Genomic DNA, 115343 nt, shown 5'->3' with positions numbered 1-115343 from the left:
CCTGCTGCCTCGGCCCCCTCGTGTTGGTCGCGCTCGGCTTTTCCGGCGCCTGGATCGGCAACCTGACTGTGCTGGAGCCATACCGCCCGATCTTCATCGGCGCGGCGCTGGTGGCGCTGTTCTTTGCTTACCGGCGCATCTTCCGCCCGGTGCAAGCCTGCAAGCCGGGGGAGGTGTGCGCGATTCCACAGGTGCGGGGCAGCTACAAGCTCATGTTCTGGATCGTGGTCGCGCTGGTTCTGGTCGCGCTCGCCTTTCCCTTCGTCGTGCCATTTTTCTACTGATCAGGAGTTCGCCATGAAAAAGCTGTTTGCCTCCCTCGTCCTCGTCGCCGTTGCTGCCCCGGTGTGGGCCGCCACGCAGACTGTCACGCTGTCGGTGCCCGGCATGACTTGCGCCGCCTGCCCGATCACGGTCAAGAAAGCGCTCTCCAAGGTCGAAGGCGTGAGCAAGACCGCGGTGAGCTTCGAGAAGCTCGAGGCCGTCGTCACCTTCGACGATACGAAGACCAACGTCCAAGCTCTCACCAAGGCCACCGCCGACGCCGGCTATCCCTCCGGCCTCAAGAAGTAAGCCATGGATAACCGGACCTTGCTCAAGACCGGCATCGCCGGTTCGGTGATCGCCGCCATATGCTGCGCGACCCCCGTGCTCGTGATTGCGCTCGGCGTCGTGGGTCTGTCCGCTTGGACCGGGTGGCTCGATTACGTGCTGATCCCGGCCCTCGTCGTTTTTGTTGGTATCACGATCTACGCCTGGCGTCGCCGGCGGGCGGAAGCGGCCTGCTGCGAAGTTGAAATCGGACTGAACCAGAAGAAGGGGGTATGAAATGAATGGCCGTGTTCTGCACGTCACCGGGATGACTTGCGATTCCTGCGCAAACCACGTCGAGAAGGTGCTTCTCACCGTGCCCGGTGTTCATAAGGCGGAGGTGTCGTACCCTGACGCCTTGGCCCGTGTGAGCGGGGAGCCGGCGCTTGATCCGACGATGCTCGTCTCGGCAGTCGCAGCAGCTGGCTACCGGGCCGCGCTCGCCGATGCGCCGCCCGCCGCGATGGGAAGCGGGTTGCTCGGCAAGATGCGCGAGTGGCTGGGCAGTGGCGACAAGGCGGGCGGCGATGGGGGTGGTTTACATATCGCTGTCATCGGCAGCGGCGGTGCCGCGATGGCGGCGGCGCTGAAGGCCGTCGAGCAAGGCGCGCGGGTCACGTTGATCGAGCGCGGCACCATCGGCGGCACCTGCGTCAATGTCGGCTGCGTGCCGTCCAAGATCATGATCCGCGCCGCCCACATCGCCCATTTGCGCCGGGAAAGCCCGTTCGATGGCGGCATCAAAGCCGCCCCGCCGGCGATCCTGCGCGGGCGATTGTTGGCCCAGCAGCAGGCGCGCGTCGATGAACTGCGCCACGCCAAATACGAGAGCATCCTGGACGGCAATCCTTCCATCACCGTGCTGCGCGGAGAGGCCAGTTTCAAGAACGAACACACCCTGACCGTGCGCCTGGTCGAAGGTGGCGAGCGCGTGGTGGCGTTCGACCGCTGCCTGGTCGCCACCGGCGCCAGTGCGGCCGTGCCGCCGATCCCCGGGCTGAAGGACACGCCGTACTGGACATCAACGGAGGCACTGGTGAGCGACAGCATCCCCGAGCGGCTCGCCGTGATCGGCTCGTCGGTGGTGGCCGTCGAACTGGCACAAGCCTTCGCCCGGCTGGGCAGCCAGGTCACGATCCTGGCGCGCAACACGTTGTTCTTCCGCGAAGACCCGGCCATCGGCGAGGCCGTCACCGCCGCCTTCCGTGCCGAGGGCATCGAGGTGCTGGAGCATACCCAGGCGAGCCACGTCGCTTATGCGGACAGGGAATTCGTACTGACCACCGGGCACGGCATCGTTGCCGCCGACAAGCTGCTGGTCGCCACCGGCCGCGCACCGAACACACGCGGCCTGAACCTCGAAGCGGCGGGCGTCACCTTCAACGCGCAGGGCGCCATCGTCATCGACCAGGGCATGCGCACGAGTAACCCGCACATTTACGCCGCCGGCGACTGCACCGACCAGCCGCAGTTCGTCTATGTGGCGGCCGCGGCGGGCACCCGTGCCGCGATCAACATGACTGGCGGTGACGCGGCCCTAGACCTGACCGCGATGCCAGCCGTGGTGTTCACCGACCCGCAGGTCGCCACCGTGGGCTACAGCGAGGCGGAGGCGCACCACGACGGCATCGAGACCGACAGCCGTACGCTCACGCTCGACAACGTGCCGCGCGCGCTCGCCAACTTCGACACGCGCGGCTTCATCAAGCTGGTCATCGAGGAAGGTAGCGGACGGCTCATCGGTGTACAGGCGGTGGCGCCGGAAGCGGGCGAACTGATCCAGACCGCCGTGCTCGCCATCCGCAATCGCATGACGGTGCAGGAACTGGCCGAGCAGTTGTTCCCGTACCTGACGATGGTTGAAGGGTTGAAGCTCGCGGCGCAGACGTTCAACAAGGACGTGAAGCAGCTGTCCTGCTGCGCCGGGTGAGGAACAGGAGGTGTTCGATGAACGCCTACACGGTGTCCCGACTGGCTGATGACGCAGGCGTGAGCGTGCATGTCGTGCGGGATTACATGGTGCGTGGATTGTTGCGGCCGGTGGCGCGCACCGCCGGCGGCTACGGGGTGTTCGACGCGGCCGCCTTGCAGCGGCTGTGTTTCGTGCGAGCCGCCCTGGAGGCCGGCATCGGCCTCGACCTGCTGACGCGGTTGTGCCGGGCACTGGACGCCGCTGACGGCGATGAGGCGTCGGCGCGTCTGGCCGACCTGTGCCAGCAGGTCGAGCGCCGACGCCAGGCGCTGGCGAAGCTCGACGCGCAGTTGACCGAACTGGCGCACAGCACGTCGGAGATTTCGGCATGAACAGTTCGGAGCGAGTTTCCCTCGAGACACGCAAGCCGCTTACCGGCTACCTGTGGGGTGCGCTTGCCGTGCTCACCTGTCCCTGCCATTTGCCTATTCTCGCCGTTGTGCTCGCCGGCACCACCGCCGGGGCGTTCCTCGGCGAGCATTGGGGCATTGCGGCGCTCGGCTTGACCGGCTTGTTTGTCCTGTCCCTGGCGCGGGCGATGCGGGCGTTCAAGGGAAGATCATGAGCGCTTACGAGCCGGATGGCTGGACGGCGGCGCAACTGGCCCAGGCGGCCGAGCACCGGCAACTTGAGCTGCACTACCAGCCCATCGTCGAACTGCGCCGCGGCCGAATTGCCGGCGCGGAAGCGCTGTTGCGCTGGCGGCACCCGAGCCTTGGCCTGCTGCCGCCGGGCGCGTTCCTGCCACTGGCCGAATCGTCCGGGCTGATGTCCGAAATCGGCGCGTGGGTGCTGGGTGAAGCCTGCCGTCAGATGCAGCGCTGGCTGGCGTTGAATTGGCGGCCGTTCCGATTGGCCGTCAATGTATCCGCAAGCCAGGTCGGGCCGGCATTCGGCGAGCAGGTGAGACAAGCACTGACCGATGCCGGTCTGCCCGCCGAGTACCTGGAAATCGAGTTGACCGAATCGGTCGCGTTCGGCGATCCGGCCACCTTTCCGGTCTTCGACTCGCTGCGCGCCATCGGCGTGCGCTTTGCCGCCGACGATTTCGGCACGGGCTATTCCTGCCTGCGCCACCTGAAATGCTGCCCGATCACCACGCTCAAGATCGACCAATCGTTCGTTGCGGGCCTCGCGGATGACACCCGCGACCGGACCATCGTCGGCAGCGTGATCCAACTCGCGCACGGTCTCGGCATGGACGTCGTGGCCGAGGGCGTCGAGACCCCGGCGAGCCTCGCGCAGTTGCGCAACGCCGGTTGCGACGCGGGGCAGGGGTTTCTGTTCGCCAAGCCGATGCCGGCGGATGAGTTCACCTGCTTCGTCAGCCAAAGGAGCAGCGCCATCATGAACGCCAACCAACCGTCCACCGCTACCTGCTGCGTGTGCTGCAAGGAGATTCCGCTCGATGCCGCCTTCACCCCGGAAGGCGCGGAATACGTCGAGCACTTCTGCGGGCTGGATTGCTATGAACGCTTCCGGGCACGCGCCAAGGCCGAGACCGAACCCGACGCTGCTCACGTCGCCGGCGGTCCGCATTTGTCAGATTGAGGCATACCCTAACCTAGCGTCAGACCATCCCGCGCGAAAGCGTCAGAATAGAGTCACATTCAGAATTGATTGACACGCCCCGTCAAGGGTTATAGATTTCTTCCTGACACTTTCCATTCAGGAGGTCACCTTGCACGGTCAGCGCATCGGCTACGTCCGCGTCAGCAGTTTCGATCAGAACCCGGAACGCCAGCTTGAGCATGTGCCGGTGGACAGGCTGTTCACCGACAAGGCGTCGGGCAAGGACACCCAGCGCCCTGAGCTGGAACGGCTGCTCGCCTTCGTGCGCGAGGGTGACACCGTGGTGGTGCACAGCATGGACCGCCTGGCGCGCAACCTCGACGACCTGCGCCGCCTGGTGCAGAAGCTCACCCGGCGCAGCGTGCGCATCGAGTTCGTCAAGGAGAGCCTGACCTTCACCGGCGAGGACTCGCCGATGGCGAACCTGATGCTGTCGGTGATGGGCGCGTTCGCCGAGTTCGAGCGCGCCCTGATCCGCGAGCGGCAGCGCGAGGGGATCGCGCTCGCCAAGCAGCGCGGGGCCTACCGGGGCCGCAAGAAGGCGCTGTCGCCGGAACGGGGGGCCGAGCTGCGCCGGCGGGCTGCCGCCGGCGAGCAGAAAGCCAAGCTCGCCCGCGAGTTCGGCATCAGCCGCGAAACCCTGTACCAATACCTGAGAACGGATGACTGACCATGCCCCGTCGCAGTTTGCTGACGCCCGCCGAGCGCACCGGCCTGCTCGCCTTCCCGGCCACTGACGACGAACTCATCCAGCATTACACCTTCTCCGAACCCGACCTATCGGTGATCCGACAGCGGCGCGGCAATCACAACCGGCTCGGCTTCGCGGTGCAGTTGTGCTACCTGCGCTATCCCGGCTTCGCTCTGCCGCCGGACGCGGAGCCTCCCGCATCCTTGCTGAACATCGTCGGCCGGCAATTGCGCATCGCGCCGGACATCTGGCCGCAGTACGCACAGCGGCCAGAAACCCGGCGCGAGCACCTGCTGGAGTTACAGGCGTGGCTGAAGCTGACGCCGTTCGCGGCCGCCGACTACCGGCGCTTCGTCCACCAGCTCGCCGAGCTGGCCCAGCAGACCGACCGGGGTATCGTGCTGGCCGAAGCGCTGGTCGAGCTGCTGCGGCAGCAACGTATCATCCTGCCGGCCATCGATGTCATCGAGCGTGTATGTAGCGAGGCGCTCACGCGCGGCACGCGCCAGGTGTACGCGGCGCTGACCGCGCCGCTGGCCGATCACCATCGCCGTGCGCTCGACGGTCTGCTGGCGATCCGCGAGGGCACCAAGGGCAGCGGGCTAATCTGGCTGCGCCAGCCGCCCGGCCCGCCCAAGCCCAAGCATGTGCTGGCCCACCTGGAGCGGCTGAAGACCCTCCGTGACCTGGCGTTGCCGGATGGGCTGGAGCACACCGTCCACCAAAACCGCCTGCTGAAGCTCGCCCGCGAAGGAGGACAGATGACGGCCCAGCACCTGCGCGACCTGGAGCCGAGCCGCCGCTATGCGACACTGTCCGCGGTGATTCTCGATACCCGCGCCACCCTGATCGACGAGATCATCGACCTGCACGACCGTTTTATGGGCGCGCTGTTCAGCAAGGCCAAGCGCAACCACGCCGACCGCTTCCAGCAGTCCGGCAAGGCGATCAACGACAAGGTGCGGCTCTACTCGCGCATCGGCCGCGCCCTGCTGGAAGCCAAGCAGTCGGGCGGCGATCCGTTCGCCGCCATCGAGGCCATCATCCCGTGGGGGGTGTTCACCGAGAGCATCACCGAGGCCGAGCTGCTGGCCCAGCCGGAAGGCTTCGACTTCCTCGCGCTGGTCGGCGACGGCTTCAACCAGCTCCGGCGCTACACGCCGGCCCTGCTGGAAGCGCTGACCATGAAGGCCGCGCCGGCGGCACGCGAGCTGCTCGCGGCCGTAGATGTGCTCAAAGGGATGAACGAGCGCCAGGCGCGCAAGGTGCCGGACGATGCGCCCACGTCGTTCGTGCGCAAGCGCTGGGAAAGCCTGGTGCGCAACGAAGACGGGTTGGATCGGCGCTTCTACGAGCTGTGCGTGCTGTCCGAGCTGAAAAACTCGCTGCGCTCCGGCGACATCTGGGTGCAGGGCTCGCGCCAGTTCAAGGACTTCGAGGACTACCTGCTGCCGCCGCCGCGTTTCGCGGCGCAGCGCGACCAACGGGAATTGGGCCTGGCCGTCGCAACCGACTGCGAGCGCTTCCTGGAGGCGCGGCTCGCGGTGCTGCAAGAGCAACTAGCAACCGTCGAGCGGCTAGCCGCCGCCAACGAGCTGCCCGACGCCGCCATCACCAGCACCGGCCGGCTCAAGATTTCGCCGCTGGACAACGGCGTGCCCGACGAGGCCGAAGCGCTGATGCAGCAGGCGTACAGCCTGCTGCCGCACCTGAAGATCACCGAGCTGCTGCTGGAAGTCAATGGCTGGACGGGGTTCAGCCGCCACTTCAAGCACCTCAAGAGCGACGCGGCGGCCGACGATCAACACCTGCTGCTGACGACCATCCTGGCCGACGCCATCAACCTGGGGCTCTCCAAGATGGCCGAATCCTGCCCGGGCGTGACCTATGCCAAGCTGACCTGGTTGCAGGCGTGGCACATCCGCGACGAGACCTATTCGGCGGGGCTGGCCGAGCTGGTCAACGCGCAGTTCCGTCAGCCGTTCGCCGCCTATTGGGGCGACGGCACCACGTCGTCGTCGGACGGCCAGAACTTCAAGGCCGGTGGCCGGGGGCACGCCGCCGGCCAAGTGAATCTGAAGTACGGCCAGGAACCGGGCGTGCAGTTCTACACCCATATCTCCGACCAGTACGCGCCGTTCCACACCAAGGTCATCAACGCCACGGTGCGCGACGCCACCCACGTCCTGGACGGGCTGCTGTACCACGAATCCGACCTGCGCATCGAAGAACACTACACTGACACGGCCGGCTTCACCGATCACCTGTTCGCGCTGATGCACCTGCTGGGTTTCCGCTTTGCCCCGCGCATCCGCGATCTGACCGACAAGCGTCTGTATATCCACGGCGACGCCAAGCAGTACCCGACGCTCGCCGGCCTGATCGGCGGCAGCGTCAACGTGAAGCACATCCGCGCCCATTGGGACGAAATCCTGCGCCTTGCGGCGTCGATCAAGCAGGGCACGGTGACGGCCTCGCTGATGCTCAGGAAGCTCGGTAGCTACCCGCGCCAGAACGGCCTCGCCGTGGCCTTGCGCGAGCTGGGGCGCATCGAGCGAACCTTGTTCGCGCTCGATTGGATGCAGAACGTCGAGCTGCGCCGCCGCGTGCAGATCGGCTTGAACAAGGGCGAGGCCAAGAACGCGCTGGCCCGCGCCGTGTTCCTGAACCGCCTCGGCGAAATCCGCGACCGCAGTTTCGAGAACCAGCGCTACCGCGCCAGCGGCCTCAACCTGGTGGTGGCCGCCATCGTACTGTGGAACACGGTCTATCTGGAGCGGGCGGTCCAGGCGCTGCGGGACCCGGGCAAGGACATCGACGAAAAGCTGTTACCGCACCTCTCGCCGCTCGGTTGGGAGCACATCAACCTGACCGGCGACTACATCTGGCGGCAGAACAAACACGTCGAGCAGGGCAAGTTCCGGCCGCTGCGTTTGCTTGAAGGGGCACCACTGGCAATGTCTTCGTAAGGTCTATCAACTGTGGAGCTGCTGATCTTGATTCTGAAAACGACCGGACTGTTCATCGCAACAGCGCTTGCGGAGATCGTCGGCTGCTTTCTGCCTTACCTGTGGCTGCGCAAAGGCGGGCCAATGTGGCTGCTGATTCCGGCAGCGATGAGCTTGGCGCTGTTCGTTTGGCTGCTCACGTTACACCCAGCCGCCAGTGGCCGCGTCTACGCCGCCTATGGCGGCGTTTATGTGGCTACCGCGCTGGTTTGGCTTCGGGTCGTCGATGGCGTGAAGCTGTCCACGCTGGATTGGGCTGGGGCTGGAGTCGCGCTACTTGGCATGTCAATCATTGTGCTGGGCTGGCACGACAAGGCTTAGCGTACGATTTTTTCCGTTTCGTGAGCTGACCCCTGGAAGGTCTCGTCGCGCAGGAAGGCCTTCTGCGTGCGGGTGAGTCGCTGCGCCTCGTGGCCGAGCCAGTCGCTGTGGCGGTGGATCCATTCGCCGGTTCCGGTCAGCCATTCGTTGGCGGCGAGGAAGAAGCCGCCGGTGCCGCAAGCCGGGTCGGCGATGGTCTTCATCGGCGCGGGGCGCATGCAGGCCACCATGGCCTGGATCAGCGCGCGCGGGGTGAAGTACTGCCCTGCCCCGCTCTTGGTGTCCTCGGCGTTCTTCTGCAGCAGGCCTTCGTAGAGGTCGCCCTTGGCGTCGGTGTCCATGCCGACCCAGTTCTCGGCGTCGATCATCTGCACCAGGCGCGCGAGCTTGGCTGGGTCCTGGATCTTGTTCTGCGCCTTGAAGAAGATCGCGCCGAGCATGCCGGGCTGCTCGCCAAGCCTGTGCAGCGTGGCGAGGTAGTGCGCCTCCAGCGGCTCGCCGGTGCGGCCGCGCAGGCTGGCCCAGTCGTAGCCGTGGGGGATGCGGCTTTCGCGCACATAGGGCTCCTGGGCGAACTCGTGCGCCATCTTCAGGAACAGCAGGTAGGTGAGCTGCTCCAGGTAGTCGCCGTAGCCCACCCCGTCGTCCTTGAGGGTGTGGCAGAAGTTCCAGACTTTCTGGATGAGGGAGGCGGTGTTCAACTGTCGAGTCTTGTCGTGTCCGTCACCGCGGCGGTGTATGCCTGACGCGGATCGCGCGTCGAGGCGAAGGCGGGAAGCAGCGCGCCTTCCTGGACCATGGGGGTCAGCGTGCGCTTGCGCAGGTCGTCGGCGTCGCGCTGCAGGGCGTGCGCCAGAACCCGTAGTCCGAGGAAACGCCCGGTGCACAGCGTCCTGATGGTGGTGCGCAGGATCTCCGCACTCGTCCGCCGCCGCCGCGCAACCGGCGCGGCCAATTTCAGCAACGCTTCCTGCAGATCGGCCGGAATGGCGTTCCAGTCGTGATAGGTTGCGAGCTCCGGTGGTTTGGTATCGGACTCCGGTGGTTTGGCGCCGAGCTCCGGTGGTTCGATACCGAGCTCCGGTGGTTCGATACCGAGCTCCGGTGGTTCGATACCGAGCTCCGGTGGTTCGATACCGAGCTCCGGTGGTTCGGCTCCAGGCATTCGGCTCCCGAAATCCGTCGCATCGAAGGCCGCCGCCATCGTCTGGCGGTGCCAGGGGAGGAAGTAGACCATGCCTCGCCCCGTGCCGTCCGGGATCAGCAGGCCGTCGCGCACCAATTGCCCAAGCAGTTTCGTGAGATCTGCCGGGTGATCGGTCGTGATCTGCTTGAGCCGGTCGTGACTGACCAGTCCTTCCACCTGAGCCGTGATCAGCGCGAGACGTCCGGTCTCCGCCTGTGCGGCAAACTGATTGCCCAGTCGTGTGGTCAATTCGGCGACTGCCCGCTCCGGCACGAGACTGCTCATGCGCAATTCCATCAGCGTCTGTTCTGGCTCGGCCAGTTCGTAGAGCACCGGCCGGCGCCAATGCTGGCCTGCCCAGTTGCGGTAGATTTTCGGCAACCCGGACCCGGCGTGGTCGCCATATCCCACCAACTGGAACATGGTCTGCAGCCGCCGGTTGCGGCAGTCGCTGTTGCCGCCATGGATCGCGAGCTCGGGCGGAATGCGCATGCGCCCCGGATTGCGGAAGCCGAACATGTCCGGGCGCTTGACGACCAGCACCGAAACCCGGCCCGAAAAATCGGCGTGGATGAGCGTATTGACCAAGGCCTCGCGCAAGGCCTCGTGTACAGGCGTGTCTTCGATGCGTTGCCCCGACTGCAACTGGAAAGGCACCTTCAGGTCGGCGGTCAGCTTCTGGTAGACCTTGCGGAAGAAGTCATACACGTTGCCCGACCAGCTTCCGTCCGGCACCAGCCGATCGATCCAGCGTCGTTCGGTGCGGGCCTCCGGCCGCTCCTGATAGTCGACCATGTAATGCGGCAGGGCATCGCGGATCACTTCGGCCCGCCCGAACATCAGCAGACCGGCCAGACGCAGCCCGCTGATGCCTTCCTCGCGGTTCCGGCCCCAGGCGCCGATGCGTTCGAGAAAATCGGGCAGCGGAAGATCGGTCCAGACGTGGCCCGGCTTGACCGCGGCGAAGCGGTTGCGGTAAGCCGCGATCGAGTCCGGGTCGAGGTCGCCGAAGTCGAAGCCCTTGAGAACCCGCTCGTCGCGCGAGTCTTCGATCCGCTCCGCAAGCAAGCGGCGCACCGCTTCATCGTCTGCGGCGTAGTCACCTTCGTGACGGCGCAGGTAGGTGCCGCCGAAAGGGTTGTTGCCGAGGTGAACCGGCCGCGACTGACGAGGCGCGCGCGGCACCCGGATGCGCAGCACGGTCTTGTCGTCGACGGTGATGGGGTCGATGTCCTGCTCGCCGAGCAGGTTGATGCTGATCTGCTTGCGGTTATGCAGGTTGTCCCACAGCGCCTTGCGTACGCGCTCGAGCTCGGCGAGGCCGAGCGCGTGAAAGCTGCCGGGCGGTTTCTCCCGCACACCCAGCAAGATCACACCGCCATCGGTGTTGGCCATGGCGCTGTAGCTCTTCCAGAAATCGTCCGGCAACTCGCCGCGCCCATCGCGTCCCTGGGCGGCCTTGCACTCGAGGTCGACCGACTCGGACAGGCCCGCCAGATCGAGGCTGTTCAATGTGTCGTTCATGCCATCTCCGTGATGCGCCGGCCTCGCAGTCTCTTCCCCGCCGTGCCCGCGGCCCGCTCGCCGCGGATCCGTTCGAGCAGCACGCTGGCCGATTCGTCCGGGTCCTGCGGGACGAGCTGGCCGGAGAAGGCGATCTCGCGCAGGTAGGGTTCGCGGTGGATGCGCGTGCTACTCGATCCGCTTCGCACAGTCGGATTCAGACTGCTTCCCGCAGGAGTTCGTCTTCGCAACGCCGGATGGCTGCGATGAGGTTGCGAAAGCTCGCGGAGCGGGCATTGTCGATTTGCAGGTGTTTGCCGATTGCCCGAGAGCCCGCGACCTTTTCATAGCGATTGCCCGTCAACGTCTTCAACTCTCGGCTGGGGCTGCCGAGTCCGTCCGGGGATCGAAACTTCCTGCTGTTCTGATGCCGCGTCAATCCGTCGATCTCAAGTGCTTGTTCGACGGCCTGCAGATCGGCCAGGTAGAAAGTCTCGAGCTCCCTGCACGCAATGCGAACGAAGCAGCGCGCAAATTTGCCGGACTTCTCGCATAGATCGAGCAAACCTTGCTTTACCGCGGTGCAGTCGGGGTGGCTGTCCTGATCGCGCAGTACGATGAAGCGTGCGCGTTCGTTCTGGTACGCACGAATCCGGCGAGTCAGTTGTTTCTCCAGATCCTGCTTGCCTTCGAAGGGGATGCAGCGGAAACGGATGTCCTCCTGCAGCATCCGGGGGAGCAGGGATTCCAGCATGGCTTTGGCCGACGGCTCTTCCAGCAGAAACACGAGTTCCCTCATCGCGGATCGACCCCGTCGAAGAAGCCCTGCTTCCACAGATAGCCGAGTTGATCACCTTCAGCGACGTAGGCGGCAATTTGTGGATTGTCGCGCGCGCGGTAAATCTCGGAATAGCCCTGTTGCTTGACCAGCCAATACACCTCGTCGAGTTCGATGGCATTCAGAAAATCCGGCGAATGAGTGGATACGAACACCTGTCCCCCACGATTGGCGTAGCTACGGAATTCCTCCGCGAGTTCAGGCATCAACTGCGGATAAAGTTGGTTCTCCGGTTCTTCCACACACAACAGGGGGTGCGGCTTCGGATCGTGCAGCAGGACCAGATAAGCGAACATCTTGATGGTGCCGTCGGACACATAGCGGTCGAGGAAAGGCGTCTTGAAGGAGCCATCCTGGAAACGCAGCGTGAGGTAGCCATCATCCATCAGCTTGGGTTCGACCGAAGTCACGCCGGGTACCCGTTTGGTCATCGTCGCCAGGATTCTGCTGAAGATCTCGGCATGCTGTTCATGCAGGTAACGAGCGACCAAGGGCAGATTTTCGCCGGTTTCCGACAGGTGCTCCATCGCCCCTGAGGCGTCCTTGCGCCCTCGTGCGGCGCTGATGTGGAAATCGGAAACGTGCCAGTTCTCGATCAGGCTGCGGAAGGCATTGGCGGCTTTGAAACGCTCGAATTGTCCGAGGCCTTTGATTGCAAGGGTGTCCGGTGCGACCCGCTGAGTTTCGCGGTCGAGTTCCTCGTCGGTCTTGTTGAAGTCTTCCTCGTTGGTGATCGCGTAGCCTTCGCCCTCGGCAAAGCTGAGGAAGTGGTAGGGACTTCCGTAGCGGCCGCGCTTGTAACGCAGCAGCTCCTTGCAGACCACTGGCAATCCTTTCCGCTCGCCGATTTCCAACGAGTACGTCACCAGCCGCTCGACGCCAGTGATCTCCATGCGGTACTGCAACTCGATGAGGATCGTGTCCTTCTTCGGGTCGCAGCCCCGGCTCAGCACTTCGCCGAAGCGGCCGCGCTTGTCGAGCGCTTGTCGGACATTGCCTTTCAGGCAGTCGTGCAGGAAGCCGAACACATCGAACAAAGTCGATTTCCCGGACCCATTTGCACCGACCACCACCAGAAAGGCTGGAATGTCCTTCAGGTGCACGTCGCGGAAGGCCTTGAAGTTCTTGAGACGGATGGATTCGATTTTCATGAACGGACCTTGCATGGACTGCGGCGGTTGGCGACAGCGTAGCGCGCGGTCTGGGATTCGACGGCGGGTATGTTCTCGTCCGCCTCGTCGCGCTTGGCCTCGATGACGCCGACCGGCTGGCGGTCGACGAACAGCATGTAATCTGCCGGGCCGCTGTCGGTGGGGTATTCGCGCACCGCCACGCCCTGGGCTGCACCGAGGTTGAGCCGCTGCATGCCCTGCACGGACCAGCCGGCCCGTTCAAGGCGGGCATCGATGCGGCTACGGGCTTTGGCTTCGGGGGTCATGGGAAGTGGCGTGGCACGACAAACAGATGGGACTTTAGCGCGAACGCCTGCCATTTCCCCACGCTTGATGCAAACGCGCCCCGTGCAACTCGGAACCACCTGCCCGTGCCGCTCACCTCCAGTCGCCGTGCAGGGCGAGTTGGCTGCCCTGTATGAGCGCCACGGTTTGGAGCAAAGGCGGATGAAAATCAACCATCATGTGGCTGAAAATCATCCATCGCATGGACGATTTTCAGCCATTTTTCCAGCCAGCCGAAGCCGATGTGCTCCTGTTCCAGACGCAGGGATGGGCGGATGCGGTGGTCGCGCACGTTGGGGGTGACGAAGACGCGGTGCAGGAAGCTGGCCACCAGCGGCGCGTGGTCGGAGCGCAGCAGGCGCCACGCGGGATGGTGGCTGCGCAGGGCGTCGAGGGTGGCGAAGTCGAGGGGCATCGGTCAGGCGCGGTCCTCTCGGGTATGCCACAGCCGCAGGATGTAGATGATCGAATCCTGAATCTCGTAGCGAACCTCGTACTGAAAGACCAGAATCCGCCGCACCTCGCGCGGCTCGAACTGAAACAGTTGTTCGCCAATGCGCGGGTTGGTCAGCAGGATGGTCGGGGCCTTGGTCAGTGCCTGCACCGCCTTTGCGGCGGCTGGTTTGTTCGTCGGCGCCAGGAACTCATACAGGCGTGCCAGATCGGCAAGCGCCTTGCTGGTCCACTTCAGCTCCATCAGCGCGGCAGCGGCAGCGGCTGGTCGGTGCCCAGGCTGTCGGCCCAGGCCTGCACCGAGAGATGGTCGACGACGATACCGGCGTCCACGTCGGCGAGCGCCTCCTGGGTCAGGCGATCGCGCTCTTCCTCCTGGGCGATCCAGGCGGAAAGCGCTTGCTTCATGATCCAGCCGCGCGAGCGTTCCAGCCTCGCGGCCATCTGATCGACCTTGTCGGCCAACGGAAGCGGGATGTGAGCGGTGAGCACTTTGGTTGCGGCTTGCGTCATCTGGAGGTTTGGCGGTCGGGAGCGGGTGTCGGGAAGTGACCCCTACGGAGCCGCTTCGTGTATTCACTGTGATGCTGAAAAAATCATAGTGATTGAAAATGAATCAATCAAGGGCGCGGCGTCGTAGCCCGGACGAGAGCTCGAGCGCCTACTCGTAATGCGACCACATCCTCAGCACGCGAACCACGCGCTCTTCGGCGAAGACCTCATAGACCAGGCGGTGCTGGATGTTGATCCGGCGCGAGTATGTCCCCGCGAGATCACCCACGAGCTTCTCGTAGGGCGGGGGCTTCTGGAAGGGATCATTCGCGAGGATCGCCAGCAAGGCCTGGGCCTTAGACTTCAGGCCGGCTGCCGCCAGCTTCTTCGCGTCCTTCTGGGCGTGCTTCGAGAACGCGAGCTGCCAGCTCACCAGTCGAGCTCCCGGGCACTCTCGTCAAGTGGCTCGGCCATGCCCTCCTTGATGGACTCGCGCATCCCCGGGATGGAAAGCAGGTGAAGTGTTTCCTGGATGGACTGCCAATCTTCCGCGGAGAGCAAGACGGCGCTCGCGCGCTTGCCCGCGATGTGGATGGGCTGATGGGACTCTGCGGCCTGATCGATGAGGCGGTAGAGGTTGGCTCGTGCTTCGGAAGCGGTGAGCGTGGTCATTGCGGGTCTCCGTCGATGCGGATAACGTACGCGTTAACGTACGTTTTGTCAATCCTGGCGTTCGTTTTGCATGAGCCGAGATCCACCGTGACAACGTGGCAAGGACCATCGCTCACTGACTTGAGCACGCGCTGCCAGCTCACCGGTCACACCTTCTCGAAATGAGCGGTCGCGATGGGTCGGAGTACGCACTAGATTGCACCGATGAATGCGGACAGCGTTCTCTCGATCGGTGCGATGTCATTGCGGTCCATCAGCGCTGCGTAGATGTCGCCACCGAGGTCGGCCGGCATCTTGGAGCCGGCCTCGCGAACGATGAGCACGTTGCGCTTGCCCTTGAGGCCGCTGAAGTAGCCCGCTTCGAACACGACGTTGTCGCGCGGCACCGACTGATGGGCGTCGCTCGGGTTGGCCAGATCGTCATCCCTGGTGAATAGGAAGATGCCGGCAATCGACCGCGCTGCCGCCTCCTCGATCTGGTCGATGATCGTGCGGCCCGGGATGAAGTCGCTCTGCCAGTCCAGCACGCTTGCGTTCTGGCTGGCCAGGTAGCGTTTGATCTGCGCCGCCGTCGACGCCGAGCTGCTGCAGTAGCCCAGGAAGACGTCGCGCCGGTCACGCAACTGGTCGGTCCAGTATTTGAAGGGGACCAGGAATTCGTCGGTGTGCAGCCAACCGACTTCGGCGTCGGCTGGAAACTGGCCGACGTAGCCGCCGAAGCTGCTATCGAACACGACCCGCCGCAACATGTCCCGTTGCACCAGCACCAGGGTGGGCAGGCCCAGCGTTCGGGCGAGCGCACCCTCGTAATGATTGAACTCGGTGGGTAGCAGCACGCCCTGGCCGTCGCTGTCCCGAAAACGCCAGCGCGGCATCCCGAGCACGGCTGCGCCCACGCAGCGGCGGGCGATCTCGTCGGCGTCGCGCGGATTCCAGGCCTTCGCCGACGCGAGCCCGGGCTGCCCCCTCGGGTTCGTGAAGATCTCGGGCGTGAAGCCGAGCTTCGCGATCTCGTCGACGATGCCCCACTTGAGCGAGTTGAGATTCGGCGGCAACCAGGGGTCGGCGGGAAGACTGACGTAGATGCGGCGCGTGACACTCATGACATCGGGCCTCCCTGCCCACTTGGTCTGGTTGCCGGCGATGACCGGGGCGCGCCGAGGACGCAGGTCGCTTGAACTCGGAACTATCCTCGTCTACTTATAGTTCAGCACCGACGCAAGCTGAAAGGCGAAGCACGATCAGGGGGACGCGTGGCCAAGAACTACTACGGATGCATCCCGGTCCTGGCATGGATGCTTTGCCACTATTTCTACAACCGCGAGCACTACGTCTGGGTTGCAGAGAGGTTTTACCCCTACCGCCTGCCCAATCCGCGTTCATCCAATCCCCATCGAATCTACGAGGACCTGTATGAACCCTGGATGGACGCCGACAACTTCGACAAGTACATCTCACAGACCAGGCTGAGCTTGCGCAACGGCGTTGAAGCCAAGGAAAAGGCGGGTGTGATCATGCCCGCCGTCGCCACAAGGCTCAAGAAGATTTGCGACAAGGTCGAGGTGACTTTCTTCTGCCCGATCGTCCTGCGCCTGGACATCGACCAGATTGACGGGGCAAGGCGCAAGACGGCGGGGTCCGGTGCGAGCGTGGGCTCGCATGAGTACCTCATCACCGATCTGCGCGAGAACGAATTCGACATCCTCTTTCTCGATGTCATCCAGGACCCAGCCGTTCAGCAACTCGTCGTGGATGAGATTGCCGGGACATCCGGAGGCACCGCGCCTGCGGACGCGATGGATCTGCTCGAAACGAGGCTGCTGCCGTGACGAGGGCCTGACGATGCAACAGTACGACACACCGTTTCGGTCATTGGACGACCGGCAACTGGCTGCGCTTCGCTACGATCCGGGTGGCGAAGCCCGCAGTGCGTACATCGACGGGCTTGGAACGCTTTACGACATTCTTTGTGAGGACAGTGATCAGCCAGTCAAGCCGGTGATCCGCTATCTTCACCCCGGCGGATTCGCGTACCAGCAGCAGATTCGCTCGTTCGCCGCCAGCGTGCGGTCGGTCGATCCGGGCATTGCCAAGGTCCTGAACGAGAACCTGAACGTTGCGCTCGACCTTTACGAGGAATGCCGAAGCCCGCGACGAACTTCCCCTGCTCATGCGTCTCAATTGGCCACCTGCTTCGTGGACGCGTTATTGGCCGAGTATCGGATGCTGCGGTAGTTCGGGCAAAAGGCCCCATTCGACAATCTCGCCAAGCAGCTTACCTAACGCCTGGGGCCGGGATTCTCCAAACGCAACCTCGAGCAATGCCGCCGCTTCTACCGTGTCTACCGCGAGATTGCGCAGACAGCGTCTGCGCAATCTGTCGTGCTGGTACAAACTGGCGACGCTACCGGCTGGCTCGCGCCCTTGCTCGGACATTTCCGGCTGGGTTGGTCGCATTACGTGACCCTGCTGGCGCTCAGGAGCGAAGACGACCTAGTTCTCCTCGGACCGGGGCTTCTGCAGCTCTTTAGTGAGCTGGGCACGCGCGCCGGGATCACGCGGTACCAGCCCATACCACGGATCGAACACGAGCAAAGTGCCGTCGAAGGGCGCATAGATGCGGGAAGTCGAAGCCCGGCCGGTAGGCGCAGGAGTCTTGGTCGGGGTTTGCGGCTCAGGGAAGCCCGCCGGCTGTGCTGGTACCGTTGCTCGCTCCGGCAGATGGAGCCAGCGCCGAATGCCGGGATCGTGGACGAGACGATCGGTAAGCTGCTCGATCGTCCAACCTAGGCGCTTGGGCCGATAGGCCGTCGAGAGGTCAAGCTCGATGGTCGGGATCCCTTTGCGAACGATCTCGTCGAGCTTTTCGGGGCCGCATCGATGCGTGACGGTCACCTCGACATGCACGGTCATCGACTCGGACCAGAGCACCACGTCGGGGCGCCAGCCGGGCCAGTACATTTCATCCGGTAGCGCGGCGTCGCGGAAGACTGTCGGTGTGTCCTCTCCGGGCTGAACGAGACGACGCTCGTCCGCCACGATCTGTTTGGCCATCCGATGGAGCGCGGTTTCGGCGCCGGTGGTGCAGGTCGCTCCCCGGTGCGCAAAGTGATGAACGCGCACAGCGCCCTTTCTGGCGACAAGCGGACTTCCGCACTCCGGGCACTCGCAGTTGCAGGCGAGTCCCTGCTCCACCTCATTGATCCCGCGCATCCGCCCGTTTCGATCAAGCCCGAAGTCCAAACCGTGAAGCATCCGGTCAGACATGGTCTGCCTCCGCTTCGAGCTCGCTCACGACGGCTGCGCGGAACTGCCGGAACACGATCCAGTTGTTGTACTCGCTGTTCCAGTGGCCACGATTGCGGCAGACAGGTTCGACAAGCGCACGCACGTGCTCGGCGGGCCGGTGGTAAACAGCGAGATCGCCAAAGGGGAGCGAGCGGAGTTCGACGCGCTCGCCGGCGATGTGTAGAACGAGGGTTTCCAGCATGACCTTCTCCTGGGTTGAACGGAGAGGTCAGGTTAGGTACGCAAACCCGCGTGGTTGCTGGATCCGGACGGTCTGAAACCGGTCGGCGGACGGTTCGCTGCTAGAATCCCGTCATGTCTGCCGGGAGCCCGATGAGCGATTTTTCCGATACCCCTCAGAGCGAAGGCGAGTGCCTATTGCCAGAGCGCGTCCGGTTCGCGCAGTGGTTTCAAGCGTTCCTGGATCGTGATCGCAGCGCTTACTATCAGGGCGTGCTGTGGGACCTCCTACGCGCGCTCCTGACGCAATACCAGGGTGATGGCAAGGATGACATCGAGCCAAAGTCCCATAGCACTCAGGATCTGTGGCGCTACACGCTTGAGGAGCGAGGTGAGCCAGTCGATGGCCTGACCAGCGACAAGGCACGCAAGCGGATGAACGAGCACTGGCCCGGGTTGGAGGAGGCGTTCGCCGAACTGCAGGGCCGTTTCACCGACGCAGCGCGGAAGGCAGGTTTTGCGGGGCTCTTGTGGCCGGCCAAGGACAAGTCGGACGGCGGGCGGTCGTCGACCTATCGTCTCGAATGGCGCCCTTTCGGTGTGAGCACCGCGCTCCCCACCCTGCCAGCGGGCTACGACAAGCTGCCCTTTGTGCTTCGGTACCGTGAGGACCGGTCGAGTCTGCGGTTCTCGCTCCTCGGGCGGCTGTTTCTATGGCCGCTGCTGTTTCGCCGGCAGGGCGAAGCGAGTATGCGCATCGATGGCCTTCGTCGTTATGTCCCGGCGATCGGCTTCGGTCTGATGTTGCTGCTGACAGGGCTGCCGGTGTTGATTGCGCTGATGCGCGTGGCTGACGGTGTGCTCGAGTGGAGGCTGATGATCGTTGCGGCAATCTTCGGGTTTCTGCTGTGGCCTCTGATTCGACTCTACGATCGATTCATCATCATGGCCTCGCCGCTCTTCTATCCGTTCTCGGAGAAGGAATGTCAGGTCGAACTGGTCTGGGATCCTGAAGCCGCTGTGCTTCCAGGGCGGTCGCGTGGCTACAACCTGCGCCTGGTGCGGTATGTGGCGGATTGCCCGCTTTGCGGCGGTAACGTGTCGCTACGGGATGGCGGGCTCATTCAGTTCAACCGGCTGGTTGGGTACTGCGACGAGGAGCCTGGGGAGCACGTTTTCAGTTTTGATCGGAAGCTGCGGGCGGGGTACTGGCGGCGCAATCGCGGTCTCTTAGATCGTTGATCGGTCTCGCAACAGCTGCCGTCGAGCGGACTCGACAGCTACTCGCAAAGACAGCACGCCAATGCGTAAAGCACGGGACCCGAGCACGGATCGAGGACATCTTGTGGTTGAAGCGCTTGTTCGCCTCGGTCAGCGGGTGCTGCTTGCTGGCCTTGAGCGAGACGCCCCAGAACAGGCCCGCCTTGCGGACCAGACGCTTGAGCTTGTTGTTCACGTAGCCCTTGTCGCCGAACACCGCCCGGTCATCTTCACGCACCAAGTGCGGCAACTGGTTGATGTCCGAGACGTTGGCAGGCGTCACGGATACGGTATGCACGAGCCCGGAATTGACGTCGGCACCCACGTGGACCTTCATGCCGAAGTACCACTGGTTGCCCTTCTTGGTCTGATGCATCTCGGGGTCGCGCTGCTTGTCCCGGTTCTTCGTCGAGGGCGGCGCATGGATGATCGTGGCGTCGACCATCGTGCCGCCCTTGAGCAGCAGTCCGCGCTGCTCGAGCGTGTCGTTGATGATGTTCATCATCTGCGAGGTCAGTGCGTGCTTCTCGAGCAGGTGGCGGAACTTGGGGATCGTCGTCTCGTCGGGCATCGCGTCGTCGGTCAGGTCCAGCCCCGCAAAGCGGCGCATCGACTCGACCTCGTAGAGCGCATCCTCCATCGCCGGATCCGACAGCGCGTAACCCGACGGTCCCGTTCACGCGTCAGACTCGCGAGCACTACGCTTTTTACGACCCGTCCCATTCGGCTTCGGTGCGGTTCATCGATAGCGGGACTCCGCAGGCAATCGAGGCGGTATCGAGCTGGATGCGCAGGGCGTATCCCAAGGCGATCAGCGGAAACTTTCAGGGACCACTCGGGCAGCAGCCGCTCCGTGGCGATGTCTTGACCGAGTTGCGACGCATCGCAGCGCGATTCGGCATCGAACCGTTTCTGGCCTCCAATCCACTCTGATACCGAGTTACCCAAAGAAGAAGGCGCGATCGAGCGCCAGAACAAGGTTTTGCCATGCAGCCATCGAAGACCTTCGCAGCTCAGATGTTTTCCCAACCCGTCCAGTATGTGATTCCCGTCTTCCAGCGCGGATACGTTTGGACACTCGAGAAGCAGGTTGCTCCCCTGTGGGCGGATGTGGAGGATCGTGCGGAGTGCCTGCTCGGCCGCAGAGAACTCGAGCAGCAAGCCGGGAGTCACCAGCTTGCGCCATTGCAGAAGCACTTTCTGGGTTCGGTGGTGTTGACCCCGGTGGTCAATGCCTTTGGACGTGTGAAGGCCTATGAGGTGATCGATGGTCAGCAGCGTACGACGACGCTGCATCTGTTGATGCTCGCTTTTCGGCATGTTTCGGGCGCACATCCCGAGTTGGAGGGCGTCGCCCGGATGTTGGACGGCATGATCCGCAACCCCGGTCCGTACAACGTTGAGAGTGACTACCACAAGGTCTGGCCAACGAAGGCCGGACGCGAGGAGATCGCCTTTCTGGATGCGGTGCCGAGCATTGAAGCCGTATGTTCGGAGTTTCCGGTGCAGTCTGGACGTCGCCGTCTCGAGCGTCCGTTGATGGTGTTGGCGTATCTCTATCTGCACCGCGCCATCGAAGGATTTCTCCGTGGTGTATACAGCGGGGACCCTGAGTACGCGGAAATCGATCGCAGCGTGTCTGACGCGCTGATTCACAGCGTAAGGCGCGAAAGCCTGCCTTGTCGGCCAGGGGAAGGAGATCCGGTGAGGTCGGAGCGAGCCGAATGCCTGTTCATGGCTTTGCAGGATGCTGTGCAGGTTATGACTCTGACGCTGGAGGGCGACGATGATCCCCAGGTGATTTTCGAAACGCTCAATGCTCGTGGCGAACCGTTGCTTGCTTCGGATCTGATACGCAACTTCATCTTTCTGGATGCGGCGCGCAGACAACTGCCAGTCGACAAGCTTTATTCGCAACACTGGCAGGATTTCGATGAGCAGGTAGATAGCCGCAACAAGGTGACGGCCAACCGCTACTGGCGCGAGAAGGAGCGCCAAGGACGCATTACCTATCCCAGGATCGACTTGTTCTTCTACCACCTGACTGTGCTGCGGCGCCGTGAGGAGACCAAGGTCAGCCACGTATTCCAGGGGTTCAAGGAGTGGTGGCAGCGCGAGATGCGCGACCTTGATGGTGAACTGGCGCGAATCGTCCGTGCTGCGGAATATTTCAGGCAGCTCTTGTCGCCGGATGGCAGTGGCGCAATCGCTGAGTTTGGTCGGCTCATCAAGGTGCTGGATGTCAGTACGTTGACGCCTGTTTACCTCTTCCTGCGTGAGCGCTACTCGGACGACGATCCTGACCTTGAGGCTGCTTTGGGTGCTCTGGCCAGCTACGTCGTCCGCCGTGCGGTGTGCGGCTTTACGACAAAGAACTACAACCGAATCTTCCTCCGGTTGCTGGAGCTTATGCAGGCAGGAGAGGAACCGGCCAAGGTCCTCAGTGGTTACCTGAAGGGGCTAGGCGGGCACAGCCAGGTGTGGCCAACGGACGCGGAGTTTCGTGAAGCGTGGATGCATCGCCCGGTTTACCTTGAGCTTCGGCCGGCAAGGACTGCTGCGATCCTGAGGGCGCTGGAAGTCGCGAGTCGCGGCGCAAAGCATGAGCCGCAACCGGTGCCGAGTATCGAGCAACTTTCCGTAGAGCATGTTCTTCCACAAGGCTGGGCATGGTCTGGCCACTACCCGTTGCCGGAGGAGAGCGAGGCGACGGCTACGCGCAACAGGCTCTTGCACACCTTCGGCAACCTTACTTTGCTGACGAAGTCGTTGAACAGCGCGGTGAGCAACGGCCCGTTCGCCGACGTCGAAGGTGACGATGGCATGCGAAAAGACGGGAAGCGTACGATGATCTGTCGCTACAGCTTGCTGTCGATGAACAGCTATTTTCAGGCGCTAAAGAGTGACGTCTGGGGGGAGATGCAGATCGTAGAGCGCTCGGAGACCTTACTCGCCCAGGCCTTGGAGGTCTGGTCTCGGGATTGACCCTGCTTACTCGCAAAGGTGGCTCCGCAGTTCTCAAACCTCTATTCCGCCAAGCGTTCGCGGTCTGATGCGACGGTTGTTTCCTGCCGCGTCCCCTCACGCAAGATGCGGGGATTTATGGAAGAAAATTTCTTCTAGGCACTAAGATTTATATTCAAGTTCGACCGTTTCGGCTGCCAAGACTCGTAAGCTATTGTATAGATTAGGGATTCGCTCGAAGAGCAACTGGCACGCCTTTCGCTGAGTATGGGTTGTAAGCGACAAGGAGATGAGGCCATGCAGAGCCCAGCGGATTTCAGTCAGTCTTCGAGCGATCTTCCTCTCACTGACCATGCACAGATGCGCATGGGGCAGCGCGGAATCTCCGAAAGGTGTGTGGCCATGGTGCTGCGCTACGGCCGCACCGTGCATGCGCGTGGGGCGGCCTACCGCGTGATCGGGCACAAGGAGGTCGCCCGTTGTGCCGAACTCGGCATTGACGTCTCCGAGGCCGATGGCGTGCATGTACTGGTCGCCCCCGGTGGCTCGGTCGTGACTGCCTATCGCAACCACGAGCTGCGCAAGATTCGCCCGAGCAAACGTCGCCATCGCGTTTATCACTGAAGGCAGGATCTGGCGAACTCGGCATGCATATGACGTTGGTCACATCATCCACTTCAGCAGATGTGATAGCGTGGCTCGGCAGGCCGGGACCAGAGCCAATCAAATCAATGTGAGAGCCAGCGGGACCAGGCTGGACTCCGTCGAATGACCCCGCTGAGGGGGCCGATCTAGTGGGGGTGCGAGATGGGTTTCGCGAAGTACCAAGAAGACAATTTCAGTCGCTACTACGCTGCCAGCATTGTTCGCGGTCGCGAGCACGATCCTTTCGTGGCAAAGGGTGGCGGCGCTGAAGAGACGAAGGATACGAAGAAGATGGAAGACAAAGCGAGCAAGCTCAAGGACTTCACTGTTGCTGAGGCACGGCCGTTACCCGTCATCGTGATGGCCGACGTCAGTGGAAGCATGACGGTCGATGGAAAGATCGAGGCGCTCAATCTGGCACTGAAGGACATGGTGGCGGGGTTTGCAGCCGAGTCCCGGCTGAGAGCCGAGATTCAGGTGGGCTTGATTACGTTCGGGGGAGAGCGGGCTCGCGTCCACCTGCCTCTGGCCCCTGCGCACAAGATCTCCGAGGTCAGCCCGCTGCGAGCGGATGGCAGGACGCCGATGGGGGCGGCCTTCGAAGAGGCGCGAAAGTTGATCGAGGACAAGGACATGATTCCGTCCCGAGCCTATCGGCCGGTTCTGGTCCTGGTGTCGGATGGTTTGCCGACCGACGACTGGGAACAGCCGCTCGATGGTTTGTGCAAATCGGAGCGAGGGCAGAAAGCGACGCGTTTCGCCATGGCGATCGGTGCTGATGCCGACGTCGAAATGCTCCGCCGCTTCACCAATGATCCCGAATCGCCTGTCTTCAAAGCACATGAGGCGCGTGACATTCATCGTTTCTTCCGTGCGGTGACCATGTCGGTTACCTCGCGTTCGCGCAGCACGGCGCCGAACAGCAGTGCTCCGCTCGTGCTGGCAGACATCCCCGAAGACGACGATCTCGACCTGGATTTTTGAGTGATCCGCGCAACGGCTGCCACCGTATCCGCTCTCAGGTGGCCGCTTGGAGCTGGAAGAAATCAGAATCTCGTTAGACTTCCGATGAGGAAAGTCCGGACGCCCCCTAAAACGCCGGGAAGCGGACATAGCACTCACCTCGTCCTGGATCTGCCGCCACTCAGGGTGTTCTTCGGTCGCTTCGAGCTCCAGCCCAGTGTCCGACTCGATGGAGCTCCAGACCTTCTTGAAGATCTCTCTGTCAGCAGGCGAAACGTAGAACCGCCAGACACCGCCCTCGTCGCTGGCCTCCTCCGCACGTGAGTAGGCCAACACGTTCAGCTGAGCTGCCTGCTGCAGGCTCCTCTGCCATTCCTCCTCGCTGTACTTCTTCCACAGATCGATGTAACTGCCGTAGCTCTGTACCGATTGTTGAAGCTGGTTTTGGGCTGTCGGGGAAGCCGTTTCTACTTCAGGCCAAAGCGCCCGCGAAAGCCGACGTTGCGGGTTTGATGGCGGCTTACAGGAAATATCGGCACGAGCTTGCACACGCTCGACGTAGCGGCGAGGCGGCCGGATTTGATGTGGCTAAGGTGGTCGGGCGGTACGACATCTCGACAGAGCAGCTCAAGAACGTAGAGGACGCGCTGCTCCAAGTGTTTCAGGAAATTGACAAGAGTAGCTTTGGGTGCCATTCCCGGCGAGTGGCGGACGGGCGTTTGATGTCGAGGGGGCGCCCGTCGTTAGTGGGAGTGTCATGTCCCTGCGGCATGCCGCAGGCGTGCGCATCCTCGTATTCGATCAGAACCCCAACCAGCCGAAAAAGTATGAGGTCGAACTCGAGCTGAGGGGCGACCCTGTGTTGGGACGTTCGGATTCGTCGCTCTCGCGCCGGATGGTTCCTATCGTCAAAGGCTTTGCAGAAGTGCGCCTGCTTGATCTTTATGGCGAGATCGAAGCGCTACTGAGCCTGTCCAGCGAGCTCGATGCGCGGGTTGAACTGCGTCTGATGGTCGGCGGCAAGCGGAACTTCAGCATGAGCGTGTCGCGCTACGACGTGGCACTGCGGCCGAAGGTGATGGCTGTCGCGCTGGAAGATGAAGACTTGAGGCGGGTTCAGCTGGAACAGGTGCAAGGCTGCGAGGTTTTGGCCTCGCCCATACTGCGCCCGGCCGAAGCGCCGCGAGTACTGTCCCAATCGATGTCCGAAGGAGCGCCATCCGGCGTGTGGAGTATCGAGGGGCTGAGGCCGGAGTTTGCGCCGTGGCTTGTCTATCCTGCGCCAGGCTCTGCGCTGGAGTTCAGGCCTTTGTGTATCGGTGGTGGTTTTGCCAGTGAAGACGACGCAGCTACCGCCGACCCGCTGCCCGCTTGTGCGTTGGCTATGGCCATTCGGTTGCCAGACGCTGCAGCGCGTCTCGCCGCAATTGATGCCGTGCTGGTGGCCATGGGCGACGATTTTGACCATGACTCCTGGTCGATGCTCGACGGGCTGTGGTCCGCATTCGGTCGATTACCCCTGTGCAGCATTGATACGTTTAAGGTCCTGGCGACGAGGCCCGAGGTCGTTGTTGCGATGCTGTTTCGAAGCGAGCTCCCGGCTGCGCAACTGGGCGGCCATGTCAGGGAGTTGAAGCGGCAGCTTGGCATGACGCTTGAACTCGTTGGGATCACAGTCTCCTACGGCGCAAAAGGTTGCTTTGTCGGCGACCCGGTGTTCGAAGCCACTTTTGGCTGGGAGGAGGCGGAACATAGCCTGGCCGAACTCAGCCCCGAGCTGCTGACGCCAGCCCTAGTGTCAGCCCTCGATCGGCCAGGCGGGGATGCAAAAAGCAGTTACCGTTTCCCTCGCGAGGCTCGCCCTTACCGCCACCAGCTCGAGGCGTGGCGGATTCTGGGGCAAGATAAGCCCCAGTCAGTGGTCGTGACCAGCGGCACGGGATCGGGCAAGACCGAATGTTTCATGGTGCCGATTCTGGATCAGCTTGCGCGTGCGCATGCTCAGCGCGGGTCGAAGCTGATTGGGGTTCAGGCGTTGTTCCTCTACCCGTTGAACGCCCTAATCCAGAGTCAGCGAGAGCGCCTGAACGCCTGGACGTCATCCTTCGGCGACGGGCTACGGTTCTGCCTCTACAACGGACTGACCCCACAGAAGCAGCCGCAAGGCTTGCGCGATCAGCTGCGAAATGAGGTGCTCGATCGTGAGTCCCTTCGCGCTGCACCTCCGCCGCTTTTGGTGACTAACGCGACCATGCTCGAGTACATGCTCGTGCGCGCGCAGGACGCCCCCATCCTCGAACAGTCGCAAGGCGCGCTCAAGTGGATCGTGCTCGATGAGGCTCATACCTACATCGGCTCCCAGGCTGCGGAACTTGCGCTGCTGCTGCGTCGCGTGCTTCACGCCTTTGGTGTCACACCCGAACAGGTTCGCTTTGTCGCAACCTCCGCGACGATCGGGGGCGGCGAGGCCGAGGCGCAATTGCGGGAGTTCCTTGCGCGCGTATGGTCGACGATCTCAACTTGCTCGGCTGATGGCGGAAAAGGTGCCAGCTCGTTCAAATACCAGAATGCGTCGAGATTCTGAATTCCCGTCGTTTGCTTTACTGACAACATCGTGATGCCTAAGTCGTACAGCGCTTGGTGCAGATAGCAAAGAAATCTGGAGTCGTAATTGGTAAGCGGACTTAGTTTGGCTATGAAGTTCGAGGTAATCGCAATCCCGTCCTCGTCGTAAAGCACAACACAGCCGACGGGCGTCTGCTCACCGCCGCCAGATTTCTCAAGAAGAAGGTCACCTCGGCGAAGCAGGCGTGCGCCGCGTTTGCTCGTGGGAACACTTCGCTGAGTTTTATCCACATCCTTTACTCGGCGCCGCAGCCTGTCGAAGTCTGCGACGCGTATGCAGCTGATGTCGTTCTCATCGCCGATTGGCTCATCACCCCAGAAGCCGTTGGTTTCTTTTGAGGTAGTCCGGCGGAGTCGGTGCGTTTGCCAACCCGAAGGAATCATCGGAAGCCAATTGATCCCCGACGACTTCATCTTCGCCTGCGTATCAAGTCCCTTGGTGACGGCATGGTGGATGACAGCGGTACGCTGTTCCTGCAAGCACTCCACCTGCTTCTGCCGCACCGCCATCAAGCGGTCGATCTTCGCCGTCTCGCGGTCGAGGAAGGCGAGGATGGCGCATTGGTCAGGCAGCGGCGGGATCGGCAGAAAGATGTCGCGGATGTTGGTGCAGTTCAGATGCGGGTGCAGCGCCCCGGTCTGCACACTCTTGAGCGAATGGAAACCGTAATGCGACCGCAGGACGGCCGACAGGAAAAAGCCGTCGATCATCTGCCGCTTGGCACGGACGATGATGAGCGCGTGGCAACTACAGCCGGCAAATTCGCCGGTGACAGCGGCGACCTGGCCAATATCCCCCGTTTGCACAATCAGCACGTCGCCGGTTTTCAGAATGGCTTTCTTGTGTGCCGCGCTCCATTCCGGCGACACGAAATACGGTGTATCAAAGATGATCTGACCGCCCTTGATGTGGAGCGACTGAAGGTAACGAACCCCTTCATCGCGCAGGATGTCGCGCGTCGGGCCAACGAAGCCGTTGGTGAGCTTCGTGTTGATGCGGGCAAGCTGAATGGCCTGCCAACCTTCCGGCAGTTCCCCCAACCATTCCGCCTCGGAGGGCCGGTAGACCGGATACCGTGGCAACTCAACTCGCATCAGGCCCGCAGCTCCGCTTGCAGTTTTTCGGCCTCGGCATCAAGTGCTTCGAGGTCGGCGAGGATGTCCTTGAGTTCACGCGGCGGCTGGTATTCGTAGAAATACTTGGTGAAGCTGATCTCGTAGCCCACCTTGTCCTTGCTGCGATCCATCCAAGCATCCAGCGCGTAGGGCAGCACTTCCTTGGCGAAATAGGCGTCGATGTCGGTCTTGAGCGGGATGCGCTCTTCGTCGCGCAGGTTGCTATCGGTGACATACCAGTTGCCGGGATCGGCCTCGGCGATTTCCGGATCGAAGTCCGGCTCCAGGGGCTTGAGCAGGACTTTTTCGGCCTTCTCGTCAACGGTGCCGAAGGCCGCCCGCAAGGCGGCGATGGCCTGGCCCGTGGCCTTGAACGGCAAGGCGTCGTTGATTGCGTTGAGGAAGACGCGATCATCGAGGCACGGGCACAGCCTTCTAGCCTGCTCTAGCGCCGCCAGCAGGGCGCGCTGCTTTTCCTCGCCCTTGGCAATGTCGGCCTTGGCCTTCTCGCCCACCTTCTTGGTCGCCACCAGTCCGACGAAGTAGCCCGATTGCTGAAACGCGGCCAGCGTGGTGTCGGTGATCTCGAAGCGCAGACGCAACGGGCGCTCGACGGTGACGCGGGTATAGCCGAAATCCTCCAGGTCGAACACCTGCGCCAGCTTGGGCACCGGCTTGCCCTCGCGATAGACGCCGACCAGTTCGGAAATGGTGGCCGGCGTCAGCTCGACGCGCTTCTTGCCAAGGTTGCGCCGCATCAGGGTGCGGAAACGCTCCTGGTTGCCATTCACCAAGGTGATCGTGCCGCGCCGGTCAGCCGGCTTGTTGTTGCGGACGATCCACAGGTAGGTGGCGATGTTGGTGTTGTAGAACATGTCTTCCGGCAGGGCGATGATGGCGTCGAGCCAGTCGTTGGTAACGATCCACTTGCGGATGTCGGACCAGCCGGAGCCGGCGTCGCCGTTGAATAGGGGCGAGCCGTTGAAGACGATGCCGATAACGCTGCCACCTTTGTCGACCGGCGTCATCTTGCTGATCATGTGCTGGAGGAAAAGTAGCGAGGCATCGCCCACGTCCGGCAGGCCGGCGCCGAAGCGGCCATCTGTGCCGCGCTCGGCTTCGTTTCGGATGAAGCTTTCGATCTTCTTCCAGTCGGTGCCAAATTCCGGATTGGCCATCATGAAGTTGAAGTGCTGGCCGATCAGCTTGTCTTCGGAGAGCGTATTTCCCTGCTTGATGCGACTGCCGTCGTCACCCTTCATCAGCGCGTCGGCCTTGCAGATGGCGTAGGTCTTTTCGCGCAGTTCCTGGCCGTGGATGAAGATATTGGAAGGATCGAGGCCCCATTCATCGACCAGATAATCCTTGGAGACGGTGAGCATGCCCCCGGTGCCGCAGGCTGGGTCGTAGATGCCGATCAGCGAGCCGGCGGATGCCTTGAGGTCGTGTTCGACGTCAGCGAAGACCAGTTGAACCAGCAACTGCACCACGTCGCGCGGGGTGTATTGCTCACCGGCCGCCGCGCCTTCCTTGAACTTGCGGATCAGGTATTCGTAGATCAGCCCCATGTCGTGGTTGCTGACCTTGTCCGGGTGCAGGTCGAGGTCTTCGGAAGCGAATTCCCGGGTGATCAGGTAAAGCAGGTTCTTTCGCGCCAGCGTCTCATAGATCGGCGCCAGTCCCTTTTCCTCGCCTCCGGAGAAGTTGTAGAGGATTTCCTTGATGTTGTCCGAGAAACCATCCAGGTAGGCGCCGAAGTTTTCCTTGATGTCAGATGGGTTCTTAAGCAGCTCCGGGAACGAGTACCGCGAGCGGTTGTAGAACGGTACGCCCGCCGCGTTGACCAGCAGCTTCTTGAGCACGTCTTCTGTGACCTTGCCGGCCAACTGTGCTTCGGCCTCGCGCACCTTGTCGCGGGTTTTTTCCAGCACGCAGTCGAGGCGACGGAGCAGCGTGAAGGGGAGGATGACGTCCTCGTTGTCGTTCTTCTCGTAGTCGCCGCGCAAGTGGTCTGCGATGCGCCAGATGAATTCGCCGATTTCGGTATGGGAAGGCATGAATGTAGGAATGTTCCAGAATCAGACAATGATACATGCAGGCATGTTGTGTTACGGAATTGCAAATGGGTATCGTGACTTTCCGCGTATTGAATCGAACAGAGTATGAATTGACTCAAATCGCAAGGCTCAGTCGGAGCGTCGGCTTGGTAATGCAAACCCGCCGAACAGACGAGAGTGCCTTGCGGACGACTTGACCGACGGCCAACACAGCCGAGCGACAGGTTCCCCAGCGCTTTCCCTCCATTCGCACTCCCGGAATTTTAGCGGCCACTATTGCTCGTCCTGGCCGGACTGAGACATCTGCGCTCACCGAGAGCGACAAGGTCGTCGCGCCGCAGGTACATGTCATCGAGGTGATCGCGCACACCCTCAAGGGCCCTGTCAGGGGATGCCTTGCCGTCTGTAGCAGCCAAAAGAAAAGGCTCTGTCACCGTTAAGTATTGAACGACCGCCCACATGAACTGTATATTTGTACAGTTTTCGAGTTTAAGAGGCGGAGATGAAGACGGTGGCGTTCGAACAGGTTTTGAAGCAGCTGGCCGGACTTTCTCATCGGCAGCGGAGTCGGCTTGCCGAGGCGTTGAACCATGTTGGGCACGACACTCAGGTGGCAGAGCTTATCCAAACTCACTTTGAGTCAGCACCTCGGTGTCCACACTGCACGCATGAGCAGGTCCATCGGTACGGTCACGCCGATGGCCTTCAACGTTACCGCTGCTGCGCCTGCGCCAAGACCTTTAACGCGCTGACCGGCACGCCGCTGGCGCGGCTGCGGCACAAGCCCAAGTGGCTGTCGTTTGTGCAGCAGATCCTTGCTTCCCTGACCGTTCGCCAGGCGGCCCGCGAAACCGGTGTTCATCGCAACACCAGTTTCCGGTGGCGCCACCGCTTCCTCGCCTGGGTCAAGGACGACCGGCCTGGGCGTTTGCACGGCATCACCGAGGCCGACGAAACTTACTTTCTCGAATCCAACAAGGGCGCTCGCAACCTCCCGCGCCCCGCTCGCAAGCGAGGCGGAGCAGCGAGCAAGCGCGGCATATCGAAGGAGCAGGTCTGCGTGCTCGTGGCCCGGGACCGTACCGGCCAAACGCTTGATTTCGTGACTGGCAAAGGGCCAGTCAGCAAGGCCCAGCTACACAAATGCCTGCCGCCCGTGCTCGACGAGGACGTTCTGCTCGTCAGCGATGCCAATGCCAGTTATCGCTACTTTGCCCAGGAGGCGGGCATCAGCCATGAGTCGGTCAATCTGTCGGCAGGGATGCGTGTCAAAGGCGCGTTTCATGTCCAGAACGTGAATGCCTACCACGGTCGGCTGCACCAATGGATTGACCGCTTTCACGGCGTCCCCACCCACTACCTACCCAACTATCTCGGCTGGCGACGGGCAATCGACACTGGCCGGCTGAAAACCCCGCACGCCCTGCTCCTCGCGGCCGTCGGTGTATTTCCACAGGTAACGGTGACATAGCCAAAGAAAAGGGCGGGGAACCCATCGGATTCGCCCGCCCCTGGCTGGCCGTCTGCCAATAATTGGCTAGCCATTTGCCAGTTTATGGCCGCCGTGTAGGTTCTCAAATACGGTGAAATGGTGCCCCCGGCAGCAGTGCCGGAAATTTCACCCTCCAGTGAGAACCCTACACCAACCGATTCTCGAATACGGTGAAAGGATACTGAATTTTTCGCAGAAACGATGATAAGGCCAAGCTTTCGGGCGGCCGGCGGGGGGTGCAGGGCGAGGAACCGCAGGTTTGGCGTGTTCTCTGATGTGTCGCGTCCGCCGGAAGTGCCGTACGTTTTCGCCCACTCGTAGCTCGCGGCCCTGCTCCTATTTCTCGGCCGACCGCCGCGCATCCAGTTCCTGGATGAGCTGATAACGCGCAGTGGGGTCACGCGGCACCAGCCCATACCAGGGATCGAACACGAGCAAAGTGCCGTCGAAGGGAGCGTAGATGCGAGCTAGACGTGTGCTGAGACGGGGGCAGCGGGCTTGATCTGGGATTGCCTCTCAGGGATGGCGCTTGACCACTCCTTTTCCGCTGCTGGCTCGGGCAGATGGAGCCAGCGCCGAATGCCGGGATCCCTTTACGAACTATCTCCTCCTGCTTTTCGGGGCTTCATCGATGCGTTGCGGTCACCTCGACATGCACGGTCATCGACTCGGACCAGAGCACCGCGTCGGGTCTGGTCGCGCCCGTCGTCAGACATGTCAGGTGCACGCGCTGGCGAACCGGGTCGATCGCTTCGACGTGGAAGTCGCCTTCGGGTGTTCCGATGCGCTCCTGGCGCTGCGGATAAGCACTCATCGTTGCACCTCATCGAGCGGCAACAGCTGCAGATGATCCAGTGACCCACCGGCGGCGCGAAAACGGGCGTCCGCGTCCAGCGTGCGGGAACGTAGGTCGGCCGAGAGAAACCCAAGGAGAGCCGATTTTTAGCCCGTTGCGAGCTCTGACCCGTACTTGCGCTCGCGCTGCATGAACGCTCGAATGCCGCCCTCCATGATGTTCTGGATGTCCGCTCTGACGTGAGGTTGTTCGATGGCCCCGCAGTGCTGGATCTCGGCTCCTGTGCTGGAGCCTGAAGAGCGAATCTGGATCGCGCCATTCCTGTTTTCCAGTACAACGACTCGCTCGGCATCGCCGTTCACCGGAATGTTCGCGTTGTGTGTAACGACGATGAGTTGTCGCTTCCATCTGCTTGCCCGGAGTTCGGTGACGACGAGATTCGAAATCCATTCGGTGTCCAGATCGTCCTCGGGTTGATCCAACACAAGCGGCTCATCTCCGTGATGCAGCACGAAGCCGAGCATCGCGGCGGTACGTTGCCCTGGTGAGCCTTGGGTGATGTCCTGCCAGTCGTCGGGCTTGAAGGAGTCTCCTCCGTCCTTGAGGAAAGAAATCTCGATTTTGTCGTCAGCTGCCTCGAATGCGAGGCGCAAGCGGATCGTTGCATCAAGCTTTTCGAGCTTCTTCGCCCAGTCCATCCGGTTGACGCCTTTGTCTTTCCCCGAAATGCGTTCGAAGCTCCCTGAGCATAGGGCCTCGCGCCACTCCGACCACCTTTCATTTCGCTCTGTGTCGCTGTCAGTCCAAAGCCAACTGGCTAAGCGGGGAACGTCCTCCAGGAATGCGTCTGACCGAAGGCTGAGCAACTCTCGCACCGCAGTTATCCATCCAATTGAATCGCCGAAAGGCAGCAGGTGAAAACGGAGACGCCCGCTTCGTTCTGAGACGCGCTGGAGCAGCGCTCGCCTGCCGTTACGTCTTTCGTCGAGAAGCCTTTCAAGCACCTGCCAAGCGGCGTCACGGTCAGATCGAGCCGAAATGAGCTTGGTCTCATGGGATGAAAGAGTCTGCTCAATCGTTAGCTGCGCTACGAGCTGCTTCTTCAGTTCTTTGTAGGCCCCGGGGTCGATGCCCTTTTCGGCGAGCTCAGCCATATATCGGGCGTTGTCTTCCTCAGCTTCCTTGACGAAGGCCGCCCATGCCGTCGAGCGGATGGCTTCTCGCCACTCGTTCATGTCTGCTTGGGCCTGCGCGATAGCAGCCCTGACCTGCTGCACGAGTGAGGTCTCGATCCTGTCCAGTGAAGAGATGAGACGGGCGTGCTCTTCACTAAAACCCTGTTGAGGATCCTGTCGCGCTGCCTCCGGCTCGAGGTAGGCCGTTAGGCCTGCAAGGAAGTGCCCTAGGGCGTGCGCGCGCGCGTCAAGCAGAGCTTTCTCCTGGATCCGCGCATCGTTCGCTTCCCTTCGGTTCTTCGCTTCCGGGGAGTCCAGCGCGGCGACCTGAGCCTCGAGCTCCCGAATCTTGGCGCGGACCGCTGGCAGCTGTGCGACATCGCGCTCGATCCTTTGAAGGTCCGTTGTTCTCATCATCCAATCCTGGCCTGCATCTTGGAAGCGGCGCCACCAACTCTCCGGTTTGGGTACGTCCGTCTTCAAGAGCCCCAGGCCCTCGTCAAGAAAGGCGAGAAAGCTACGCGATGCTGCGAGCGGATCATGGCGGTCTCGCGAAACCCGCTCGAAGAGCTCTTTCTGATTCACGACGCGCACGCTGAAGGTCGTCGGTATGGAGCCGTCGTCCGAAGTCTCCGTGGATCGTCCCGTTTGCGCCGACCATGTCGCTCGCTGCTGCTCTTGAGAGTTTCGGATGCGGTGCTCTGCAAGGAGTTGCGCATCGGAGAAGACGGCGTCCGAGAACGACTCAGCTTCCACCCTGACGTTCTCCGGCAATGTTTGCGTACTTGAATACAGCTGTCGAATCGCCGCTACGACAGTCGACTTACCGCTTCCGCGTCCCCCAATGAGGACGTTCAGGGCAGGGTGGAAGTTGATAGAGAGGGGCGCGGAGGAGTTTCCGACCGATCCACCAATCGAAAGGGAGCTGATCCATGAATGTCGTATGTTGTTCGGGTTCTCGTCCGGGTATCCGCGCAACCGGTCATCCCAAGAGCAGATGATTCGTGCTTCATGGTCGAGGAACGCTTGCCGAAGCCCCTCCAGGGTCGGCTCTTCCATACGGATCCATGAGAAGCGCGCACCGATTCGATCCAAAGAATAGGCGTCTGATGTCGCCACGAAGGCGAGCTCAGGCAGGCGAGGGAAAAGGTTTGGCTCCCTATTTCGGAACCTTGAATTGAAAGAGGTGCCAGGGCTACCGTCGCAGTCGCCAGGGTCCACCGCCACTAACCGTGGGTGATGGAGCGCTCGCCAGCGGATGTCCCCATGCGCTGTCTTTCCCGAGGCGATCCCGTTCTCGGTGAGCGCGTGCGGGGCGATGACCAAGTAGTCGTCCGGCAGATCATCGAGGATCTGGGTGATGGTCCTCGATGAAGATCCGGGTTCGCCGCGTGGAAGGAAGCGGGGGTGGTCGGGTTCGCGGAAGCCAAGCGTACCGCCCAGGAGAACGTCGAAGTCCCGGCTCGTCTTGCGCAGATCCCCGATCACAACCAGATGCATCCCGTCGGCACCTGAGCCAGTGGTGATCTCGCAGCCCGGGAACACCTTCAACCCCTGCGCTTTGCCTACCTCGACCATGAGGTCGATCCATTTACCGGTGTTATGGTCGGCCAAGACAACGACTTCAATGCCTTTGTTGATGAGTTCTGATACGTAGCGCTCCGCAAAGGCGCGCTTGCCGGCGTTGGTCGACAGATCGTGGTGTTCGCCCGCTGGCATCGTGAAATTCCAGGCCGGGGTTGCGACTTGAAGGTCGCATTTCCACCATTTGGTCGTCATTGGCTGTTCCTGTGCGTTCGAGGATAGCGTGTTGGACCCGTCTCGCCTGCGTGCAGCGGGCGGCTCCCACAGTCGCTTGCTAGGGTAGCCGCATGATAAATAATTTTCCCTATGCGTTTTGCGACTCGTCGGTGCTGTCCGTCGTCCGTCCTGAGGATTTCCTGCGTGCTTCCAGTTCCTGAATGAGTTGAGCCCGCGCGAGGGGATCACGCGGCACCAACCCATACCAGGGATCGAACACGAGCAAAGTGCCTTCGAAGGGGGCGTAGATGCGGGATAGCCGTGTGCTGGTGACGGGGGCGGCGGGCTTGGTCTGGGTTTGCGTCTCAGGGATGGTGGCTGGCCGCGCCCTCTCCGCTGCTGGCTCTGGCAGATGGAGCCAGCGCCGAATGCCGGGATCGTGGACGAGACGATCGGTAAGCTGCTCGACCGTCCAACCCAGGCGCTTGCGCCGATAGGCCGTCGAGAGGTCGAGCTCAAGGGTCGGGATCCCTTTGCGAACGATCTCGTCGAGCTTTTCGGGGCCGCATCGATGCGTTACGGTGACTTCGACATGCACGGTCATCGACTCGGACCAGAGCACCACGTCGGGGCGCCAGCCGGGCCAGTACATTTCATCCGGTAGCGCGGCGTTCCGGAAGACTGTCGGCGTGTCTCGTCCGGGTTCGACAAGGCGGCGCTCGTCCGCCACGATCTGTTTGGCCATCCGATGGAGCGCGGTTTCGGTGCCGCTGGTGCAGCTCGTCCCCCAGTGCGCAAAGTGATGAACGCGCACAGCCCCCTTTCTGGCGACAAGCGGACTTCCGCACTCCGGGCATTCGCAATTGCAGGCGAGTCCCTGCTCCACCTCGTCGATGCCACGCATCCGACCTGCGTGGTCGAGCCCGAAGTCCAAGCCGTGAAGTATCCGGTCAGACATGGTCGGCCTCCGCTTCGAGCTCGCTCACGACGGCCGCGCGGAACTGACGGAAGACGATCCAGTTGTTGTACTCGCTGTTCCAGTGGCCGCGATTGCGGCAGATAGGTTCGACGAGTGCACGCACGTGCTCGGCGGGCCGGTGGTAAACAGCGAGATCGCCCGAGGGGAGCGAGCGGAGTTCGACGCGCTCGCCGGCGATGTGTAGAACGAGGGTTTCCAGCATGACCTTCTCCTGGGTTGAATGGAGAGGTCAGGTTAGGTACGCAAACCCGCGCGGTTGCTGGATCCGGACGGTCTGAAACCGGTCGGCGGACGGATCGCTGTTAGAATCACGTCATGTCCGCCGGGAGCCCGATGAGTGATCTGTCCAATACCCCTCAGAGCGAAGGCGCCTGCCCGTTGCCGAAGCGCGTCGAGTTTGCGCAGTGGCTTTTGCGCTTCGTGGATCCTGACCGCAGCTCGGACTACCGCGACGCGTTCTGGGACTTACTGCGTGCGCTGCTGACCCAGTACCAGGGCGATGGCAAGGACGGCATCGAGCCGAGTTCCCTCAGCACCCAGGAGCTTTGGCGTTGGGCGCTCGATGCACGCGGTAAACCATTCGATGACCTGACCAGCGAGAAGGCACGCAAGCGGGTGAACCCACACTGGTCTGCGTTGGAGCAATCGTTCGCCGAGCTGCAGGGACGCTTCACCGATGCAGCGCGGAAGGCGGGCTTCACTGGGCTTCTGTGGCCAACCAAGGACAAGTCGGAGGGTGGGCGGTCGTCGACCTATCGTCTCGAGTGGCGTCCTTTCGGTGTGAGCACCGCACTCCCTACCCTGCCAGCGGACTACGAAAAGCTGCCCTTTGTGCTCCGGTACCGCGAGGACCGGTCGAGCCTGAGGTTCTCGCTCCTCGGGCGGCTGTTTCTATGGCCGCTGCTGTTTCGCCGGCAGGGCGAAGCGAGCATGCGCATCGATGGCGTACGCCGCTATGTGCCGGCGCTCGGTCTGGGATTGATGATCCTGCTCGCGGGGCTGCCGATCGTCGTTGCCATGCTGCAACTCGGCAAGGGCGTGCTCGAGTGGGAATGGATCGTCGTGGCGGCGGTCTTCTTCTGGTTCCTTTTGCGGCCTCTGATGCGGCTCTATGATCGATTCATCATCATGGCTTCGCCGCTCTTCTATCCGTTCTCAAATAAGGAATGCCAGGTCGAACTAGTCTGGGATCCTGAAGCCGCTGTGCTTCCAGGGCAGTCGCGTGGCTACAACTTGCGCCTGGTGCGGTATGTGGCGGATTGCCCGCTGTGTGGCGGTAACGTGTCGCTACGGGATGGCGGGCTCGGTCAGTTCAACCGGCTGGTTGGGTGCTGCGACGAGGAGCCTGAGGAGCACGTTTTCAGTTTTGATCGGAAGCTGCGGTCGGGGCACTGGCTCCAAAGTCGTTGGTGACAGCAGGTCGGCCTTATGTGGAGCTCCACATAATGAAGAGAGTCTTTTGCCTGGCGGACGCGGCGCACGGCGACCGGGCGGTGTGATGCCGTTATCCCGCGACCGGTAGGCAAAAGATCCCGTTGGACTGAACCGCCCCGCCGGCGGTAGGGCGCTATGGGGATTGAATCGGTGCAGTTCCGCGACGCGGCGCAGGAAGGGCGATCGACGCCGACGCGGCGGCCTGGACCAAGGGTGCTGCGCCACGCGTGGCGAAGGCGCCGGGCCTCAGATTCGTGTGCCGTTGGGCGCGGCCGGGCGTCTCGGCACCTGCTCCTTGGTGCCGTGCACGGTCGCGCATGAAGAGCCCCGCCACGCCGTCAAGGCCTTCGCGGCGCGCTCGTGTTGATGGAGGAAGGATGTTCATGCGGCGACCTCCGGCGGCCCACGCGGCAGTACCCCGGGCTGCAAGGCCTCGACGCAGACCATCCGCCCGCTGTGGCAGTGCGGGCACTCCCACAGCGAGATGCCGGTGAGCCGCTGATAGCGATCCCGATAGTCGGCGGGTTCATCGGCCGACACCGGAGCGGGCACATCGAGCAGCTGACGACAGCGTTCCAGCTTCACCGCGCGGCTGCGGTTGGCGAGCCAGCCGTAGTGGCGGATGCGCTGGAATCCGGAGGGCAGGACGTGCAGCAGGAAGCGCCGCACGAATTCCCCCGCCTCGAGCCGCATCACCTTGTGGCGGGACGCATGGCGATAGTCCTTCCACCGGAACGCGACCTGGCCGTCGGCGAACGCGACGAGCCGGCTGTTGGCGATGGCCACCCGATGCGTGTAGCGCCCGAGGTACTCGAGCACGCGCTGCGGCCCACCGAACGGCGGCTTCGCGTAGACCACCCATTCGGCCCGGGCCGTCGGCGCGAGATACCGGGCGAACGCGCGAGGGTCTGTCAGCTCGGCCAGGACATTGTGGAACGTGAGCGAACCCGCCGCGAAGGCCTGCTGCAACATCGTGAGGAACCGCCGGCGGAACAGGCGTGACAGCACCCGCACGGGCAGGAAGAAGCCTGGCCGGCAGGCGATCCAGCGCTGGCCATCCGGCGAGAGCCCCCCGCCCGGCACCACGCAGTGCAGATGCGGATGGTGCAGCAGGTTCTGGCCCCACGTGTGCAGGATCGCGATGAAGCCGATCTCGGCGCCCAGGTGCTTGGGGTCCGCAGCGATCGTGCGCAGCGTCTCGGCGGTGGCGCGGAACAGCAGGTCGTAGATCGCCGCCTTGTTCTGGTAGGCGATGGCGGCGATCTCCTGCGGCAAGGTGAACACGACATGGAAATACTCGACTGGCAAGAGCTCGGCGCGCCGATCCTCGAGCCATTGCGCGCGCGTGAGCGACTGGCACTTGGGACAATGCCGGTTGCGGCAACTGTTGAACGCGATCCGCTGGTGGCCGCAGGCGTCGCACTGCTCAACGTGCCCCCCGAGCGCCGCCGTGCGGCAACGCTCGATGGCACTCATGACGCGGCGTTGCCCGCGACTCAGTGCCGCCACGTGATCGCGACGATAGGCTGGCCCGAGCTGCCGGAAGATGTCCGCCAACTCGAGCCCGGACGGGCGCAAGACGCTTACTCAGAAGTGCGCGGGCGGCGTCACCGGGTTCGGTACCACCGGCGCGGGCAGCCAGTCGAGCGGGCTTCGGGTCGCACACACCGTGCTGGTGGCGACCTTCAGGGAGCGTGAGGTGGTCGCCAGGCTGCGGTGTCCGAGCAGCAACTGGATGGTGCGCACGTCGGTACCCGCTTCCAGCAGATGCGTGGCGAAGGCGTGGCGCAGCGAATGCGGGGTGACCGGCTTGGTGAGGCCCGCGACACGACGCGCCTTCTGGCACGCGGCCTCGACGGCCCCTTTGGTGATCGGCTGCTCGGGCCTATCGCCGGGGAACAGCCACAGGCGCGGGCGCTCGCCTCGCCAGTACGCGCGCAAGGCTTCGAGCAGGCGCGGCGAGAGCATCACGTAGCGATCCTTGCGGCCCTTTCCTTGATCGACGCGCAGCACCATGCGCTCGCTGTCGATGTCGGTGACCCGCAGATGCGTGGCCTCCGACACGCGCAAGCCGGCGGCGTAAGTGGTGGTGAGGAGGGTGCGGTGCTTCAGGCTGGCGACGGCCTCGAGGAGGCGCGTCACCTCGTCGTGGCTCAGGATGACCGGCAGCCGGAACGGCTTCTTCGGCATCGGGATGTCCTCCAGTGCCCAGTCGCGCTTGAGCGTGACCTTGTAGAGAAACCTCAGCGCCGACGTTGCGATGCCGACACTCGCGGCAGAGAGCTTGCGCACTTCGACCAGGTGGACCTGGTAGGTGCGCACGTCCTCGGGCCCGAGCGCTTCGGGCGAGCGACCGAAGTGGCGCGCGTAGGCGCTGATCTGCTGGAGGTAAGAAAGCTGGGTGTTCTCGGCGAAGTTGCGAATGCCCATGTCTTCGAGCATGCGCTGGCGAAGCGGAGTCATGGCAAAGCTCCTGTCGGAAAGGAAGGAAGTGCTGCGAACAGCAACACCATCCTTCTCCAACGCACGCTTCGTGTGAATGCGCCTGATCTGCGCCCCCGCCCGTCGATCACCCCCTACCGCGCCAGCGGTTTAGTCCAATGTCCCTTATGAACAGCTGTTCATAACGGCCACGACCCGCCGTTCGGCCTGCAGGTAGAGTTGCCGCTTGAACGGCCGCTCCAGTTGGGCTGCTGCCATTCGTTCAGCACCCTGTCCGTTTTGTCCAAAGTACGTCCGGAAGGACGGGCTCGAAGCCGCGCCATTGCGGGGGGTGATGTCCAGACATTGGACGAAATGGTTCATTTCGTCTATCCGCGCTTCTCCATGCCCCTCAACGAGCCGCCAGTCGCCTCCCGCTCCGGATAGCAGCCATCCGGGCAAGGCGGCATGCTCTCTGCCTATGTGCTACATGGGTTTTACCACTCCACGGTGCTGGCGGGTGCTTAAGTTATTGGCCTTGGCGGCGGCCAGCATGGGCCTTTGACTGACCGACAAAAGAACTAGGACAGAGCCCTCTCCAAGGCGCGTAGCGTAGGTGTGATAACTACAAGACGGTGTTGCCATCATGAAGCCGAACCTCTCGGCCGACCGGACCGGCAGCCCCTTACCTCATACGTTGGGCCTCAGATGCAAACCTCGCCTGCCTGTGAGAAACAACAGGCCGCCCGACTCACTCCCAGGTCAGTGCGCCGCCGGTCTGATACTCTGTGACCCGCGTCTCGAAGAAGTTCTTCTCCTTGCGCAGGTTGGCCTGCTCGTCCAGCCAAGGCAGCACGTTTTCCGCGCCGGGGTAGGGCTCGGCCAACCCGAGCTGGCGGGCGCGGCGGTTGGCGATGTAGCGGAACTGGCCCATGTGCTGCGCGGCCGAGTAGCCAAGGATGGGCTCGCGCAGCAGGTAGCCGGCGTAGGCGGTTTCGGCGGCCTCGGCTTCCTCCCACAGGCGGGCGAGCGTCGCGGGATCGAGCTGCAGGTTTTCCTCGGCGATGAGCGTGCGCACGGTGCGGATGCCGAAGGCGCAGTGCAGCACCTCGTCGCGCATGATGTACTGCAACTGCTCGGCCGTGCCCTTCATCAGCCCGCGCCGCTGCAGCGCGAAGATGGGGGTGAAGCCGTTGTAGAACCAGCAGCCCTCGAAGATGGCCGCGAAGAAGAGGTAGGAGAGTGCGAATTCGTGCAGGTTGTCGCGGTCGGTGAGGTCGAAGTCGGCCCGCATCACGCGCTCGAGCCGGCGGTTGGCGAGCGCGATCTTGCCGTGGATCTCGGGCACGACGCGGTAGCGGTTGTAGATCTCCTGTTGGTCCAGACCCAGGCTTTCGATGCAGTGCTGGTAGGTCCAGGTGTGCAGGGCTTCCTCATACACCTGGCGGGCCTGGTAGATCTGCAGTTCGGGCGCGGTCATCTTCTCCATCACCGCCAGGCCGATGTTGCGCATGGCGAGGATGTCCGAGGTGGTCAGATAGGACAGCACGTTCTCGAACACATGGCGCTCGGCCGGTGTCAGGCGGTGGTGGTAGTCGTGAACGTCCTGCGCCATGGAGATTTCCAGCGGCGTCCAGTGGTTCTTGTTGGCGTTGAGGAAGAACTCCCACGCCCAGGGGTACTTGAAGGGCGCGAGCTGGTTGATGTCACCCTGGCCGTTGACGATGCGCTTGTCGGCAGCACGCACCGGCGCCAGCGCGCCCGGCCGGGCATCGGTGGCGGACAGGGCCGCGTCGGGGCGGAATGCCGGTGCCGTGGGCGTCACCGTGGACGCCGGGGAGTCTGCCTGGCGGGAGGCTGGCGTAGTGGCTGGAGCAGTGGCTGCCCGAGGGCGAACCGGCGTGTCCCAGTCGTCGAAGAAGGCGGTCATTGGCAGGCCTCGCAGTCGGGGTCGAGAATGGAGCAAGCCTTGGGCGCCGGGTCGGCGCTGGCGGTGGCCGGCGTGGTGGTGCCGGTCTTCTCCATGGCGGTGGCGCCCAGCGTACGCAGGTAGTAGGTGGTCTTGAGCCCACGCAGCCAGGCCAGGCGATAGAGTTCGTCGAGCTTGCGGCCCGACGCGGCGGCGATGTAGAGATTCAGCGACTGCGCCTGGTCGATCCACTTCTGCCGGCGCGAGGCGGCTTCCACCAGCCAGTGCGGCTCGATCTCGAAGGCGGTCGCGTAACGCGCCTTGAGTTCGGCGGGAATGCGCTCGATCGGGGCGAGCGAGCCGTCGAAGTACTTGAGGTCGGCCACCATCACTTCGTCCCACAGGCCGAGTGCCTTCAGCTCGCGCACGAGATGCGCGTTAACCACGGTGAACTCGCCCGACAGGTTGGATTTGACGTACAGGTTCTGGTAGTCCGGCTCGATCGAGGCGGACACGCCGACGATGTTGGAGATGGTTGCGGTCGGCGCGATGGCGACGCAGTTCGAGTTGCGCATGCCATGGCGGGCGATGCGTTCGCGCAGCGGGCCCCAGTCGAGCGAGGAAGAGCGGTCTACTTCGAGCAGGGCGCCGCCGCCCGCGCTGCTGCGCCCGCGGCCCTCGGCCAGCAGCGCGAGGCTGTCCTGCGGCAGGATGCCCCGGTCCCACAGGCTGCCGCGGAAACTGGAATACGGCCCGCGTACCTCGGCCAGCTCGGTCGAGGCCCAGTAGGCGGCATGGCACACGGCCTCCATCGAACGGTCGGCGAACTCGATCGCGGCGTCCGATGCGTAGGCCAGGCCCATCAAATGCAAGGCGTCGGCAAAGCCCATGATGCCCAGGCCCACCGGGCGGTGACGCAGGTTGGCGGCGCGCGCCTTGGGCGTGGCGTAGTAGTTGAGGTCGATGACGTTGTCGAGCAGGCGCATCGCGATGCGCACGGTGCGCTGCAGCTTGTCGGGGTCGAGCGCCCAGCGCCCTTCGCCGTCGCGCACCAGATGGGCGGGCAGGTTCACCGAGCCGAGGTTGCACACCGCAGTCTCGTCGGCCGAGGTGTTGAGCGTGATCTCGGTGCACAGGTTGGAGCCATGCACCACGCCCACATGCTGCTGCGGCGAGCGCAGGTTGCAGGCGTCCTTGAAGGTGATCCACGGATGCCCGGTCTCGAACAGCATGGTCAGCATCTTGCGCCACAGCTGGATGGCGGGCAGGCGCTTGAAGAGGCGGATCTCGCCGCGCTCGGCCTTCTCCTCATAGGCGCGGTAGGCCGCCTCGAAGTCCTGGCCGCAGCGCTCGTGCAGGTCGGGCACGTCGGCCGGCGAGAACAGCGTCCATTCGGCGTTCTCCAGCACGCGCTTCATGAACAGGTCGGGAATCCAGTTCGCGGTGTTCATGTCGTGCGTTCGGCGGCGCTCGTCACCGGTGTTCTTGCGCAGTTCGAGGAACTCCTCGATGTCGAGGTGCCAGGTCTCGAGATAGGCGCACACCGCGCCCTTGCGCTTGCCGCCCTGGTTCACCGCCACCGCGGTGTCGTTGACCACCTTGAGGAAGGGGATCACGCCCTGGCTCTGGCCGTTGGTGCCCTTGATGCGGCTGCCGAGCGCACGCACCGGCGTCCAGTCGTTGCCGAGGCCGCCGGCGAACTTCTGCAGCAGGGCGTTCTCCTTGATCGACTGGTAGATGTCCTCGAGGCTGTCGGCCACCGTCGTCAGGTAGCAGGACGACAGCTGCGCATGCCGGGTGCCGCTGTTGAACAGCGTCGGCGTGCTGCTCATGAAGTCGAAGCTCGACAGCAGTTCATAGAACGCGATGGCCTGTGCCTCGCGGTCGATCTCGTTGATCGCGAGGCCCATCGCCACGCGCATGAAGAAGGTCTGCGGCAGCTCGATGCGGCGGCCGTCGATATGCAGGAAGTAGCGGTCGTACAGGGTCTGCAGGCCGAGGTAGTCGAACTGCAGGTCGCGCTCGGGCCGGATCGCCGCTGCCAGGCGGGCGAGGTCGAAGTCGGCCAGCCGGGGATCGAGCAGCTCGGCTGCGATGCCCGCGCGGATGAAGGCGGGCAGGCAGGCGGCATAGCCTCGATCGGGGTCGGCCATGTCGGCCAGCGAGGTCTCGTGCCCGATCACCTCGACGCGGATGGCCGACAGCAGCAGGCGCGCGGCGACGTGGCCGTAGTCTGGCTCGCGCTCGATCAGCGTGCGGGCGGCCAGCACCAATGCCTGGCGCACGGCGGCAATCGGCACGCCGTCGTAGAGGTTGTGGAGGGCGTGTTCGAGCACGGTGTCGGCGGACACGCCGTCCAGCCCTTCGCAGGCCTCGCGGCACACGGCGAGCAGGGCGGCGCGGTCGAGCGGGCGGCGCGCTTCGCCATCGACGACGTGCAGCACGGGGCCGGCGCCGCCCGCTTGCGCTTCCGCGTCCTTCTTCGCCGCGCGTTCGGCAGCGCGGCGTTCGCGGTAGAGCACGTAGGCGCGCGCGACGTCGTGCTCGCCCGAGCGCATCAGCGCCAGCTCGACGTGGTCCTGGATGTCCTCGATGTGCAGCATGCCCCCGTCGGGCAGGCGACGGGTGAGGGCGCCGACCACGGTATCGGTGAGTCGGGCCACGATGTCGCGTACGCGTGAGGACGCCGCGCCCTGGCGGCCCTCGACGGCGAGAAAGGCCTTGGTCATGGCGACGGCGATCTTGTTCGGATCGAAGGCAACGACGGCGCCATTGCGGCGGATGATCTGGAAAGCGGCGAGTTGCATGGCGCTATCAAGTGCTTCGGCGGGAAGTCGGTCCACGGGTGGTCCTCGTCTGGGTGAGTGCGGATGAAACGGGTTGCTGAGGGAAGGCGAGCTTCAGGCGGCCGCCAGGCTGACTGCGCTGGGGGCCGGGCAAGGCTGGGCGTCGTCGCCGGCGTGGGACTCGGCCCGCAGATCCAGCGTCAGGGGGGCGGTGTGGCTGCCGCCAGGCCGACGGAAGCCGCTGGCGGCAGCCATGTGCAGCACCGCGGGGCTGACGCTGTGGCAGACGACCCGGACCGCGTCGTGCAGGCGAGCCAGCGCGATGACGTGGCTGAAAAGTGCTCGTCCCAGTCCGCGCTGACGGTAGGTAGAGGTGACGCTGAGGCCGAAGTCGACCTCGCCATCGCGCACCCCGACATGGGCGAGGGCGACGATGTCGCCCTGCGCGGTGCACAGCCCATGCACGTGGTCTCGTGTGAAATCGAGGGTGGCGACGTAGGCGGCGATGCCTTCGTTGCGGATGCCGTGGCTGAAGCGCAGCAGGCGGTCATCGGCATCCAGCGCAAGAAGGTGTTCGAAGATGCGGGGAGCGTCAGCGGGGCCGAAGCGGCACATCGGTCCCAGAGCGACGCCCGTGGAATCGGTCGGCGGTGTCAGCGTTGCAACGGGGCGGTCGGCGGTGGGCATGGCGGAGATCCGGTGCGGGCAGGGCGGATCTCCGACGCACGGGCGTGATGCGTCACGCGCATGGAAATGCCATGCGGTGCTGCCGTGCCATCAGGAAAACGAGCAAGTGAAATGGTGTGAGCCATGCCTCTTGTCAGGGACACCCCGCCCCAAACTGTTGAAGGTGATGTACATGGCAGGTCTCCTGGCTCACGGGTCGTCGCCTTGCGCCAGCCTTCCCGGAAGATTTCCAGTGGCAGAGAGGGCGCAGGACTCGCCGATTACAGTTGCGGGGGCAGCTCCGGGATTCGCGCTGGGCGCGGCACCGAATTCCCTTTTAATCCCCCGCGAGGGGGAACCATAGACGGACTGAACTCTAACTGGACCGGGCGATGGGTGTCAATTTATCAAACTACAGATAGTGTATTGAGTATCCGCTGAGTCTATAGGTTGTGTGTTCCGATCAGGCAAAGCCCCACAGCCCGTGCCCAAGGGGGTATGTCCGCCCGCTAACCACACTCCGCCATGGCGAGAGCGGCAGCGCGGTCATGTCCCGGCCTTACTTCATGGCCATACGCAATCGACTCGCTGCGTATGGCCATGTATGATCCGCCCGCTCTCAGGTGCTGCCAGGGGAACCTCCCCTGGCAGTTAAACGGGAAAGCGGTGAGTCTCACCAACGAGACAATTCCGCTGCTGCCCCCGCAACGGTAAGCGAGTGCGGGCGCGCCAAAATGCCACTGGGTTGAACCTGGGAAGGCGGCGCGTCAAGACTTGCAAGCCCGGAGACCGGCCTGCGACAACACGCGAAAGTGCTACGGGGAGGTGGCACCGGCTGTCGTAGCCCGTCATTTCCCTTTGCACTGCTTCTTCATGCATGCCGATATGCGGGGACGCCTGTCGGCGGGGGGAAATCATGCAATTACGCCTCAAGCCCGTGGCGGCCTTGCTGCCGCTGTTGTTCGTCAGCCAGCTGCACGCGCAGCAGTCGCTCGAACCGGTTGTTGTTACTGCGACACGCGTCGAGACGCGGGTCTCAGAAGTCCTGTCCGACATCACCGTAATTGACCGTGCCGAAATCGAGCGCAGTGCCGGCGGTACGGTGATCGATCTGCTGAGCCGGCAGCCCGGCGTCCAGGTGGCGACCAGCGGCGGTCCAGGCACCTCAGCGAGTTTGTATCTGCGAGGCGCCAAGCCGGACCAGACCAAGGTGCTCATCGACGGTCTGCCGATCAACTCGATCGATGCAAGCGGTTCGCCGTTGCGCTTCATTCCGCTGGCCAATGTCGAGCGTATCGAGATTCTCCGTGGCCCGGGTTCCATGCTCTATGGGGCGGATGCTGTCGGCGGCGTGATCCAGATCTTCACCCGCAAGGGCACACCGGGTCTGAAGGCAGATGGCTTCGTGGGTTACGGCAGCGACGACACCTTCAAGACGAGCGCCGGCGTTTCTGCGGGCAATGAGCGGTGGCGCTTCCGCGTGGAGGGTAGCCACGACGATTTCCGCGGTATCTCCGCCATGCGCGACGCGACCAACAAGGACGGCGACAAGGATGGCTACCGCAACACGGGGGGCGCAATCTCCACCTCCTTCCTCCCCGCAGAGGGCCACGAGATCGGCCTGAGTTTCCGCCAGAATGAAGGCCGTGCACACTACGACAGCGGCGACGTGCCCGCCGCCAGCCTGTTCGATGCGTATCAGGATTTTCGTACCAAGCAGTGGCAAGTCTTTGCCAGGAACCGGCTGAGTGCCAACTGGAACAGCCAGCTTCAATACGGCCAGACCACCGACTGGCAAAAGAACGTCAGCACCTGGAGCCCGAGCGGGAGTGACTTCGAAACGGAGAGCAGGCTGCTGAGCTGGCAGAACGACGTCAGTCTGGCACTCGGAACGCTCGTCGCCGGCCTTGAGCGACTGGAACAGGAGGCCCGCGTCCAGGACGGGTTCGACGCCACGGAAATCAGCAACAACTCCGTCTATATCGGCTGGAATGCCGATATGGGGCCGCATCGCTGGCAGCTCAGCGGGCGACATGACGATCATTCGGAATTTGGCAGTGAGAATACCTATGGACTCGCCTACGGCTATCAGCTGACGTCCATGCTGCGTGCCCAGGCGAGTTACGGAACCTCGTTCAAGGCGCCGCGTCTCGATGAACTCTTTCATCCGACCTGGGGCGGAAACCCCGACCTGAAGCCCGAGAAGGGCGAGAACCGCGAACTGGCCCTGATCTGGGATAACGGCGTCCACTCCGTCAGCGCGACCTATTACCGCAACGACGTTGAAGACCTGATTACCTATGTATCGCTTCCGCCGCCCGTCTGGGGTCGGAACGAGAACGTTCAGGAAGCCAGGCTGGAGGGCTTGACGCTGGCCTACGCGGGCAATCTGGGTGGGGTCGATGTGCGTGCCACCTACGATTGGCTGGACGCGACCAACGAAACGACCGACAAGCGTCTCGGTCGCCGAGCAGAGCACAAGGCCCAGCTCGACCTCATGAAAACGTGGGGGGCATTCCAGGCCGGTATGGAACTCATTGCTGTCGGTAGCCGTTACAACGACAACAACGAAACCAACAAGCTTGGCGGTTATGGCCTGGTCAATCTCACCGGCCGCTACGCGATCAACCGCAATCTCGCGCTCGAGGCGCGTGTCGATAACCTGTTCGATCGCGAGTACGAGCTTGCCAGAGCTTACGGGTGGAGCGGTCCGGCCTATGTCGCGTATGACACGCCGGGCCTCAACGCCTTCGTTGGCATCCGCTACACGCCTTGACGGATAGCGCTGCCGCCACCACACCGAGGGCGGCAGCGAACAAGGCATGAGGCTCCCAAAAGTCACCAGCGTGCTGGTTGTCGCAGCGCTGCACTTCCTGCCAGCTGAGGCCTCAGGGGTGCAGCGCATCATTTCTCTCGACCTCTGCACCGACTGGATGCTGGCCCGCTACGCGGACCCTGGCGAGGTTGCTGCGCTCTCCCCGATGCACCGCCAGTTCCCGGTCGCGTGGCTGGAAACTAACTGGCCGACTCACGATGGAACCCTGGAGCGCATCGTCGCACTGAAGCCAGACTTGGTGATCACCGGGCAATACAACGCGCCGCTGCTGCGCAGCCGACTGAAGACGCTTGGATTCCGGGTGGAAATCCTGGCGTTGCCGACCAGTCTGCAGGCCGTCGGCGAATACGAACGGCATTTCCTGTCCTTGCTCGGCAAGCCGGCCACGCTTGCGAGTTCGCCGCCTAAGCCGATCCCGGCGGATAACCCACCCAAGCGCCTGTTACTCCTCGGTGCCAACGGCATCGGCACGGGCCGCGGCACCTTCGAGGACGGCATTCTGCAACGCGCCGGGTGGTCCAATTACCTGCGCGAGGACGGCTATCTGCGGCTCGACCTGGAGCAGATTGCAACCGATCCGCCCGATGCGATCCTGTGGGCAGCGCCGGCGAGCAGGGCGCTGGCCAACCGCTTTGCCGAGCATCCGGTGCTGCGCCGCGCAGTGCCCCGCGAGCGCTGGCTGAGCACAGACTACTGGCGCTGGCAGTGTCCCGGTCCGTGGACCTGGGAGCTCGTCGGCCAATTGCAGCAATGGCGCGACTGATTCTTCCGCTGGGTGTCGCGATCCTCGTTGGTGTGGCGGGCCTGTCGCTGGCCACCGGACCGACTGCGGTGCCCGTCCTCGCCGGCCTGTCCGACTGGCTGCTCGGCGTCACATCCCCGGCGGCGATGGTGATCGGCGAAATCCGCCTGCCGCGCACACTACTGTCGCTGGCGGTGGGGGCGGCGCTCGGCCTGGCCGGCGCGGCGCTGCAGGGCCTGCTACGCAACCCGCTGGCTGACCCCAGCCTGACGGGTGCCAGCCAGGGGGCCGCCCTTGGCGCGGCTGCGGTGTTCTATTTCGGCCTGTTCCCCGCGGCCGGGGAGGCGGCGCCGGCGCTCGCCGGCCTGCTCGGTGCGGGCGCCGCGCTGCTGCTGATGCTCGCGCTGGCCGGCTCGGCCCGATCGTCGCTGGTGATCATGGCCGGGCTGGCGATCTCGACGCTGGCTGGCGCGGCACTGGCCACGGTGCTGAACTTCGCCCCCAACCCCTTCGCCATGCAGGAGTTGGTTTTCTGGTTGCTGGGTTCGGTGTCCGAGCGGGGACTGAACCACCTGATCGTCCTGTTGCCGGCTCTGGTGATTGGTGGCCTGCTGGTCTGGCGTCAGCGCCATCTGCTTGCCGCGCTCAGTCTGGGCGAAGCGGTTGCGCAGAGCATGGGGCTCGCGCTCAGCCGTGGCAGCCGCCTGATCGTGCTCGGTACCGCGCTGCTGGTCGGCGCCTCGGTGGCGATTGCGGGCAGCATCGGTTTCGTCGGCCTGTTGGTCCCCCATCTCGTCCGTCCTCTGGTGAATCACCGTCCGGACCGCCTGCTGCTGCCGTCGGCCGCGGCCGGGGCGGCGCTGGTGTGCCTAGCCGACATCTGCGTGCGCCTGCTGCCGCCTGGGCGGGAAATCAAGCTCGGCGTGCTGACCTCACTGCTAGGGGCGCCGCTGTTTATCTGGCTCATCTGGAAGGACCGTCAGAGATGGCTCTGATCCAAGTCCGCCATTTGGCGCTGCCGCCGCGTCTTGATGGGGTTTCCTTCACGCTCGATGCAGGCGAGGTGCTCGGCGTCATCGGGCCGAACGGCTCGGGTAAGTCGAGCTTGCTGCAGTGCGTGGCGGGGCTGTTGCCCGGCCGGGGAGAGATTGCTTTCGACGACCAGCCGATCGAGTCGCTGCGGCCCCGCCAGCGCGCGCGCAACATCGGTCTGTTGCCGCAGACGTGCGAAAGCGCGTGGTCGCTGAGCGTCGATGATGTCGTTGCGCTGGGCCGGCTGCCATGGGGCGACCGCGACGACGGGGCGATTCGGTTGGCCATGCAGCAGAGCGGCGTCGAGGCGCTCCGCCAGCGGAAGGTCGACCACCTGTCCGGCGGCGAGCAGGCGCGGGTGTGGCTGGCCCGCGTGCTTGCCGGCCAGCCTCGGCTGTTGCTCGCCGACGAACCTATCGCCAGCCTCGATCTCTACTACCAGCGCAGCGTCATGGAGACCTTGCGACGGTATGCCAACGACGGCAATGGCGTAGTCCTGGCCATCCACGATTTCAGCCTTGCGGCGCGCTACTGCGACCGGCTTTGCCTGATGCACGACGGCCGTGTAGACGCCTTTGGCACGCCGGCCGAAGTGCTGACTGAAGCGCGTTTGTCGCGGGTCTTCCGCGTGCCGGTCCATGTCGACCTGGCCGCCGACCCGCCCGTGATCACCACCCGATGAGGATCCCACGCACATGAAACCCGGACGCAATCGCGACGAACTCTGCTATCCGTTCATCTACGAGACGTCGTACCTGTGCGATTTCGAAGTGGCCACCGATGAGTTGTGCGGCCACATCGGCGCGGTGCTGTCGCTGCTGTCGACGGACATGGCGGACATCGCTGCCGACCTCGACCGCTTGCAGCCGCTGGCCTTTCACGTCAACGGTTCGCTGCGGGGGCGGCTCGCCGTCGAGGAAGCCGACATCGCCTGGCTGCAGACGCGGCTTAACCACTACCGAGAGGAAGTGCGCGATCGCATCGACGGCTTCGTGCTGCCGCGCGGGCAGCAGCCGGTGCCGCATCTGCACCTGGCGCGATCGGCGGCCAAGAAGGCTGTGCGCCTGATGGTGCGCATCGAGCAGGAAGGGCGTGAGGTCCCTATGGTCCTGCCGCGGCTGTGCAACATGATGTGCAATTTCTTCTTTGTCCTGACCCTGGTCATCAACCAGCGGCGAGGTGCCGATGAAACCCCGTTCATCAGCAAGAGCTATGGCTGAGGAGCTGCGACCGTTCGATCCGGATGCGTTCGCCCGGTCAGTCAAGGCCGAGCTGATCTCCGGCGTCACCTCCAGGCTCGACCGGCTGCTGCGTCAAACGCTCGTCGCTCACCCGACGACCAATGTTCCCCACCTGGGTTTGATCATCGCCGAGACCTGCCTGGCACTGGGACGAACGAAACAGGCTCGCCATTGGCTCGAACAACTCGCGCGCGACGTCAATCCGGATGGCATTGCGCGGGCGATTTCGGTTGCGATCCGTGGCGGCCACGCAGATGTGGCGCTACGCCTTTTCGACCGATTGTCGGGACAAGCCGTTCCGGAGCCATGCGAATGCCTGGCGCTTGCCCAGGAAGCAATCACTCTGGCCGTGCGGCTGCGGCTTCCCCGCGGGCGTGACGGAGCGTGGACGAAGCATCTTAAACTCCTGAGGTCTGCGGAGTCGCTGCTCGTCACCTCAATGCAGCAACCGCTAACGGACGCACTTCATGAGCAGACCGCGTCCAGTCTTGAGAGCGCGCGCAAGCTGCTGAGGACGAACGCAGCGGGTACCCGCTGAACAACTCGTGGTCAGCACATCGGCCCCGAATCGATCAGGCGTCTGTCTGTCGGGCTTGGCTGACCAGCGGCATGCCGCTGAGTCCTACAACCCGCGAGACGCCGGCGCGCGATTGCGTAGTCCCGCCACACTCGCTCGGCCTCGTCTTGGTCCTGCCGGACAAAGGCCGCCGCCAGAGCGGGGGTGATGCGCTCGAACAATGTGTTCTCTGCTTGTCCGTAAGAGGGACCCAGCGCGAGCAGCAGCTTCTCGCGCAGACGACCGATGGCTTCACCGGCATGACGGTTCCCGCCCATTTCAAGCAGTAGACGAAGGTCCAGTGGGGCGCTGTGGGCGACGATCTCGTGCCGCGCGGCTTCACGCACCAGTTGGATCTCGAGAAGCTCGAGTACATCGAACAGCCGTGCAACACCCTCGACGCCGATCGCCGCGACGCAGCAGCCGCGGCGCGGTTCCATCACCAGCAGCCCTTCGCGCGCCAGCACCTTCAAGGCTTCGCGTACCGGCGTGCGGCTGACGCCGATACCCGTCGAGCAGTAGTCCGTTCAGCGCCCGCTGTGCTGCGACCATGCGCGCGCGCACCGTAGGCGTATCCACGTCGAGCGCCCACAACACGTAATGCCGACGCCCACGGTGTCATTCAGGAAAATCCCGACGTTCGTTACGCAGCGTCAGAGGGCCGGCCAGAAAGCGCTGGCGAAGGGACGTGAGCTCGGTCATCGGTCAGAAAACAGTCGGGGTGGAGTTTTCGGGCCTGAACTGTACCCTCCCAGACCAAGGTGGCTAACCCGCATTTTCACACCCTCGATGTTTACCCGCTCGTTGAGATTGTTTGTTTCACGTCCATCAGCTACCGGCTACTTGCCGCCGTTCGATGATTTCCGCAAACCGCCATCTGAACGACTGCTGTGCTCGGAAACCTGCCATTTGATTATCAGGACAACGATAGTCCGGTTTGGGTCGCTACCAGACTGTCGCAGGCGGTTCGCTGAGCCGCCGAGCGGGCGAAGGGGAAACGCCCACGTCCGTTACGGGAACAGGTCAGTCACCGTCGACGGCACTGCCCTTCGTCTTGCAGCCAGTAGACCGTGTCCCCGACGACAGCAACGCTACCGCTAACTACGACTGACGCCGCCGTGACTGCCCCAGCAAGAACCAGCAAGGCACCACACCCTTCGTTCTGGCATCCAATGAGCGCATCCAACTCGTGAGGCTTAAGCACCATGTGCCTCCGGGTGAGCTCGCATGTGGGGTCGTATTCGGTCGTGGTTACCGGTAGGAACACACAACCACCAAGGACAACAAGTGTCACCAGCAACGCTCTCGCGGAGACGCGGCTCTTCTTAAGTAGCGGTTCCTGATTCATTCGAGGCCTGCTCACCTTCTACAACGCATCGCCCGGAGTGCCCGAACATCGCTACGAGTGCGCCGAGGCCAATGGTCGATAAGACCTCCAACCTCACGAACGACCCGCCAGTTGTCGTGTGAGCTCCGCCGCAGGTATTTCCCGACATCCGGATACGTTCTGCCCAGCCCAAAGAGGTGAGAAGTCTCCGCTCCCGCGACTCTCAGCCTTTGTTCGCAAAGGTGCCGACACGGACGCAGCCAAGGGGAACCGCGGCGCACAGTCGCTCATCGGCCCCAACTCCCGGACCATGCGATTGACGATGCCCCGAGCAGGACGACCGGTGAATACATTAGTTAGCGCCGTATTCTTCGCCGCCTCGCTTTTCAATGCTGCGCGATGGACAGCGCTCGTTGTGGCCTCGGGGCAGAGCAAATAGGCCGTTCCCACTTGAACAGCGGCCGCACCCAACGCAAGCGCAGCCTTAACGCCTCGGGCATCCGCAATGCCGCCCGCGGCGATGACCGGCACCTTCACTGCATCGACGATTTGGGGCAGCAATACGAATGTCCCGACTTGCGTAATGATGTCTTCGTTCAGAAACATGCCCCGGTGCCCGCCCGCCTCGAGCCCCTGCGCGATAACAGCATCGACACCGCGAGCTTCGAGCCATAGCGCCTCTTCGACCGTCGTCGCTGACGACAGGATTCGCGCCCCAGCGCTGCGCACCAATTCAAGCAAGTCGTCAGGTGGCAAGCCGAAGTGGAAGCTCACCACCGCTGGCTTGAACTCGCCCACGATTTCCGCCATCTCGGCCCCGAATGGCTGGCGAGCGGGAGCCGTCGGTATCGCGGCGATGTCCAACCCGAATTCCGCGTAATAGTCCGCGAAGCGCTTTCGCCATGCGCTTTCGCGCTCTGCGTCGGGCTCCGGCATGACGTGGCAGAAGAAGTTCAGGTTGATGGGACGGGATGTCCGCGCACGAATGGTCTCAAGTTCGCGCTGCAAGGTATCCGCGGTGAGCATCGCGCAAGGCAACGAACCCAAGCCACCCGCATTCGACACGGCAATAGCGAGCGCGCTGTCCTGCACGCCAGCCATCGGTGCCTGAATGATGGGTAGTTCGATGCCGAGCATTCGCTGTAATGTGGTCATCTGCGTTGCCTTTTCGCCTTACCTGTCTGCAGCCTACATCAACGAAAGGCAGACCCCACGTACGGACTTACCTCCGGTTCACCCACTACGTACTTGCTCCGGATATGAATGCGAAGCGTCAGTGCAGCGTTCCGCCCGCCTCCTTCGGAAGCAGGTCGGCGAAGCGCCCCTGGGCTTCATCGAGCCTCTGGAATTCGACGTCACCAAAGGTTCGCTTCTTCTTGCTGATACCCTTTGCCTTGATTCTCGGTTGTGCTACCCATAGGCCGTAGGGCGTCTCAAGCAGAAAGCTCACAACTTCGACCTTGTAGGGCGAGGCGCTGACTGAGCCGTAGCGGTCGATGATTTCGTCAGATCGCTTGATGTGCTCCGGCCCCAAGGTCCACGCCTCCATGATGGTGAAGACGTAGTCGGCGTCGATGATTGAGGCGGTCCGCCGTACATCCTCGGCGGCGGCGTCACGCTCATCGGGCGATGTCGTATCGATGGGGACAGGCACGAACTGCCCGGTTGTGAAATTACCAACCAGCACCATCGCCGCAAGTTCTTCGCCGCTCTCGAGCAGCTCTCGCGCCTTTGCAATCAGTGGCTGGACGGTGCTGAGATATTTGGTCGGGATGATTTCGTTGGCCATCGCAGAAGTCTACCACCAGCCTGCACATAGCTTTGGAACAGTCGATCGACGTCGTGCAGTGGCTCTGGTTCAACCGCTGTATGGAGCTATCGCGGACATAATCCCACCCATTAGGCTGGTTTTAGTAAACGTCGCCAGGGACGCTCATGGCATCATCGCGCCATGTCACCTCCCTGTAACTGAGATACCGAATGACCGCCCTGAATGAATACACCCTGCTCCAACTGAAGCAGTTGCAGGCCCGCATCGCGAAGGAAGTCTCGAAGCGCGAAAGCGACAGCAAGGCTGCGCTGCTCAAGCGACTGCGCAAGCTCGCCCGCGAAGAAGGCATTGAGCTCGAGGAACTGCTCGGCACCGACGAAAGTACTACAACACAGGCCAAGGGCACGAAGGCCGGTAAGAAACCGCCGGCCTCCTCCGCAAAGAAGACCCCTCGTCCCGCCAAGTACAGGAACCCGAACAACCTCGACCAAGGGTGGTCTGGTCGCGGTCGCAAGCCTGCCTGGTTCGAAGCTTGGGTCAACAATGGTGGCAGCCTCGATGCCCTCGAGAATGCGGCGCAAAGTAAGGGCCGGAAAAAGTCCATCACAGCGTCCCCTGCGTCAGCTGAGCCTGTCGCCAACGATAGTGCAGCCTCAGCAGCCCCCTCCCCGGACGTAACGTCGACCGAGACTACCAATCAGTGAGGTGAGCGAATGAGTGACAGCAAGACGCCGACCGATAAGCCCCAGAAGCAGCCCACTCTTCGGTTCCGGACGGGAGTGGAGGTCCAAGAGCATCGCAAGAAGCTCGGGCTGAACCAGTCTGAGTTCTGGGGCCGCATCAGTGTGACGCAATCGGGCGGGTCCCGATATGAGTCCGGGCGGAACATTCCAAAGCCTGTACAGCTACTGCTCCACCTGACCTACGGAACCGAGAAGCAGGCGCAGGACCTAGTCACCTGGATGCGGCCCGAGAAGGCCTGACTACGGAAGCACCAGATCATGTGCGGGCGATATGCACTCTACGGCCCAACGTCCCGCCTGCGCGATCAGTTCGGGGCGAGCATTGATGAGCTACCGCCCGATCTCGGTCCCCGGTACAACGCGGCGCCGATGCAGATGCTGCCAGTTATTTGCCAGCGCCCGACCGGCGAGCGGGTGGCACACTTGCTCCGCTGGGGTCTCATCCCAAGCTGGAGCAAGGACGAGTCGATTGCGGCGAAGCTCATCAACGCAAGGGGTGAAACCCTAGCCGAAAAACCCTCGTTCCGGAGCGCTTACAAGGCGAGGCGCTGCATCGTCCCGGCGAGCGGCTTCTATGAGTGGAAGGCCCTTCCCGACGGCAAGCACCCTTACTACATCAAAGCCGCCAACGACGCACTGATTGGCTTCGCCGCGCTGTGGGAGCGCTGGACGAAACCAGACGGTGGCGCCCTCGACACGTTTGTGCTGATCACGACCGAGGCGAACGACGCGATGCGGCAGTTGCATGAGCGCATGCCTGTGATTCTGCAGCCTGCAGATTACGAGCCATGGCTGGCCAAGGGCACTGCCCCTGAGCTCGTGCGTCAGCTGATTGTCCCGTGCCCGAACGACGGGCTGATTATGTACCCGGTGTCACGAGCAGTTAGCAACGTGCGAAATGAGGGGGCTGAGCTCATCACGCCGGAAAACACACGAGGGCGACGTCCTGAGCAGTAGCAACGGATGGTCGCTTAGGAGGTGTAGGCGATACACTTTCGGCCCCATTTGTGGGCACTACCATGCACTGGCCCTTTCGCCGTTACATCCTTCCCGCGATTGCACTATGTGTTGCCTCCACCACCGCATATGCAAACACACTGGTGGGCCGCGTCATCGGTGTGACGGACGGCGACACGCTGACCCTCCTTGACGACCAGTTCATCCAGCACAAGGTGCGTCTGTCAGGCATTGACGCACCGGAGAAGTCACAACCGTTCGGGTCAGTGTCGCGCCAGCACCTTGCGCTTCTAACTTTCGGACGCCAGGTGATTGTCGAAGCCACAACAAAAAGGGACCGGTACAAGCGGACCGTCGGAAAAGTACTTGTTGGTGGCGTCGATGCTAACCTTGCCCAGATTGACGCCGGCTTTGCATGGCACTATCGGGAATACGTCCGCGAGCAGCCTCCCGCCGATAGAGAGCGCTACGCCGCAGCAGAACAGTCCGCCCGGGCACATCATCGCGGGCTGTGGCGCCAGGCTCGGCCAACTCCGCCGTGGACGCATCGGAAAGCACGCCGCTGATGCCCCCATCTGGGTAGCACCGCGTCCCCGTCTACTTATCTATCTGGCTACCTTTCTATCTCGATGTTTCTGGAGAGTTCAGACTCCGCCTTAGGCCTTTGTGGATAAGTCCGGGAGTTCCTGTCAGTGTGAGCCCGATTGTTTCCAAGTGAATCTCATCCGCATCCTCGATGTCCGTCATGACCCAAGTGTTCCGGTTGATTCTTGTGTATAGCTCGCTGTGTCTCTGGGCGGGATCGATAACCAGCAATTCTTTCAGAGTCTCGATAGTCCGGTAGGCGTGGATTCGGGCTACGTTATCTGTGCGGACTGAAGAGGATGATAGGATGACTATCACTAGGCCTGGGTGAGCGACGCGGCGATCGGCAATTGGATCGATGGATAAGGTTGAGACCCAGAAATCGGGAAAGAGGGTGGACCGCTCAGTACAAAGGGGTCGCTTATCTCTCATTGTGAAAACTTGTTCCAATGAGCACGCGAGGTGATCACGGAGCGTTTTTTCAATGGCGCTACAAATCGACTTATGTACTCGAGAAGGCGTTGGAATGAGATGCATCATGCCGTCGACAATTTCATAGTCGCCGTTTGGTGGGCGACGTCTGACCTGAAACTCCGGGACGTGTGCGAGAGAATCCGGGGGGATTGCGACGAGATGACTACTTGGTGAGCTGAGCGCGCGACTGGCGCTATGGGTGTCGAACTGGAAGTTCATGATTATCCGATGAGATTTTTGATAGCGGTGGGATTCTCGGGTTATTCGAGATTTCGAGTGCAGCGCAATGTGGGGAAGATTGGGCTGCACTAAGAGATTTGGGGCCTGTCGTGGTTGCGGCACGACCTCCATTCTTCCATTGGAGGAATGACATTCTTGATCGAGCCACGCAGGCTTTCTCGGTTGAACAAGGTTTGGCGGCAGCCATCGATGCCAGGTCCGGCAATGGGGCGGATGCCCTCTTTCTCGAGGAGCGTCCGGAGGTGCTTGGGAGAGGTCCCGGCGCCTAATGCAAGCTCCCTCAGCCAGACGTATTTTGCTTCGAAGGCCTGAAGCTGTTCGATCGGTACCCTCTGATTGCGCCGACGAGGGCCGGAGGTCGTTGTCGTCTGCAACAGGCCGCGCCTAATCAAGTGGTATGCGACCTCCTGCTTCACCGCCATGTGCGCCGCGGCCTCCATGACCGAGATGGAGCGCGACTGTTTGGCACGCCACTCATCGCGCAGTTGGAGGTGGTTGTCTGCACTGATCACGAGTGAGGGGATGAGCGCGAGACCCTCCCGGCGTGCAATGACTGGCAAGCGCCCATCGAGGATGGCCTTCAGCGTTAGGGCCAACTCTCCCTCCATGAGGCGAGTGCGACAGGCGGTGGCGAGGGAGATGACGTTTCGGGTAGCCTCTGTGGGCGAAACGTTAACCGCGTCGTCGAGTTGTCTCTTGAGCATGTCGAGCCGACTGCGGTCGATTCGCCAAACGGCTTGGTCGGTTTGGTGGCGCCCCTCGAGCACGGGCAGAATGCCTGCCTGGCACAGCTCTCGAAAGCGGTCCCGGCTGAGACCGAATTCAAGTCGTACCTCGCTGGTGGTGAGGCTCGCCGTGCGCAATGACCGATAGGCCGCAACTGCCTCGGGTGCGATCGCAGTGAAGCAACGTCTGCCTGCAGTGGCTACCCGGCCCGCAAGTCGTCCCGCCCGAATTAGTTTCTTGACGCTGCCTCGTGTCAAGGCGAGTTGGTCGGATGCCTGCGCGATGCCGACGGTCTTTTTACGGGACGTGGTTGCGTTCCGGTGCTTGAGAACCTGCGGGTGAGACGGTGCAGTCCTTATGGCTCCCACATAGTAAGCGATGCCTTCTTTGAGGGGACCGTACGCCGGGGATGTCGGCAGCGCGTCTACCTTTGAGAGGAAGCGTCCAAGCGAGCGTCGCAGGGACGGCTCCCCGCCGTCGATGGTCTCGAGTGCCTTCATCAGCCCCACCGGCCAATCTGACAGGATTCGGCCAGCAGTCTGCATCGCCAGCCGAACTCTGGTATGTGTGATGCGGGCCGTGGATTCTGCAGATGGCGCTAAGTCTCCGAGCAACAAGATCAAATTGAGTCGTAGCCGTTCGGGCAGAGTCAGCCAAACCGCCGGGAAAGGTGGGTCGCTGTTTTCGCTGCCCTCCAGTGCAAACCTCTCGGCTACGAGAAGGCTGCTGGAGGCGACCTCAGGTTCGATTGAGCAAAGGTCCATCCCACATCGGCAACGTGTCAGGCCACCGAGCGTCCAGCTCAGTGACCGTGAGCACGAGGGACAGGCATCGACAAGTGTTGTCTGGTGGATGGCGCAGGTGACGCGCCTTACGTCCTCCCAGCTTGCCTCTGCGAACCCTCTGTCGGCTAGGCACCGTGGGCAGATCTGGCGAAGCGACAATCGCCAGAAGTCGGAAGGCAATCGCCGTCCTCCGATCACGCAGAGGTGTCGGGCATCGGCGTCACCGGGGACGATGCCTTCCAAGCCGGCGAGTTGTGAGGTCGACTTGCCAACGACCGCGCTGATCTTAGCGAGTGTGCTTTGATGAAGCGCCTTTCCAGTTAGGTGGCGCATCATCCAATCCGGGCCGACAAAGCCGTTCGCGAGCGCGACCCGAGCGACGTAACCGCGCAGGGACTCACTTGAGGTGGGGTGCGGTCTTCTTGGCAGCATGACGCAGGCTCCGATCACGGAAAGTGACCCAGGGGTTGTGCAGTGCGGCCAGATCGTCCAAGGAGACGAGCAGGCGCTCGAAGAGTGGAGAACTCGTGCGTTTGACAGCGCCTGCATACACAGGGCACTCGCCACTTAGAATCGACTCCACGACTCGCTTGAATCCCGAGTAGCGGTGTCGCCCGCACCTTGGCGACACCTCGCTGACGGGCACCAAGTTTGCTCGGGGAGCCCACGGCTGGATGGCTTGAGTGAGTTCGTGGATCAGCCTGGCCATACTCCTTAGACTGGCAAACTGCATTCCTGTCCCTGGACGGTACTCGAGCAACTTGGCGTCCGTCAGAACTGTGAATTGGCTGCGCGTGATGCCGAGAGCTGCACACAACTGACTCACGGGGCGGTGCAGGTAGGTTTCAAAGTCGCCCAACTGGTCTCGGAGGTGCGCCAGCTCTTCAGCGTCGCCTACCCCAGCTAACCACTGCCAGAATCCATCACGAAGGGGCGTCGGAGCCTCCATGCGCAACCAGCGCGTGCCCATGCGAGTGAACTCGTCCAGTTGCCCGAGTACAGACTCGGCGTCGAGCGTGTCCGAGCCACCCGCCGAGGCTTGGAGTTCTTGAAGGCAGGACTGGAAGCCACGAGGCCAATTTTCAAGGAACCGACCGACTTGATGGGCATGAGTCTGGTCGCGCTTGAACCCAGCGGGCAGGTCCTGCCGGTAGTGATGCAGCATTAGCGCAATGCGTTCGAGGTCGGATAGTCGAAGCCCTGCGGGTAAGCGTTCAACTATTGGCGTGGTATGGGCGATGCCGACCGACGCCAAGATCAGCTTTGAAACGATCGTCTGTTGGGGGCTCGCGTACTGTCCCTCCGCGCTGCTGTACTCCAGACCACACCGACACCGCTCGTGATCGCGGCGCCAGGATAACGGTTCGTCACAAGCGGGGCATCGATCTAGGAGTTGTAACCCGTGGTCAGGGCAAGCCGTGAACAGCCGGATGGACCAGTACCAAGGCGTGATGCGCTGCTGGGCAAAACATGCAGGGCAGATTTTGCGCCGCAACAGTGAGAAATGGCGGTGACCGAACCGGTGGCTTTGGTATTGCCAACTGAACGCGTCGCGGCGCACATCGTGGTTCTCTAAGCTTCTTCCGTCCTGTCCGGTAAGTTCCGCAACGAGGCGAAGCGACACGCTGGGTAGATCCGTGCGCGCCGCAATACCTGATGAACTGCGACGTTCCAGCAGGGTGCCGGGAATCCTGCGCAGGCCATTCGCATTTGCCAAGCGGAGTGTGTAAGCGTGCGTGGTCTCGAGGGAGTGAATCTTGGGGCGGAGCGCCAGCATCATGACTTCTTGCTCCTCTTGGCGGGGTCCCGGCTCGTTCCAGAATATGGTTCGCTTGGTTTGTCTAGGCGCCTGATCTTGAATCCAGAATTGAACGGATTCAAATTGCCGATCCCGCTTCGCCAGATAGCTCGTTGAAATGCTCGTTCCAATACACTGCCTTCAATTACTGCCTGTACTTTTCGGACTGCAATCTTGACTGCTGCGGAAAGTAGCTTCACCAAGGGGCCAATTCTCCCGTCGGACGCCACAAAGAGTTTCGAGACCATGCCGCCATCAAGAAGATTTGAACGGTTCAGCATCGGAATGTGGGCACAGATTGCCTTGATGACCTTAGTAAACCGTGTCAGCGAAAGCTTATCGGTCGTCTGATCAAACAGGCTCAGTTCCAATGTGGTGCTGAATCGGCGCCGCAATTGGACGTTGCATTCGAGGATGGCTTCCGATCTCGGGAGGCCGCACAGAACGAACGGGATCTCGCATTGATCGGAAAGTTCTTTGAACCAATCTGATATTTGGAGAAGTGAGTCGCCTCGCCTTCCATCGACGAAGTGGTTAGCCTCATCAAACAACAATGCGCGTGATTCACATCCCTTCGTCAAGCAGACAATTCTGCTGGTCAGCTCGACCGTTGTTTGACCGCCAACCCCCGCAAGCGGGTCGCCCAATGCAGCCAAGGTAGCCTGAGCGACCGATTTAATGGTCGGACGAGACGGAATCGATACGAGGGGACACGGTACGAGGGTGCGGTCATCCCGCCGCTCTGCCTCGGGAAAGCGGGCTTTAATGGTCTTGAGCAATGTTGTTTTGCCAACACCAGATTCACCGATAATCATCATCCCTACACCCTCGTTGGAGTAGGGAGCGAAGGTGATCAGATCATCGAATTCATCGAGGATCTCTTGCCATCCTGTATGTGCAACCCGAAGGTTGTGCAGCGTCTCAATCGTTCTATTGAGGCCGATTTCAGACTCGTTGGTCAGTATGCTTTCCATTTTTCCTATCGCTCCCGTCATGCCGCAAGGGCAGTTTCGAAGTCCATTTCATCCTCAAGCTCATCGTCCAGCGCAAGGTTCAACGTCTTTGTGATCCCTTGAGCCTCGTTCGTCTTGGTTTCCTTGTCCTTCATGCGTTCTGCCTTCGTCCGGTCACGAAGTTTCTTGCTTTCAAACAACTCGCTCACCAACGAACGGAGTTCAGCTTTCGCGTCGGCAATCGACAATTCTCGCTCCTCTGTGCGCGCCATCTTCTTGCGATATGTGCGGATCCATTTGTATTGGCTTGCGCTCATGCCGCGTACTTCTTCAGGGGCGATATTCTCGACAGTGATATACTCTTCCGACTCCGGGTCTTGAACGTGTATTTGCGTCATGTCGGAGTTATGAAATCGAACCTGAACCTCTAGCTTTTCACCATATCTGCGGCGTAGGTCCTGGAGTTCGCTTGATTGGTAGAATTGATCAGCATGCAGCTGGATTCCGTAGTGCCACACTCGTCGGTGGGCAACTTGGCTGAGATGAATATCCAGCTTGTCCATACAGGCGGGAAGTTCAGGGGCATACACCTTTGACTCGCGCTGCCATCTCAAGGCTGGAGGTTCGCTAATGCCGCGGTGCATTTGTTGGCTGTAAACATCCAGGATCCAGCGATGGATGACCTCGTGAAGCTTTTCGAGTGTAATCAGAGCATGCTTTAGAGGGTCAAAGTCGAATCGTTGCCAATATTTTGCGAAGGACGTCCCGGGCAACTTGTGGATCAGGTTGTAGTTCAGCGTTTTCAGGAAACGCTCAATTGCTCCTTTATGAAATGGCTTTCTTTTGCCGCCAAATTCGATTCTGAATCCAAGCCCAAGCGCCGCAACCTCAAGGGCTTCGGCGTGAAACTCCAGTCCATTATCGACGACGAGCGTTTCGGGTAATCCGTGCGCGAGCCAGGAGTTCTTGAGTGCTGGATATCGGGCTTTGAGATCGATTTTCGGAAGCACCGCATGCCGCAGGCAGTGCATTACGGCTTCAACGGATGGCGGGGAAAAGGAAATATGAAAACCCAATACCATTCGGGACCTCTTGTCGATCGCGACAGTGATCCACGGGCGCCCTAGGGGAAGATGTGAGTGTTCGTCGACAACGAACAAATCCAGGGGCGTGTGGTCGACCTCGACGCGCTCATTAGGGCGCGATGCGCGGAGGCCTGCCTTGCTGTGGCGGAACCGACGGTTTGCTTCTTCTTCACCGTACCGCGCGACGGCGCGCTCATACGCGTCCCGACCATTGATCATTCGGTAGATTGTCGCCAGCGATGGCGCGACAAGCTGCTTGGTGGGCGGCAGTGAGAGGTTTTCATTAGAGATGACTCGTAGAACCTCCTGTCGTGTTGCCTCTCCGGACTCCCTGCCTTCCAAGTAGATCTCATCAATGCAGTGGTTGACGATTTCGACGGTGCGCTCGGGTAAGCGGTGGTCGCGTCCCGTGTTGGTCCCCCAAGACTTACGCCTAAGGCTCAGGACGCCGCGACCTGACTCTGCGCTGCGCCGCGCCCAACGGTAGATAGAGATTGGGTGAGGGGGGCAAGGGTCGCCAAGGTCTTTTGCGATCTCCCCTATGAGGAACTTGGTTATCGCTGAGGGTGAGCACGATTTGCAGCCGGCATCCTGCAGTCCCTTGACATAACTGTTTCGGCGGATTGCTTCTTTCTTCTGCGCTTCAGGGAGATCGTCGATGGTGGGTCCAAGCCGTTCCCGCTTCAGCAAGGTGGGGTCGTACCCGCCAGGCAGGCGGAATGAAAGCCTGCGCTCGATGAAGAGCACGGCGAGTTCGCCCTCAGATATTTCGACAGGGCTGAATTCGGTCGTTTCATCTGCTGCGATGAGGCACCACTTCCCGGCTGGGTTGGGCGGGACAAGTCGAAGATTCTTGTCATCAAACTTGACGAGAGGGTTGCGCAGCCATGTGAAGCGATTCATTTACCGGCCCCCCAGATTTCACAACCCTCCTGGGTCCTCCACGGGAGTTCCCGTGCAATCATGGTTGCGCGATGCGGCTCTTTCAGAACCATGTCATGGCCGTCGATGGCGTGGGAGAGGAGATCGATATTGAGATCGCCGTTCAGGAGGTGCGCGGCGACAGTCGGCAAGCCGCCCAGGCGCTCAGCCACGATGCAGATGGGTAGTGGCAGATCCGGCTCGAGCGCGAATAGCTCAAGCCGATCACGGCTTACACGCGCGGCACCCCGCCATCTCTGGAGGATCCGGATGTTCTCGAGCAGGGGCTCGACGCGAATCCAGCGGTCGGTGATGACGCGATAGTCCAGACCCTGCGCGGCCGACCCGACTGCCCGCGCTTCGAGCACATCTGCCATGGTCATCGTCTGGGTGGTGTGCTTTACCTCCACATATATCTCGAGACCGTCGACGAGCGTCAGCTTGAAGTCAGGCGTCGTGTTGCGCTTCTTGCCTTCATGCTCATAGGTGATTCGTACAGGCTGAGCCGTGATTTTTGTGACCGATGGGCAGGCTTCGAAACGCGCAACGGCCTCCTCTTCCTGAGTACTCTCACAGCGGACGATGGTGCCCGACTTAAATGAAGGCGCCTTGCGGCGCGGCATGGGCTGCGAGCGCGTGATGGGCTGGCGCGCCATGGGCGCACGGCGGCTTGAAGGGGCAGCAGGTGCCCCGGATGCGAAAGACATTCTATATCTCCAGTGCGAGCAAAGCGGGTCATGCTTTTGCACGCGTCATTACATGCACTTTTCGCGGCCCACTTTTGCGGTGGTCGCGATGGGTGAATAGGGTCTCTATCAGTCAAGAAATGGACTGACAGTGGCCGTTAACGAGTTTTGCTAGACGCTGGAGGGGAGACCGAGCTTGACGATGAGCTCCGCCGTGAGGACACTACGGGTGTCAGCCGCGTAGAGACCTTTGGTCTTGAGCCCGAGAAGCCGCCGTCCCTCCAGGGATTGGTGGCTTTTCTTTTTTAACTCATGGTGTTTCTCCCCTTCCGTGAGTTATCGCTTGTGCTAGAGCGCTGAAGGCGTCGCGCTCTGCCGCTGAAAGCGCAGGTAGGACACGCAAGAAATCGATCAAAAGAGAGGCGCTTGGCAAATCTGCCTCGACATTGGCCAGTGCTGTCATCAGACGGTCGGCTGCAGCTGCTCGTATGAGGTTCGCACGCTCTGCATCGGAGGCGTCCAATGAGTCGGCAAGCCGCTGAAGTAGCGTAGGTGCCGGTGCGGGGCGCCGGCCGCGCTCGAGCGCCGCCAGGTAAGAAGGGTCAATTCCCGCTCTCAAGGCGACTTGCTTTTGGAGCCTGCGCCGACGAAGACGCAGCTGGAACAGCTGGGTTCCGAATCGTGACGACATTTGCTGGACTACCCGTGTCAAGAACTGGACGCCGTTATTCCACACGATTGCTTCTCTTCACGGTGGAGGAATAATTGACCAGTTTTTCCGCCATTCATGTCAGGCGGAGGCGTCAGTCAGAAGAGAGGGAGACATATGGGTGAGAAACTGACCGGGCGGAAAGGAAGCAGCGTTGGAGGCCGCCAGTACCTGGATCCAGCCATGCGCTGGCAGGCACGCTTAGAGGCGGCCTACTTCTTAAGCAAATGGAATGGTTCCATCAGTGAGGCGGATCGAGTTTTTGCGAAAGCCGCCGGGGGGGTCACCACTGGAAGTGCAGATCGCCGGAAGGTTTTTGAGAGTCTGTTGCGCGATGAAACCTGCCTGCCCCGCGATGTCGTTGAATGCATGGCAAAGGATCTACGTTTTTGCGAGATCGGTGACATCTCAACAAGCCCGTTCTTCAAAGTGGTGACGACGAAGGTGGAGACTGTCGAAGAGGCTGTGGCGATGGTTGCCACCTGTTTGAACTATCTGGGGCTTACCCGCATGAGCGTCGGCTTGGAGGAAGAATGGATCGCTGCGTACGCGCAGCGCTATGCGACGACACTTCAAAAAGGGGGTGGAACCGAAGCTGATCTCGCATGGGAGTCATTGAGCGTCCTGATTCATCAGAGGCCCGTGACTCTCGCTGTCATTGCGCTCCTCGGTGCGTTGTACCGCGAGGCATATCTGAGCTTTGAACTTAGCGCAGCACAGAGGCTGGGCCATTGGTTTTGGGTACTTCTGGAAGAATATTTATCTGGTGAGCGCTTTTCTAGCCTGCAATCTGGCTTTGCCGATTACATGGTTAGCCGGGTGCTATACGGTAGAGGCCAAGGTGAAGCAGGGCGAGCGATGGATCCGTACCAGTTTCCGCGCCTTCCAGACCGTCCCATTGGAATACTGATTCCTAGAGATGATCCTGACTACCAAGCATTCCTTGATGCGCGGGATATTCATAAGTCTTCGTGAGGATTTCGTTGTACCCGTTGCCAAAAAAGGAGATTTTTGGCGATCGCGGTATCTAGGTCCTGTTTCTGTTCTTCCCGATCTGTCGTATGGCAAGGCTCAAGTTATTCTCAAGCTGCAGCAGACGGTCATGGACGATCTGTCTGGCCTGCTCCTTCGTCGGGGGGATGTTCCCTTGTGCTGGTGCAAGGATGAACTCGACCGCCAAAGTCAGCGCCCGCGCCAGGATCATCAGGAAAGCGAAGCTGTTGGGCGAACCTGTCTCCTTCCCTAGTGCGGTAGCCGCTTCGTTTGGGATAAGGTTCTGTCCCGAGGACCATTTCTTCAGGCGTGAAGGCAACCAGTCACGCTCGCCGCGCAAATTCATCCGGTCGGACAGTCCTGACAAAGTCCGGCATCCGCACGCCTTCCGTACTGTGTCGAGCCAGTTCCCGATGGGGTGACGGCCCGGTTTTGCCAATCCTGAGAGCTGGGTATGATGAAGAGAATCGCTACGGAGGGCATTGCAAAACTGGAAGACAAGCATTGCACCTGTGGCGGCCCGCAGGAGCCGCTCGGCGAACCGGTACTCGGATTGGGAAAGATGAGCCGGCTGGCTCTTCCACCAAAGATCGATGTCGTCGATCGCATTGTGTCCGCAATGTGGGCAAAGAACCTTCGTTGCCAACAAACACGTTGTCAGCTTCAGAGGAAGTTCCTCGAGCACCTGAAATCCGGCCAGAAGACGTGGCAGCAAAGGACCATCCGCTAGGCCGTGGCTCCACGACGCCAGTTCGGCATCCGAGACACCGAGAGCGGCAGCAAGCGTCCGCAGGGTCGTTCCTGACGTTCGATGACGCCCCCTCAATAAATTTTCGAGATTCTTAAACTGGTTACCGACTTCGTTCCGGATAAGGGCTGCATGATTGTGATGGCCAGTCAGCAGGTAGGTCAGAAACTCAGGGTTCGGCACTGCGGAAATGCCGGGGGTGAGGTCCAGTGCCTTACCGAACGCCTGGATGGGGCGCTGCAGCGTGAGGGGTTCAAACGGGGTGTTTAGCGCCGCCGGGTCATTGTCATACACCTGGCACACAATAGGCTGCAGGTTTTCCATGCAACGGTACCGTTGGTCGGAGGGGAAGAGCGAGGATAGCGCAGGTGCTGCGCCGCAGCCCGTTCAATCAACCGGAGATTTCCATGAATGCATCTCGCGCCGATTCCGTTCTGACAGCAGAGAATCCCCTTTGGCCAAGCAAAACCGGTAATCCGTCTGGGAAGGGTCGGGGAAACAATCCGCCGAAAGGAAAATAGATCCGCTGCGAATCCGGGCGCTGCGCTGCTCTTGCTGCGCCCGGATGTCGCTGAATGCTCACGTCTTGACCAGGCCCGTCAGGAGTGTCGTGAGAGCTGCAGGCCCTCCGTGAGTCCAGTCGATCTCATATCGCTTTCCCACAGGCTCGCCGTCGATGGTTGGCTCGGCAAAGGCCCTGTAGGCGCTGTGCTGAAAGTGGTTCACGCCCCCCTTCTGGCGATTCGAGGACGCTCGGATGCCAAGCGCCGGATTTTCGAGAGCAGACTGGTACATCGAGGGCCTGACGGCAATCTGGAGCTTGCTGAGGCGACCGTCCGCGAGGCCGGTGTCTTTGTGGACGACGATCGGTGTGAGAAGTCGGTCGGACTTGAAGACCAGTACTTTCGTTCGCGCTCCTTCTGAACCTATCTTCTCCATTTGGCGATAGCCGAGCTTGGTCGCCACCTCGATAAGCTGCTGCTCTGTTTCCTTGCAGATCGTTTTGGTTCTCATCGTCTTCTCTGATCCTTCGATACTGTTTGTTGGTCGTTGAATGGGGCGGCTCAGTTCGTCTGGCGGGTGGGGACGAAACGACTTCGTTGCGATAGCCGTTCCTTTGCGTCATGGGGTGTGACGTAGGTCCGGCCTCCTACCTTGAGGGTGCGTGGGCGCTCCAGGGCGTCGCGTGTGCTGTGCGTGTAGTTGCGGACACCGCGCTCCTGGATATCCTTGCACGGGGTTTGTGAGGGATCAACGTCCAGTTCCAGATGGAATGGAAGCATCGCGTGAGTGATGTGTTTCACCGGCCGCTGTGCGAATCCGCGTCCTTAGTGCTTTTCGTGCAGCGCTCCCGCGCATGTCATGCTAGTTTCGCAAATGACATACCCCCCAACCGATCTGCCGCACGACCGCAAGCGCATCTCGAACCTGGGCTGTCAGGTGCGGGCAGACCGTCATGATCACGCCACCGCTGCTCACCATGCTTACACTAGAACAACTTCAACCGAACGCATCCATTCGCGGGATCATCCCGGACGCACTCGTCACCGTCGTCAATGTTCAGTGGTTCGGGTCAGAGGCGCTTGAGCTGACCTACAAGACGCCCAGTGGGAGGGTGGCAAACGAACTGCTCTACCGACATGACGAGCCACGCCTCGAGCTCGTTGAGGTCGGACGGCCCTGGAGCTTCGATGGTGATGGCGCTCTTTTCCGGCTGGCATCTGAGGCGCAACGTATCCGTCTTGCGCACCTTTTCGATCCAGTGCTGGCGGTCCACACCTCACTGGTGGATCCCCTGCCTCATCAGATCACAGCAGTGTACGAGTCGATGTTGCCGCGGCAGCCGCTGCGGTTCTTGCTTGCGGACGACCCGGGTGCCGGCAAGACCATCATGGCCGGGTTGCTCATCAAGGAATTGGTGGCCCGTGGCGATCTGCAGCGCTGCCTGATCGTTTGCCCCGGGAGTCTCGCGGAGCAGTGGCAAGACGAGCTCTTCCGGCGCTTCAACCTGCCTTTCGAGATTCTCACCAATGACAAGCTGGAGGCTGCGCGCACCGGCAACTGGTTTCTGGAGACGAATCTCGTCATCGCCCGACTCGACAAGCTGTCTCGTAACGAGGATGTGCAGGAGAAGTTGAAGACCCCCGACTGTCGTTGGGATCTGATCGTTTGTGATGAGGCGCACAAGATGTCCGCCACCTTCTTCGGCGGCGAGATCAAATACACGAGGCGCTACCGTCTCGGTCAGCTGCTGTCGACGCTGACACGACATTTCCTGCTGATGACGGCCACCCCTCACAACGGCAAGGAGGAAGATTTCCAGCTCTTCATGGCTTTGATCGACGGGGACCGGTTCGAAGGGCGATTCCGTGATGGAGTCCATCAGGCCGATGTCAGCGACCTGATGCGCAGAATGACCAAGGAGCAGTTGCTCAAATTCGACGGCACGCCGCTCTTTCCCGAGCGGATCGCGTACACCGTCCCTTATCGGCTCTCTCCCGCCGAAGGTGAGCTCTACAAGGCCGTTACGGAGTACGTGCGCAACGAGTTCAACCGTGCCGAGGCGCTCCAGAATGACAAGCGTGCCGGCACTGTGGGCTTTGCCCTCACGGTGCTTCAGCGCCGACTGGCCTCGTCGCCAGAGGCAATCTACCAGTCGCTGCGTCGCCGGCGGGAACGGCTGGAAAGCCGCCTGCGTGAGATGGAGCTACTGCAAAGAGCCGGGACAGGCACTGCGCCGGTTATCGCGAACAACGGTGCTCTCGACGTGGAGGACATCGAGGACCTTGAGGATGCGCCCGATAATGAGGTCGAGGCGGCTGAAGAGCAGGTGCTGGATCAGGCGACCGCTGCGCGCACGATCTTTGAACTCAAGACCGAGATCGAGACGCTCAAGTCGCTTGAGTCCCTTGCGCTGAGTGTTCGGCGTAGCGGCGCTGATACCAAGTGGCGTGAACTCAAGGAACTGCTCGGAGAGATTCTCACGACCGCGTCCGTCGCCAATATTGCAGCCGAGCCGGACGCCGTATACGGCGGTGACGCAGCACCGCAGCCCTCTTCTTCGCCGCGGCAAAAGCTGGTCATCTTCACCGAGCAGCGCGATACCCTTAACTATCTCCATCAGCGTATTACCGCACTGCTGGGGAGGCAGAATGCTGTCGTGAGCATTCATGGCGGCGTCGGGCGCGAGGAGCGGCTCAAGGTGCAGGAGGCCTTCCGACACGACCCCGAGGTCCAGGTGCTTCTAGCGACCGACGCTGCGGGCGAGGGTATCAACCTGCAGCGCGCCCACCTGATGGTGAACTACGATCTGCCTTGGAACCCCAACCGTCTCGAGCAGCGCTTCGGCCGAATCCACCGAATCGGACAGAAGGAGGTCTGCCATCTTTGGAATCTGGTGGCGGAAGAAACGCGTGAGGGCGATGTCTATCGTCGTCTCCTAGACAAGCTGGAGCAGGCCAGGCAAGCGCTTGGCGGTCACGTCTTCGATGTCCTTGGCAAGCTGCAATTCGAGGGCAAGCCCCTGCGGGATCTTCTCATCGAGGCGATCCGGTATGGCGAACGCCCGGATGTGCAAGCATACCTTACGACGGTCGTCGATCAGGCGATGGACCGCGCGCACCTCGAGGCACTCCTCGAAGAACGTGCGTTGGCTCACGACGCAATGGACGCCAGCCGCGTCGCGCGCATTCACGAAGACATGGAGCGTGCTGATGCGCGCCGGCTACAGCCGCATTACATCGAGTCCTTTTTCACCGAGGCTTTCAAGTATCTGGGGGGCAGCGCCAAACAACGCGAACCGAGACGCTACGAGATCACGCATGTTCCTGCGCCAATCCGCAATCGTGACCGCGTGATTGGGCTGCGTGAGCCGGTGCTCCCGCGTTACGAGCGTATCGCCTTTTCCAAGGAGCTGACGACACCTTCGGGAATGCCGATGGCAGCGTTTGTCTGCCCTGGGCACCCCCTACTTGATGCGGTCATAGACCTTACCCTCGAGCGCAATCGTGACCTCCTTAAACGAGGTGCGGTTCTGGTCGATGAGCGCGACCAAGGGACTCAGCCAAGGGTTCTGTTCTACCTGGAGCACGCGATACAGGACGCGGGACATACAAGAGCCGGTGAGCGGCGAGTCATCTCGAAGCGCATCCTCTATGTTGAATTGGATGGGCAAGGCGGCACACGCCACATTCATTACGCACCCTATCTCGACTACCGGCCTCTCAAGCCAGATGAGGTGACGGTGGAGCAGATCCTCGATCACCATGAGGCTGCCTGGATCTCGCGTGATTTGGAGAAGACGGCTGTCGGCTACACGATCGCCCATGTTGTTCCGGAACACCTTCGCGAGATTCGCGATAGTCGGCTGGACCGTCTGCGCAGGACGGAAGTGGCGGTCAAGGACCGCCTGATGAAGGAAATCGCTTACTGGGATCACCGCGCTGAAGAGCTCAAGCATCAGGAACAGGCTGGAAAAACGAACGCGCGGTTGAACTCGGGGGAGGCGCGAAAACGTGCCGACCTGTTGCAGGGGCGACTGGAACGTCGTCTGGAGGAGTTGCGGCTTGAAGCACAGATTTCACCCTTGCCGCCGGTTGCACTCGGTGGGGTGCTTGTTGTCCCCATCGGCCTGATCCGTGCGCTGAACGGCACCACTCTGGCCGACGACCCAGCATCGCCTGATACCCAGGCAGCGGCTGCAGAGGCGCGCAGAATCGTCATGGAGGTCGAGCGCCGGCTTGGTTTTGACCCGGTTGATCGCGAGTTCGAAAGACTCGGGTATGACATCGAGAGCCGGATCCCCGGCACGGGGAGGCTGCGTTTCCTCGAGGTCAAAGGCCGCGTTTCGGGAGCCACGACGATCACGGTGACACGCAACGAGATCCTCTACTGCCTCAACAAGCCGGACGACTTCATCCTCGCCATCGTCGAGTTCCTCGAGGGGGGCGAGCACAGGGTGCACTACGTTCGCGAGCCCTTCCAGCGCGAACCCGATTTTGGTGCAGCCAGCGTTAACTACTCGCTCTCCGACCTTCTTTCCCGCGCCGAGTCCCCGCGATGAGCCAACAGCCCCCGTATTTCGACAAGATCAGGGAGAACGCCGCTCGGCGTTGGACACAGCTTGAAGCGGATCCGGAGCTCGCTGGTCCGTGGCATCAGCTCTTCGCACAGGTGCAAAGCCCCAGACATGTCCTGTCCGAGTTGCTACAGAACGCTGACGATGCGGGCGCCACCACGGCCTCGGTCCGGTTCGAAGGCAACGCTTTTGTCTTCTCGCACAACGGCGAAGACTTTGCCGAGGAGCACTTCGCTTCGCTCTGCCGGTTCGGCTACTCGAACAAGCGTGCTCTGCACACGATTGGCTTTCGGGGCATTGGTTTCAAGAGCACGTTCAGTCTTGGTGATAAGGTCGAGCTGTGCTCTCCGACACTCTTCGTCGCATTTCGTCGCGCGCGGTTCACAGAACCCGTTTGGCTCGGTCAGGTCACGTCGAGCGACCCGAGAACGCATATCCGCGTGGAGTTGAAGGACGGTCAGAGGCGCACCGAGCTCGAGAAGAACTTGCAGGAGTGGCTCAAGAGTCCCTATTCGTTAGTGTTCTTCCGCAACATCCGCCATATCAAGATCGGCGAGAAGGAGATCAGGTGGACACACCTTCGACCCGGACCTGTTCCTAACACTGAGTGGATGGCGCTTAACGGTTCGGAAGAAGATGCGTTTCTCGTCGCGCGTTCGGAGCCCGAGGCCTTCCCCGCTGAGGCGTTGGCCGAGATCCGGAACGAACGCCTGCTGACATCAGAGCAGGATGTCGAGTTTCCTCCCTGCCGGGTCGAGATAGTGCTTGGCGCACCGGGTCGGCTGTACGTAGTTCTGCCCACCGGCGTCGAGACCCAGCTCCCATTCGCCTGTAACGCACCGTTCATTCAGGATCCCGCGCGATTCAAGATCAAGCCGCCGGAAACCTCCCCTACCAATCGTTGGCTGCTCGACAGGGCGGGAAAGCTTGCAGCGTCGGTCATGCAGTCCTGGCTTCAAGCTGCAGATCTGACCGTCGCGGAACGCGCCGAAGCCTATGCGCTGATGCCAGATGTTGATGGAGAGGATTTCTCCCCGGAGGGAACCTGCGCGGCAATCGTTCAAGGCGCCTTCTCCGATGCGATCGAAGGCGAGAACATCCTGCTGACAGACTCTGGACGCCTGGTCGCTGCGAGGAGTGCGATCTCATATCCGGGCCACCTGCTCGATGTTTGGCCCGAAGAGGTGGTGTCCAACTACTTTGACGTCGACAAGCGCCCTGCGCTGGCACGTGATGTGTCGCATGTAGCCACACAAACGCTTCAGGACTGGGAACTGATCTCCTCCTGCAATCGTGATCATGTCTTCACGGTACTGCAGCGCCATGCCTTGCCCCGTCCGCAAACTTGGGCATCGCTGTTGCGACTTTGGGATTACGTCGAGTCAATGACTCAGTCTTACTCGTATCGCAATGAACCCGCCAGCTTGCGAATTGTGCCAGTACAAGGTGCGTCGGAATTGTTCGCGCCAACCGAAGTGGCCCGTATTGGTGAAAGGAAGCTACTTCAGTCCGAGTCCGATTGGGCTTTTCTGTCCTCTTACCTGCGGACCGTAGACGGCGGCTGGATCCGGTTTCTCTCGGAACTCGCTCCCCAGGGGCGTCAGCAAACTTCGGCGCGTGAGGCGAGCGGGCCGCAGGCCGCGCTCGCGCTGTTGGATCGAATCGGTCTCGGTAGCACGTCGGAAATCGGCAAAATCATCGAGCAAGCAGCGCTCACATTCTTCCGCCAGCAAAGGGTAAACATCCCGGATTGCATTCGTTTTGCCCAGATTTGCGCAAAGCTGAATATTGTTGCAGGCAAGTTCTTGCGCTACGTGACTCAGGATAACCGGTTGCATGCGCCTGACGACGGAGTTGTCTTCGATGTCGATGGCGCGCTTCAAGATTTGCTTCCCGAAGCCTGGCAGGCGGGTCGTTTGCTCCACAAGGGTTACAGCGAGACGTACCAGTCCTGCACGGCTGAGGAGTGGAAGCAATGGTTTTCATCCGGTCGCTCCGGCTTGGATGGTTTTCCACGGCTGAAGGCCAAGCGCACCAGTCTCTTTCAGCGTGCAGCGGTTGTTCGCGAGATCGAGCGACGGGGCGGCACCGGCAAGCCGACCTACGGATATGTCACAAACCAGTTCATCGTTGAGGATTGGGATTTTGACGAGGAGCTGTGGCGCTATTGGCACTTTCTGGCCAAAGAGGATGAGCGAGTCTGGGGGCGTATTGCGGAGGCTCTGATGCGCCAGCCAGAGAGCTTCTGGTCCAAGGCCATGACCGCCCGCATCGTTCAAATTGCCACGACGGGGACGACTCGCTCGGTCTATTACGACACGCTACAGTCGGACTGGGTTCTCAAGTTCCGTGAGCTTCCATGTTTGCCTGATACCCGTGGCTTCTTTCACAAGCCTGCAGACCTCACGCGCAGAACTCCAGAAACCGAGCCTTTGCTGGACGTCGAGCCTTTTGTCGGTATTCGGTTCGACCAGGAGAGTACGCGTCCGCTCTTGGTCGCGCTTGGAGTTCGTGACACACCAACAGGCCCTCAGCATCTTATTAGCCGCCTGCGCGCGCTTTCGAAAAGCGCGTTGCCGCCGATTTCCGAGGTTGAGAAGTGGTATCGACGGCTCGATCAGATGGTCGCTCATGGTTCGACTGCAGCGGTGATGGATATCCGGGTGGCGTTCGGAACGGAGGCCTTGGTTTTCACGGAGCAGAGCGAGTGGGTCACGGCCCGCGCCGTCTTTCTCAATGCCGACGAGGAGGATGTGCCGGGTGCTGCGACGGTACGAAGCGCGCTCCGCGATCTCATGCTTTGGAGTCGCGTTGGCGTTGCCGAGCGACCCACTGGAGAGTTGGCTATCCAATGGTTGAACACGCTACCGTCGGGCGAGTCTTTGCCGCCGAAGGAGCAGAAGCGTGTGCGTGCTCTTCTTGCCCGCCACGCGCTGCGGATTTGGGACGAGTGCCAGCATTGGTTGAGCTTGGGAAACGAGTGGGTGCCAGTTGAGGAACTGCGGTACTCGGTCGCTATGCGCTCGCTGGTTGCGTGGGAGCATCTCCACGACTGGGTCAAACGCAAGACAGGGGATTTCCGGCAACTACCCGTCGACCTTCTCGACGCGGCGCCCTTCAGCAATCTTCCCTCCCTTGCGGAGCACATTGAAGACCGGTTCGATCGCAGCCCCCAGCCGCTTGGTCATCCGAGGGCTGCACCTTGGATAACGTCGGCAGGAAGCACTTTGACACGCATCCAGCTTGCAACTGCAGAGGAAACTGAGCGGGTTCGCGGCTTGGCAGAGGAACTGGCAAACACACGCTGGTTCGTGTCGCCTGGGCTGCAGACCGTGCCCTATGTTAAGGGTGTCCCGGCTGGTGTGCCGCGTCGAACTCCCGTTGTCTGGACCGATAGAGCGCTCTACACGGAAGACCTGCCCATCCCGAAGCTCGCCCGCCTCGTTCCCGATGTGCTTGGAAAGACATTCATGAACGCTGATATCGCTGCTGCGTTGAATTACTCTTTTGGCCGATCGGTCGACGATGTCGTCGCCTATCTGGAGGAGAACTTCAGTTTGGCGGATGAACAGCCGGCTCCTACTCCAGCGGATGATGACGCGCACGCAGCAACTCCTTTTCAAGCGCAAGATGCGGTGGCATCCGAAGACGGTGAGCCGCCAGAGTTGAGCGCAGAAACGTCTAGATTGGAGAATCCGGAAGCGGATCGGGTACCGGCCGGTGGGGATTCGGAACGGACGGCACTGCTTGAAACACCGACCAGCCCGTCATTGCGGGATCTCGAGGGCGACGACGACGGCGATCTGCCCGCGCCCGCTCCGCGCCGTGCTACATCCAACTCACAGTGGCGACCCAACAAACAGGACATCATCGAGCGCTTTGCAACGAAGGCTGGTTTTCAGCGCGTCGATCCGCACCGCTTTCGCCACGCGGATGGCAGCACCCTCGCCAAAGATAATAGCGGCGTCTTCAACTGGGAACGCCGTACGCGATCGGGCGAGGTGGTCCGTTACTATTGGGCCAAGGACCATTGCTTGCAGGATGAGGCACTGCAGGTCGAGGCCGCGCTTTGGAGCTTGATTGATGCACAACCCGACACCCACGCACTGATCCTCGCCGATCCGCAAGGGGGCGCTATCGAAGTATCAGGTGCTGCGCTCAAGCGCATGCGCGAAGAAGGTCACTTGGGAATTTACCCAGCGACTTACCGCTTGGCTATAAGAAATGATCTAGAGGTTGCGTCTTCAGAGTAGAGCTTATTCTTTGCGTGGAATAGATAAGAACACTCGGGTGATATTGGAAAATGCAGAAAGAAGATGAAGTTCGGAAATTCTTAAACGAACCTCGGCTGTTAGCGGGTTTGCTAGATGATATAGCACATAGCGTGGGCATCTTTCAGGATGATATGGATGATGCCGAGAAGCAAGCGCAGCTTAGGGAGATCATTAAGACGATTGCGCGGCTTCAGAGTCAGGGTGTGACAATTCCTGAGTCGTTGATTTACGAGCGAGATCGCCTGCGAAGGGAGATTGAGGTTCCGGTAGAAGCTGCGGAAACAATTGAGCCAGTTGTTCATGATCTATTGGAGACTATTGAAAGAATAGTCGAAAGGCTTCCAAGGACTGCTACTCCAAAGTCCTCGGGGCTATTTCAAAGGGTGGCAAGGGGGAAGGCGAGGCTTCAAGGGCTATCTCAGGATAGTCCTCTATCCTTTGTTCTTGCGCCCCGTGAATCAAGAAAACTTACCGGTATGAATCAAAAGGACTTCTGGGGACGTTTTGGAGTCACTCAGTCCGGAGGTAGTAGATATGAGGGAGGGAGGGAAATAGGAGGGCCAACTCAGATTCTCATGATGCTGTATGCAAGCAATAGGATTAATGATGAAGATCTTGCGGAGGCTCGTGCTGCACTGGGTTCCACCTATAGGCAGAGTTCTGAGTAGCCGGAACCAACTCTGGTGAAGGGATGACTCGTGCCAGATACCCCGCCACCTACCCCTACCGTATGGCCATGAAGAATGACAAAGACGTCTGCTGCGTATAGAAAGAAGCTCATCGAAGTCGCCCTCCCGCTGGAAGCCATCAACAAGGCTGCTGCCCGTGAAAAGTCCATCCGCCACGGTCACCCGTCCACCCTCCACCTATGGTGGGCGAGGCGACCGCTAGCGGCTGCGCGTGCGGTGATCTTCGCGCAGATGGTGGATGACCCCTCGGCGCATCCAGACCTCTTCCCGACTGAAAAAAAACAGGAGAAAGAACGTAAGCGCCTGTTCAAGATCATCGAGGAACTTGTCCGCTGGGAGAACACGAACAACGAAGAGGTGCTGCAGGCCGCACGCGACGAGATCTGGCAGAGCTGGCGCCATGCCTGCGCGGCCAATGCGGATCATCCTCGGGCGAAAGAACTCTTCGACCGCCACACGCTGCCGGCCTTCCACGATCCCTTTGCGGGTGGAGGTGCATTGCCCCTGGAAGCGCAGCGGCTGGGATTGGAAAGCTGCGCCAGCGACCTCAACCCGGTGGCCGTGTTGATCAACAAGGCCATGATCGAGATCCCCCCGCGCTTCGCTGGCAAGCCGCCCGTCAATCCTATGGTGACAGAGCAAGGCGGGCTGTTCGAGCGCGAGTGGAAGGGTGCTCAGGGCCTGGCCGAGGACGTGCGCTATTACGGTCAGTGGATGCGGGACGAAGCCGAGAAGCGGATCGGCCACCTTTACCCCAAGATGGAGGTGACCGCCGAGATGGTCGAGGAGCGCCCCGACCTTGGTCCCTACGTCGGTGAGAAGCTGACCGTGATTGCCTGGCTCTGGGCCCGCACGGTCAAGAGTCCTAACCCTGCCTTCGCCAATGTGGACGTCCCGCTCGCCTCGACGTTTATGCTCTCGACCAAGCCTGGAAAGGAGGCCTATGTCGAGCCATTAATTGAGAATGGCAGCTACCGATTTACCGTGAAGACGGGCAAGCCGGTGAATGCAGTAGCGGCGAAAAATGGGACCAAGCTTTCGCGCGGTGCCAATTTCAAATGCTTGATCTCTGAAGCGCCGATACTTGGGGACTACATCAAGGCTGAGGGAAGGGCAGGCCGTATTGGTGCGCGACTGATGGCAATTGTTGCAGAAGGTGTTCGTGGCCGCGTTTACCTCGAACCAACTGCGGAACATGAGGCCGCAGCGCATGCGACCAGTCCGGAATGGCGGCCGGACTCGCCGTTGCCTGACGACCCTCGTAACTTCTGGACTGTGCAATATGGCTTTACCAGGCTCGGGGACCTCTTTACTGACCGCCAACTTGTTGCGCTGACGACTTTCTCTAAACTGGTTGGCGATGTCCGTGAACGAATCCAACGGGATGCCGTCTCTTCTGGACTAATACGTGACGGACGGGGTTTAGAACAAGATGGTTTAGGTGCAACCGCTTATGCCGAAGCGGTCAGTCTTTATTTAGCCTTTGCGCTCGATCGTACGGTCGATCGTGGTTCGACAGTGTGTTCTTGGGATAACAGCCCGAAGATGGAGGCGCTTCGCAACACATTTGGGCGTCAGGCAATTCCAATGGTTTGGGATTTCGCGGAGGGGAATCCATTCTCTGGGTCAAGTGGTAACTGGCTGAACAACGTTGAATGGAGTTCGAAGGCTGTCGAGCTTTTGCCCGGAACTAGCGGTGGCCACGCTCTACAGTTGGATGCGACCTGCCAATCTATTAGTACAGGTAAGGTAGTCTCCACAGACCCACCATATTACGACAACATAGGCTATGCAGACCTGTCCGATTTTTTTTATGTGTGGCTGCGTCGCACGCTGCGCGCCGTGTTCCCGGGTTTATTCGCAACGATAACGGTACCAAAGGCGGAGGAGCTGGTTGCGAGTCCGTACCGACATGGCAGCAAGGATCACGCCGAGCAGTTTTTCCTCCGTGGCATGACGCACGCGATGCATCGAATCGCGCAGCAGTCACATCCAGCCTACCCTGTCACTATCTACTACGCGTTCAAGCAGTCTGAGAGCGATGGGAGTGATGGCACGACAAACACGGGGTGGGACACCTTCCTCGCCGCCGTGATCGAGGCGGGCTTTGCGATCAGCGGCACCTGGCCGATGCGAACGGAGCTCGCGAATCGAATGATTGGCTCGGGTGCGAATGCACTCGCTTCCAGTATTGTGTTGGTGTGCCGTTCCCGTCAGATTGACGCACGAACGGCTACGCGTCGCGAGTTCGTTGCGGCCCTGAAAGCCGAGTTACCGGATGCGTTGCGCCACCTTCAGGCAGGGAATATTGCGCCTGTCGACCTCGCGCAGGCCGCGATTGGTCCGGGCATGGCCGTATACACCCGCTATGCTCGGGTGCTCGACGCTGAAGGTCAGCCGCTGACAGTCCGTTCTGCATTGGCCTTGATCAACCAGGTTCTGGACGAGGCGCTGGCCGAGCAGGAGGGTGATTTCGACGCAGATAGCCGCTGGGCGTTGGCGTGGTTCGAGCAACTCGGTTTGGATGAGGGCGAGTTCGGTCTTGCCGAGCAGCTGTCCAAAGCGAAGAACACGGCGGTCAGTGGTCTGGTTGAGGCGGGCATTGCTGTCGCTGCGAAGGGCAAGGTGCGACTGCTGAAGCCGGGCGAACTGCCTCCAAACTGGGATCCGGTGAGCGACGAACGCCTGACCGTCTGGGAGATGGTTCATCAGCTCGTACGCGTGCTCGAAGCGTATGGCGAGGGTGCGGCGGCCACGCTGGTCGCAAAGTTGGGTAGCCAGGCTGAAACCGCACGTGAGCTGTGCTATCGGCTCTATACGATCTGCGAACGAAAGCGGCGTACCCAGGAAGCCATCTCGTACAACGGGCTGGTACAGAGCTGGCCCGAGATCCAGCGGTTGGCGCATGAGATTCCGGTTGCCGAGATCGCCACGCGCCCGGGCGAGCTTTTTTGACCGAGGCATTGGGATGACTCGCAGGCAGAGATTGCAACGCTTCGGTGGCGCTGACTATCGTGTGGTGAGGCTGGGGCGTGATTGCGGTCGATGATTTGCTGGATGGCAAGTATCGCGTTCTCTGCCGGCTTGGAAGCGGGGGCTTTGGCGAAGTGTTTCTTGCCGAGGACGAAGTCATCCCGGGGCGTCGGGTTGCGATCAAGATGCTCAGCCGCAACGATCCGGACGATCATGACGATCTGATCTGGGAGATGCAGACGCTTGCGCGCTTTCAGCATGCGGGCGTCGTCGCGTTTCATCACCACTTCGAACGCGATGGCCGGCTGTTTCTCGTCATGGAACACTGCGCGGGCGGTAGCCTGCATCTGCGTCTCAATGGTGAGCGGCACTTCTCCAACGAGGATGTCGTTCGGTGGGTGCTGGACCTCTGCGATACGCTGGCTTTTGTGCACGACAGGGGCATCGTTCACCATGATGTGAAGCCTGCGAATGTGCTTTTTGACGGCGAAGGGCGCATCAAGCTCGGCGACTTCGGTGTCGCAAACCGGGCGACCGGGACGCTGCTCTACATGGCGCCTGAGATGCTGTTGGGCGAGCGGGTGCACAGTAGCGATCCGAGGGTGGATGTTTATGCGCTCGGACTCACGATGCAGGAGGCGCTGACCGGAAGGCATCCGTTCGAGGATCTCTCTGCTCGTGCGGCGTTGGAAGCGAGGCTAGCACACGATTTTGTGCCCGAGTCTCTGCCACGTTGGCAGCAGGAGGTGCTGCTGAAGGCGACGCATCCGACGCCGGAGATGCGCTTCCAGACGGCGACAGAATTTGCCGAGGCCATCCGTGGCAAGCACGTCCCTTATGTAGTCGATGCGAAGCGCATCAAGGCGCATGCCCTGGCGGAAAAGGCAGAGAACCTGCTTGCCAGGAAGAAGTGGAAGCAGGCTGAGCGTGCGATCAATCAGGCATTGCACCTGAGCCCGAAGTGCCACTCGGCGATTCTTGCCGCAGCGCGCTTCAATCTGCAGATCAGGCGTGTCCGTGAGGCCCGGCGGCACTTCTCGGAAGCCCTGGCCATCAACCCGCGGACACCGGTTCAGAAGGAACTCGCCCGCCTGAACATCGAGGAGGGTCGGATTTCGGGCGCAATCTCCCTGCTGACCGATCACCTCGACCGCAGTGCCGCCGACTACGAGGCCTATAACCTTCTGCTGCAGTGCTACTTCCTTACCGATCGGTTCGAAGCTGGGGAGGATCTCGCACGGACGATGATGAACGAACGAGCCCCTGGGGATTGCTTCAGGAACAACCGGTTCCTGTGCCGGCTGCTCAACGGCGGCTATAGCCCGCGTGAGCTCGAAGATATCGACGAGAGCAACATCGTCAATCCGTTCATCGCCTACAACCTGACCGTCGCTCGCGAGAAGCCTCGTTCATGGGCTGCGGAGGATGGCCCCTCACTCAAATCGAAGCTGCTGTTTCAGGACTACCGGTTCGATCTCTCCAAGGCGTCGGCGAAGCCGAATGGGATCGTCCTTCGTCGGACATCCGGCGACGTGCTCGAGTCGTCGGAGCCGATCATTTCGATCGGGTTTCTGCATGCAAATGCGCTTAAGATTCAGGCCCAGTCGATTAGCCGCCGGCACGCGGTGATCATCAACTACCCATCGGACGTCTGGCTTTGCGATCTGGGAAGTACCTTCGGGAGCTGGCTGGACGGGCAGCCGGTGGAGGGGCGGATATTTCTCGACGGCGTCCACGATCTCACGCTTGGCGAGGAGACCGTGCGCATTGCAGCGTCGGACGACTTGCTTCTGTGATGTTGGAGGCGATCAACGGCTAGTCGAGTCGAAGAGCGATGATCGTGGAATGAAAAAGAGACCAAAGACATGGCAATGACCAACCAGGAGCGGGTGGGTAAGGCGCTCGATCTGCTGAAAGCCGGACTTGCTCCCTTTGTGGATCGCGAGACGACACTGGCTGTCAAGGAGGGCCGTGGGCTCGCTACTCTGCGCAGCTTTGCCGAGGATCCCCTCACCAAGGACAAGTCCATTCGCGATTGGGACGCAGCCAGCCTGCTCAAGCTGATGTGGGAGACCTGGAACGAGGTGTTTCGCCAGACCTTGGGCCCGGCGGAGCGCGGACTGGTCGGGGAGCTCCGTGGGTACCGCAACCGTTGGGCTCATCAAGATCCATTCTCGAGCGACGATACCGATCGGGCACTCGATTCGATCGCGCGACTGCTGACTGCAGTGTCTGCGTCGCAGGCCGACGAAGTGGGCCGCATGAAGATGGAACTGCGTCGTCTCATCTTCGACGAGCAGATGCGCAACGAAAAGCGCAAGACGGTGGGCACGGCCATCCAGACGCAGGCCAGCGGCACCTTGAAGCCCTGGCGCGAGGTGGTGAGCCCGCACCGCGACGTCGCCAGTGGCCGCTATCAGCAGGCGGAGTTTGCTGCGGACCTGTGGCAGGTGCATCTGAACGAAGGCTCGGATGAATACCGCAACCCGGCCGAGTTCTTCCGTCGCACCTTCCTGACCGAGAGCCTGAAGCAGCTCCTGAAGGGGGCAATGCTTCGCGTTACGGGCGACGGCGGCGACCCTGTCGTGCAACTGCAGACGAACTTCGGGGGCGGCAAGACCCACTCCATGCTCGCCCTGTATCACCTGTTCTCGGGGGTGGCGCCAGCAGAGCTCATGGGCGTTGATGCGCTGCTCAAAGAGGTGGGGGTGAGCCGACTACCTGCCGTGCGTCGTGTGGTGCTGGTCGGCAACAAGATCTCCCCCGGTAATCCATCCGTCAAGCCGGACGGTACGGTGGTCCGTACCCTTTGGGGCGAACTGGCGTGGCAACTCGGTAAGGCGGAGGCCTTTGCAAGGATCGCGGCCGACGATGAACGTGGCACCAGCCCGGGCGATGCGCTGCGCGAGTTGATGAACGAGTATGGCCCTTGCCTGATCCTGATTGACGAGTGGGTGGCGTATGCGCGTCAGCTCCACGATGTGACGGAACTGCCTGGCGGCAATTTCGAAACCCATTTCAGCTTTGCACAAGCGCTGACGGAGTCTGCCAAGCTCGCCAAAAACGCGCTTCTCGTCATTAGCCTGCCCGCTTCGGATACAGCGACGTCACCGCATGCGAGTGGTGATGACGAGGAGGTTGGCGGAGAGCGCGGTCGGGCTGCACTTGCGCGCTTGCGCAACGTTATCGGCCGGGTCGAGTCGTCTTGGGCTCCGGCGAGCACCGAAGAAGGTTTCGAGATCGTGCGCCGACGCCTGTTCGAGCCGCTGATCGAACGAGAGCAATTCATTGCGCGCGATACCGTGGCGCGCGAGTTCTTCGACTTCTATCGCACGCAGCGAGCAGAGTTTCCCCCCGAATGCGTGGACGCGGAGTACGAAACCCGACTGAAGGCAGCGTACCCGATCCACCCCGAAGTATTCGATCGGCTTTATACGGACTGGTCCACGCTGGTGAAATTCCAGCGCACTCGTGGTGTGCTGCGTCTGATGGCAGCCGTGATTCACAGTTTGTGGGAGCGGGGCGACCGCAATCCGCTGATCCTTCCTGCGAACATTCCGATCGATGACCCACGTGTCAGCGACGAGTTGACGCGCTATCTCTCGGATAGCTGGAAGCCGATCCTCGCGAAGGACGTCGATGGTCCGAACGCCCTGCCCCTGCGCATAGACGGCGATGTGCCCAACCTCGGCAAGTTTGCGGCGACTCGGCGCGTTGCGCGGACCATTTACTTGGGTTCGGCTCCTACCGCGGGCGCCTCGAACCGCGGGCTTGAGGATCGGCGCGTGAAACTGGGCTGCGTGATGCCGGGTGAGTCGCCAGCGGTGTTTGGCGATGCGCTGCGCCGTCTTACGTCCGCAGCCACATACCTCTACACCGATGGGCCGAGGTACTGGTACGACACCCAACCGACCGTCACCAAGCTCGCGGACGACCGTGCCGAGCAGCTCAAGCGCGATCCGGACGCGGTCCATCATGAGCTGGAACTGCGGCTGCGGCGGGATATCGAGCATCGCGGTGAGTTTAGCCGGGTCCATCCAATCCCAGGTTCAGGTAGCGACGTCCCCGACGACACGGAGGCCAAGCTGGTTCTGCTTGGGCCCGAATGTGCCTATAGCAAAGATCCTCGCTGCGGTGCACTGACGGCGGCCAAGGCGATTCTCGAGTCGCGGGGCAACGCCCCCCGACTTTACCGTAACAGCCTCGTCTTCCTCGCACCCGACAGCACGCGTCTCCAGGACCTTGACGAAGCCCTGCGTCGCTACCTGGCTTGGAGTTCGATCCTCGAAGAGCGGGAGCAACTCGATCTTTCTCCGCATCAGGTCAAGCAGGCGGAAACGCAGCGGCGAGCGGCAGAGGGTGCCGTAGTGGCGCGTCTCCCTGAGGCCTTCCAGTGGCTCTTGGTGCCGGTGCAGCCGAATCCGCAGGCGGCGGTCGAGATTCAGGTCATGAAGCTGAGCGGTCAGGAAGCGCTGGCGGCACGTGCCAGCAAGAAACTCCGCAATGATGATCTGCTCGCGATCAGCTTGGCTGGGACCATGCTGCGTATGGAGATGGACAAGGTGCCGCTCTGGCGCGGCAGCCATGCGTCCGTGAAGCAACTGGCTGACGATTTCGCGCGCTACGTCTATCTGCCTCGTCTGGCCTCCAGCATCGTGCTGTGGAGGGCGATCGAAGATGGTCTGGGTCTGCTCACGTGGGAGACCGATTCGTTCGCCTACGCGGACAGTTTCGACGAAGGCTCTCAGCGCTACCGCGGCCTTCGCAGCGGCCAGCGGTTTGCACTGCAGCCCGACGATGGTGGGCTTCTGGTCAAACCGGATGTCGCAAAACAGCAGATCGCGGCGCAGTATCAACCAACTGTAGGCACTAGCGTCGCCGCTGGAGCCTCAGGAGCAGTGTTCCGGGCGACCGAGCCGATCGCCCAGCCTCCAGGCGGCAGTGGCACGAGCACGACCGCGGCAGGGTACTCAGGAACCGCGGCTGCAGCGCTCCCGAGGCGTTTCCACGGTTCGGTCGCGCTCGACGCGACGAGACTTGGGCGTGACGCCGGGCGAATCGCAGAGGAGGTGATCGCTCATCTGCTCGGCCTTGAGGGCGCGAATGTGCGTGTCACCCTTGAGATCGAGGCTTCGTTGCCGAATGGGGTGTCGGATCAAGTTGTGCGGATTGTCACCGAGAACGCGAGGACGCTGCGTTTTGACGCGCAGGGGTTTGAGCGGGACTGAGTGCTTATCGAGGAGGGAGTGATGATTTTCGATGCCCTGACCAACGCCTTGTATGACGACAGCGGGGCCTTTATCAAGACGGTCTACTGTCCATACGCGATGCGGCCTGAACAGTTGGACCGTTTGGATCACGGGAAGCCCGATAGGTATTGCTCGATATGCGAAACTACGGTTCGTTGTATCGATGACATGTCGGACGAGCAGTTGAGGAGTGCTCTCACCAAAAATCCGCGACTGTGTATATTTGCGACACCCACAGCTCGGCGTCTTGTTTACCTGCGGACACCTGGTATCCATGAGGGGAATCCGGAGCAACTGCCGGTCGTGCTGACTGCTCGAAGCCTCCCTACAATGGATTACGCGGCATCGCAGGGGCAACGATTGGTCTTTCGCCGGGTAGGCACCGAGAATGAGTTCGGAGATCGAAAATTTATCGTCTATCGGCACTTGGTGACTGGGCGACTGTGGTGGTCTGGGGATTATCGAGACGGATTTCCCCCCGCCGAAGATCAGCGCGAGATTCAGTCCGACGGGAGGTCACCCTGGGAGCAAGTAGCTGATTGGTTTTGGGTGCGGCCTGACCGACCCTTCCCGCTTGCCGCCTACGTACTTCCAAAAGGCCTGGAGCCGGGTACGCACGTTTTCATTGAGGACGTGATCGAGGACATTCCCTTAGAGATGTGGAACCAGGGCGACAGCGCTCGCATGCTAAGCGGACGCGCCGTTTGGACGGGGGAGGACGTTCAATTGGTCATCCCGCGCACTGTAGGAATTTTAGGTTGAGAACTAGCTGTTGGTCTCTTGCTTGCTGATAAAGGTAAGTTGCACATTAGCATTGCCGCGGAAGAGTCCTGTGCAGCTTGGGTTTGCAATAGTTGCATTTATAGAGAATGTGATAAATAAAAACTAAGAAACGTGACAACGAAACGCAGACAAAATAAACGTAGTGGGCCTGCTGGAAAAGCGCCGAATCAGCGGAAGGCGGAATCAAGTTCGGAGAGATTAAGAAGCTTCGTCCGACAATTTCATGGAGCTGCAGGTGTATTGCGGCGCGTTGTGTGGGGTCACCCAAAGCTCTTCGAGGCGATTTGGGCCTTGCTTATCTCGGCACCGCCAGCGCTGGTGACGCATTATTTCTCTATTGAGAAGTTTGCGACAAGCATCCGTACCAACTGGCCGTTGGTTGCGAGCATGCTAGAGGCAAACCCCGCGCTATCGCTCACGGGAGGATTCTTTTGGACGCTAGGGTTGATCTGGGCGAGGTCGATACTGGCGACTGCGCTTCGTGAGGGGCCACCTGACTGGGAGAGAGCATTTGCGCTAATGGTGACGGAGTTTGATGAGGTTGTTGGTCGGAAGGAGCGTCGCTTCGGGGAGAGGCTCTTACTCTTGAAAGGAGGGAATGGCAAAAATCAAGAGCAGTCACTGCCAGGAAGTATCTTTGGTGCAATTACTCAGCCGCGCGCCCAATTAGATCGTCTGACGCAGGGTGTTTGGCAGTTGTTCTATTCACTCCTTAGCGCCAGTCCGCGGTCGAAGAAAACAGATTTGAGGGCAAATCTTTCCCTTGTTCGCGAGGGTAAGGTTGAGCAGATCGTATGCCACCTTCCTTCAAATTTAGGAGTTCGCACATCCTGCGACGTTCTGAGCCGTCGGGAGTCTGGCATCATGACGGCGGTGAGAACTGGAAGGATTGTAGTGATCGAAAGTACAGCCGAGGAACTCAGGCGGCCCCGTCCCCAGTTTGTCATAGAGGGCAGCGTTGGAGACTATGAGGATGCATCTCTGATTTGCTACCCAGTTCGCCTTGTTGATCCCGACATGTTCTTTGTGGTCTCGCTGCTCTATAGTAAGCCAAGGGGCTTCTTGCGGCGGTACGAGCACGCTTACAGCGAACTTCTTGAGAGTTTTGCTCTCAGAATGAGACTTGAGTACAACCTCATGGCACTCAAGGGCCTAAGCGGCGTTGAGGACGGAGATGGGGGAAGTCGATGACATCAAGGCGACCAAAGTACGAACTAGTTCAGACTTGGATTCTCGATCAACTGTCCAAACAGCAGTCTGTGACCGCGACGCAGGCTGAGCTTGAGCGTGAGGCGCAGCGCATAGAGGCCAAGGCACGGAGGGCATTGAAGGCGCTTCACGCGGTTAGAGATGATGATGCGAGAGACGAAGAGGGTCGCATCTGTCGCTAGTTGGTTCGCTTCTCGTCCCGGCCTACGGTGTCCGAGAACCACGTTTGAGTTCCCTCTAAGCTTCACATTGGTGGCCCACCGCTTCTGCGGTTCGTAAGTCACGCGTGCTGCCAGTCCCTGATCAATCTGAAAAGACACCTTACGTGCCCCGTAGCCTTCTGCTGGGTGTGCAGCGCAGCAGAAGGCGGAGAGACGGCCTAACGCGAGGTCGCAGAGAATGACGTCGTACAGCAGCGCTGGAGCCGGTCCGAGCTGTGGGGGCGACGCGACGTCACTACGAGGTCGCGACTCTTCTTCGGGCCGGTTTCCGCCATGAATGGCCGTCGGCAACGCACCGTCCGTATAGCGTTCGGTGGGGTGTTGTCGCTGCGCTCTCCGGTATAAGGTCTATGAAGATGGGTGCACGCTCGGTATCTACCGCGCGCCCCCCGGCTCCTGTCCGGCAGTAGGTTATTTTCATCGTTCTTGAGAAATCTATTTCACCGATGTGAGAAAAATTTCAGAACGAGTGAGAACCTACACGCCGCTACAACAACTCACACATCAATGTTCTGCGCATACAGCGCATTGCCCTCAATGAACGCCCTTCTTGGCTCGACGTTGTCGCCCATCAGCGTGGTGAAGATCTCGTCGGCGGCGATGGCGTCGTCGATCTGCACGCGCAGTAAGCGGCGCACGGCGGGGTCCATGGTGGTTTCCCACAGTTGCTCGGGGTTCATCTCGCCGAGGCCCTTGTAGCGCTGCTTGGTGAGGCCGCGTTCGACCTCATTGAGCAGCCAGCCGATGGCGTCGGCGAAGCGGGTGACGGGCTGGCGCTTTTCGCCCCGGCGGATTTCGGCGCCGGGGCCGATGAGGCCGGAGATGGCTTCGGCGGCATTGCGGATGCTGCGGTAGTCGCCGGAGACGAGGAAGTCGTGCTCCACCCAGCCGAACTTGCGGTTGCCGTGGTGCATGCGCTCGATGGTGAGGCGCCAGCCTTCGGCTTCTTCATGGAATTCGGCGTAGATCTGCAGGCCTTCGGGTAGATGGGCCTGGATGCGCTCGGCGGAGGAGCGGGCGGCGGCTTCGTCTTCCAGGCTGACTTCGAGGTCGTGCGCGAGCATGACCTGCAGCACTTCGGGGTCGATGTAGCTGGCCAGACGCTTGATGACGGCTTCGGCGAGCAGGTAGCTGCGTGCCAGGCCGCCGAGGGCTTCGTCCACGATGGGCGCGGCGCCGTCGCGCGGGGTCAGGCGGGCGCCGTCGAGCGCGAGCTTGAGCAGGTGGCCGTTGAGCTCGTGGTCGTCCTTGATGTAGATCTCCGTCTTGCCGTGCTTGATCTTGTACAGCGGCGGCTGGGCGATGTAGATGTGGCCGCGCTCGACCAGCTCGGGCATCTGGCGGTAGAAGAAGGTGAGCAGCAGGGTGCGGATGTGGGCGCCGTCGACGTCGGCGTCGGTCATCAGGATGATGCGGTGGTAGCGCAGCTTCTCGGGCTTGTAGTCGTCCTTGCCGATGCTCGTTCCCAGCGCGGTGATCAGGGTGGCGATTTCCTGGCTCTGCAGCAGCTTGTCGAAGCGGGCCTTCTCGACGTTGAGGATCTTGCCCTTGAGCGGCAGGATCGCCTGGAACTTGCGATCGCGACCCTGCTTGGCCGAGCCGCCTGCAGAGTCGCCCTCGACGAGGTAGAGCTCGCACAGCGCGGGGTCCTTCTCCTGGCAGTCGGCGAGCTTGCCGGGCAGGCCGACGCCGTCGAGCACGCCCTTGCGGCGCGTCATCTCGCGCGCCTTGCGGGCGGCGTCGCGGGCGCGGGCGGCTTCGACGATCTTGTTGCAGATGGTGCGGGCGTCGATCGGGTTTTCGAGCAGGAAGTCGCCGAGCTTGCTGGCGACGACTTCTTCCACCGCCGGGCGGGCTTCCGACGAGACCAGCTTCATCTTCGTCTGGCTGGCGAACTTGGGGTCGGGCATCTTGACCGACAACACGCAGGCGAGGCCTTCGCGCATGTCGTCACCGGTGATGTCGACCTTGGCTTTCTTGGCGATCTCGTTTTCTTCGATGTACTTGTTGATGACGCGCGTCATCGCCGCACGCAGGCCGGTGAGGTGGGTGCCGCCGTCGGCCTGCGGGATGTTGTTGGTGTAGCACAGCACCTGTTCCTGGTAGCTGTCGTTCCACTGCATCGCCACTTCCACCGCCAGTTCGGCGTCGTGGCCGTGGCCGGTGGGGATGCGGGTGGTGCCCTGGGCGTAGAACACGTTGGGGTGCAGCACGGTCTTGGCGCGGTTGATGTACTCGACGAAGCCCTTCACGCCGCCGGCGAAGGCGAAGTCCTCTTCCTTGCCGGTGCGCTGGTCGACGAGGCGGATCTTGACGCCGTTGTTGAGGAACGAGAGCTCGCGCAGCCGCTTGGCGAGGATGTCGTAGTGGTACTCGATGGTGCCGAAGATCTCGTCGTCGGCCAGGTAATGCACCTTGGTGCCGCGCTTGGTGGTCTCGCCGATGACGCGCGCCGGGCTGACCTCGACGCCGTCGACGACCTCGATGACGCGGTTCTGCGGCTTGCCGCGTTCGAATTCGAGCAGGTGGCGCTTGCCGTCGCGGGCGACGGTGACGTGCATCCACTTCGACAGCGCGTTGACGCAGGACACGCCCACGCCGTGCAGGCCACCGGACACCTTGTAGCTGTTCTGGTTGAACTTGCCGCCGGCGTGCAGCACGCACATGACGATCTCGGCCGCGCTGCGCTTGGGCTCGTGCTTGTCGTCCATCTTCACGCCGACCGGAATGCCGCGGCCGTTGTCGGAGACCGAGATGGAGTTGTCGGCGTGGATGGTGATGACGATGTCGTCGCAGTGGCCGGCCAGCGCCTCGTCGATCGAGTTGTCCACGACCTCGAAAACCATGTGGTGCAGGCCGGTGCCGTCGGAGGTGTCGCCGATGTACATGCCGGGGCGCTTGCGCACCGCCTCCAGCCCTTCGAGCTGCTGGATGCTGGATTCGTCGTAGTCTTCGTGCGCCTTGGCGGATGCGGTGGGCTGGTCTTGCGGTTCGGACATGGTCATCTCGGTGATTCGTAAAGAACGGGTGCTGCGGTGAAGCGGCTGCTTAGATACGCATCGGCATCACGACATACTTGAACTTGTCGTTGCCCGGCAGCGTGATCAGCGCGCTGGAGTTGCCGTCGTTGAAGCGCCAGTCGACGGTGTCGGAGCTCAGGTTGTTGAGCACGTCGAGCAGGTAGGTGACGTTGAAGCCGATGTCGAGCTTGTCGCCCTGGTAGTCGATCTCGAGTTCGTCCTGCGCCTCTTCCTGCTCGGCGTTGGTGGAGACGATCTTGAGGATGCCGTCTTCGAGCACCATGCGCACGCCGCGGAACTTCTCGTTGGTGAGGATCGCGGCGCGCTGCAGGGAAGCGAGCAGCGGCTGGCGGTTGAAGGTGACGAGCTTGGGATGCGCCTGCGGGATGACGCGCTCGTAGTCGGGGAACTTGCCGTCGATGAGCTTGGTGACGAGCTCGATCGGGCCGAAGCGGAACACCGCCTGGTTGCCGGCGAGCAGGATCTCCAGCGGGTCGTCGCTGTCGGCGAGCTGGCGCGCGAGTTCGAGCACTGTCTTGCGCGGCAGGATGGCTTCGGTGCGCGCGGCGACTGGCGCGTCGAGGTCGGCCGCGGCATAGGCGAGGCGGTGGCCGTCGGTGGCGACCATGCGCAGCTCGCCGCCGTCGGCGATGATCAGCAGGCCGTTGAGGTAGTAGCGGATGTCCTGCTGCGCCATCGAGTACGACACCTGTGCGAGCTGGCGCTTGAAGGCGCGCTGGCTGATGGTGAGGCGCGCGGCGTCGCTGTCGGGCAGGTTCATGCGCGGGTAGTCGGCGGCGGGCAGGGTCTGCAACTGGAAGCGGCTGCGGCCGGCCTTCACCGTGAGGCGCTTGTCGTCGAGCGTGAGGCTGATGTCGCCGCTGTCGGGCAGGGCGCGCAGGATGTCCTGCAGCTTGCGCGCGCCGACGGTGATGGAGGCATCCTCGCCGCCGATGTGGCCGCCGGTGATGGTGCGGATCTGGATCTCGATGTCGGTGGCCAGCATCGTGAGCTGGTCGCCGTGCTTCTCGATCAGCACGTTGGACAGGATCGGCAGCGTGTGGCGCTTTTCGACGATGCCGGCAACCGACTGCAGCGGGGCCAGGAGCGCATCGCGGGTGGTGGTGAGCAGAAGCATGGCGTCGGATCAGGTCTGTGGGTTGATCGGAAGAGGTTTCAGGATGCTCAGCCCCGCAGGACCTGGGTGAGCACGTGCACGTCGTGGTTGAGCTGCGCATCGCCAAGCCGCAGCTCGGTGATGGTGCGGCAGGCATGCAGCACGGTGGTGTGGTCGCGGCCGCCGAAGGCTTCGCCGATCGCCGGCAGCGACATCGGGGTGAGCTCCTTGGCCAGCCACATCGCCACCTGGCGCGGGCGCGCGATGACGCGGGTGCGCTTCTTGGAGTGCATGTCGGCGACCTTGATCTTGTAGTAGTCGGCGACCGTCTTCTGGATGTGCTCGATGGAGAGCTGGCGGTTGTGCGCGTGCAGCAGGTCCTTGAGCGCGTCCTTGGCCACTTCCAGGCCGATCTGGCGGCCGTGGAAGCGGGCATAGGCGACCACCTTGTTGAGCGCGCCTTCGAGTTCGCGCACGTTCGAGCGCAGGTTCTTGGCGATCAGGAAGGCGACGTCGTCGTCGACCGCCACGCGCAGCGCCTCGGCCTTCTTCTTGAGGATGGCGACGCGCATCTCGAGCTCGGGCGGCTCGATCTGCACCGTCAGGCCCCAGTCGAAGCGCGAGATCAGGCGGTCTTCCAGGCCCTGGATGTCCTTGGGGTAGGTGTCGCAGGTGATGACGATCTGCTTGCGCGCTTCGGTGAGGGCGTTGAAGGCGTGGAAGAACTCTTCCTGGGTGCGGTTCTTGTTATTGAAGAACTGGATGTCGTCGATGATCAGCATGTCGAGCGAGCGGTAGTAGCGCTTGAACGCATCGAAGCTTTTCTGCTGATAGGCGCGCACGACGTCGGCGTAGTAGTCCTCGACGTGTACATAGCGGATCACCGCGCGCGGGTTGTGGCGGAACACCGCGTTGCCGATGGCGTGCACCAGGTGGGTTTTGCCCAGGCCGACGCCGCCGTAGATGAACAGCGGGTTGTAGGACGTGCCCGGGTTCTGCGCCACCTGCATGGCGGCGGCGCGCGCAAGGTCGTTGGCACGGCCGGTGACCAGGGTGTCGAAGGTGAAGTCGGGGTTGAGGCGGGTTTTGTCGTAGGCGATGTCGAGCGCGGACGTGGGCGCAGAAGCCGGCTCAGGTTCGGCGCGCGGCACGATGACGGCAGGCGCGGCCTTGCGTGCGGGAGGTGCTTCGGGAGGCGTTGCGACGGCAGCTTCGGTGGCGGCCGAGGATTCGCTGCGGTTGGTCGTGGCTCCTTCGGTCACGGCCCGTGCCGCCGTGCCGGTTGCCGGCGCGACGGTGCGCGCGGCACCGCCGGCGGGCAGTTGCAGCTCGACCGCGAGCGGTCCGGCGTGGAACTCGTCGGCCAGTTCGGTGATGCGTCGCAGGTAACGCTCGCGCACCCACTGCAGCACGAAGCGGTTGGGCGCGTACAGGTTGAGGACCGCACCGTCGGCGCGCTCGGCGATTTCGGCGCGCAGCGTCTTGATCCAGGTGTTGAACTGCTGCTGGGGCAGTTCCTGTTCAAGGCGCGTCAGGCAGAAAGACCAGAATTCTTGGATCACGGAGCAGCGGTTCGGTTGGGCGACACGCTACCCGCGCCCTGCCGGCGCCCTGAGGCGGCGGCGACGGAGCACTTTCGGCGGTCGGGAGCTTGTCGAAGGTCTCGATTGCCGCCGGCTCCGGGCCTGCGCTGGGCAAGGTCCCAATGAATGAACCGCTCGGCAAGGTGTTGTTCAGGGCCCACATTCTAACCCCCGCGGGGGGACTTATCCACAGGGTCGGCCAAAAATTGTTATTGACAAACATGGGATTATGCATTTCAATCCTCGGTTTGACCTAACACGGGCAATCCGATCATGAAACGCACCTACCAACCCTCCGTCGTCCGCCGCAAGCGCACCCACGGCTTCCTGGTTCGCATGAAGACCCGTGGTGGTCGCGCCGTCATCCGTGCGCGTCGCGCCAAGGGCCGTCATCGCCTCGCCGTCTGAGGTGGCCGAGCCCGCGAGTGCTGATCAGGGGTTCCGCAGCGCTCACAGATTGCACAAAACGGATGAGTATTCATCCGTTTTTGCTTTTCGGCGCGCACTTCGCGGGCGCTACTTCATGCTGCACTACCGCCCCAATGGACTTGATACCGCCCGGCTGGGGGTGGTCGTCGCCAAGAAGCTGGCCAAGCGAGCCAACGTGCGCAATCTGGTGAAGCGCATCGCCCGCGAGCTGTTCCGCCGCCAGCGCACGAGCTTGCCGATGCACGACCTCGTCGTGAGGTTGCACGCCCCGGTCGCGAAGGCGACCCGCGCCGAGCTCAATCACGACCTGCTCGGCCTGTTGCACAGGTTGCCCCGCACATGAAGACGGTGCTGATCGCCCTGTTGCGCTTCTACAAGTACGCGATCAGCCCGATGCTGGGGCGAAACTGCCGCTTTCATCCCACCTGTTCCGAGTACGCGATCGAAGCGGTGCAGCGCCATGGCGCGCTGCGCGGCGGCTGGCTCGCGATCAAGCGTGTCGGGCGATGCCATCCCTTCCATCCGGGCGGGTATGATCCTGTTCCCTGACATTGTCTCTTGACCAACGGTAGAACCACCACGATGGATCAACGCCGCCTCATCCTCTTCCTCGTCTTCGCCTTTTCCATCGTCATGTTGTGGGAAGGCTGGGTCAAGCACAACCAACCGGCGCCCGCGCCAACTGCCGCATCGTCCGCCGGGGCTGCCGCGGATGCGTCGGTGCCGAAGCCGAGCGCGTCGCTGGCCGCAGCCCAGGCCGGCGTGCCGGGCGAGCCGGCTGCCGCCACGGCGAGTGCGCCGCGCACGGTGGTGGAAACCGACCTGCTGCGCGCCGAAGTGTCGGCGCAGGGCGGTGACATCGTCCGTCTCGAACTGAAGCAGCACAAGCAGAAGGAAGACCACACCAAGCCCTTCCTGCTGTTCGACGACGGCTCGGCGCACGTCTATGCGGCACAGACCGGTCTCATCGGCGAAGGCCTGCCGACGCACAAGACGCTGTTCACGCTGCCCGGTAGCGAGCTCAAGTTGAAGGACGGCGAGGATGCGGTGGTGCTGCGCCTGGAGGCACCGGAGCAGGGCGGCGTCCGCGTGACCAAGGTGATGACCTTCAAGCGCGGCAGCTACCTGGTGGATGTGAGCTATGACATCCGCAACGAGAGCGGCAAGCCCATCGAGCCGCACGCCTACTTCCAGCTCACGCGCGACGGCAAACCGGCCGAGATGCCGGAAGGCTTCGGCGGCGTGCAGACCTTCATCGGCCCGGCCTTCTACACCGATGGTGCCAAGTTCCAGAAGGTGACGTTCTCCGAGATCACGGATGGCAAGGCGAAGTTCGCCAAGTCGGCGCCGGACGGCTGGGTCGCGCTGGTGCAGCACTACTTCGTCAGCGCCTGGCTGCCCGCCGAGGGTGTGCAGCGTGAGTTCTTCGCACGTGCGCTGGGCAACGACACGTATTCGGCGGGCGTGATCCTGCCGGTGGCGCAGATCGCTTCCGGGGCGACCGGCAAGGTCGAGAGCCGCCTCTATGCCGGCCCGCAGGAGCAGGACAAGCTGCACGGCATCGCACCCGGCCTCGATCTCGTGGTCGATTACGGCTGGCTGACGGTGATCGCGGCGCCGCTGTTCTGGGTGCTGGCCTGGCTGCACAAACTCACCGGCAACTGGGGCTGGGCGATCATCCTCGTCACCGTGATGCTGAAGGCGCTGTTCTTCCCGCTGTCGGCGGCCAGCTACAAGTCGATGGCGAAGATGCGTGTGCTCGGCCCGCGCCTGCAGCGCATGAAGGAGATGTACGGCAACGACAAGGCCAAGATGCAGCAGGAGATGATGAATCTCTACCGCACCGAGAAGATCAACCCGCTCGGCGGCTGCCTGCCCATCCTGGTGCAGATCCCGGTGTTCATCGCGCTGTACTGGGTGCTGCTCGGCAGCGTGGAGATGCGCCAGGCGCCGTGGCTGGGCTGGATCCAGGATCTGTCGGCGAAGGATCCGTATTTCATCCTGCCGATCATCATGGGCGTGTCCATGCTGATCCAGACCAAGCTGAACCCGACGCCGCCGGATCCGATCCAGGCCAAGGTGATGCTGGCGATGCCGATCATCTTCACCTTCATGTTCCTGTGGTTCCCGTCCGGCCTGGTGCTTTACTGGGTGGTGAACAACTGCCTGTCGATCGCCCAGCAGTGGCAGATCACGCGGATGATCGAAAGTGGAAGCAAGGGCGGCAAGGCAGCCTGACACGATTGCTGCCATCGCGACGGCGCCGGGCCGGGGAGGCATCGGTGTCGTGCGCGTGTCCGGCAGCGGCCTGCGGGAATTCGCCCGCACGCTGACCGGACGCGAACCGGAGGCCCGCGTCGCCCGCTTTGCCCGCTTCCTCGATGAAGCGGGCGAGGCGATCGACGAGGGCCTTTGTCTTTTCTTCCCCGGGCCGGCTTCCTTCACCGGCGAGGATGTCGTCGAACTGCAAGGGCATGGCGGCCCGGTGGTCATGCAGTTGCTGCTGCAGCGCTGCCTGCAGCTCGGCGCGCGACTGGCGGAGCCGGGTGAATTCACCCGCCGTGCCTTCCTGAACGGCAAGCTGGACCTCGCGCAGGCCGAAGGCGTGGCCGACCTGATCGAGGCCTCGACGGCTGCCGCGGCACGCTCGGCGGTGCGATCGCTGTCGGGCCGTTTTTCCGAGGAGATCAACCGCGTTCGCGACGGCTTGATCGACCTGCGCATGCTGGTCGAGGCGACGCTGGATTTTCCCGAGGAAGAGATCGAATTCCTGGAGAAGACTCGCGCGCTGCCGCGGCTGGCGGAATTGCGCGCGCAGCTCGAAGGCGTGCTCGACCGCGCGCGGCAGGGCGCCTTGCTGCGCAGCGGCCTCAACGTGGTGCTGGTGGGCGAGCCGAATGTGGGCAAGTCCAGCCTGTTGAACCAGCTTGCCGGCGAGGAGCGGGCGATCGTCACCGAGATCGCCGGCACGACGCGCGACGCCCTGCGCGAGACGATCCAGGTCGAAGGCATTCCGCTGCACATCATCGATACTGCAGGCTTGCGTGACACTGCGGACGCGGTGGAGCAGATCGGCATCGAGCGCACATGGCGCGAGATCCACCGGGCGGACGTGATCCTGCGGCTGATCGATGCGGACGTTGATCGGGCGCCGACCGCGGACATCGATGCGCGGTTGCCGGCGGACGTGGAGCGCATCGTCGTCGCGAACAAGATCGACCTGCGCGGTGAGGAACCGCGGCGCGTCGAGTCCAATGGTCGGGTGAGCCTTCACGTTTCGGCACGGACCGGGGCAGGGATGGATCTGCTGCGCGCGGAGTTGCTGCGCATCGCCGGCTGGCATGCTCATGGCGAGGACGTGTTCCTGGCGAGGGAGCGCCACCTGCTGGCGCTGCGCGAGGCGCTCGCTCATGTGATCGAGGCGGGAGAGCAGGCGCGGGCGCTCGAGTTGCTTGCCGAGGAGCTGCGGCTCGCGCAGGAAAGCCTTGGCGAAATCACGGGCGAGTTCACCGCCGACGACTTGCTGGGTGTGATCTTCTCGCGGTTCTGCATCGGGAAATAGTTGCATCCCGCGCATTGACGGACTCGGCTGTGGCCCCGTTGTTTCACGTGAAACAAACCATGTGCAGCGATCGAGGTCAGTCGTGTCTGGCGATCGCCAGGCGTTTGTCAGGTGCCCGTCAGCGTGCGCGCTTCGTCATGCGGCTCGATGGCGGTGGCCGATGTTTCACGTGGAACAGACGTCAGATCAACTCAATTCGACTGATGCACGCTTCGACAGGGAGTTCAACATGGCGGGAGACAAGCTGCCTGCGGAGGAGGGAATGCTGGTCGAGCGCCTGGCGGACGATGCGGCTTTCGTGGTCCGCGGCGCCAGACTGCTCGAGCGCAGGCAGACTCCCTTCCAGCTCATCGAGGTGTGGGACACGCCGCGTTTCGGCCGGCTGTTCCGCCTCGATGGCTGCTTCATGACCTCCGAGCGCGACGAGTTCCACTATCACGAAAATCTTGCCCACGTCGCGGGTGTCGCACATGCCAGCCCGCGCCGCGCACTGGTGCTTGGGGGTGGTGATGGAGGTTCTGCAGAAGAGCTGCTCAAGCATCCCTCGATCGAACGTGTCGACATCGTCGAGCTCGATGCCGGCGTCGTCGACATCGCCCGCCATTACTTTCCCGCGGTCCACCGTGGCGCCTTTGACGATCCGCGCGTCAAGCTGCACATCGGCGATGCGTTGGTGCATGTAGAAGCGCTGTGCGCACAAGGCGAGGCGGCACGCGTCGACCTCATCGTCTTCGACCTCACCGATCCGGTTGGCGCCGCCCGCGCGTTGTTCACGCATGACTTCTTCGCTCTCTGCCGGAAGCTGCTGCTGCCTGGCGGTGCGCTGAGCCTGCAGGTCGGGAGCGCATCCTTCCAGGGCGAGCAGGTGCGCACGGTGCTGAAGGCGCTGCGCGCGACCTTTCGCCGGGTGCAGCCCTATGTGACCCATGTCCCGCTCTACGGCAGCCTGTGTGTATTCGCGGTGGCGTCCGATACGCTGGATGCGTCGGCAATCACCACCGAAGAAGTCGACGCACGTATTGCGGCACGTGGGCTTGGCGAACTTCAGCACTACAATGCTGCGGTGCATTGCGCGCAGTTCGCCCTTCCGAATCACCTGCGCGGCTTGCTCGACTGATCCCGCCGCGCCCTTCCAGCCAAGCGCACTTGAACCGTGATCCGACCTAACGCCCCAAACCGCCGTCCTCAAAAGGACGCTCCGTCGCGCCGCTCTCGTCCGGCGCCGGCCCTGTTGCCGCCCGACAGCCTGGGCCATGCCCTCCAGCAGGCGGCACGTCTCGTCGCCGCCGTGCTCGACGGCGCGAACCTGACCGACCGTTTCGAATCGATGCTGCTGGCCGATCCTGGTTTGCCCGAGAGCACACGCGGCGCAGTGCGCGATCTGGCGTGGTCCACTTTGCGGCAGTACGGGCGCGGGGATACCATCCTGCGGCCCTTGCTCCACACTTCGCCGCCTGCGTTCGTGCGCGGCCTGCTGCTCGTCGCGCTGCACAGGCTGGAGCAACGGCCGGAGCAGGCGCACACCATCGTCGACCAGACCGTGCAGGCTGCGGCTGCGGAGATGCCGGGCATGAAGGGCATGGTCAATGCCGTGCTGCGCAACGCCTTGCGCCAGAAGTCGGCCTGGCTCGAGTGGGTCGCGGCCGACGAGGCGGCGCGTCACGGCCATCCGCGCTGGTGGCTGGAGAAGGTGCGGCGCGCGCATCCCGATGCCTGGGAGGCAGCGCTGGCGGCGGGCAACGCACATCCGCCGATGGCGCTGCGGATCAATCGTCGCCGCGCCACCATGGATGAGGTGCTCGGCCGCCTGCAGCAGGCCGGCTTGAGTGCGCGCCGCCTGGACAACGACGCCGTGCTGCTGGAGCGGCCGGTGGCGGTGGCGCGCCTGCCTGGCCACGCCGAGGGCCTGCTGTCGGTGCAGGATGCCGGCGCGCAATGGGCGGCGCGCTTGCTCGATGCGCGCGATGGCGAGCGCGTGCTCGATGCCTGTGCGGCGCCGGGTGGCAAGAGCGCGCACATGCTCGAGCGCGCCGACATCGACCTGCTCTCCGTCGAACTTGATGCGGGGCGTGCGGAGCGCATCCGGCGCAATCTTGAGCGGCTGGGCCTGTCTGCCCGGATCCTGGTTGCCGATTGCCGTGAGCTGTCCGCCTGGTGGGACGGCCAGCCGTTCGACCGCATCCTGGCCGACGTTCCCTGCTCGGCGTCCGGCGTGGCGCGCCGACATCCAGACATCAAGTGGCTGAGGCGCGAGGAGGACATCGGTCACTTCGCGGCGCAACAGGCCGGGATCCTCGACGCCCTTTGGCAGACGCTGGCGCCGGGTGGCACAATGCTTTACGTCACCTGCTCGGTCTTCGACGAGGAAAACCGCCTGCAGATCGAGCGTTTCCTGAGCCGGCACGGCGACGCCGAGTTGTTCCCGATCGACAATCGTCCGGACTTCCAGCTCCTGCCCAATGCCGAACATGACGGCTTCTATTTCGCCCTCCTGCGCAAGCTTCCTTGAGTGCTTGCGGCACTGGCTGTACGCCTTCGTGTTGATGGGGGTCGCGTTGACTGCCTGTGCCGAGGAGGGCGTCATCCACAGCGCCGAGATCGTCCCCGGCGACGGGGGCTACGTGCTGAACGCGGACATCGACCTTGAGCTGAACTCCCGCGTGGCGGATGCGGTGGCGCGCGGCGTGTCGCTGTATTTTGTCGCCGAGCTGCGCATCGAACGCCCGCGCTGGTACTGGCTCAACGAGGTCGTCGTAGACCGCAGGCTCGAGTATCGCCTGCACTACAACGCCATCACACGTTCCTACCGGCTGTTCATCGGCAACTTCCAGCAAAGCTTCGAGAGCCTCGAAGCGGCCGTGCGCACGATGTTGCGCATTCGCCATTGGCAGGTCGCAAGCACAGACGAGCTCAAGCCGGGCGTGTCCCATCAGGTGGCCCTGCGCTTCCTGCTCGACACCACCCAATTGCCCAAGCCCTTTCAGGTGACTGCGATCGGCAGCCGCGAGTGGGATATCGGCACGGACTGGATGCGATGGACCTTCCTCCCAGGCACGCCCGCTTCCCGATGAAGCGGATTGCGCTCGTCGTCGCCGCCGGACTGGCGGCGATCTCGCTATTCCTGCTCACGTCGGCGAGCTCGAACACGGACCTGTTCGCCGGCAGCTATCCTTACCTGCTCGCACTCAACGGCGCGGTGGTCGTCGGCCTGGCGGGACTGGTGGCGGTGCAGTTGCGCACCCTGTGGCGCGAGTATCGCCAGCGCCAGTTCGGCTCCCGTCTGAAATACCGTCTGGTGCTGATGTTCGCGCTGATGGGCCTGTTGCCTGGCGTTGTCGTGTATGCGGTATCGCTGCAATTCGTCGTGCGCAGCATCGAGTCGTGGTTCGACGTGCGCGTGGATGCGGCGCTCGAAGGCGGCATCGCGCTTGGGCAGAAGGCGCTCGATTTCTTCGTTGGCCAGGTGCATGAGCAGGCCGAAAGCATGGCGCTCGCGCTCGAGAGCAAGGATCCGGTGCAGCCGGCCTTGCTCAACCGCCTGCGCGAGCAGGCCGGGGTCGCCAGCGCCACGGTGGTCGGTGTCAACGGGCAGATCGTTGCCAGCGCGGTGGATTCGGCCGGCATGCTGCTGCCCGATCTTCCGACGGCGAACCAGTTGCGTCAGGCGCGGCAGACACTGAGCCTGCACGCCGTCGAGACCCAGCCCGATGGCCGGCTGGTGATCCGGGTGATCGTGCCCATCCCGATGCGCACCCTGGCGGGGGAGCCGCACCTGCTGCAACTGACCCAGCCCGTGCCCGAGACTTTCGGACGCAATGCCGAGGCGGTGCAGGAGGCCTATCGGCAGTACCAGCAGTTGATCCTCGGGCGCGTCGGCCTCAAGCGCATCTACACCCTGACGCTGACGCTCACCATGCTGCTGGCCCTGCTGGGTGCGGTGGCAGCGGCCTTCGTCATCGCGCGGCGCCTGGTCGCACCCTTGCTGATCCTCGCCGAAGGCACGCAGGCGGTCGCCCAGGGCGATTTCAGTCCGCGCCAGGCGCTGCCCGCGCGCGACGAGCTCGGTGTGCTGACGCAGTCCTTCAACCAGATGACGCGCCAGCTCGAGGATGCGCGTGCGGCAGCCGACCGTAGCCGGGCTGCGGTCGAAGCGGCGCGGGTGTATCTGGAGAGCGTGCTCGCCAACCTGTCGACCGGCGTGCTGGCATTCGCCGCCGATGGCACGCTGCGCGCGGCCAACCACGGCGCGCTGGCCATCCTCGGTGACGATCTGGCCGGCTTCGAGGACATCCCGCTCGCCGATTGGCCGCGGCACGAGGCGCTGCGCGATGCGCTGCTCGCCGGCTTCGCTGCGAACGAGGGCGACTGGCAGACGCAGATCGATCTGCCGGTGAAGGACAGCGCGCCGCTCACCCTGCTCATCCATGGCTCGCGCCTGCCGCAGAGCGGCGGTGGCGGCTCGGTGGTGGTGTTCGACGACATCTCGCGCCTGATCGCTGCGCAGCGCACCGCCGCCTGGGCGGAAGTGGCGCGCCGGCTGGCGCATGAGATCAAGAATCCACTGACGCCGATCCAGTTGTCGGCCGAGCGCCTGGCCTTCAAGCTTGCCGACCGGCTCGACGACGACGGCCGCGAGATGCTGGAGCGCTCGACGCGGACCATCGTCAACCAGGTCGAGGCGATGAAGAACCTGGTCAACGCCTTCCGCGACTACGCGCGCCTGCCGGCACCGCATCTTGCGCCGGTGGACCTGAATGCCCTCATCCGCGAAGTGCTGAACCTCTACGAAAGCGCGGCCGGTCGCATCCGCCTGGAACTGGCCGGGGATCTGCCGACGGTGCAGGGCGATGCCACGCAGATTCGACAGGTGATCCACAATTTGCTGCAAAATGCCCAGGACGCGCTCAACGGCAACGAGGACGGCGAAATGCAGGTGATCACCCGCCGCGAGGGCGAGCGTGCGCTGCTGCTGTTCCGTGATAACGGGCCGGGCTTTCCGGCCGAAGTCCTGACGCGCGCCTTCGAACCATACTTCACCACCAAGTCGCGAGGCACGGGTCTGGGCCTGGCGATGGTGAAGAAGATCGTCGATGAGCATGGCGGCGAGATCAGGCTGACGAACCGCGACGGCGGCGGCGCCGAAGTGCGCATCCGCCTGCGCCTGGCGGCAACGAGTAACGACAACTGAAATATGGCAAAGATACTGATCGTCGACGACGAAGTGGGCATCCGAGAGTTGCTGTCCGAGATCCTGCGCGACGAGGGCCATGACGTGCTGCTCGCCGAGAACGCGGCGGCCGCGCGCGCCGCGCGCAATGCCCTGCGCCCCGACATGGTGTTGCTCGACATCTGGATGCCCGACACCGACGGCATCACGCTGTTGAAGGAATGGGCTGCCAACGGCCAGCTCACGATGCCGGTGGTGATGATGTCCGGACATGGCACGATCGATACCGCGGTCGAGGCAACCCGCATTGGCGCCATCGACTACCTGGAAAAGCCGATCGCCCTGCAGAAGCTGCTGGCGGCGGTCAAGCGCGGCCTGCAGCGGCCGCAGGCCGCAGGCACGCCGGCGCCGCTGACCCTGGCGGCCTTCACCCGCTCGGTGCCGCTGCGCGAGCTGCGCCGGCGCGTCGAGCAGATCGCAGTGAATTCGCGCGTGTTGTTGCTGCGCGTGGGCAGCGGCAGCCTGGCGGAGCTGGTGGCGCGCAGTGTGCAGGCGGGCAGCGCGCCCTGGCTGGACCTGGCCATGGTGACGACGCCGCTCGACCTGAACCAGTTGCAGGCGTCCCACGGCGGCGTGCTCTTCGTGGGCGAGCTCGCGCGGCTGTCGCGCGCGCAGCAGAAGAACCTCGCCTTCGCGCTGGATCGCCTCGACCGCTACGACTTGCGCGTGGTGGTGGCGACCGACCGCAGCCTCGATGCACTGCTTGCCGAAGGCTGGGAAGAATCCCTGCTGGCGCGCCTGTTCGAGGTGAGCCTGGCGCCGCCTTCCATTGCCGACGTGAAGGACGACCTGCCCGAGCTGGCCAGCCAGATCCTGCTGCACCTGGTCGAGGGCGGCGAGGTACCGCTGCGGCGCTTCTCTACCGCCGCGCTCAACCAGTTGCGCAACCTGGCCTGGCCGGGCGGCTACGCCGAGTTGCGCGCAGCGGTGAAATCGCTCGCGCTGGGCACGCTGGACGAGGAGATCGGCGTGGCGGATGTGCGGCGCCTGCTCGCGCCGTCGCACGATGCGGCGGTGACCGGCGTGTCGCTGGACCAGCCGCTGCGCGAAGCGCGGGAGGCCTTCGAGCGCCTTTACTTCGAGCACCACCTGCGCCTTGAGGGTGGCAACATGACGCGTCTCGCCGAGAAGACCGGGCTTGAGCGCACCCATCTTTATCGCAAGCTCAAGCAACTGGGGCTGCAGGCCGGCCGACGGCATGAAGAGGGCTGAGCGGCTGCCGCGGTTGATTTGCTGCGCCGCACAATGTTTCTCGGGCAGAATCCACCGCCCGTGTAGAATGTCCGGCCCAACGCGAGTCGGAAGGATCGGGTGAAGATCATCATTCTCGGGGCCGGCCAGGTCGGCGCCTCGGTCGCAGAAAACCTGGTGTCGGAAGCCAACGACATCACCCTCGTCGATACCAGCGCCGATCACCTCGCGGTACTGCGCGAACGCCTGGAGATCCGCACCGTCTGTGGCAACGCAGCGTCGCCGACGGTGCTTCGCGATGCCGGTGCCGACGATGCCGACCTGTTGATTGCGGTCACACAGTCCGACCAGACCAACCTGTGCGCCTGCCGCATCGCCAAGGTGCTGTTCAACCTGCCCACGCGTATCGCGCGGCTGCGCTCGACCGACTATGTGGACTTCCCGGAATTGCTCGACGACGACAATTTCGCGGTGGACTTCTCCATCTGCCCGGAGCAGGTCGTCACCGACCACATCAAGCGCCTGATTTCCTTTCCCGAGGCGCTGCAGGTGCTGGAGTTCGCCGACGGCGTGCTCAGCCTGATCTGCGTGCGTGCGTTCGAGGGTGGGCCGCTGGTTGGGCATCCGCTGAAGGCGCTGCGCTTCCATCTGCCCAACATCGAGGCGCGCATCGCTGCGATCTATCGTGAAGGCGAGCCCATCATTCCCGTAGGCGAGACGGTGATCATGCCGGGCGACGAGGTGTTCTGCCTCGCGGCCACCGTGCATATCCGCCAGGTGATGGGCGAGCTGCGCCGCGGCGACCGGCCGATGCGGCGCATCATCATCGGCGGCGGCGGCAACATCGGCTTGCGGCTGGCGCGCTCCATCGAGCACGACTATCACGTCAAGATCCTGGAGAGCAATGTCGCCCGCGCCGAGGCGGTGGCGACCCAGCTCAACCGGGCGCTGGTGCTGCGCGCCGACGCCACCGACGAGAAGCTGCTGGAGAGCGAAGGCATCGACGAGACCGATCTCTTCGTCGCGCTGACCAATGACGAGGAGGACAACATCATGTCCGCCTCGCTTGCCAAGCGCATGGGCGCGCGCCGCACGCTGGCGCTGATCAACCGCCGCAGCTACGTCGACCTTGTGCAGGGCGGCCCGATCGACATCGCCATCTCGCCGGCGCATACGTCCATCGGCACCTTGCTCGCCCATGTGCGGCGCGGCGACGTGGTAGCGGTGCACAGCCTGCGCCGGGGCGCCGCCGAGGCGCTGGAGATCATCGCTCACGGCAGCCCGAAGGATTCGAAAGTGGTGGGCCGGCCGATCGAGGACATTGCGCTGCCGCAGGGGGCCACGATCGGCGCCATCGTGCGCGACGTCAGGCGAGAGGACGGCAAGGTCGTGCGCCGCGAAGTCATCATGCCGCACCACGACACGCAGATCCGCGAGGACGACCATGTGATCGTCTTCTGCACCCACAAGAAGCTGGTGCGGCGGGTCGAGAAGCTGTTCCAGGTCGGCTTCTCCTTCCTCTGATCCGGCACTCGTCCGCATGCGCGCCTATCATTCCGCCCTCAACGCGCTTGGCCTGATCATCATGATCTTCGGCCTGCTGATGGCGGTCCCGCTGGCGGTGTCCTTCGGGCTGGGAGAGGGCATCCGCTTCCGCGATTCGATCATCATCACCTTCCTCGTCGGGCTGCTGCTCTGGGTGCTCACCCGGCGCGGGCGGCGCGACCTGCGCGTGCATGACGGATTCCTGCTGGTGGCGGCGACCTGGATCGGCCTGCCGGTGTTCGGCGCGCTGCCGCTGCTGCTCAACATCCCCGGGCTGACCGTCACCGACGCCTATTTCGAGGCCGTCTCCGGCCTCACCGCCACCGGCGGCACGGTCCTGACCCATCTCGATGACCTGCCGATCTCGCTCAACCTGTGGCGCACCTTCATGCACTGGGTCGGCGGCATGGGCGTGATCGTGCTGGTGGTGGCGATCCTGCCGCTGCTGGGTATCGGCGGGCGGCAGTTGTTCAAGGCCGAGGTGCCGACGCCGATGAAGGAGTCGAGCCTGACGCCGCGCATCACCGAAACGGCGAAGGGCCTGTGGCTCACCTACATGCTGATCACGCTGGTCTGCGGCCTGTCCCTGTGGTGGGCCGGCCTGGGCCCCTGGGATGCGGTGATCCACTCGTTCTCGATCACCGGCCTGGGGGGCTTCTCGAGCAAGGATGCCTCGCTCGCCCATTTCAACAACCCCGCGGTGGAGGCCGTCGCAGCCGGCTTCGCGCTGCTGTCGGGCCTGAACTTCGCCACGCACTACATGGCCCTGGTGCGGCGCTCCACCCTGCCCTACCGTCGCGATCCGGAGCTGCCGTTTTACTTCGGCGTGCTCGCCTTCAGCATCGTGATGCTCACTGCCTACCTGATGCAGGCCGGCGCCCATGCCGACCTGGCGACCACGCTGCGCTACGTGGCCTTCCATGTGGTGTCGATCTCCACCTCGCTGGGGCTCGCGACCTACGACTACACGCACTGGCCGACCTTCGCGCAGATCTGGGTGCTGTTCCTCGGCAGCTTCGTCGCCTGTTCCGGTTCGACCGGCGGCGGCATAAAGATGATGCGGGCAATGATCCTGTACAAGCAGGTGCTGCGCGAGATCGTGCGCTCGCTGCATCCCAGCGTGGTGGTGCCGGTGCGCATCGGCACGCAACCCCTGCCCGAGGGCATTCTGCACGCCGTGCTGGGCTTCAGTTTCATGTACATGGTGTCCATCGTGTCGCTGACCCTGCTGCTGTCGGCGAGCGGGCTGGAACTGATCACCGCCTTCTCCGCCGTGGTGGCCTGCCTCAACAACACCGGCCCGGGGTTGGCGGAGGTGGGACCGGCCTCCAACTACCAGGCATTGGCGGATTTCCATAAATGGGTACTCTCGTTCACGATGATCCTCGGCCGCCTGGAAATCTTCACCCTGCTGGTGGTGCTGACGCCGGCTTTCTGGCGTCGTTGAGGCCGCGTGCCGGCGCCCGGTGCGCGACGATGACCCGCTGAGGGCGGGGACAGGCGATAATCACCGCTTGTCACGCCCGCAAGGGCGATTCGAGGATCCGACGTGAGCCGCCTGAAAAACGATACCTTCCTGCGTGCACTGCTGCGCCAGCCCACCGACTACACGCCCGTATGGCTGATGCGTCAGGCTGGCCGCTACCTGCCCGAATACTGCGAGACGCGCAAGCGCGCCGGCAGCTTCCTGCAACTTTGCAAGAGCCCGGCGCTTGCCTGCGAAGTCACGCTGCAGCCGCTGGCGCGCTATGACCTCGATGCCGCCATCCTGTTTTCCGACATCCTCACCGTGCCGGACGCGATGGGGCTGGGCCTGTATTTCGCCGAAGGCGAAGGGCCGCGCTTCGAGCGTCCGCTGCGCGATGAGTGGGAGATCCGCAACCTGACGGCGCCGGATCCGCATGTGGAACTGCAGTACGTGATGGACGCGGTGGCCGAGATCCGCCGCGCCCTCGACGGCAGCGTGCCGCTGATCGGCTTCTCGGGCAGCCCGTGGACGCTGGCCTGCTACATGGTCGAGGGCGGTTCGTCGGACGATTACCGGCGCATCAAGACGCTGGCCTACAGCCGGCCGGATCTGCTGCACCACATCCTCGACGTCACCGCGCAGGCGGTGGTGAAGTACCTGAATGCGCAGATCGAAGCAGGCGCGCAGGCGGTCATGGTGTTCGATTCGTGGGGGGGCGTGCTGTCGGAGGCCGCCTACCGCGAATTCTCGCTGCGCTACCTGCAGCAGGTGATCGCCGGCCTGCGACGCGAGTACGACGGCCATCGCGTGCCCAGCATCGTGTTCACCAAGGGCGGCGGTATCTGGCTCGAGTCCATCGCCGCCATCGGCAGCGATGCGGTCGGCCTCGACTGGACGATGGACATCGGTCGCGCGCGTGAGCTGGTCGGCGACAAGGTCGCGCTGCAGGGCAACCTCGATCCCTCCATCCTGTTCGCGCCGCCCGAGGTCGTCGCCGGCGAGGCGCGGAAGGTGCTGGATGCCTACGGTCCTCACGCCGGTCACGTGTTCAACCTGGGGCATGGCATTTCGCAATACACGCCGCCCGACAACGTTCGCGTCCTCGTCGATACGGTACACGAGCATAGCCGCGCGTCGAGAGCGGCGCAGGAGAACCGCTGAGCGCCAGCCCGGCGGGGTCTGGGGCGCTGCGGTCGGCGATGAGCTTGTCAAGGGGAAAATCGAACATCGGACCCTTGACTTATGCACAATCGCCGGTTCCAGGCTCGTTTACCCGAGGATGATCTGCTTGACATCGGCTCAATTTTGCAAGTTATTGAATTTAAAAGATTTAGTATCTGCGCAATGTTAAGGCAAAGTGACACAAGGGCTTACGCCGCGCGGGATTGAGCCAGATTCACCCAGCTTTCCCACAAAGTTATCCACAGTTTTTGTGGACAAGCTCCGAGGGACAGCCTGGACAATTCCTTAGGCTCTTTTCCCACGGTCGGACTTCAAGAAGACTCTTCAAGGCATTGAATTTTCGGCTTTTTTGCTCTGCCGCCCGTTTCCGGCATGCCCTACGTCCGCGTCGCGCTTCCTGTTCCCATTCCGCAAGTATTTGATTACGTAGCAGAAGATGCCGACCAAGCGGACATCGGACGCTGTGTGCGGGTGCCGTTCGGGCGCGGCGAAAAGAGCGGGCTGATCGTCGCATTGCCCGCCGCCACCGATGTGGACGCGTCCCGGCTCAAGCCCGTGTCGCACATCCAGCGCGAAGTGCCGCCGCTGCCGCCGGACTGGCTCGAACTTGTGGATTTCGTCGCGCGCTATTACCACGCCCCGCTCGGCGAGGTGGTGGCCCTCGCGCTGCCCCCGGGGCTGCGCCGCGCCGACGAAGTGAGCGGCGACGAAGACGACCCGCTGCTGGGCCTTTCCGCGGCCGGTGAGGCTGCGCTCGCCGAGGCCAGGCGGGACAGCAAGGCGCTGGCCCTGTTGCGCGAGCTGGCTTGTGCGGGCGTGCCCATGCGGCGCAGCGCGCTGCGCGAGCTGCCAATGGGCGCGGCGGTGGGCGATGCCGTGCGCCGCGGCTGGCTCGCTGCGGCGACGGGCCCGGGCGATCGTTCGCAGATGGCGGCGGCGCCGGCCCTGACCACCGAGCAGGTGGCGGTGATCGACGAGGTCGGCGCGGCGCCCGCAGGCTTTCGTGCCTGGCTGCTGCAAGGCGTCACCGGCAGTGGCAAGACCGAGGTCTATCTGCGCATCGCACAGCAGGTGCTTGCGGCCGGCGGCCAGGTGCTGATGCTGGTGCCCGAGATCGCGCTCACGCCTCAGCTCGAGCGCCGTGTGGCGCAGCGCTTCCCGGCGGCGCGGGTGGTCAGCCTGCATTCCGGGCTGGCGGCCGGCGCGCGCTCACGGGGCTTCGTGCAGGCGCTCACCGGCCATGCCGACATTGTGCTCGGCACGCGGCTGTCGGTGTTCGCGCCGCTGCCGCGTCTGGGGCTGATCCTGGTCGATGAGGAGCACGACGCGTCCTACAAGCAGCAGGAAGGCGTGCGCTACTCGGCGCGCGATGTCGCGGTGTGGCGGGCACGCCAACGCGGCGTGCCCGTCGTACTCGGCTCGGCCACGCCTTCGCTGGAGAGCTGGCACCATGCGCGCAACGCGCGCTATGCGCCGCTCGCGCTGAGCCAGCGCGCGGTGGCTTCGACGATGCCCGCGGTGCGCTGCATCGACACCCGGCGGCTGAAGCTCGACGAAGGCCTGAGCCCTGCGCTGCAGACGGCGATCGCGGCAAGGCTGGAGCGCGCCGAGCAGAGCCTGGTGTTCCTGAACCGCCGGGGCTACGCGCCGGTGCTGTCCTGCCCCTCCTGCGGCTGGGTGAGTCGCTGTCCGCACTGTTCGGCCAACCTGGTGGTGCATCTGGCCGACCGCCGCCTGCGCTGCCACCACTGCGGCTGCGACGGCCCCATTCCGGGCGCCTGCCCGAGCTGCGGTGACCAGGACATCCGGCCGTTCGGCCGCGGTACGCAGCGTATCGAGGCGCGGCTGGCGGAGCTGTTTCCACAGGCGCGCGTGCTGCGCGTCGACCGCGACGCGGCGCGCACCCGCACGCAGTGGGAGAGCCTGCTGGCGACCATTGCCGACGGCGGCGCCGACATCCTTGTCGGCACGCAGATGATGGCCAAGGGCCATGACTTTCCGCAACTCACCCTGGTGGGGGTGATCGGCGCCGATGCCTCGCTGCACGCAGCGGATTTTCGCGCGCCGGAGCGCCTGTTCCAGCAACTCATGCAGGTTGGCGGGCGCGCCGGGCGCGGCACGCTGCCGGGCGAAGTGCTGATCCAGACCGAATACCCGGCGCATCCGCTGTACCAGCACCTGGCGCGGCACGACTTCGACGCCTTCGCCCGCATGGCGCTGCAGGAGCGGCGCGCGGCGGGTTTTCCGCCGTTCAGCCACCAGGCGATGCTGCGTGCCGATGCGCCGGCGCTGGACGATGCGGTCGCCTTCCTGCGCCATGCGCGCCGGTTGGCCGAGGAAATGGGGCGCGAGGGATTGCGCCTGTACGACCCGGTACCGATGCGACTCACCCGGCTGGCGCGGCGCGAACGCGCGCAACTGCTGGTCGAGGCCGATCAGCGCGGCCCGTTGCAGGCCTTCCTCGCCGACTGGGTCGCCCTGCTCTACCGCCAGCGCACCGCGCGTGACCTGCGCTGGCAGATCGACGTCGATCCACTGGACGTGTGACTTGCGCGCGGCGCGCCGATCGCTGCCGCGCGCGCGTGCGGCCGAACAGCCGTCAGACGAGGCGCTCGACCGCGTCGCGGAAGCGGTCCATCGCTTCCTCGCGGCTCGTCGAGCTCACCTGCAGGTCGGTGACGAGGCCGTTCTCCAGGCTGTAGCACCAGCCATGCACGGTCACGTTCTGGCCGCGCGCCCAGGCTTCGCGCAGGATCGAGGTCTGGCACACGTTCACCACCTGCTGCATGGCGTTGAGTTCGCACAGCCGGTTCACCCGCGCACCGGTATCTTCGATGTGAGCGAGCTTGGCTTCCTGGCGGTCGCGCACGTCCTGGATGTGGCGCAGCCAGTTGTCGGTGAGGCCGGTGCGGTTGTCGTGCAGCGCCGCCTTCACGCCGCCGCAGCCGTAGTGGCCGACCACCAGGATGTGCTTCACGCGCAGGAACTCGACCGCGTAGTGGATCACCGACAGGGCGTTGAGGTCGCTATGCACGACGACGTTGGCGATGTTGCGATGGACGAAGACTTCGCCCGGCGCCAGGCCGATGATCTGGTTCGCCGGCACCCGGCTGTCGGAACAGCCGATCCACAGGTATTCCGGCGATTGCTGGTTCACCAGCCGGCTGAAGAAGTCGGGGTCTTCCGCATGCATGCGTTCAGCCCAGGCCTTGTTGTTGGCGAACAGATGATCGATCGGCGTGTTGTTCATGGAAACCTTGCGAGGCAGCGTGAAGTTATCGATGGCCCGATTATCTGTTAGCGGGTCCGGCCTTGTCAGCCACTGATGGTGCACTGCGGTACGCAAGCTGCGCGCACGCGGTGCGGCACGACTGAACCGTGCCGCACCGCGTTCACCAGACGCCGAGTTCGGTGAGCTGGCGGGTCGCCGCCTCCGCCCAGCCGCGGTTGGCCGCCGGGCTGGCCGGGCTCGGATGCAGCACGCGGCCGAAGCGCAGCGACGGTGTCTCAGGCATGCCTGCCAGCGCTTCGGCCGCGCGTTTTTCCGCCCAGGCGCCGATGCCGATCACCCACTCCGGTTGCAGCGTGTGCACCACGGCGCGCAGGTGCGCGTCGCAGGCGGCCAGCAGCGGACGTTGCTCGGTCGCTGGCAGCTTGTCCGGCGTGAGGTTGCGGCCGTCCTCGAAGAAGGCCAGCGGGCAGTAGTTGGACACGAAGTGTTCGGCGAAGAAAGCCTCGGGCGTGCCGAAGCGGTCGCGGAACAGACCCCACAGCCGCTGCCCGCTCACTTCCGAGCGCGGGCAGTCGAAGCCCTGCACCGGCCGCTTCGGGTTGGCTTGCGCTGGCTGACCCACCGGCCCTTCCAGGCCGAGCCAGTCGCGCGCGGTCGCGATCTCGCCGAAGGGCACGCCGATCTGCGCCATGCCGAACGGCCCTGGGTTCATGCCGATGAAGACCACCCGCTTGCGCCCTTCTCCGTAGCGGCGCAGGTAGTGCTCATGCACCTTCCACGCGTAGTCGAGCGGGTTATAGACGTGGGTGACGGGCGCGGTGAAGCGCAGCCCGTCCACCGCAGCGGACAATTCGCGCGCGGCGGCGACGAGGGCGGCAGATGTGGAGGTCATCGTTGCAACTGACTCAGAGCAGGAACTTCAACAGGTAGAGCGCAGCCATGCCGGTGCCGATGGTGGCGAGCACGCTGCGCGTGCGCCAGGCCACCAGCGCGGCGACGAGCGCCGCCCAGGGCTTGGGCGTGGCGAGGTCGATGGCGACCTCGCCGCCATGCACGAACAGCGCGCTCGCGGTCAATGCGGCGAAGCTCGCCGGCGCGATATGGCGGCACAGTGCGTGCAGCCAGCCCGGCAGGTTGCGGCTGGCAAAGAGGCCGATCATCGCGTAGCGGTACAGGAAGGTCACCAGGCCGACGGCGACCAGCAGCCCGATCAGCGCGGCAGTGCTCATTTCCCGTCCCGCGCGAAGCGTGCCGCCCACACGCCGGCGAGCAGCCCCAGCAGGATGGCCGCCACCAGGCCGAGCTTGTACGGCAGCGTGGCGAAGGCGAGCGCGCCGAGCGCGGCGACCAGCGCGGCGGCCTGCCCGGCGCGCTCGCGCAGCAGCAGCGTCAGCAGCGCGATGAAGGTCAGCGGCACGGCGAAATCGATGTCCCACTCGGCCGGGATGGTGGCGCCGAACAGCAGGCCTGCCGCGGTCGAGAGCTGCCAGGTGGCCCACAGCGTGAAGCCGCAGCCGAGGAAGTACCAGTGACGCAGGTCCGGCATGCCTGCCGTGGTGGCGGTTGCGCCGTCATCGGCCGTGCTCGTCTGATAGCGCAGGATCGCCACTGCATAGGCCTCGTCGGTCAGCAGGTAGGCCAGCAGCAGGCGCCAGCGCCGCGGCAGGTGGCGCACGTGATCCGCCACCGAGGCGCTGTACAGCACGTGGCGCAGGTTCAGCAGGCTGGCGGTGAGGCCGATCGGCAGCACACCGGCCGCCGCGGTGAGCATCTGCACGATCACCAGTTGCGCGGCGCCGGCAAACACCAGGGCCGAGGCGAGCTGCGCCAGCCAGGCCGGCATGCCGGCGGCCAGCGCGCCGATGCCGTACAGCATGCCGAAGGGCACCACGCCCAGTTGCAGCGGTGCCTCGTCGCGGCAGCCGGCGAGGAACTCCGCGCGCCGCGTCGAACGCGTCGCGCTCATGCGCCCCGCGCCGCCGCGGCGCGTGCGGCGAGTTCGGCACGGTCGCCATGCCAGGGCGCGACCTTGAGCAGCAGCAGCATGCCGGGAATCGCAAGCGCGAAGCACATCCAGAAGAAGCTGTGCCAGCCCATCGCCTCGACCAGCCAGCCGGCGGTGGCGTTGATGAAGGTGCGCGGCACCGCCATCAGGCTGGTGAACAGCGCGAGCTGGGTCGCGGTGTAGGCGGGGTGGGTGGTGCGCGCCATGTAGGCGACGAAGGCGGTGGTGCCCAGCCCCACGCCGGTCGCCTCGCCGGCGATGACGATGGCGAGCGTGGCCAGGCGCGCGGCGTCGCCGAGCAGGGCCAGTTGCGCCGGCCCGATCCACGCCATCCACACGAAGCCGAGGATGGTGACGAGCTGCACCAGCCCGAACAGCCACAGCGCGCGGTTGATGCCCAGCTTCACCATCCAGATGCCGCCCACGATGCCGCCGATCACCGACGGCCACAGCCCGGCGTTCTTGGCGATGATGCCGATCTCGGTCTTGCTGTAGCCCATGTCGAGGTAGAAGGGCGTGGCCAGCGCGGTGCACAGCGAATCGCCGAGCTTGTAGAAGAACAGGAAGGCCAGCACCAGCAGCGCCGACTGCAGGCCGTGGCGGCCGAAGAATTCGCGGAAGGGTTCGACCACCGCGTCGCGCAGCGTGCGCGGGCTGCCGGCGGCGGCGAGCGGCTCCTTCACGCGCAGGGTCATGATCAGGCCGGGCAGCATGAAGGCCGCGGTGATCGCGAACACTTCGCTCCATGGCAGGTGGTCGGCCAGGATCAGCGACAGCGAGCCCGGCACCAGCCCGGCGATGCGGTAGGCGTTCACATGGATGGCGTTGCCCAGGCCGAGTTCGACGTCGGGCAGGATCTCGCGGCGGAAGGCGTCGAGCGCGATGTCCAGCGTCGCCGACAGGAAGGCGATCCCGGCGGTGAGGCCCACCACCAGCGGCAGATGCTGCACCGGCGAGAGCTGCCCCAGCCAGGCGATTGCCGCCAGCAGGCCGACCTGCGCGACGAACATCCAGCTCCGCCGCCGGCCGAGCCAGGGCAGGATGCCATAGCGGTCGAGCAGCGGCGCCCACACGAACTTCCAGGTGTAGGGAAACTGGATCAGCGCGAAGGCGCCGATCGCCTTCAGCGACAGGCCTTCGGTCTTGAGCCAGGCCGGCACCAGGTTCAGCAGCAGGTAGAGCGGCAGGCCGGAGGCGAAGCCGGTGAGGATGCAGATCAGCATCCGCCGGTTGAGCAGCGCGGCGAGCCAGGCGGGCGGGGAAGCGGGCACGGGGGAAGTCGGGCGGTCGGGAGCCCACGATTATCCCAGATTGCTTTCCGCTCGGGCGCTGGCTATCAAGGCGGGCATCCAGGTGAGTGCTCCGAATCCGGTCTGGCGGCGGGGGATGCGCTCCGTCGGCCTGCCGCTACGCGGCAAACACGCTGCGGAGATTACGCAAATGCGCGCCCTCGCCGCGCTCGGGACTCGAACAGTGCTCGCCACTCATCCCCCGCCCCCGGACCGGGTTGTCGGCAGCGACGCAACGAGGGAGAACACAATTCGATACGTTCCTTGCCTCGTCCGGGCAGAGCATGAAGAATGCGGCGAAACCCTTGAAACCGAGGAGATTTCCCATGCCCTACCAAGTCATCGTGTCTTTCGGCGCCGACCGCGAGTACGAGTTTCCCGTGCATGACGCCGACGTCGCCAGCCTCGGCAAGGACCAGGCGCGCGGCTGGCTCGCGCACGAATTCGAGGTTCTCGAGTGCACACCCTCCAACCCCATGGGCAAGGTGCTGGTGCTCGACATGATCCTCAACGTCGCCAAGTACGGCGGCGAGGCGCGCTTCCAGCAGGCCGGCGACTGGGCGAAGCAGTTTGCGCGTGCGACGGCCGCCGCGCTCGATCGTCCGGCGGTCCGTGTCGACGTGAAAGGCTTCGTCGTCGGCTGAGCCCTCAGAGCCTGAGAAGCATTTGATTTCCGCAAGCCGAGTAACTGACATGCGATGAGACCCAGTGGCGCGCGATGCGCAGGTGCGGTGGGGTGTTCGAGGCCCAGCCAAGCGTCTGTGAGGGCAGATCCGGGGTCTTCAGGAGGCGGGTTTTCATTTCGGGCACCTCTTATGCCAGCGCTGCGGCGATTTTGGACGCACCGCTACCTCGACC

Annotated in this window: 98 protein-coding genes, 3 pseudogenes and 2 riboswitches (1 of these 103 running past the window's edge); of the genes and pseudogenes, 53 read left to right on the top strand and 48 right to left on the bottom strand. The window is 62.8% G+C overall.

Annotation, left to right across the window (positions count from 1 at the left end; genetic code table 11):
• From merT to GH664_RS06615, 10 genes are all read left to right on the top strand, one after another.
• Positions 1 to 284 carry the 3' portion of a mercuric ion transporter MerT gene (gene merT / locus GH664_RS06665; RefSeq protein ID WP_153167270.1) on the top strand. It extends 67 nt beyond the left edge of the window, so 284 of the gene's 351 nt are visible here — the last part of the coding sequence; its start codon lies beyond the left edge, outside the window; it ends in the stop codon at positions 282 to 284.
• 13 nt (positions 285 to 297) lie between these two features.
• On the top strand, positions 298 to 573 hold the full coding sequence (gene merP, locus GH664_RS06660; RefSeq protein WP_153167269.1) for a mercury resistance system periplasmic binding protein MerP: 276 nt from the start codon (positions 298 to 300) through the stop codon (positions 571 to 573).
• A 3-nt stretch (positions 574 to 576) separates the two neighbouring features.
• Positions 577 to 828, top strand: a complete 252-nt coding sequence (merF, locus tag GH664_RS06655; protein WP_194270339.1) for a mercury resistance system transport protein MerF — start codon at positions 577 to 579, stop codon at positions 826 to 828.
• 1 nt (position 829) lies between these two features.
• Positions 830 to 2521 carry a mercury(II) reductase gene (merA, locus tag GH664_RS06650; protein ID WP_153167268.1) on the top strand — a complete coding sequence of 564 codons (1692 nt, stop codon included), beginning with the start codon at positions 830 to 832 and terminating at the stop codon, positions 2519 to 2521.
• Between the two features lie 17 nt (positions 2522 to 2538).
• The gene (gene merD / locus GH664_RS06645) at positions 2539 to 2895 is read left to right on the top strand and encodes a mercury resistance co-regulator MerD (protein WP_153167267.1); all 357 of its coding nucleotides are present in this window, start codon (positions 2539 to 2541) and stop codon (positions 2893 to 2895) included.
• Positions 2892 to 3128, top strand: a complete 237-nt coding sequence (gene merE, locus GH664_RS06640) for a broad-spectrum mercury transporter MerE (RefSeq protein WP_153167266.1) — start codon at positions 2892 to 2894, stop codon at positions 3126 to 3128. Before merD ends, merE begins: the two co-directional genes overlap by 4 nt.
• On the top strand, positions 3125 to 4114 hold the full coding sequence (locus GH664_RS06635) for a DUF3330 domain-containing protein (RefSeq protein ID WP_153167265.1): 990 nt from the start codon (positions 3125 to 3127) through the stop codon (positions 4112 to 4114). Before merE ends, GH664_RS06635 begins: the two co-directional genes overlap by 4 nt.
• Positions 4115 to 4244: 130 nt before the next feature.
• Positions 4245 to 4805: a recombinase family protein gene (locus GH664_RS06625; RefSeq protein ID WP_153167264.1), complete on the top strand. Its 561-nt coding sequence runs from the start codon at positions 4245 to 4247 to the stop codon at positions 4803 to 4805.
• A 2-nt stretch (positions 4806 to 4807) separates the two neighbouring features.
• Positions 4808 to 7795, top strand: a complete 2988-nt coding sequence (locus tag GH664_RS06620) for a Tn3 family transposase (protein ID WP_153167263.1) — start codon at positions 4808 to 4810, stop codon at positions 7793 to 7795.
• 24 nt (positions 7796 to 7819) lie between these two features.
• Positions 7820 to 8155 (top strand): YnfA family protein, encoded by a 336-nt coding sequence (locus GH664_RS06615; protein ID WP_349769709.1) that lies wholly within the window; start codon positions 7820 to 7822, stop codon positions 8153 to 8155.
• On the opposite strand, the gene GH664_RS06610 is transcribed toward GH664_RS06615, so the two are convergent.
• The 12 genes from GH664_RS06610 to GH664_RS06555 form a co-directional block, all read right to left on the bottom strand.
• Positions 8152 to 8856, bottom strand: a complete 705-nt coding sequence (locus tag GH664_RS06610) for an N-6 DNA methylase (RefSeq protein ID WP_228111407.1) — start codon at positions 8854 to 8856, stop codon at positions 8152 to 8154. The genes GH664_RS06615 and GH664_RS06610 overlap by 4 nt on opposite strands.
• Positions 8853 to 10865, bottom strand: coding sequence for an RNA-binding domain-containing protein (locus tag GH664_RS06605; RefSeq protein WP_153167262.1), 2013 nt, complete (start codon positions 10863 to 10865; stop codon positions 8853 to 8855). Before GH664_RS06605 ends, GH664_RS06610 begins: the two co-directional genes overlap by 4 nt.
• Positions 10862 to 11053 carry a hypothetical protein gene (locus GH664_RS06600; protein ID WP_153167261.1) on the bottom strand — a complete coding sequence of 64 codons (192 nt, stop codon included), beginning with the start codon at positions 11051 to 11053 and terminating at the stop codon, positions 10862 to 10864. Before GH664_RS06600 ends, GH664_RS06605 begins: the two co-directional genes overlap by 4 nt.
• A gap of 8 nt (positions 11054 to 11061) precedes the next feature.
• Positions 11062 to 11643 carry a DUF4276 family protein gene (locus GH664_RS06595; RefSeq protein ID WP_153167260.1) on the bottom strand — a complete coding sequence of 194 codons (582 nt, stop codon included), beginning with the start codon at positions 11641 to 11643 and terminating at the stop codon, positions 11062 to 11064.
• Complete coding sequence (locus GH664_RS06590) at positions 11640 to 12833, bottom strand: AAA family ATPase (RefSeq protein ID WP_153167259.1); 1194 nt, start codon at positions 12831 to 12833, stop codon at positions 11640 to 11642. Before GH664_RS06590 ends, GH664_RS06595 begins: the two co-directional genes overlap by 4 nt.
• Entirely contained in the window at positions 12830 to 13120 is a 291-nt protein-coding gene (locus tag GH664_RS06585; RefSeq protein ID WP_194270338.1) for a hypothetical protein, read from the bottom strand. The genes GH664_RS06590 and GH664_RS06585 overlap by 4 nt, the downstream gene beginning before the upstream one ends.
• Positions 13121 to 13308: 188 nt before the next feature.
• Positions 13309 to 13554, bottom strand: coding sequence for a DUF3375 family protein (locus GH664_RS06580; protein ID WP_153167258.1), 246 nt, complete (start codon positions 13552 to 13554; stop codon positions 13309 to 13311).
• 3 nt (positions 13555 to 13557) lie between these two features.
• Positions 13558 to 13836 (bottom strand): type II toxin-antitoxin system RelE/ParE family toxin, encoded by a 279-nt coding sequence (locus tag GH664_RS06575; RefSeq protein WP_153167257.1) that lies wholly within the window; start codon positions 13834 to 13836, stop codon positions 13558 to 13560.
• Positions 13836 to 14105 (bottom strand): CopG family ribbon-helix-helix protein, encoded by a 270-nt coding sequence (locus GH664_RS06570; RefSeq protein ID WP_153167256.1) that lies wholly within the window; start codon positions 14103 to 14105, stop codon positions 13836 to 13838. Before GH664_RS06570 ends, GH664_RS06575 begins: the two co-directional genes overlap by 1 nt.
• A gap of 148 nt (positions 14106 to 14253) precedes the next feature.
• Positions 14254 to 14517 carry a Txe/YoeB family addiction module toxin gene (locus GH664_RS06565; RefSeq protein ID WP_153167255.1) on the bottom strand — a complete coding sequence of 88 codons (264 nt, stop codon included), beginning with the start codon at positions 14515 to 14517 and terminating at the stop codon, positions 14254 to 14256.
• A complete protein-coding gene (locus GH664_RS06560; protein WP_153167254.1) occupies positions 14514 to 14756 on the bottom strand; it encodes a type II toxin-antitoxin system Phd/YefM family antitoxin in 243 nt (80 codons plus the stop codon). Before GH664_RS06560 ends, GH664_RS06565 begins: the two co-directional genes overlap by 4 nt.
• Before the next feature lie 191 nt (positions 14757 to 14947).
• Positions 14948 to 15859 carry a nucleotide-binding protein gene (locus GH664_RS06555; RefSeq protein WP_153167253.1) on the bottom strand — a complete coding sequence of 304 codons (912 nt, stop codon included), beginning with the start codon at positions 15857 to 15859 and terminating at the stop codon, positions 14948 to 14950.
• 150 nt (positions 15860 to 16009) lie between these two features.
• Here GH664_RS06555 and GH664_RS06550 point away from each other — a divergent pair, with 150 nt between their 5' ends.
• Both GH664_RS06550 and GH664_RS06545 read left to right on the top strand, forming a co-directional pair.
• On the top strand, positions 16010 to 16585 hold the full coding sequence (locus GH664_RS06550; RefSeq protein ID WP_153167252.1) for a hypothetical protein: 576 nt from the start codon (positions 16010 to 16012) through the stop codon (positions 16583 to 16585).
• A gap of 13 nt (positions 16586 to 16598) precedes the next feature.
• Complete coding sequence (locus GH664_RS06545) at positions 16599 to 16991, top strand: hypothetical protein (RefSeq protein ID WP_153167251.1); 393 nt, start codon at positions 16599 to 16601, stop codon at positions 16989 to 16991.
• A gap of 258 nt (positions 16992 to 17249) precedes the next feature.
• Here the strand turns inward: GH664_RS06545 and GH664_RS06540 are convergent, their stop codons facing one another.
• Together GH664_RS06540 and GH664_RS06535 are read right to left on the bottom strand one after the other, a co-directional pair.
• Positions 17250 to 18023 (bottom strand): competence protein CoiA family protein, encoded by a 774-nt coding sequence (locus tag GH664_RS06540; RefSeq protein ID WP_153167250.1) that lies wholly within the window; start codon positions 18021 to 18023, stop codon positions 17250 to 17252.
• Positions 18016 to 18246, bottom strand: a complete 231-nt coding sequence (locus GH664_RS06535; RefSeq protein ID WP_153167249.1) for a hypothetical protein — start codon at positions 18244 to 18246, stop codon at positions 18016 to 18018. Before GH664_RS06535 ends, GH664_RS06540 begins: the two co-directional genes overlap by 8 nt.
• Before the next feature lie 131 nt (positions 18247 to 18377).
• Between GH664_RS06535 and GH664_RS06530 the strand changes: the two genes are divergently transcribed.
• Entirely contained in the window at positions 18378 to 19466 is a 1089-nt protein-coding gene (locus tag GH664_RS06530) for a hypothetical protein (RefSeq protein WP_153167248.1), read from the top strand.
• A 76-nt stretch (positions 19467 to 19542) separates the two neighbouring features.
• Here GH664_RS06530 and GH664_RS06525 read toward each other — a convergent pair.
• Positions 19543 to 20145, bottom strand: a pseudogene (locus GH664_RS06525) (IS5 family transposase); the annotation flags it as partial.
• 326 nt (positions 20146 to 20471) lie between these two features.
• On the opposite strand from GH664_RS06525, the gene GH664_RS06520 reads away from it, so the two are divergent.
• The 4 genes and pseudogenes from GH664_RS06520 to GH664_RS06505 all read left to right on the top strand — a co-directional run.
• The gene (locus GH664_RS06520) at positions 20472 to 22469 is read left to right on the top strand and encodes a DUF262 domain-containing protein (RefSeq protein WP_153167247.1); all 1998 of its coding nucleotides are present in this window, start codon (positions 20472 to 20474) and stop codon (positions 22467 to 22469) included.
• 246 nt (positions 22470 to 22715) lie between these two features.
• Positions 22716 to 23072, top strand: a complete 357-nt coding sequence (locus tag GH664_RS06515; RefSeq protein WP_308445433.1) for a DUF4258 domain-containing protein — start codon at positions 22716 to 22718, stop codon at positions 23070 to 23072.
• Between the two features lie 183 nt (positions 23073 to 23255).
• Positions 23256 to 24077 carry a VWA domain-containing protein gene (locus GH664_RS06510; RefSeq protein WP_021250601.1) on the top strand — a complete coding sequence of 274 codons (822 nt, stop codon included), beginning with the start codon at positions 23256 to 23258 and terminating at the stop codon, positions 24075 to 24077.
• 667 nt (positions 24078 to 24744) lie between these two features.
• Positions 24745 to 26454 (top strand): annotated as a pseudogene (locus tag GH664_RS06505) (STY4851/ECs_5259 family protein); the annotation flags it as partial.
• On the opposite strand, the gene GH664_RS06500 reads toward GH664_RS06505, so the two are convergent.
• Positions 26454 to 27776 (bottom strand): restriction endonuclease subunit S, encoded by a 1323-nt coding sequence (locus tag GH664_RS06500; RefSeq protein ID WP_153167245.1) that lies wholly within the window; start codon positions 27774 to 27776, stop codon positions 26454 to 26456. The pseudogene GH664_RS06505 and the gene GH664_RS06500 sit on opposite strands and share 1 nt — an antisense overlap.
• Positions 27776 to 29854 carry a class I SAM-dependent DNA methyltransferase gene (locus GH664_RS06495; RefSeq protein ID WP_153167244.1) on the bottom strand — a complete coding sequence of 693 codons (2079 nt, stop codon included), beginning with the start codon at positions 29852 to 29854 and terminating at the stop codon, positions 27776 to 27778. Before GH664_RS06495 ends, GH664_RS06500 begins: the two co-directional genes overlap by 1 nt.
• 502 nt (positions 29855 to 30356) lie before the next feature.
• On the opposite strand from GH664_RS06495, the gene GH664_RS06490 reads away from it, so the two are divergent.
• Positions 30357 to 31325: an IS1595 family transposase gene (locus GH664_RS06490; protein ID WP_153167243.1), complete on the top strand. Its 969-nt coding sequence runs from the start codon at positions 30357 to 30359 to the stop codon at positions 31323 to 31325.
• Positions 31326 to 31971: 646 nt separating this feature from the next.
• Here GH664_RS06490 and GH664_RS06485 read toward each other — a convergent pair.
• The 4 genes from GH664_RS06485 to GH664_RS06470 form a co-directional block, all read right to left on the bottom strand.
• Complete coding sequence (locus GH664_RS06485) at positions 31972 to 32160, bottom strand: hypothetical protein (RefSeq protein WP_228111405.1); 189 nt, start codon at positions 32158 to 32160, stop codon at positions 31972 to 31974.
• Between the two features lie 128 nt (positions 32161 to 32288).
• Positions 32289 to 35096, bottom strand: a complete 2808-nt coding sequence (locus GH664_RS06480) for a TrlF family AAA-like ATPase (RefSeq protein WP_153167242.1) — start codon at positions 35094 to 35096, stop codon at positions 32289 to 32291.
• A 109-nt stretch (positions 35097 to 35205) separates the two neighbouring features.
• Positions 35206 to 36015 carry a hypothetical protein gene (locus tag GH664_RS06475; RefSeq protein ID WP_153167241.1) on the bottom strand — a complete coding sequence of 270 codons (810 nt, stop codon included), beginning with the start codon at positions 36013 to 36015 and terminating at the stop codon, positions 35206 to 35208.
• Positions 36008 to 36238: a hypothetical protein gene (locus tag GH664_RS06470; protein ID WP_153167240.1), complete on the bottom strand. Its 231-nt coding sequence runs from the start codon at positions 36236 to 36238 to the stop codon at positions 36008 to 36010. Before GH664_RS06470 ends, GH664_RS06475 begins: the two co-directional genes overlap by 8 nt.
• Positions 36239 to 36369: 131 nt before the next feature.
• On the opposite strand from GH664_RS06470, the gene GH664_RS06465 reads away from it, so the two are divergent.
• Positions 36370 to 37449, top strand: a complete 1080-nt coding sequence (locus GH664_RS06465; protein WP_153167239.1) for a hypothetical protein — start codon at positions 36370 to 36372, stop codon at positions 37447 to 37449.
• A 402-nt stretch (positions 37450 to 37851) separates the two neighbouring features.
• Here the strand turns inward: GH664_RS06465 and GH664_RS06460 are convergent, their stop codons facing one another.
• The 6 genes from GH664_RS06460 to GH664_RS06435 form a co-directional block, all read right to left on the bottom strand.
• Positions 37852 to 39048 (bottom strand): IS91 family transposase, encoded by a 1197-nt coding sequence (locus tag GH664_RS06460; RefSeq protein ID WP_153167238.1) that lies wholly within the window; start codon positions 39046 to 39048, stop codon positions 37852 to 37854.
• Between the two features lie 9 nt (positions 39049 to 39057).
• Positions 39058 to 39933 carry a site-specific integrase gene (locus tag GH664_RS06455; protein WP_153167237.1) on the bottom strand — a complete coding sequence of 292 codons (876 nt, stop codon included), beginning with the start codon at positions 39931 to 39933 and terminating at the stop codon, positions 39058 to 39060.
• A 144-nt stretch (positions 39934 to 40077) separates the two neighbouring features.
• The gene (locus GH664_RS06450; RefSeq protein ID WP_153167236.1) at positions 40078 to 40275 is read right to left on the bottom strand and encodes a hypothetical protein; all 198 of its coding nucleotides are present in this window, start codon (positions 40273 to 40275) and stop codon (positions 40078 to 40080) included.
• Between the two features lie 367 nt (positions 40276 to 40642).
• A complete protein-coding gene (locus GH664_RS06445; protein WP_228111404.1) occupies positions 40643 to 41716 on the bottom strand; it encodes a ribonucleotide-diphosphate reductase subunit beta in 1074 nt (357 codons plus the stop codon).
• 101 nt (positions 41717 to 41817) lie between these two features.
• Positions 41818 to 44643, bottom strand: coding sequence for a ribonucleoside-diphosphate reductase subunit alpha (locus GH664_RS06440; protein WP_368857349.1), 2826 nt, complete (start codon positions 44641 to 44643; stop codon positions 41818 to 41820).
• Between the two features lie 57 nt (positions 44644 to 44700).
• The gene (locus GH664_RS06435) at positions 44701 to 45273 is read right to left on the bottom strand and encodes a GNAT family N-acetyltransferase (protein ID WP_153167234.1); all 573 of its coding nucleotides are present in this window, start codon (positions 45271 to 45273) and stop codon (positions 44701 to 44703) included.
• 156 nt (positions 45274 to 45429) lie between these two features.
• A riboswitch (cobalamin riboswitch) is annotated at positions 45430 to 45630 on the bottom strand.
• Between the two features lie 226 nt (positions 45631 to 45856).
• Positions 45857 to 46065, top strand: a riboswitch (cobalamin riboswitch).
• Between the two features lie 103 nt (positions 46066 to 46168).
• Between GH664_RS06435 and GH664_RS06430 the strand changes: the two genes are divergently transcribed.
• Genes GH664_RS06430 through GH664_RS06405 form a run of 6 tightly spaced genes read left to right on the top strand, consistent with a single transcriptional unit; the run spans position 46169 to position 51641 of the window.
• Entirely contained in the window at positions 46169 to 48028 is a 1860-nt protein-coding gene (locus tag GH664_RS06430; protein ID WP_194270337.1) for a TonB-dependent receptor, read from the top strand.
• Between the two features lie 46 nt (positions 48029 to 48074).
• Positions 48075 to 48851 (top strand): ABC transporter substrate-binding protein, encoded by a 777-nt coding sequence (locus GH664_RS06425; protein WP_153167232.1) that lies wholly within the window; start codon positions 48075 to 48077, stop codon positions 48849 to 48851.
• Positions 48839 to 49825 carry an iron ABC transporter permease gene (locus GH664_RS06420; protein ID WP_153167231.1) on the top strand — a complete coding sequence of 329 codons (987 nt, stop codon included), beginning with the start codon at positions 48839 to 48841 and terminating at the stop codon, positions 49823 to 49825. Before GH664_RS06425 ends, GH664_RS06420 begins: the two co-directional genes overlap by 13 nt.
• Positions 49816 to 50544, top strand: coding sequence for an ABC transporter ATP-binding protein (locus tag GH664_RS06415; RefSeq protein WP_153167230.1), 729 nt, complete (start codon positions 49816 to 49818; stop codon positions 50542 to 50544). Before GH664_RS06420 ends, GH664_RS06415 begins: the two co-directional genes overlap by 10 nt.
• Before the next feature lie 13 nt (positions 50545 to 50557).
• Complete coding sequence (locus tag GH664_RS06410) at positions 50558 to 51082, top strand: ATP--cob(I)alamin adenosyltransferase (protein ID WP_153167229.1); 525 nt, start codon at positions 50558 to 50560, stop codon at positions 51080 to 51082.
• Complete coding sequence (locus GH664_RS06405; RefSeq protein WP_153167228.1) at positions 51075 to 51641, top strand: hypothetical protein; 567 nt, start codon at positions 51075 to 51077, stop codon at positions 51639 to 51641. The genes GH664_RS06410 and GH664_RS06405 overlap by 8 nt, the downstream gene beginning before the upstream one ends.
• A gap of 11 nt (positions 51642 to 51652) precedes the next feature.
• Here GH664_RS06405 and GH664_RS06400 read toward each other — a convergent pair whose 3' ends face one another.
• The 3 genes from GH664_RS06400 to GH664_RS06390 all read right to left on the bottom strand — a co-directional run bounded on the left by GH664_RS06400 (position 51653) and on the right by GH664_RS06390 (position 54775).
• A complete protein-coding gene (locus tag GH664_RS06400; protein ID WP_255424916.1) occupies positions 51653 to 52126 on the bottom strand; it encodes a hypothetical protein in 474 nt (157 codons plus the stop codon).
• A 974-nt stretch (positions 52127 to 53100) separates the two neighbouring features.
• Positions 53101 to 54141, bottom strand: coding sequence for a nitronate monooxygenase family protein (locus tag GH664_RS06395; protein ID WP_153167226.1), 1041 nt, complete (start codon positions 54139 to 54141; stop codon positions 53101 to 53103).
• Positions 54142 to 54259: 118 nt separating this feature from the next.
• Positions 54260 to 54775 carry a hypothetical protein gene (locus GH664_RS06390; protein WP_153167225.1) on the bottom strand — a complete coding sequence of 172 codons (516 nt, stop codon included), beginning with the start codon at positions 54773 to 54775 and terminating at the stop codon, positions 54260 to 54262.
• A 191-nt stretch (positions 54776 to 54966) separates the two neighbouring features.
• Between GH664_RS06390 and GH664_RS06385 the strand changes: the two genes are divergently transcribed.
• From GH664_RS06385 to GH664_RS06370, 4 genes are all read left to right on the top strand, one after another.
• Entirely contained in the window at positions 54967 to 55461 is a 495-nt protein-coding gene (locus tag GH664_RS06385; RefSeq protein WP_153167224.1) for an H-NS family nucleoid-associated regulatory protein, read from the top strand.
• A gap of 9 nt (positions 55462 to 55470) precedes the next feature.
• Entirely contained in the window at positions 55471 to 55740 is a 270-nt protein-coding gene (locus tag GH664_RS06380) for a DNA-binding transcriptional regulator (RefSeq protein WP_153167223.1), read from the top strand.
• A gap of 18 nt (positions 55741 to 55758) precedes the next feature.
• Positions 55759 to 56457 (top strand): SOS response-associated peptidase, encoded by a 699-nt coding sequence (locus GH664_RS06375; protein WP_153167222.1) that lies wholly within the window; start codon positions 55759 to 55761, stop codon positions 56455 to 56457.
• A 62-nt stretch (positions 56458 to 56519) separates the two neighbouring features.
• Positions 56520 to 57023: a thermonuclease family protein gene (locus GH664_RS06370; RefSeq protein WP_153167221.1), complete on the top strand. Its 504-nt coding sequence runs from the start codon at positions 56520 to 56522 to the stop codon at positions 57021 to 57023.
• Positions 57024 to 57078: 55 nt separating this feature from the next.
• Here the strand turns inward: GH664_RS06370 and GH664_RS23910 are convergent, their stop codons facing one another.
• From GH664_RS23910 to GH664_RS23900, 8 genes and pseudogenes are all read right to left on the bottom strand, one after another.
• Positions 57079 to 57735 carry a Uma2 family endonuclease gene (locus GH664_RS23910; RefSeq protein ID WP_194270335.1) on the bottom strand — a complete coding sequence of 219 codons (657 nt, stop codon included), beginning with the start codon at positions 57733 to 57735 and terminating at the stop codon, positions 57079 to 57081.
• Positions 57736 to 57824: 89 nt separating this feature from the next.
• Positions 57825 to 58982 carry a hypothetical protein gene (locus GH664_RS06365; protein ID WP_228111403.1) on the bottom strand — a complete coding sequence of 386 codons (1158 nt, stop codon included), beginning with the start codon at positions 58980 to 58982 and terminating at the stop codon, positions 57825 to 57827.
• A gap of 396 nt (positions 58983 to 59378) precedes the next feature.
• Positions 59379 to 59699: pseudogene (locus tag GH664_RS23905) on the bottom strand (TniQ family protein); the annotation flags it as partial.
• Positions 59665 to 61047 carry a TniQ family protein gene (locus GH664_RS06360; protein WP_153167218.1) on the bottom strand — a complete coding sequence of 461 codons (1383 nt, stop codon included), beginning with the start codon at positions 61045 to 61047 and terminating at the stop codon, positions 59665 to 59667. The gene GH664_RS06360 and the pseudogene GH664_RS23905, both read right to left, overlap by 35 nt.
• Complete coding sequence (locus tag GH664_RS06355) at positions 61044 to 62039, bottom strand: TniB family NTP-binding protein (RefSeq protein WP_194270333.1); 996 nt, start codon at positions 62037 to 62039, stop codon at positions 61044 to 61046. The genes GH664_RS06360 and GH664_RS06355 overlap by 4 nt, the downstream gene beginning before the upstream one ends.
• A 17-nt stretch (positions 62040 to 62056) precedes the next feature.
• Positions 62057 to 64006 carry a Mu transposase C-terminal domain-containing protein gene (locus tag GH664_RS06350; protein ID WP_153167216.1) on the bottom strand — a complete coding sequence of 650 codons (1950 nt, stop codon included), beginning with the start codon at positions 64004 to 64006 and terminating at the stop codon, positions 62057 to 62059.
• Positions 64003 to 64680 (bottom strand): TnsA endonuclease N-terminal domain-containing protein, encoded by a 678-nt coding sequence (locus GH664_RS06345; RefSeq protein ID WP_194270332.1) that lies wholly within the window; start codon positions 64678 to 64680, stop codon positions 64003 to 64005. The genes GH664_RS06350 and GH664_RS06345 overlap by 4 nt, the downstream gene beginning before the upstream one ends.
• 340 nt (positions 64681 to 65020) lie before the next feature.
• The gene (locus GH664_RS23900; RefSeq protein ID WP_153167214.1) at positions 65021 to 65401 is read right to left on the bottom strand and encodes a helix-turn-helix transcriptional regulator; all 381 of its coding nucleotides are present in this window, start codon (positions 65399 to 65401) and stop codon (positions 65021 to 65023) included.
• A 135-nt stretch (positions 65402 to 65536) separates the two neighbouring features.
• On the opposite strand from GH664_RS23900, the gene GH664_RS06340 reads away from it, so the two are divergent.
• Positions 65537 to 66394, top strand: a complete 858-nt coding sequence (locus GH664_RS06340; protein WP_153167213.1) for a hypothetical protein — start codon at positions 65537 to 65539, stop codon at positions 66392 to 66394.
• Positions 66395 to 66446: 52 nt separating this feature from the next.
• On the opposite strand, the gene GH664_RS06335 is transcribed toward GH664_RS06340, so the two are convergent.
• Together GH664_RS06335 and GH664_RS06330 are read right to left on the bottom strand one after the other, a co-directional pair.
• On the bottom strand, positions 66447 to 67484 hold the full coding sequence (locus GH664_RS06335) for a hypothetical protein (protein ID WP_153167212.1): 1038 nt from the start codon (positions 67482 to 67484) through the stop codon (positions 66447 to 66449).
• A 255-nt stretch (positions 67485 to 67739) separates the two neighbouring features.
• Positions 67740 to 68174: a hypothetical protein gene (locus tag GH664_RS06330; RefSeq protein WP_153167211.1), complete on the bottom strand. Its 435-nt coding sequence runs from the start codon at positions 68172 to 68174 to the stop codon at positions 67740 to 67742.
• A gap of 442 nt (positions 68175 to 68616) precedes the next feature.
• Between GH664_RS06330 and GH664_RS06325 the strand changes: the two genes are divergently transcribed.
• From GH664_RS06325 to GH664_RS06290, 8 genes are all read left to right on the top strand, one after another.
• Entirely contained in the window at positions 68617 to 72222 is a 3606-nt protein-coding gene (locus GH664_RS06325) for a helicase-related protein (protein ID WP_228111402.1), read from the top strand.
• Positions 72219 to 76490 (top strand): sacsin N-terminal ATP-binding-like domain-containing protein, encoded by a 4272-nt coding sequence (locus GH664_RS06320; protein ID WP_153167210.1) that lies wholly within the window; start codon positions 72219 to 72221, stop codon positions 76488 to 76490. Before GH664_RS06325 ends, GH664_RS06320 begins: the two co-directional genes overlap by 4 nt.
• Before the next feature lie 50 nt (positions 76491 to 76540).
• Complete coding sequence (locus GH664_RS06315; RefSeq protein WP_153167209.1) at positions 76541 to 77179, top strand: hypothetical protein; 639 nt, start codon at positions 76541 to 76543, stop codon at positions 77177 to 77179.
• A gap of 75 nt (positions 77180 to 77254) precedes the next feature.
• Positions 77255 to 80155 carry a DUF1156 domain-containing protein gene (locus GH664_RS06310; RefSeq protein WP_153167208.1) on the top strand — a complete coding sequence of 967 codons (2901 nt, stop codon included), beginning with the start codon at positions 77255 to 77257 and terminating at the stop codon, positions 80153 to 80155.
• Positions 80156 to 80232: 77 nt separating this feature from the next.
• Positions 80233 to 81969: an FHA domain-containing serine/threonine-protein kinase gene (locus GH664_RS06305; RefSeq protein ID WP_153167207.1), complete on the top strand. Its 1737-nt coding sequence runs from the start codon at positions 80233 to 80235 to the stop codon at positions 81967 to 81969.
• Between the two features lie 69 nt (positions 81970 to 82038).
• Entirely contained in the window at positions 82039 to 85401 is a 3363-nt protein-coding gene (locus tag GH664_RS06300; protein WP_153167206.1) for a Swt1 family HEPN domain-containing protein, read from the top strand.
• Between the two features lie 21 nt (positions 85402 to 85422).
• The gene (locus GH664_RS06295; RefSeq protein ID WP_153167205.1) at positions 85423 to 86184 is read left to right on the top strand and encodes a hypothetical protein; all 762 of its coding nucleotides are present in this window, start codon (positions 85423 to 85425) and stop codon (positions 86182 to 86184) included.
• An 885-nt stretch (positions 86185 to 87069) separates the two neighbouring features.
• A complete protein-coding gene (locus GH664_RS06290) occupies positions 87070 to 87396 on the top strand; it encodes a hypothetical protein (protein ID WP_153167204.1) in 327 nt (108 codons plus the stop codon).
• A gap of 736 nt (positions 87397 to 88132) precedes the next feature.
• Here GH664_RS06290 and gyrB read toward each other — a convergent pair.
• From gyrB to dnaA, 3 genes are read right to left on the bottom strand one after another with little or no spacing between them, the layout of a single operon-like run.
• Positions 88133 to 90634, bottom strand: a complete 2502-nt coding sequence (gene gyrB / locus GH664_RS06285; protein WP_153167203.1) for a DNA topoisomerase (ATP-hydrolyzing) subunit B — start codon at positions 90632 to 90634, stop codon at positions 88133 to 88135.
• A gap of 49 nt (positions 90635 to 90683) precedes the next feature.
• On the bottom strand, positions 90684 to 91793 hold the full coding sequence (gene dnaN, locus GH664_RS06280; RefSeq protein WP_153167202.1) for a DNA polymerase III subunit beta: 1110 nt from the start codon (positions 91791 to 91793) through the stop codon (positions 90684 to 90686).
• 47 nt (positions 91794 to 91840) lie between these two features.
• Entirely contained in the window at positions 91841 to 93334 is a 1494-nt protein-coding gene (gene dnaA / locus GH664_RS06275; RefSeq protein WP_153167201.1) for a chromosomal replication initiator protein DnaA, read from the bottom strand.
• A gap of 294 nt (positions 93335 to 93628) precedes the next feature.
• Between dnaA and rpmH the strand changes: the two genes are divergently transcribed.
• From rpmH to GH664_RS06205, 14 genes are all read left to right on the top strand, one after another.
• Complete coding sequence (rpmH, locus tag GH664_RS06270) at positions 93629 to 93763, top strand: 50S ribosomal protein L34 (protein ID WP_002926183.1); 135 nt, start codon at positions 93629 to 93631, stop codon at positions 93761 to 93763.
• Complete coding sequence (rnpA, locus tag GH664_RS06265; RefSeq protein ID WP_308445432.1) at positions 93702 to 94127, top strand: ribonuclease P protein component; 426 nt, start codon at positions 93702 to 93704, stop codon at positions 94125 to 94127. Before rpmH ends, rnpA begins: the two co-directional genes overlap by 62 nt.
• Positions 94124 to 94333 carry a membrane protein insertion efficiency factor YidD gene (gene yidD, locus GH664_RS06260; protein WP_153167199.1) on the top strand — a complete coding sequence of 70 codons (210 nt, stop codon included), beginning with the start codon at positions 94124 to 94126 and terminating at the stop codon, positions 94331 to 94333. Before rnpA ends, yidD begins: the two co-directional genes overlap by 4 nt.
• Before the next feature lie 33 nt (positions 94334 to 94366).
• Entirely contained in the window at positions 94367 to 96022 is a 1656-nt protein-coding gene (yidC, locus tag GH664_RS06255) for a membrane protein insertase YidC (protein ID WP_153167198.1), read from the top strand.
• Positions 95994 to 97346, top strand: a complete 1353-nt coding sequence (mnmE, locus tag GH664_RS06250; protein ID WP_153167197.1) for a tRNA uridine-5-carboxymethylaminomethyl(34) synthesis GTPase MnmE — start codon at positions 95994 to 95996, stop codon at positions 97344 to 97346. The genes yidC and mnmE overlap by 29 nt, the downstream gene beginning before the upstream one ends.
• Positions 97347 to 97515: 169 nt before the next feature.
• Entirely contained in the window at positions 97516 to 98463 is a 948-nt protein-coding gene (gene speE, locus GH664_RS06245; protein WP_308445431.1) for a polyamine aminopropyltransferase, read from the top strand.
• Positions 98464 to 98574: 111 nt separating this feature from the next.
• Positions 98575 to 99855, top strand: a complete 1281-nt coding sequence (rsmB, locus tag GH664_RS06240) for a 16S rRNA (cytosine(967)-C(5))-methyltransferase RsmB (RefSeq protein WP_153167380.1) — start codon at positions 98575 to 98577, stop codon at positions 99853 to 99855.
• 34 nt (positions 99856 to 99889) lie between these two features.
• The gene (locus GH664_RS06235) at positions 99890 to 100417 is read left to right on the top strand and encodes a DUF4390 domain-containing protein (protein ID WP_228111419.1); all 528 of its coding nucleotides are present in this window, start codon (positions 99890 to 99892) and stop codon (positions 100415 to 100417) included.
• Positions 100414 to 102534 carry an ATP-binding protein gene (locus GH664_RS06230; protein ID WP_153167381.1) on the top strand — a complete coding sequence of 707 codons (2121 nt, stop codon included), beginning with the start codon at positions 100414 to 100416 and terminating at the stop codon, positions 102532 to 102534. The genes GH664_RS06235 and GH664_RS06230 overlap by 4 nt, the downstream gene beginning before the upstream one ends.
• Positions 102535 to 102537: 3 nt before the next feature.
• Entirely contained in the window at positions 102538 to 103785 is a 1248-nt protein-coding gene (locus GH664_RS06225) for a sigma-54 dependent transcriptional regulator (RefSeq protein WP_153167195.1), read from the top strand.
• 99 nt (positions 103786 to 103884) lie between these two features.
• Positions 103885 to 105288 carry a Trk system potassium transporter TrkA gene (gene trkA, locus GH664_RS06220; protein WP_153167194.1) on the top strand — a complete coding sequence of 468 codons (1404 nt, stop codon included), beginning with the start codon at positions 103885 to 103887 and terminating at the stop codon, positions 105286 to 105288.
• 16 nt (positions 105289 to 105304) lie between these two features.
• Positions 105305 to 106756, top strand: a complete 1452-nt coding sequence (locus tag GH664_RS06215) for a TrkH family potassium uptake protein (RefSeq protein ID WP_153167193.1) — start codon at positions 105305 to 105307, stop codon at positions 106754 to 106756.
• A 102-nt stretch (positions 106757 to 106858) separates the two neighbouring features.
• The gene (hemE, locus tag GH664_RS06210) at positions 106859 to 107938 is read left to right on the top strand and encodes a uroporphyrinogen decarboxylase (RefSeq protein ID WP_153167192.1); all 1080 of its coding nucleotides are present in this window, start codon (positions 106859 to 106861) and stop codon (positions 107936 to 107938) included.
• A gap of 393 nt (positions 107939 to 108331) precedes the next feature.
• Complete coding sequence (locus GH664_RS06205; protein ID WP_153167191.1) at positions 108332 to 110506, top strand: primosomal protein N'; 2175 nt, start codon at positions 108332 to 108334, stop codon at positions 110504 to 110506.
• 52 nt (positions 110507 to 110558) lie between these two features.
• Here GH664_RS06205 and can read toward each other — a convergent pair whose 3' ends face one another.
• From can to GH664_RS06180, 5 genes are all read right to left on the bottom strand, one after another.
• A complete protein-coding gene (can, locus tag GH664_RS06200; protein WP_153167190.1) occupies positions 110559 to 111209 on the bottom strand; it encodes a carbonate dehydratase in 651 nt (216 codons plus the stop codon).
• A gap of 142 nt (positions 111210 to 111351) precedes the next feature.
• Positions 111352 to 112083, bottom strand: a complete 732-nt coding sequence (locus GH664_RS06195) for a uracil-DNA glycosylase family protein (RefSeq protein WP_153167189.1) — start codon at positions 112081 to 112083, stop codon at positions 111352 to 111354.
• Positions 112084 to 112096: 13 nt separating this feature from the next.
• The gene (locus GH664_RS06190; protein ID WP_153167188.1) at positions 112097 to 112420 is read right to left on the bottom strand and encodes an AzlD domain-containing protein; all 324 of its coding nucleotides are present in this window, start codon (positions 112418 to 112420) and stop codon (positions 112097 to 112099) included.
• Positions 112417 to 113157: an AzlC family ABC transporter permease gene (locus tag GH664_RS06185; protein ID WP_153167187.1), complete on the bottom strand. Its 741-nt coding sequence runs from the start codon at positions 113155 to 113157 to the stop codon at positions 112417 to 112419. Before GH664_RS06185 ends, GH664_RS06190 begins: the two co-directional genes overlap by 4 nt.
• Positions 113154 to 114467, bottom strand: coding sequence for an AmpG family muropeptide MFS transporter (locus tag GH664_RS06180; protein ID WP_153167186.1), 1314 nt, complete (start codon positions 114465 to 114467; stop codon positions 113154 to 113156). The genes GH664_RS06185 and GH664_RS06180 overlap by 4 nt, the downstream gene beginning before the upstream one ends.
• 344 nt (positions 114468 to 114811) lie before the next feature.
• Between GH664_RS06180 and GH664_RS06175 the strand changes: the two genes are divergently transcribed.
• Complete coding sequence (locus tag GH664_RS06175) at positions 114812 to 115129, top strand: hypothetical protein (protein WP_153167185.1); 318 nt, start codon at positions 114812 to 114814, stop codon at positions 115127 to 115129.
• The last annotated feature ends 214 nt before the right edge of the window (positions 115130 to 115343 follow it).

The sequence above is a fragment of the Thauera sp. 2A1 genome (assembly GCF_009469595.2).
Classification (GTDB): domain Bacteria; phylum Pseudomonadota; class Gammaproteobacteria; order Burkholderiales; family Rhodocyclaceae; genus Thauera.
This window is presented reverse-complemented; position numbering and strand designations above follow the sequence as displayed.

Coding starts and splice junctions, on each gene's coding strand:
- merP (WP_153167269.1), top strand. CDS start 298: ATGAAAAAGCTGTTTGCCTCCCTCGTCCTCGTCGCCGTTGCTGCCCCG.
- merF (WP_194270339.1), top strand. CDS start 577: ATGGATAACCGGACCTTGCTCAAGACCGGCATCGCCGGTTCGGTGATC.
- merA (WP_153167268.1), top strand. CDS start 830: ATGAATGGCCGTGTTCTGCACGTCACCGGGATGACTTGCGATTCCTGC.
- merD (WP_153167267.1), top strand. CDS start 2,539: ATGAACGCCTACACGGTGTCCCGACTGGCTGATGACGCAGGCGTGAGC.
- merE (WP_153167266.1), top strand. CDS start 2,892: ATGAACAGTTCGGAGCGAGTTTCCCTCGAGACACGCAAGCCGCTTACC.
- GH664_RS06635 (WP_153167265.1), top strand. CDS start 3,125: ATGAGCGCTTACGAGCCGGATGGCTGGACGGCGGCGCAACTGGCCCAG.
- GH664_RS06620 (WP_153167263.1), top strand. CDS start 4,808: ATGCCCCGTCGCAGTTTGCTGACGCCCGCCGAGCGCACCGGCCTGCTC.
- GH664_RS06605 (WP_153167262.1), bottom strand. CDS start 10,865: ATGAACGACACATTGAACAGCCTCGATCTGGCGGGCCTGTCCGAGTCG.
- GH664_RS06595 (WP_153167260.1), bottom strand. CDS start 11,643: ATGAGGGAACTCGTGTTTCTGCTGGAAGAGCCGTCGGCCAAAGCCATG.
- GH664_RS06590 (WP_153167259.1), bottom strand. CDS start 12,833: ATGAAAATCGAATCCATCCGTCTCAAGAACTTCAAGGCCTTCCGCGAC.
- GH664_RS06585 (WP_194270338.1), bottom strand. CDS start 13,120: ATGACCCCCGAAGCCAAAGCCCGTAGCCGCATCGATGCCCGCCTTGAA.
- GH664_RS06580 (WP_153167258.1), bottom strand. CDS start 13,554: ATGCCCCTCGACTTCGCCACCCTCGACGCCCTGCGCAGCCACCATCCC.
- GH664_RS06575 (WP_153167257.1), bottom strand. CDS start 13,836: ATGGAGCTGAAGTGGACCAGCAAGGCGCTTGCCGATCTGGCACGCCTG.
- GH664_RS06570 (WP_153167256.1), bottom strand. CDS start 14,105: ATGACGCAAGCCGCAACCAAAGTGCTCACCGCTCACATCCCGCTTCCG.
- GH664_RS06560 (WP_153167254.1), bottom strand. CDS start 14,756: ATGACCACGCTCACCGCTTCCGAAGCACGAGCCAACCTCTACCGCCTC.
- GH664_RS06555 (WP_153167253.1), bottom strand. CDS start 15,859: ATGAGTGTCACGCGCCGCATCTACGTCAGTCTTCCCGCCGACCCCTGG.
- GH664_RS06545 (WP_153167251.1), top strand. CDS start 16,599: ATGCAACAGTACGACACACCGTTTCGGTCATTGGACGACCGGCAACTG.
- GH664_RS06540 (WP_153167250.1), bottom strand. CDS start 18,023: ATGTCTGACCGGATGCTTCACGGTTTGGACTTCGGGCTTGATCGAAAC.
- GH664_RS06535 (WP_153167249.1), bottom strand. CDS start 18,246: ATGCTGGAAACCCTCGTTCTACACATCGCCGGCGAGCGCGTCGAACTC.
- GH664_RS06530 (WP_153167248.1), top strand. CDS start 18,378: ATGAGCGATTTTTCCGATACCCCTCAGAGCGAAGGCGAGTGCCTATTG.
- GH664_RS06520 (WP_153167247.1), top strand. CDS start 20,472: ATGCAGCCATCGAAGACCTTCGCAGCTCAGATGTTTTCCCAACCCGTC.
- GH664_RS06515 (WP_308445433.1), top strand. CDS start 22,716: ATGGGTTGTAAGCGACAAGGAGATGAGGCCATGCAGAGCCCAGCGGAT.
- GH664_RS06510 (WP_021250601.1), top strand. CDS start 23,256: ATGGGTTTCGCGAAGTACCAAGAAGACAATTTCAGTCGCTACTACGCT.
- GH664_RS06500 (WP_153167245.1), bottom strand. CDS start 27,776: ATGCGAGTTGAGTTGCCACGGTATCCGGTCTACCGGCCCTCCGAGGCG.
- GH664_RS06495 (WP_153167244.1), bottom strand. CDS start 29,854: ATGCCTTCCCATACCGAAATCGGCGAATTCATCTGGCGCATCGCAGAC.
- GH664_RS06490 (WP_153167243.1), top strand. CDS start 30,357: ATGAAGACGGTGGCGTTCGAACAGGTTTTGAAGCAGCTGGCCGGACTT.
- GH664_RS06485 (WP_228111405.1), bottom strand. CDS start 32,160: ATGAGTGCTTATCCGCAGCGCCAGGAGCGCATCGGAACACCCGAAGGC.
- GH664_RS06480 (WP_153167242.1), bottom strand. CDS start 35,096: ATGACGACCAAATGGTGGAAATGCGACCTTCAAGTCGCAACCCCGGCC.
- GH664_RS06475 (WP_153167241.1), bottom strand. CDS start 36,015: ATGTCTGACCGGATACTTCACGGCTTGGACTTCGGGCTCGACCACGCA.
- GH664_RS06470 (WP_153167240.1), bottom strand. CDS start 36,238: ATGCTGGAAACCCTCGTTCTACACATCGCCGGCGAGCGCGTCGAACTC.
- GH664_RS06465 (WP_153167239.1), top strand. CDS start 36,370: ATGAGTGATCTGTCCAATACCCCTCAGAGCGAAGGCGCCTGCCCGTTG.
- GH664_RS06455 (WP_153167237.1), bottom strand. CDS start 39,933: ATGACTCCGCTTCGCCAGCGCATGCTCGAAGACATGGGCATTCGCAAC.
- GH664_RS06450 (WP_153167236.1), bottom strand. CDS start 40,275: ATGAACCATTTCGTCCAATGTCTGGACATCACCCCCCGCAATGGCGCG.
- GH664_RS06435 (WP_153167234.1), bottom strand. CDS start 45,273: ATGCCCACCGCCGACCGCCCCGTTGCAACGCTGACACCGCCGACCGAT.
- GH664_RS06430 (WP_194270337.1), top strand. CDS start 46,169: ATGCAATTACGCCTCAAGCCCGTGGCGGCCTTGCTGCCGCTGTTGTTC.
- GH664_RS06425 (WP_153167232.1), top strand. CDS start 48,075: ATGAGGCTCCCAAAAGTCACCAGCGTGCTGGTTGTCGCAGCGCTGCAC.
- GH664_RS06420 (WP_153167231.1), top strand. CDS start 48,839: ATGGCGCGACTGATTCTTCCGCTGGGTGTCGCGATCCTCGTTGGTGTG.
- GH664_RS06415 (WP_153167230.1), top strand. CDS start 49,816: ATGGCTCTGATCCAAGTCCGCCATTTGGCGCTGCCGCCGCGTCTTGAT.
- GH664_RS06410 (WP_153167229.1), top strand. CDS start 50,558: ATGAAACCCGGACGCAATCGCGACGAACTCTGCTATCCGTTCATCTAC.
- GH664_RS06405 (WP_153167228.1), top strand. CDS start 51,075: ATGGCTGAGGAGCTGCGACCGTTCGATCCGGATGCGTTCGCCCGGTCA.
- GH664_RS06395 (WP_153167226.1), bottom strand. CDS start 54,141: ATGACCACATTACAGCGAATGCTCGGCATCGAACTACCCATCATTCAG.
- GH664_RS06390 (WP_153167225.1), bottom strand. CDS start 54,775: ATGGCCAACGAAATCATCCCGACCAAATATCTCAGCACCGTCCAGCCA.
- GH664_RS06385 (WP_153167224.1), top strand. CDS start 54,967: ATGACCGCCCTGAATGAATACACCCTGCTCCAACTGAAGCAGTTGCAG.
- GH664_RS06380 (WP_153167223.1), top strand. CDS start 55,471: ATGAGTGACAGCAAGACGCCGACCGATAAGCCCCAGAAGCAGCCCACT.
- GH664_RS06375 (WP_153167222.1), top strand. CDS start 55,759: ATGTGCGGGCGATATGCACTCTACGGCCCAACGTCCCGCCTGCGCGAT.
- GH664_RS06370 (WP_153167221.1), top strand. CDS start 56,520: ATGCACTGGCCCTTTCGCCGTTACATCCTTCCCGCGATTGCACTATGT.
- GH664_RS23910 (WP_194270335.1), bottom strand. CDS start 57,735: ATGAACTTCCAGTTCGACACCCATAGCGCCAGTCGCGCGCTCAGCTCA.
- GH664_RS06365 (WP_228111403.1), bottom strand. CDS start 58,982: ATGAAGGCACTCGAGACCATCGACGGCGGGGAGCCGTCCCTGCGACGC.
- GH664_RS06360 (WP_153167218.1), bottom strand. CDS start 61,047: ATGATGCTGGCGCTCCGCCCCAAGATTCACTCCCTCGAGACCACGCAC.
- GH664_RS06355 (WP_194270333.1), bottom strand. CDS start 62,039: ATGGAAAGCATACTGACCAACGAGTCTGAAATCGGCCTCAATAGAACG.
- GH664_RS06350 (WP_153167216.1), bottom strand. CDS start 64,006: ATGAATCGCTTCACATGGCTGCGCAACCCTCTCGTCAAGTTTGATGAC.
- GH664_RS06345 (WP_194270332.1), bottom strand. CDS start 64,680: ATGGCGCGCCAGCCCATCACGCGCTCGCAGCCCATGCCGCGCCGCAAG.
- GH664_RS23900 (WP_153167214.1), bottom strand. CDS start 65,401: ATGTCGTCACGATTCGGAACCCAGCTGTTCCAGCTGCGTCTTCGTCGG.
- GH664_RS06340 (WP_153167213.1), top strand. CDS start 65,537: ATGGGTGAGAAACTGACCGGGCGGAAAGGAAGCAGCGTTGGAGGCCGC.
- GH664_RS06335 (WP_153167212.1), bottom strand. CDS start 67,484: ATGGAAAACCTGCAGCCTATTGTGTGCCAGGTGTATGACAATGACCCG.
- GH664_RS06330 (WP_153167211.1), bottom strand. CDS start 68,174: ATGAGAACCAAAACGATCTGCAAGGAAACAGAGCAGCAGCTTATCGAG.
- GH664_RS06325 (WP_228111402.1), top strand. CDS start 68,617: ATGATCACGCCACCGCTGCTCACCATGCTTACACTAGAACAACTTCAA.
- GH664_RS06320 (WP_153167210.1), top strand. CDS start 72,219: ATGAGCCAACAGCCCCCGTATTTCGACAAGATCAGGGAGAACGCCGCT.
- GH664_RS06315 (WP_153167209.1), top strand. CDS start 76,541: ATGCAGAAAGAAGATGAAGTTCGGAAATTCTTAAACGAACCTCGGCTG.
- GH664_RS06310 (WP_153167208.1), top strand. CDS start 77,255: ATGACAAAGACGTCTGCTGCGTATAGAAAGAAGCTCATCGAAGTCGCC.
- GH664_RS06300 (WP_153167206.1), top strand. CDS start 82,039: ATGGCAATGACCAACCAGGAGCGGGTGGGTAAGGCGCTCGATCTGCTG.
- GH664_RS06295 (WP_153167205.1), top strand. CDS start 85,423: ATGATTTTCGATGCCCTGACCAACGCCTTGTATGACGACAGCGGGGCC.
- GH664_RS06290 (WP_153167204.1), top strand. CDS start 87,070: ATGACGGCGGTGAGAACTGGAAGGATTGTAGTGATCGAAAGTACAGCC.
- gyrB (WP_153167203.1), bottom strand. CDS start 90,634: ATGTCCGAACCGCAAGACCAGCCCACCGCATCCGCCAAGGCGCACGAA.
- dnaN (WP_153167202.1), bottom strand. CDS start 91,793: ATGCTTCTGCTCACCACCACCCGCGATGCGCTCCTGGCCCCGCTGCAG.
- rpmH (WP_002926183.1), top strand. CDS start 93,629: ATGAAACGCACCTACCAACCCTCCGTCGTCCGCCGCAAGCGCACCCAC.
- yidD (WP_153167199.1), top strand. CDS start 94,124: ATGAAGACGGTGCTGATCGCCCTGTTGCGCTTCTACAAGTACGCGATC.
- yidC (WP_153167198.1), top strand. CDS start 94,367: ATGGATCAACGCCGCCTCATCCTCTTCCTCGTCTTCGCCTTTTCCATC.
- GH664_RS06235 (WP_228111419.1), top strand. CDS start 99,890: ATGGGGGTCGCGTTGACTGCCTGTGCCGAGGAGGGCGTCATCCACAGC.
- GH664_RS06230 (WP_153167381.1), top strand. CDS start 100,414: ATGAAGCGGATTGCGCTCGTCGTCGCCGCCGGACTGGCGGCGATCTCG.
- GH664_RS06225 (WP_153167195.1), top strand. CDS start 102,538: ATGGCAAAGATACTGATCGTCGACGACGAAGTGGGCATCCGAGAGTTG.
- GH664_RS06215 (WP_153167193.1), top strand. CDS start 105,305: ATGCGCGCCTATCATTCCGCCCTCAACGCGCTTGGCCTGATCATCATG.
- GH664_RS06205 (WP_153167191.1), top strand. CDS start 108,332: ATGCCCTACGTCCGCGTCGCGCTTCCTGTTCCCATTCCGCAAGTATTT.
- can (WP_153167190.1), bottom strand. CDS start 111,209: ATGAACAACACGCCGATCGATCATCTGTTCGCCAACAACAAGGCCTGG.
- GH664_RS06195 (WP_153167189.1), bottom strand. CDS start 112,083: ATGACCTCCACATCTGCCGCCCTCGTCGCCGCCGCGCGCGAATTGTCC.
- GH664_RS06190 (WP_153167188.1), bottom strand. CDS start 112,420: ATGAGCACTGCCGCGCTGATCGGGCTGCTGGTCGCCGTCGGCCTGGTG.
- GH664_RS06185 (WP_153167187.1), bottom strand. CDS start 113,157: ATGAGCGCGACGCGTTCGACGCGGCGCGCGGAGTTCCTCGCCGGCTGC.
- GH664_RS06175 (WP_153167185.1), top strand. CDS start 114,812: ATGCCCTACCAAGTCATCGTGTCTTTCGGCGCCGACCGCGAGTACGAG.